Origin of the sequence: Fibrobacter sp. UWR2 (genome assembly GCF_002210285.1) — a bacterium.
GTDB lineage: Bacteria > Fibrobacterota > Fibrobacteria > Fibrobacterales > Fibrobacteraceae > Fibrobacter.
The window spans coordinates 692058-807400 of record NZ_MWQE01000001.1 but is presented as its reverse complement, the minus strand read 5'-3'; the positions used below and the strand labels follow the sequence as shown (position 1 = coordinate 807400).

Sequence of the window (115343 nt, the reverse complement as noted above, 5' to 3'; positions counted from 1 at the left end):
AGGGAAAGTACCAGCGAGAACGACGTCGTGAGAAGCACCGCGGAGACCGCCCCGAGAATCGAGGCGATTGCCGCCGTCGATGGAATCTCGGGATGCGCAAACCAGTAGGCAACCTGCGCCAGAATAGCGAACAGCACCGGGAACGGGAGAATCGCCAGAAGCTTGCCCCAGAAGAGGCTCGTCGGCGCAATCGGGGAAAGTTGCAAAAGTTCAAGCGAGTTGCGCTCGCGCTCGCCCGCAAAACTGTCAGCCGCAAGGGGCGCACCCATCGGCGCCATCAGGCAACCGAGCAGGAGCATCATGTAGCCTTCCATGCCCTGCATAATCTGCCCGCCGTAACGCGACACCGCAATCGCCTGGCTCGCCGCGAGAATCACCGGCGGGATGATGAACGGAATCCAGAAACGCGGTTCCCGGAAAATCAGGCGAATTTCATGTCTAAAAACGTGGATCATGGGTGTAGCAGGGAAAAGATAACTTAATATAGGCCCTAACATTCGTGTTACGATATTTTTTCCCTAAAAAAGCATATATTAAGAGAAAAGCAAATCCAGGAAGTAAAGCCATGAAAAAAATTCTCATTATCCTTATTATTGCGGCTGTCGCTTTTGTTGCAAAAAACGAACTGGGCAAGAAAAAATTCAGCGAAACCATGACGGACACTCGCGATGGCAAAGTTTACGGAATAGCAAGGATTGGGAACCAGGTATGGATGGCCGAGAACCTGAATTACGAAATAACAGAGAAACTCTGCCATGGGGGAACAGCGATCTGTAACTGTTGCCTGGATGACAAGAAAAGAAACTGTGACAAGTACGGACGCACATATGCCTGGAACGAAGCCATGAAGGCATGCCCAACCGGCTGGCATCTGCCGGCAAAATGGGAATGGGACAAGCTGGTTGAGACGGCTGGGGGCGAGCTGGAGGCAGGCAAGGCACTCAAGTCAACAAGTGGCTGGCGTTTTAGGGGGGATGGCGAGGATACCTACGGTTTCTCCGCTCTCCCATCAGACGGACGCGGCCAATGGGCGGTGTTCTGGACTTCTTCCGAAATCAACAGCGATGTTGCCCAAAGCGTGGCCATAGGCCATGACTTCAATGGAATGGGAGAAGGAGAAAGCGACAAGAACTTTCTCTTTTCCATCCGTTGCATCAAGGACTAGTTTCGGCACATACACAAAAAAGGCGACCCCGGCACTGTGGCCGGGGTGACACTCTGAAAATTATTGTCTCGTGAGAGTCTTGTACTTGATGGGCTTCGGATTGTCGGCATCTTCGCCCAAGCGCTTGCGGCGGTCGGCTTCGTACTCGCTCCAGTTGCCTTCGAACCACACCACCTTCGAATCGCCTTCGTAAGCGAGGATGTGCGTGGCGATGCGGTCCAGGAACCAGCGGTCATGCGAGATAATCACGGCACAGCCTGCGAACTTGAGGATTGCCTGTTCCAGGGCCTGCAACGTTTCGATGTCCAAGTCGTTCGTCGGTTCGTCAAGGAACAAGAGGTTGCCCGGCTTCTGCAGGTTCTTCGCCATGAGCACGCGGTTGCGTTCACCGCCCGAAAGCGTCGTGAGCTTTTTCTGCTGGGCGGCACCCGTGAAGTTGAAGAGTCCGCAGTAGGCGCGGCCGTTCATCTTGCGGTCACCCACCATAATCTCGTCGTTGCCGCCGGTGATTTCTTCCCACACGGTCTTGGAGTCGTCGAGGCTATCGCGGCCCTGTTCCATGCTGATGATTTCGACAGTTTCGCCAATCTTGAGCGTACCGCCATCGGGCTTTTCCTGGCCCATAATCATCTTGAACAACGTTGTCTTACCTGCACCGTTCGGGCCAATAATGCCTACGATGCCGGAGCGCGGCAAGCTGAAGTTCAAATCGTCGAACAGCACCTTTTCGCCAAAGGCCTTCTGCAAGTGTTCCGCCTGGATAACGATATCGCCCAAGCGCTTGCCGTTCGCAATGTGGATCTGCGCCACCTTGATCTGCTCGCGGGAATCTTCGGCGAGCAATTCCTCGTAAGCCTTGAGACGGGCCTTGCTCTTGGCCTGACGCGCCTTCGGGCTCTGCTTGACCCATTCCTGTTCGCGGGCCAAACGCTTCTGCCTGTCGGATTCGCCCTTCTCTTCGCCGCGGAGGCGTTCGAGTTTCTGGTCAAGCCACTGGGCGTAATTGCCTTCCCAAGGAATGCCGCGGCCGCGGTCAATTTCCAAAATCCAGTTCGTCACGTTGTCGAGGAAGTAACGGTCGTGCGTCACCAAAATCACGGAGCCTTTGTATTCGCGGAGGTGGCGTTCGAGCCAGGCTACCGTTTCGGCATCCAGGTGGTTCGTCGGCTCGTCGAGCAAGAGCAAATCCGGTTCTTCAAGGAGCAGGCGGCAGAGGGCCACACGGCGCTTTTCACCGCCGGAGAGGTTCGTCACCGGCCAGTCGCCCGGCGGGCAACGGAGAGCATCCATTGCAATTTCGATATTGCGGTCAAGGCTCCACAAGTCCTGCGCGTCGATGATGTCCTGGAGCTTTGCCTGTTCGTCGAGGAGCTTGTTCATCTCGTCGTCTTCCATGGGTTCGGCGAACTTCATGGAAATCTCGTTGAAGCGGTCGAGCACGGCCTGCTTCTTGGCCACAGCCTGCATCACGTTTTCCTTGACGGTGAGGTTCGGGTCAAGTTGCGGTTCCTGCGGCAGGTAGCCTGCGGTGCGGCCCGGTTCAATCCAGGCTTCGCCCTGGAATTCCTTGTCGATGCCCGCCATAATGCGCAGCAGCGTCGACTTACCGGCACCGTTCTGGCCGATGATGCCAATCTTTGCGCCGTAGTAGAAGCTCAAGGAAATGTCCTTCAGCACCTCCTTGTTAGGCGGGTACGACTTGGTCATCTTGTACATGTAGAAAACAAATTTTTCTGCTTTATTCTGTTCGGCCATAAGGGCTCCAGGGGGTTATAAATGTTTAGTTCCTTCGACGGAGTTTACCCTGAGCCAGTCGAAGGGCTCAGGATGACACATTCATATCATTAACGATTGTTCAGATAATCAAGAACCTTGTTGGTCAGGTCGTTCTCTTTCTTCCAGAAGAGCACGGAGCCTGTCGCGCGGTCCACGACCATGTCGTAGCCTTCCTGCAGGGCAATTTCATTAACTGCCTTGCGGATAAGCTGGATAATCGGAGCGCTCACCTTCTCGTTCTGCGTGATGAGCTCGCCCTTGCGGCCATACACGCGATCGATAAAGGACTTGAGTTCCATATCCTTCTTGTTGTATTCGGCCTCGAGTTCGCGCTTTTTCTCGTCGCTGAGCATCAGCATCTGCTTATCGAGTTTTTCCTTGATTGCAGAAAGTTCCTTCTGCAACAGGTTCGCCTGCTGCTCCCACTTGGCCACCTGGCGGTCGTATTCTTCCTGCGCCTTCTTGGTGCCCTTGTAGCCGTCAAAGATGAGCTTGGAATCCACATGCGCGATACGCAAGCCATCTTCGGCAAAGCTCGCACATGCGAACACCATCATCAAAGCGATTAGAAACTTACGAATCATAGAGCCTCCCGATTCCTTAGAATCCCTGACCAATGACAAAGTTGAATTCCATGTCGCCCACCTTGCTGCGCTGCAGACCAGTGTAGGTTTCGCCCACATCCAGAGGCCATGCAAAGTCGAATCCGATAATACCGAGCATCGGCACCACTACGCGGAAACCGAAACCGACATCCTTCTTGAGGCTCGAGGGATCCCATTCGCTGAGCGGGTTCCTGCTCGGCTTTGCAACCTTCGTCTTGGGGTCATAGCGTTCACCGAACACGTTACCCGCATCGAAGAAGAACGGCAACAGGTAGAATGTCTGCGGAACGATACCCAACTGGAGTTCCGCACCGATGTACTGGTAGCTGCGGCCCAGGCGGCGGTAGCCGATAGATCCCGAACTATAGCCGCGCATGTTGCCTTCGTAACCCATCACGCCGCCCATCGTGTAGAGCGTGCGGTATTGCAGTTGGTCACCGAAGATAACGCCATACTCGTTGGTAAGGGCAATCGCCAGGCGGTCGCGGAACAGCGGGAACCACCACTTGATGGTAAGCTCCGTCTTGACAAAGCTAAAGTCACTGAACAGGAGGTCGTCGGCAATCTGCACGTCAAGCACGTAGCGCGAGCCTTCGGTCGGGAACTGCGGCAGGTTCTTGTCGTCGCGCACGAGGCGGAGGTTAATAGCAGATTCGATACCGGTGTAGACCACGTAGCTGTCGTCGATATTCGGGCCCTGCTTGTTCATGAGCCAGCTGTAACCGATCTGTCCATAGAAGTAGTCGTCGGGCCACTTGAGTCGCTTACCCAGGTACACACTTCCGCCGTAACGGGTGATGTCCGGGTCGTTGTAGTCTTCCATATTCCACCAGGAGTAGCTGAGGCTTGCACCGAGAGTAATCGGCTTGTCCATGAGCCAGGGTTCCTGGAAGCTGAGAGATGCGCTCTTCTTGTCGGCACCGTATTCCACGCTCAAGCTCGCCGCCTGGCCATCACCCATACAGCAGTTCGGGATAGACACGCTGGCCGTACCCACGAGACCATCACTTTCGCTATACGACACACCCAGGCTGAACTGGCCGGTACCGGCTTCCTTCTCCTGCACAGTGAAGTCGAGGTCCACTTCCTGCTCGCCATAGACCTTGATATCGGGTATGACCATGTCGAAGTAGTTGAGCTGCATAATTTCGCGGAAGCTACGTTCCAAGGCAGACTGGCGGTAGGTATCGCCCGGATACAGGCGCACCTCGCGGCGGATAACCTTCTCGTTGGTCTTCGTGTTGCCGTGAATATAGACCTTATGGATACTTGCAGGCAAGCCTTCGCGCATACGGTACGTGAGGTTCACCACGGAGTCGTTCTCGAACGTGCGTTCCTCGTCGAACTGCGCAAACAGGTAGCCATCTTCGCGGTAGACATCAATCAGTGCCTTGCGGGAAGCCTCGTACAGGTACTGGTCGAACACGGAACCGCTATCCAAGCGGAACGCGTAACCCAGCACCTTGTCGTTCAGCACCTCGTTGCCGGAGAAGTGCACGTTACCCATGTAGTAACGGCGGCCCTCGTTCATACCGATATGGATGCAGATGGCGCTCGACGTCTTGATGTTGTCGTACTTGTTCAGGAGCGGGAACATGTCTTCGATCATGTAGCGCACAAGCAACTTTTCCTCGTATTCCGAGGGCTTCTTGATCTTCTTGAGCGAATCGATTTTCGGGTTGTTGAACTTGCGGCCATCCACAATCTTGAGCCATTCCTTGCGGGAATCCTCGTAGCGGATAATGTCGTTCAGGAGCTTGAGGGCGTCTTCTTCTTCCTTGACCTGCGGGAGAGGACGGGAGACATACCCATGACTGGAAGCCTCCCTCGTCTGGCGGAAGAAGTGCGAGACCTGCATCGTGGGCTTACCCGCCATCTTGTACATGGCTGTCGCCGGATCGCCCATCGCGCGGTTCAACTGGTCGTAAAGCGGCTGCAGCCTTTCCCCTACCGGCACCATGCGGCCCAGGTAGAACAGGCAACTGGAATCGGGTAGGTATTCTGCACGGTAGTCGGTCAGTTCCGCATCCAGGAAGCCGAAATGGCGGATAGCGTTGAGCACGGTGTCGCGGTCGGCATCGAAAACGTTCTGCTTGAACTCGCCACCACCGTACCACTGGTCCACCTTCGTGAGCATATGGTCGGTAATGTCTATCGCGGGCACGTTGTCGTTACCCTTGATATCAATCGCACGCACCTTGACCTTCTCGCCCTCGCGAATAATGAAGGTCACCTGGTTCTTGTTTTCGTCCACGGGCGTCTCACGGTAGCCGACCTCGGCCAGCAGGAATCCCTCAGAGCGGTAGTGGTCAATCAAGGCCTGGCGGTCGCGTTCCAACTGGCTCTTGCTGTACACCTGGCCCGGAAGCATGCGCAACTTGAGGCGCAGGTCGTCCTCGGAGACTTCGTCACATCCATCCAAGATGGCGGTATCGAGAGCAGGGAGTTCCTTAACCTTGAAAATGAGGTCCAACTCGGTGCTATTGTCCACGTAGTCGACCCAGGCAGACACATCATCGAACAGGCCCGACTTGTAGAGTGCCGAGACCGCATCCTGAACCTTGTCAGAAAGAGCGGACGGAGAATAGGTTTGGCCATCACGAATACCAATGCGGCTAAGGACCGAACGTTGGTCCATGTTCACGTTTCCTTCGACCTTGACCTTACGGACCGTGTTTTCGGCCATATAGTCCGTAGGCATCTGGGACATATCCAGCAACTGGGCGTGCATCAAACCGGCAAAGGCGAGAATCAGAATTACAATTCGAGAACGCAGAGTAAACCTTCCTATAAAAGCAAAAAAACTTAAAATACCGCACAAAAATACAAAAATTGGAATCTTCCGCCCAACCAAGATAGCCGAAAAAACGCGCATAGCAACGTAACTTTACAACGATTGTAAAAAAAGCAGGTTCGAAGGAGAAAAATGCGGTAACGACGAAAACTTTTAGAATTTTTTTCTTTTTTCTAGCGCGTAAAAAGACTAAATTCTTCTCGTTAAATTTTAACCACTCTTTATTGAGGATTATATGCGTTCAACCGCCTGGAATGACGAAGAAAACAGAGTCCTGCCCGAAATGGCGCTCGACTTTATGCCCGAAGAAAAATTGCGTGACCTGCAGCTGCAGCGTATGCGCGCCACCGTAAAGCTCGCCTACGAGAAAGTTCCGCTCTTCCGTGAACGCATGGACGAGAAGGGCCTCAAGCCCGAAGACATCAAGAGTCTCAAGGACGTCGCCAAGCTCCCCTTCACCATGAAGAAGGACCTGCGCGACACCTACCCGTACGGCCTGTTCGCCGTCGACCTGAGCGAAGTCGTGCGCCTGCACGCAAGTTCGGGCACCACCGGCAAGCCCATCGTGGTCGGCTACACCAAGGAAGACATGGACGTTTGGGCCCAGGTCGTCAAACGCGGCCTCCTCGCCTGCGGGTTCAGGAGCACCGACATTGTGCAGAACTTCTACGGCTACGGCCTGTTCACTGGCGGTCTCGGCATCCACGGCGGCTTTGAAGCCCTCGGCGCAACCGTCATCCCCATCAGCGGCGGCAATACCGAACGCCAGGTGATGCTCATGAAGGACTTCGGCGTTACCGCAGTGGGCGGAACCCCGAGTTACTTTGTACGTATTATCGACGTTGCCGAAAAGATGGGCGTCGACATCCGTGACCTTAAGGTAAAGCGCGGCATCTTCGGTGCAGAACCGTGGAGCGACGGCATGCGCGATTACATCGAAGAAAAGACCGGCATCAAGGCGTATGACATTTACGGCCTTTCCGAAATCGTGGGCCCGGGCGTGGGCTGCGAATGCGAGTGCCGCGACGGCATCCACATCTTCGAAGACCACTTCTACCCCGAAATCGTCGACCCCGAAACGCTTGAACCGCTGCCGGACGGCGAAGAGGGCGAACTCGTGCTTTCTACGCTCAGCAAGAAGGCCATGCCCATCATCCGCTACCGTACCCGCGACATCACCGCCATCGAGAAGACCAAGTGCAAGTGCGGCCGTACCATCCGCCGCATCCGCCGCATTGGCCGCCGTAGCGACGACATGATTATCATGCGCGGCGTGAATGTGTTCCCGAGCCAGATCGAGACGGCCCTCCTCCGTGCGGAGAAGGCTCTGCCGCACTACCAGATCGTGCTCGATACCAAGAACAACATGGACACGCTCGAGGTCAAGGTGGAAGTTTCCCGCGACATGGTGAGCGACTCCATGAGCGCCATGGAACAGCTGAACAAGAAGTTCAAGCACTCCATCGAACAGATTCTCGGCATTTCCGTCATCGTCACGCTGTGCGAACCCGATTCGCTGCCGCGTAGCGAAGGCAAGGCCAAGAGAGTTGTCGACAACCGCAAGAAAATGTAAGGAGGTACAACATGAAGATTCCGCAAGTATCCGTATTCGTTTCCAACCGCCCTGGCCGTCTCCAGGCGGTGTGCAAGTCCCTTGCCGACGCCGGCGTGAACCTCCTTTCGCTCACGCTCGCCGACTCGGGCGAATTCGGGCTTATCCGCCTTATCGTCAGTGACCCGGAAAAGGCCGTGGACGTGCTCGCCAAGGCGGGCCTCAGCGCCACCATCACCGACGTGGTCGCCTGCCCCGTGAACGCCGCCATCGGTGGCCTCGCCGAACTGCTCTCCACCGCAGTGGGCAGCCAGCAGATTGACTACATGTACGCCTACCCCTCCACCCTGAACGGCAGCAACATCATGATCTTGCGCTTCCAGGATACGGAAAAGGCTATCGAGGCCCTCGAAGCCACGCACTTCAAGGCTATCAGCAAGGAAGAACTGCTGGGATAACCACCGAATCGTCATCCCCGCGAAGGCGGGGATTCAGAAATTTCTAACGCCGAGCGAAAGCCCGGCGTTTTTTCTTCTTGTTCAGCGCGACAGTCTGGTTATTTCACCATATAAATCGTAAGCGTCTTGCTGTATTCGTAACCGACGATAAGCAGAGCCTGGTTCGCAAGCGGGCTCTTGTCCGCCGGAATAAAGAGAATGCCTTCCGGACCGCGGTCCAGCGGGTCCAAGTAGTAGTCGACCACCTTGGGGCCCTTGTATTCTTCTGGCTTTGGAGCCTTGAGATATCTGGGCGTTTCGGCTTCCGTCACATCGACGACCATAATCCCGCTAGTGCGTTCCAGGCCGACAAAGGCATAGCGCTTGTAACCGACCTCGCCCACCGTCACGTTTTCCGGTTCGCAACCCTTGTCACCGCTACGCTTGTCCATCTTGACCTTGCCCTTCTTGGCATTCCAGTTGAAATATTCCGGAGCAATTTTCGCCAGGATGCGCTCGAACATATCATAGGTATCCCAGACCAGCCTTCCTGTCTCACCATCGAAAATACTCATGGAACGCGTACCGAAGATATACATGTGCTTGCACGCAGGGCTCTTGGTGCGTTCACCGTCGCAGTTGCGCTCCAGCCCGCTCACCGTCAAGTCCTTCAGTTCGTTCAGGAGCGAATCCGTAAACACCGGGCGATATAGCCTCCCTTGTTCGGCAAGCATCATCGGGCTCGTCACGTCGGTCCAGGCCTTATAATCGTTGACCGGAGCGCCTTCGTTGGCCGTAAGCACGTAGTACTTGTCGCCAATCGCAAAAGATGCAATGCCATCGGGCTGGCGGAGCCCGCGAAGCGGGTACTTCTTCATTTCAATCAGGCCATTGCTGACCGCATCGATTGTCGCACCGCCAGAATAGTCAACGTAACCCAGCGGGAACACCTTCGTTATCTTCTTCGCCTTCACGTCCAGCTTTGCGATGGCGTTGTTCTCTTGCAGCGAGACCCAAGCCCATCGGGAATCCTCCGACACCGTAATGTACTCGGGTTCCAGCGACTTCACGAAGCCCTGCACACCGGGAGCGCGCACACCGGCCTTCTTGAGTGAATTCGTATCGAGCTTATCGAAACGAACCACCGTCAATTCCGCTCCTTTCCAGAGTTCCGCGTCATCCGCCTTGGCAACCGTCAGTACGGCAATTCCGCCTTCCGGATCTTCCGAAAAATCCGCACTCGGCGAACCTTCGCAGGCCACCAGCAGGTTCTTGCCATCAGGCGTAAACTTGATCATGTCGGGCTGGCTGCACACCCTGTAAAGCCCTACGACTTCCAGGCTGTCCGTATAGCGCATGACCTGCACCTGGCCATCTTTCCATTCCTCGTCTTCAAGCATCGAAACCGCCACCAAGTCACCATGGACCGTGACGCTGGACGCATTACCGGGTATTTCCTTTTCAGCAATCTTTTTCGGCATTCCCGGATTGGAAAGGTCCACCACCTCGACAACCTTCGCATCGCCAACAACAAACAATTTGTTCTTGCCAGGCATAAATTCCGAAATTTCTGCAGTCTTCATCGACAGTGTCGAAAGCGGTGTCAAGACCTTGCCCAGCTGGAACGGGCCAGCCGACTGGGCATTCAGCTTCGCAAAACAAAAGCCCGCAGACAAAAGCAGGCTATAAACAACTACGGGGAACTTCGTCATAACTAATCCCTATAAATTACCTCATGATTAACCACATCACCAACAGTCCTACCCCAAGACCGCCAAGGAATGACGTTCCAGTCATGGTCGCGGCTTTCCTCTTTTCATCGTCAACCTTTTCCTTGCCCTTTTCGTTCACGTCGAGAGCAACACCCAATGCCTGGGCACAAACCTCGTTGTTCTGCTTCATCGTCTGGTAGCTCTGTTCCCAATTCGCGCACTTGGCTTCTTCGACAACAATCGCCTTGCGGAGCGAATCCTTTTCGACTGTACAAAGGCTATCGCGGACCTGCATCACGCTATCGCGCATTGCAAGTTCTTCTTGCATCACATCCACAGGAACCTGTTCAACAGACGCCTCTACCTCAGTTTTTGCAGGCGTTTGAGGCGCCGTAACAGGTTCTGCCGCGAACAGGATCGCGGCAAGACAAAGCACAAGGGCAAGCAAATTCTTCATGCTTTCAATATAGCAAAAACGCTACTTCTGGAGTACAGCTTTCTTCTGCCAGATGCCGTCGGAATACTTCACGTAGTATACACCAGGGCCAACCCTCTGGGCATTCTTGACGACCGTACCATCAAGACGGCGGACCTGCACTACGTACCTGGAGACATCCTGGCTTTCAAGGGCAACGATTCGGTCGCTCTTTTCCGAAGAACTGCTCTTGTTGTTCTTGGAAGAAGAACTCTTACCTTCGCTGGAACTCGATGCCGGCTTAGAAGAGGAGCTGCTCTTCTTTTCGGAGGAGGAACTCACCTTATCACTCGAAGAGGATTCCGGGACCTTGCTCGAAGACGACTTCACAGAAGAGCTGCTCTTCGGTTGCGACGAAGAACTCTTTGCAGAGGAAGAACTTTCCGCAGAAGACGACTCCGGTTCGGAACTGCTGCTTTCTATCTTACTAGAAGAACTGCTCTTCACGCTCGAAGAGGATTCCGGAGTCACGCTAGACGAGGACTTTTCACTCGAAGAAGATGCAGGCACACCGCTCGACGAGGAACTCTCGGACGAAGAACTGACCACAACGCTCGAAGAAGATTCGGGCTGGAGCGGCTTGCGGGAATCGATAAGCACGACCTTGAGCACCTGAATACGGGCAGACTTCACCGTATCGGGAACATTCAGAGCACCAATAGCATTGTTTACAGTTTTCAAGGAATCATTGCCAACGGAAGTTCCATATTTTGTACGCATCCGGAGTGTAAGCGAATCATCAGTGGCATTCCTATACAAATGCGTAAAGGAGATGCTGGCAAACCACCACTCAAATGCAAACTCATAGGGTTTCGAAAACAGCAAGTGACTTGCCGGGAAGGAGAGTTTATCGGGAATCGCTCCCGGAATATAGGCCAAGATATTATTGGTATTCGAGGAATCATGCCCTTCCATCTTCAAGTTATGGATATCGTAGACGACTGTCGCAAAGTCATCATTCTCCAATTCTACCCATTCCTTACTATTGTTCCACGTAGCAAATCTATACGTCGTAAGCTGCGACTCAAGACAATTCGCCTGAATAGAAAGTGGAATGGAGTCTTTAAAATTATTAGAAGAAGCTTTCACTGTCCTGTACGACTCATGACGCGTGAAATTCGAGGAATCCTTCGTCCATGTCTGTGGATTGCCGTACCAGTTAGTTTCCTCGATGTAAGCCGGCACGAATTCAACCACGGAACTCAGCGAATCGCAAATGTTGCGGATAAAGACCGAGGACGTATCCTGGGCAAGGGCATTAGAAGCCATAGCGAAGGCCGAGAGCACAATCAGCTTCTTCCACATAGAGGATAATTTCATAGGACCTCCCTTTTTCTCTAAATATACATCGTTTTCGCCCGAAGCGTTAGCGGGCAAACTACCCGCGGGCCGCGAGAATGCGCTTCCAGCCGTCTTCGGGGATCTGGGCGCCCATTACCTGCACCACTTCGTTACTCACGACGCTTCCGAGGTTGCCGCTGCGTTCCATGTCCCAGCCGTTCATATAGCCGTACAGGAATCCCGACGCCCACAGGTCGCCGGCACCCGTCGTGTCGATGGCCTTCGCAGGGCCCGCCTGTACATGCACAACCTTGCCGTCCTTGGCGATGAGGGCGCCACGCTTGCCAATCTTCACCACGGCGACCTTAGCCTTCTTGGCGAGTACGTCGAGTGCGGCTTCTTCCTTCACGCCCGCGTAGGCGAATGCTTCATCTTCGTTTGCGATAATGATGTCTATCATACCTTCGGCAAAGAGTTCGTCGAACAACTTGCGGCAGGCTTCCACCACACCGAAACTGCTGAAGTCGAGCGCGGTTTCCACACCCAAACTGCGGGCAAGCGTGAACGACTTCTTGAAACAGTCCGCATTGAAAGCACGGTAGCCTTCGGCATAGAGCAAGCCCACGCCGTCATAGAGCGCAGGCACAAAGTCATCGCTAGCAAGGAAGTCGGATGCCCCGAGGTACGTCCACATGGAGCGCTGGGCATCAGGCGTCACTGCAGAGAACACGCAACCCGTCGCGGCATCGCTCACTCCGAGTTTGGATTCCACGCCATTCTTTTCAAGGTGCGCACGGAAAATGCGGCCTAGTTCATCATCACCGATTTTAGAAATGAAGGCAGCCTTGCCTCCCAAACGGGAAAGACCGACCATCGTATTGCAGGTAGAGCCACCCGGCACGCGCAGCGGGTTCTTGAGCGCCGCAAGGAACTTTTCCATCTGCGGCCAGTCCACCATGTTCATGCCGCCCTTCTGCACGCCCTGCGATTCAATCCATGCGTCATCCACATTCGCGAGAATATCTACGAGGGCAGCGCCCATACCTAAAACTTTCTTCATTACATTCCTCCCCTACGGCGGCGAAGCCTTTCGCCTGCACGCAGCAGAAACTGACGTTCCGAATCGGTAAGGGAATTTATCCCTTCGCGATTCACCTTCTTCAAGATTTCATCCATGCGTTTCTGTTCGTCCACATAGAACACTTCGCCTTCCAGCGGTTCATCTTCACGCTGCTTTTCTACCCCGGCATCGCCTTCGCTCCGTGCCCCGCCTTCATGCACGCGGAACTTCGGGCGACGTGCACGGCGCATGCTACTTTCTACCTTGTCAGCAATGCCCCCGAGGGTACGGCCAAAGCCACGTTCATAAATCCACATATAGATAAAGCCGCCCACGACTCCGCCCAAGTGGGCAAAATGCGCAATTCCATCGCTGGAATGGGCCATCAGCACGTCAATCGCCACCATGAACCACATCGCATACTTTATCCGCATCGGGAAAAAGAAGAACATCAGCAGCATGCGGTTCGGGAAGAACTTGTAATAGGCAACAAATATGCCCATCAATGCGCCTGAGGCTCCTATAATCGGGGCGCTAGTAAGCCCCATCAGGTACATCACCAGGCTGAACACCGCCGCAAAAATCCCGCAGAACATGTACATTGCCGTAAAATGGCGGCTTCCCATCATGTCGGCAACCTCGCTACCGAACATCCAGAGCATCAGCATATTGAATACAAAGTGCCAAAAGTCCACATGCACGAACATGTAGGTTACAAACCTCCACGCCTGTTCCGGCGCAAACGGCCAGAAGGCGCCCAAGTAGGCGATGTAGTCGCGTACGTTTCCGTCTCCAAGGCCCGGCAGGTTCAAGTGCAGGCCAAGCAAGGTGCCACCAACAAAGGCGACTCCAAAAATCACCGCATTGATAATCAGCAGCACGCGGAGCACTCTAGGCAAGAACTGAAAAGGTCTCATGAATTTTCCTTCAATAATATCGGCAAGATTTGTTCGGGGACATACTTCGCAAGTAACTCTCTACCTTCCCCAGTAGCGGTCACGCCCGCCTTCAAAAGTTCGCGCACTACAGTGCTAGATACCATCAGGTGTTCCAGTGCACTAGACAGGAAAACCGTCTCGCATTCCGGGCAAAGCATCTTGTTGTTCCAGGCGACCGTCTGCTCGTAGTCCACATCGGCAGCGTTACGGATTCCGCGCACTAGGTACTTCGCGCCGACACGCTTCGCAAAATCGACCGTAAGGCCGTCAAAGCGATCCGCCTTCACGTTCGAAAACTGAGCCACCGACTTGCGCACCATTTCCAGGCGAGCCTCATCGCTGAACATATAACGCTTGGAGGCGTTTACCGCCAACAGCACCCACACCTCGTCGAATAACGCAGATGCGCGGCGCACAATGTCCAGGTGGCCTACGGTTAACGGATCAAAGGACCCTGCAAATACAGCAATTCTCTGCATGCCGTAAATATAGAAATTTTACAGTTAACCCCTGTAAATCACCAGCGAAGATTCGCCATAGCGGCGAACCTGCACCAGGCCTGCTTCGGAGGCTTCTTTCACCCATGCAGGCAAATTCCGGCTAGGGGCTTCGAACACGGCAACGCCGCCCGGATTCAGCCATTCCCAGTACTTGCGCAAGTCCGGGTATTCCATGTCCTTGAATGGCGGGTCCGCATAAATCAAATCAAAACCGCATTCAGAACAAAGTAATCCCTTTTCAATATTCAAGGCGTTCTTTTCTAACAAAGTAAGTTGTTTTTCTAACGAAAGCGCCTTGTACGCCTGCAAAACGAGGCGAGCCTGGCCATGAGCCATCTCGACAGCGACTACGCTTGCCGCACCACGGCTTATGGCCTCGATTCCCATGATGCCCGTACCCGCAAACAGGTCGAGCATACGGAACCCTTCTACGCCCTGCAGAATATTGAAGAGGGCCTCGCGCGTACGGGAGCCCGTAGGCCTTGTCCTAGATGTATCAGGAGAAGGGACATTACGCCCCCGAAGCAAGCCACCAGTAATGCGGATTGGCATATTACGGAGCGACGAACATCACCAAGGTCATGGCGGTGCTCAAGGTCCTCTTCACAAGCTTGAGTTCTGCCTTCGTGACACCGATACGCACGGGAGAAGCATCCAGGGCAGCCATCATGGACTGCAGTTCCGGGAAATCCGCCGTGGTCGATACCTGGTAGGTAAAGCGCTTGTACACGCCGAATTCCTCGACGCTCGGCTTGTCGAATCCACCAATCGTTACCTTATTCGCAGCAGCGATACTCTTGAACGCCTTGATTTCTTCGGCAACATCCTTCACGTTCACGAAGGTCGTAACGGCGGCCTTATTCACGTTGTTCACGTTGAACAGGCCAAAGGCGGTAATGTCTGTCGCAGGAGCATTCTCGGGCAGAGGCGGCGTGCGGAAATCAGAACTCACGGACTTGACACGTTCCAGGAAACTACGCTGGGAAGTCGGCTTCACCGACACGCCTCGCACATAGAAGTAATTCGGGGACTGGAACACGCAGTCGGAGAACCCGACATCGTCCGGGGTCGCCGTCGTGAGGAAAGTAAAGAACTGGTTGATCGCCGCACGCTGGAACGAAATCTTTTCCATCGGGAGGAACGAGTTGTAGTCGTCGCGCTTGTTGTTGAACAGCACCTGCGGCTTGACCTCGCCCACCACCTGGTTTACAGACAATGCGTTACGACGCTTGAGCGCTTCTTCGGCAGCTGCGGCCTGCGCCTCGAGCGAACCACCGGCAGAGGTCTGCTGTCCGTTGCTCAGGGTAAGGGCACTGCGGCTCGGATCTTCGGCACCGATGAGAGCCAGGTACGGGCCGGGCAGAATACCCTGAAGGGGCTGCGGTACACCGAATACGCTTATGAAGCAGCTGAACACGCCGAATACGAACAGTACAGCCACAGCAACAAGCAGAGTCTTCTTCTTGGAGGTCTTGACCTGCGCAGAGACGTCGGTCACGCGCACCGGCGTAACGACATCGAGAACAGAAACGCGTTCTGCGGCCTCCATCAAATTCAATCGAATCATACACCCTCCATCACGCCAAGCGCGGTTCCTATGGCTCCGGCACAATTAAGTACGGCAGCGGAATCGGCCTCGTCGACCGGGAGCCTGAGATTGGAGAAAGAATCCATCAATACAACCTGGCAGCTGTCGGCGAGTTTTTCACGCAACTTCTGCACAAACAGCGGTTCCATAGCCATTTCACCGCAGATATGCACCTGCTTGACATCGGGTACGGAATTCTGTTCCTTTGCAAGTTTCATCTGTTCGCAGACACCGTCTGCAAGGATAGATGCAGCCTCTTCCATGGAGGCATTCACCAAGGAAAGCGTCGACACGCAACGGAGCGCATGCAGGCTATCCTTGCTGAGCCAGAGCATCGTCACGCCAAAATAGTCGGCCTTGATGACGCATTCCACATTCTTCTTGATACCTTCCGCCACATCCATGAGGTTCATCAGCGAAAGCACATCGACTTCCATGCCCTTCGGCACGAGGCTCTTGCTGCGGAAACCCTTGCGCAGGGCATCGACCCATTCACGCCGGACCGCGATAAGCAGAACGGTCTGCCCGATAGAGGCATCACCGCTTAAGACCTTATAGTCAACGATATAGGAATCCTTATCGCCATTGGTAATGAGCCCGAGGTACCACTGGACGTACTCGTCAATATTGGCGACAGCCTCTGCCGGTACGAACACCTGGCGGACAATGGACCTGAAGGCGGGGACCGTCACGGAGATAGCCTCGATCTCTTCAAGCTGGCACTCGTCCATCCAGCCCTGGAGGACCGTCTCGAACGTGTAGATGTCATCGATGGGGCTGGTTTCCGTCTGGAGAACAGCAGTCTTGAGAACGCGCTTTTCAGCACCGTCCAACAAGGCGAGTTTCAGGGAGACATCGCCCACCTCAATACCTAGGTACAATTTCGTATCACTCATATACTCAACGACTTATGAAGATTTTGATAGTATAAAACTAATCAAAAATTACGCTTTGCAGTATGCCCTCCAGTTTTTTCTTACCTATTCCAGGCACTTTTTGCAGGCTCGCACCCCCCGAAAAGGGGCCATGCTCCTCGCGGAAAGCGATAATTTTCTCGGCAAGCTTGGGTCCGACGCCCTTAAGGGCGCACAGTTCGTCCGCCGTCGCTGTGTTGATATGCAAGGGAAAGCGGACGATAGCCTTCTTTTTCCGGGGCTTTTTCTCCTTGCTTGTTTGTAAATTTTTAGTTACAATACCATCGGTTTCCAGGGATGTCGCGGAGCCCTTTGCCGAATATTCCACTTTGGACTGCACAAGGGGCGTCTCAGCCTTCCTCGGGCGGTCCCCGATATCCACAAAATCGACCGACGGAAGCCCCCACGGCAGGAACCTCACCGCAAGCCCGACCACAAAGAGGGCCAGCGCCACATGAAGAATTTTTCTTTCAGCAGAGTTCATATTTCCCCTCGCCTGTTTTTTAATGCAACGATTTGATGAGTGCCTCCACCGCAGCAGCATCGGAAGGGACATCCACCGACACCGACGGATAGCGGCTCATGACCATGCGTATCGGGCGCCGCCCCATGATGCGCATCTGTTCCAGCGAACGTTCCTTCTCCACCGCACTCTGCGGCAAAGCAGAAAATTCATCCCGCGCCACTCGGGAATACGCATAAATTCCCTGGTGCTGGAACCAGCGCGGAGCATCGCTTGGCTCCACGTGGCGGGTAAAGTCCACGGCAAAGCCGTTTTCGACTCGGACCTTCACCACGGTCGCAAGTTCGGCATCAGAAGGAGCAAGCGGGCATGCGACACTCACCCAGCAATCCGGGTGGGCAGCAAGTTTGCGAGCAACATCGACAAGTACATCGGGCTCCACCAAGGGCTCGTCGCCCTGTAGGTTCACCACCAGGTCAAGGTCCAGGGCACGAGCCGCCTCGGCCACACGGTCAGATCCCGTATTCGCAGGCCCAGTGAGCAGAAACTCGAATCCCGCCCTCGAAACGACCTCGGCAATCTGGTCGCTGTCGGTCGCACACACAATGCGGTCAAAACATTCCGCAAGCCGAGCCCTCTCGAGGGTCCGGACAATCATTTCTTTACCGCATAACTTAAAAAGGGGCTTCCCAGGAAACCGGGAAGACCCCATACGTGCGGGTACTATGCAGTGTACTGCAGTCATAAAAATAATATGGCCGTTTCTGGCTTTTGTTTTTGCGAGTTAGCCGCCAATGACCTTCGGGATGGCGAAGTGGTCGTTTTCCACTGCAGGCGCATTCGCGAAAGCCTGGTCCAGCGAGAATCCCTGAACCGGCACGTCTTCGCGAAGGATAGTCGCACCATTCTCGACACCGGTCATCGGTTCGACATTGGACAGGTCGAGCGCCTTGAGCGCTTCCATGTGGTCAAGCATCTTGTCGAGATGCCCCTTCACGGAATCGATGTCGCTTTCCGCAACTTCGAGCCTCGAGAGCTTCGCCAATTTCAATACTTCTTCACGTTCGAGCATAAAAACCTCGTTATTTGCGGGTTATAAAATAACAAATTTTTTTCGCAGGGACAACCACTATCCCACAATCTGCAGGGCGGCATACTTGAGGATAATCGTCCTCACCGTATTGTCATTGCCAAACCGCACGTCCACGCGGGCATTGTCCCCGGTACCATAGCACTTGACAATGGTCCCGATACCGTACTTGGAGTGACGAACCCGAGCACCCGGATGGTAAGGGTTCTCGCTATACTCGTCGTAGACGACTCGCGGGCCGCTCGGCACGGCAGGTTTCACAGGAGGGGCTACCTTGATCGGGTTCCTGTAAACAATCCGCTGGTCGTTCTTGCGGATAGATGCCGGGATGGACGGTTTGGAATATGTTCCGTGCGAGAATCCTCCCGAAGACGAGCCGAACGAGGAACCGCCCGAAAAGCTACGGCCAGCAGATGCATTCGCCTTACGGACAAAGTCCGGCGCCTTGTTATAGCGCGGGAACGAATTTCCCGACGGGAAACCGCCAAGGCCGCCACCACCGATACACGGGGTAAATTCCACCACGGAAGGGTCCAGTTCCTTCAAGAAGCGCGAAGGCGCAAACGGACGGATTGTCCCCTGGAAGAACCGGCGTTCCGTATGGTACAGATAAAGTTTCTTCTCGGCACGAGTACAGCCCACATAGAACAAGCGGCGTTCCTCTTCCAGCTGTTCACGCGATTCGGAAGGCGTAAGCATGGAAGATTCGCGGATCAGCGGGAAAATGCCCTCGTCGCAACCGGCGATATGCACCGTATTAAATTCCAGGCCCTTCGCCATGTGGATTGTCATGAGCGTCACCGCGCCCTTGGAATCGTCCACCTTCTTGTCGGCATCCGTCAGGAGCGATATATCTTGAATAAACGAATCGAGTGTCGCATCCGGATGTTCTTCGTCAAACTCGCGAATCGCGTTCACCATTTCGTCGATGTTCGCGATGCGCTCATCGGCAGTAAGTTCATCTTCCTTACGCAAGAATTCCTTGTACCCCGTATCGGCTATAATCCGCTCTGCAAGAATCGGGAGCGGGGTCTCGCCTGCCGCAATCAAGTCCTTCCAGCTCTGGACAAGGTCGGTAAAGCCCTTGAGTTTCGGAGCCGTTCGCCCCGTACCGTTAGCTTCAGCCACAAGCATCTGCCAGAAGGTACCCTCGCCGTTCCGGACACGCGCAAGCACCGTTTCTACCGTAGTCTTGCCAATGGCACGCGAAGGAGTGTTTATAACGCGTAGGTGGGCCGCATCGTCCTTCTCGTTGGCAAGCAGGCGCAAATAGGCAAGGATGTCCTTGATTTCCTTACGGTCCCAGAATCGAGTTCCGCCAAAAATAACCGAAGGAATTCTCAAATCGTTCAAAGCCTTTTCCAGCACGCGGGACTGCGCATTGGTGCGGTAGAAAATCGCCGTCTTCGAATAGTTGTCGGCGCCCGCTGCAAGGACAAATTCAGCAATCTGCTGCGCTTCGGTACGGTCATCTTCCATGTGGCGCACGCGTATCGGGTCACCGGCCTCTTCTTTCGAGAACACCTTCTTTTCCATTTCGAGCGGGCGCACGTTATGCGCAATCACGGAGCCTGCGCCCTTCACGATATTGCTTGTCGAACGGTAGTTGCGTTCCAGTTTCACAATAGTGACCGGAGCAAAATCCCTGTGGAAGTTACGGATAATCTTGATGTTAGCACCGCGCCAACCGTAGATACTCTGGTCGTCATCGCCCACCACGGTCACGTTCTTGTCTTCGTTAATCAGGAGTTTCAGCAGTTCGTACTGCACGTCGTTCGTATCCTGGTATTCGTCGACCACCACGTACGTGAACAACTGTTTCAGTTGGTTCGTAATGGACGGGACCTTCTGCAACAGGAGTACGGTATTGAACAAGAGATCGTCGAAATCCATGGCATTTGACTCACGAAGGCGCTTCTGGTATTCCGCATAGTAACGGGCACGGCGTTCATCGTCGGCAAATTCCGCACGCCCCATTGCCACTTCCGGCGTCTGCAAAACCGCAGACCCGTGCTCGTAAAGGACCGTATTCTTGTAGCGAGAAATCGCTCCGTGCACACGCTTGATTTCGGCCGCATCGCAGTCATCGCCGAGTTCTTCCTTGAGAATCTGTTTCAGCAAGCGCTTTTGATCATCATCATCGTATATCGAAAAGTTCGCATCGTACCAAGAACCGCCCATGGCCCGCGTAACAGATTCCAGAACAAGGCTCTTTTTGAGCAAGCGCAGGCATACCGAATGGAACGTACCCATCCACGGGAAATGCATGTTGCAATCAAGCAACTTCTGGATACGCGCGGTCATTTCACGGGCCGCCTTATTCGTGAATGTTACAGCAAGGATATTCTTTGGCTCTACCTGATATTGTGATACGAGGTGCGCAATCTTATAGGTGATGGCACGGGTCTTTCCCGAACCGGCACCAGCCAATATCAACATCGGGCCATCAATCTTCTTGGCGGCAGCCGCCTGCTCCGGATTGAGTTCCCTATCCAACACACTCGCATCAACCACACTTGCCATCAAAAGCTCCTAATCGCGCATAAATCCTAATCGACCTATCGCGGCAAATATAAAACAATCCCGCCAAGGCATCGCCCGACGGGAACAAAAATGCAGTAAATTTTAGAACAGCATCATCGGGGGCCAATGACCCGATTTAGGGCGTTCCTTAAAGGTCGCCTTCGGCAGGAACTCCTTAAGCCTAAGCGTCATGGCAGGCGTAACATCCTGGTCCATGCGCCCGAAAAGCACCTGAATATCCTCGCTGTTGTCGATTGCACCCTCAATCCGGTTCGCAGCAAGGAACTTGAGTCCGTTTGCAAGCAAGGTCGCATCCATCTTTTTCGCCGCGGCAAGCCATTCGTCTGGCCAGTCACTGAACTCGTCGTCGAACTGCTCCTTGAAGGCGTTCAGGCCGACATCAATCGAAGAATGCATCTCGCGCGCCTTGAACAGGAGGTTCTCGGAATTCCACGGTCCACTCTCATCACAAAAATCCGCAAACGGCGAAAGCAAAATCCACTTCTGGCCTTTCGGGCGTTTCGCCGCCCCCAACATCAACAAAAAGGCGCCCAAACCCCAACCGACAACAGTATTTGCCTTCGAGAGGCCATCAACAGCATAAACATCATCAAGGTGGGCGGCCATGGCTTCGTAAGGTACAAAGGTATGCTTGGCAGATGCATCCGCATCCGTCAGATCGTCTTCCCATAGGGACAGATCGGACGCCCAGTCCGGTAGCCAAATCCACTTTTCACTCATGGTCCTACTCCAAACACATTTCCAAAAAAGTATTCATGAGGTAATCCCGAAATAAATGTATATATGCAAAACAAAAAAAGACTACTTTTTTATAAAAAATTTTCTAGATATTATATTTTGGACTATCAAATTCCAAAAATGCACAAACAAAACAGAAAAAAATAATTTATAGGGGCTTCAACCATGAGATTTTACTCCAGCCTAGCGTTTGCATCTGCATTTTTGATTGCATGCGCCGGAACACAGCAAGACGAAGCCGTTCCCGAAACCGCAGTCCCGGCACCCGTTCCCGAACAGGAAACAGCCCCGGCTCAGCCCCCCATCGACAACAGTACGCTTCCGAACATCCTCGTAACACCCGCCCAGAACGGCAAGGGCATTTCGGAACTGCAGGTGGTACAGAACAATCCCATGGCGAAGGCCATGATGGAAGCCATAAACGAGTACCTCACCCGCAAAAAGTACAACGTAACATCGCTCGAAGGAGCGGCAGAGCTTGACAATGTCGTACAAATGCAGAACGATATCGCCGAGACGGACGAAGACCTTTCCTACCTCGCAAGCCTAGCCCTAGGCGCCGATGTGTATATAAAGTTCTCGGGCACGGTGAAGTCCGGCACCATCGCAGTTGACCTGAACGCCTATGAATCGTCTACAGCAAGGCTCCTCGGCAGCGAATCCACAATGGACGACGACTGTGGCGGAAACGACCAGGCCACCATATCAGATTGTCTCCACAGAGCAGCAAAGCGCGCCATGCCAAGACTCGAGAAAAAAATCCAGGCATACTGGGAAAAGGATCGCGAGCAGGGCACCCAGTACAAACTAATTATAAATATCAAGGGGGCTTTTGACGAAGATGAAATCGAAGACCTCCATGACGATATCGTTTCGCTACTCAAGAAGAATTTCCTGCGCGTAAACATGAACGTGATGACGTCAAAGACCATCGACGCCACAGTCTACGCCGATGCAGGGAAATTCCCTGATTCGCAGGAAATCTACAGCCTTATCCGCGACTCGCTCAAGGACAAGACCCAAGCGAAGAAGATAAGCATCACACGAAAACTGATCTTGATGGACCTCGAATAGGTGCTTTTACACGTAAGAACAACACTAGCTGCAACGCTCATTATCGCCTCTATCGCGTTCGGGATACCCCTGCGCCCCGAGAAAAGCCATATCTACGACGAAAACCGGCTAGTCCCGGCGCAGCAGGTTCCCTTTTTCAACACCCTTTCCGAAGAATTCGCCAAGGAAACCGGCATATCCGTAGATGCAATCCTGCTAGACGACATCGGCGACAGGGACGCCCGCCAGTACGCCTCGGATATTGCCGAAAAATGGATGGCGGATATCGGCCAAGGCGGAGAAATCCTGATCTTTGTCGCCCAGAAGCAGCGGCGGAAATTTGTCGTGACCAAGGGAACCGCAAGCGGAATCCTCCCCGACGCAACCATCAAGAAGTTTGAGCAAGAGACACTCCTACCCGACTTCCGCAGGGAACGCTACGGAGACGGCCTGCTCTCTTTCACCGCAAGGGTAGTTTTCGCCATCGCCGACGAAACGGGCAGCACCGTAAATATCGACGAGCAGGACTTACCGAAAGAAGAACCGATGTCCATCCGCGGGTGGATTTTCATCGTAGCCGTATTCGGCCTGCTCATCGCCGTCGGGAGCAGGGGCCGTCGGTTCGGGTTCTTTGACAACATGAAGAAGTTGCTTAGCGTAAGCGAAATCGAAAAGTCCCCGTGGCCCGGAATCTTCAGGGACACGTTCGGAGACAATCTCGTTTCGGCTTTCCTCTCCGGCAAGTGCCTCATGGAAGGCTTCGACGCGCTCGCCTCGCCCTGGACCGTAAACTTTATCCTGAAGGACAACTCCCCCGAAGAAATTGCCAAACTAGGCGCATACGAAAAGCGGGCGGCACGCGAAAACCTGCAGTTCGCCCACTTCTACAGCCCGGCAGAAATCGTGCAGACGCTCGACACCACACCGCTTGAATACCTGCATATCGCCAACAGGAACGTTCCCCTTTGCGGAATCAAGCCCCTCGCCGGATTCGAGCCGCACCCCGACAAGCTCGCCGCCCAGTGCAGGCACGAAATCGACAAGGCGCTCGAACAACTGCATTCGGATAGCAAGGTTCCGTTCGCAAAGGCCCTGAACGACATTCTTCCGCTCCTATATGGAGTCTACTACCTAGAAACAAAGAACTACCCCGAAAATCACGGGGTAGTCCTAAAACGCTATCCGGCACAAGATATTGCGGGCCTTACTAAGACCCTCTCGGGAATCCTAGCGACGCTGAATAACCCTGCTGTTAAACCCTCCGTGCGATGAGCCCCTATCGGACCTAGAATCACGATCGTCGCGGGAACTGGTGTTCTTGCTAGAACGGCCGGAATAAATCTGCGCACCATCTTCTTCAAACTGAGATCTGGAAACCGACTGCGATCTCGGAGCAGGTTGCGGTTCGCTGCGGCTCGAGGAATACGTCGCCTTGCGGGAGTTCGGTTCTTCCCATACGGTCGGGGCAGCAGAACGTCTTTCACGGCGGTCATCAAAGCCTCTATCCGGCAAGCGCGCATCCTTCCTTTCTACATCCTTCCTCGGGGGCGGAGGAGGATTCTTCGCACGGGGCGGAGGAGGAGGAGGAGGATTCCCGAGTCTCGGACTGTCATGGAAATTCCTGCGCGGAGGCGGCGCATAGTGACCCGGGCGATCGTGATGAGGACGCGGAGGCGGCGCATAGTGGTGACGACGCGGGATATGCCTGCGCGGCGGGTACCAGCGAGTATCACGCACATAGATATAGCGCCTGTTCCAGTCAAACCAGCAGGCACCCCATCCCCAGAAACCAAACCAGCCGCCAATCCAGATGCCCGGCGCATAGGTAATGTGCGCATAGCCATCATAATAGCGGTAGTAGACGTAATACGGATTGTAGACAGGCACGTAGACGTATTCCGTACGCACCGGAGTAATCGTTATATTGTCCCCATTCGTAACCTTCACCCGGTCATCGCTCCTCAGGTGACCGAATTTCGAAGCCGTACGGCGCAAGCGCTGGACAGAGGCCATCACGTCTTCTTTCTGCATAAAGACCGCATCGCCAAGCTGTTCCGTCCATGCGGGGTAGCGATCCATCATCGATAGCACCTGCGGGAACGGGATTAACGCCTGCACGCTCGGGTCGTATGGGAGCTTGGCGCGTTCAAGCGCCACAGAAAGATCCTTCCCCGTCATGTTCTTGTGCGCTTCGGCCCACACGGCAGCCGGATGAATATCGTCTCCGTGAGTCGATGCGGCAAGCACCTGCACCAGAAGCGGGTCGGGGTAAAGCGCGATATTCGCCACCAAGGTATCCAGTTCCGAAGCGGTAAAGTTACCTTGTGCGAAGGCCGCATTTGGCAGGCAGAACAGCACTGCAAAAACGGCAACCAACCAAATTCTGGAACGTTTTGTTTCATTCGTGTTCATTTCGAACCTCCTTCACTTTCACAAATTACAACCTTTTGATGCCTCAAATTTTCTTTTGGTTGCAAAATAACGCATTTTTCTTGCTTTTTTGAGTTGTAAGCGAAAACAACGCGTAAACGACAATTAACATATCGTTTTTTACCATAACATATAGATTTATCTAAGGTATTGGATACAGGAGGTAACATGTCGCGCTCGACGAAGAAATTGTTGTATGTGATTGGGTTGGTGTTCGCTTTTTCTGCGAATGCTTTAGCACAGACCTACGATTTACCCATTATTTTCGTTGACACCAAGGGCAAATGCCTTAGCAAGGATAACATCGAAAAGATTCCCGCCACCATGAGCGTGCTAGACGGAGCCACAAACAATGTGGCCGACAGCGCCAAGGGCACACACTACGAAATCGGCATCAAGGTCCGCGGACAGTCTTCCGCCTTGTTCCCCAAGCCCGGCTACGGCGTTGAAGTCCGTGACGACAAGGGCGAAGGCACCGATGTGAGCCTGCTCGGGCTCCCGCCAGCCGAAGACTGGGTTTTCCATGGCCCATACGTGGACAAGAGCATGATGCGTAACGCGCTCGCCCACTGGCTCTTCAGGCAGGCAGGCCGTTACAGCCCCCGCACCAAGCACTTTGACCTCTACATCAACGGCGTATACCGCGGCGTGTACGTGCTTATCGAAAAAATCAAGCGCGGTAAGTACCGCGTGGACGTAAGCAAGCTCAAGGAAACCGATATCGCCGGCGACAGCCTTACCGGTGGCTACATCTGGGCATACGACAAGACGGGCACCAACACGGGCGGAGCTGGCGACAAAAAGACTGGCGGCATCGAAGCCGAAGGATTCAGGACAGCTGACGGTTTGAACGTCATTCTGCACTACCCCAAGAAGGCGAACATCCAGCCCCAGCAGGAACAATATCTCAAGAAGTACCTCGATGACCTAGAAGGCCTGTTCACGAACGGTAAAAACGGCAATGGGTATGATAAATACGTGGATGTCGGTTCGGCGGTAGACTATGTTTTACACCAGGAGCTCACCGACAACGGGGACTCCTACTGGTGCAGTTTCTTCTTGCACAAGCCCAAGGACAAGGGCGGCAAGGACGGAAAGGAATTCAAGGAAGGCAAGGTAACCCTTGGACCTCCTTGGGACTTCAACCTGGCCATGGGCAATAGCAGCATGATGGGCGGCAATGGCAATAGCTGGCAAATCGAAGGCAAAAGCGGCGGCGGCATGTGGGGCGGCGGCTGGGGCGGCTGGGGCGGTGGCGGCGATGCTACCATGAACATGAAGGCCCCGATTTGGCTTTCTGGAATGTGGAAAGACGCCAATTACCAAAGCGAACTGAAAAAGCGCTGGGCAGAACTCCGCAGCGGTGTATGGCACACCAAAACGATAGATACCTACCTTGACTCCATGAAGACATACCTCGCAAAGGCAGCGGACAGGAACTTCAAGCGCTGGCCCAACCTGGGTAAATCCAGCGGCCAAGGCGATGCAGATCCGGAGCCGATGAAATTCTGCACCAACAGCAGCAGCGGCGGCATGGGCATGGGCGGCAACAATGCCAACACCTGGGACGGTGAATACGAATACCTGCGCAAGAAAATTAAAAGTAGGTTGTCCTGGATGGACCAAAAACTCGGCTTTACGGAACCGGCACAACCCATCGTGACCGAGCCCATAATCCATATTCCCGACTGGGAAAAGGAAGAAGCCGAGAAGAACAAGGGCAAGGACACGATACAGACACAGAATCCGGATCAGCCCCCGGTACAGTGGCCTCCTATAGCGGGCCTCGATGATTTCAGCAGGCTTTCCCCAACGAACTACTTTACCGTGAAGGGAGACCGACTTGAAATCCAGACCGACTTGGGCGGAACCTTCGCGCTAGTCGACCTGAACGGAGTCACGCTCTTCAAGACCAAAATCAAGAAGGGCGTCACGACCCTGAAGGTGCCCAGGAAAGCCCAGAACAAGCACTGGATAGCCACCCTGAACGGCAAGATGATGAACCGTTAAGAGCGTCCCCGACAAAATCGAAAAGGCAGCCTAAAGGCTGTCTTTTTTGTAAATAGAAGTTTTTGCGCAAAAAAAACGGAACACAAAGTACCTGCCCTAGAAAAAAAAATACAACTTCCCAAGAGCCTATCTGCCATCAGCCCTCCAAAACAGGCTTTTTTGGCCATTTTTCGCAAAAAACAAGATGTAAAGGCCAACAACACTTATAGTACAAATAGCATCATTTTTGTGTCTTTTTCACTTATTTTTACTACGGCTTTGGTTATAGGAGTAAATATGTTTTTCCAGCCCAAAAAGATTATTTTCTCGCTAGTATTCTATCTAGCGACATTTGCGTTCGCGCAGACATACGACCTGCCGCTCATCATCGTGAACACGCAAAACGGCAAGGCGCTCGAGAAGGGAGCCGACAAGATTCCCGGCACCATGCGCATTTTGGACAAGGGCACGAACAACGTTGCCGACAGTGCAAAAGGCGAGCTGATGAATATCGGCATCAAAATTCGCGGGCAGACCTCCGCCGACTTCCCGAAGAAGGGTTACGGCATCGAACTCAAAGCGCGCGCCTGCACGAACGTCGCCGACACGGCCTGCCACGATACGAGCCTCAAGGTACTCGGCATGCCGAAGAACGCCGACTGGGTGTTCCATGGTCCTTATGTAGACAAGACACTCATCCGAAACGCGCTCGCCTACTGGTTCTACCAGCGCACAGGCCGCTACAGTTCGCGCTTCAAGTTCTTTGAACTCTACCTGAACGGGCAGTACAAGGGCGTGTACCTGCTGCTCGAAAAAATCAAGCGAGCCAAGGCACGCGTGCATATTGCGAAGCTCAAGGAAGAAGATATCAGCGGCGACGACGTGACTGGCGGTTACGTGCTCAGCATCGACAAGGTGGAAAACAACTCCACGCAGGGCCTCGACAAGGAAGGCTTCAAGAGCAAAGACGGCTCCCCCGTCGTGATGCGTTCTCCGAAAAAGGAAAACACCACCAGGGAGCAGCAGCAGTATATCCAGAACTTCTTCAACTCCATCGAGCAGAAGTGCGACAACGGCGACATCAACAGCAGCGGATGCCTGGACATTCTCGATATCGATGCCGCGGTCGACTACATAATGCACGAAGACATCACCAACAATACCGACGCCTACATCTGCAGTTTCTACATGTTCAAGGACAAGGACAGCAAGGGCGGCAAGTTGCAGCTCGGTGCCCCGTGGGACTTCAACCTCGCCTTCGGAGCCTACCAGCGCGTGGGCGGCGAAAAGGCGGAAGGCTGGCGTATTCCCCAGAGCGCAAACGATGGCGGCTTCGCGTTCGGCATGAACGAATGGTTTGTCGCCAAGTGGATACAGAACATCTGGAAAGACAACAGTTTCCAGCAGAAGTACAAGGCCCGCTGGGCGGAACTGCGCAGTGGCGTTTGGCACACCAAGAACATCGACCACTTCATAGACTCCCTCAAGACAGTCCTCAAGAATGCTGCCGACCGCAATTTTCAGCGCTGGCCGAACCTGGGGCAGTCTAGCGGCACCTGCGACGCCGATCCGATGGAATCCGGAAACAATAACGGCGGGAACAACGGCTGGAACCAGGGCGGTTGGAACATGGGCTGCATGGGCATGAAGATGAACTACTACAACGAACCTACGTGGGACGCCGAAATCGAGCACCTTCGCAAGTACGTGAAGCAGAGATTCGCATGGATTGACCAGCAACTGAGTTTCAGCGAGCCGTCTACCCCCATCGCAACCGAAGCGCTCATCATCGACGATTGGGGCTACTACGACGAGGATGACGATGACAATCCTCCCCCAATCGGATTCCAGCCCCACCTGAGCGTTACCCGCCTCAATTCCTACACGGTCGCAGGCAACAAGATCACCGTGCAAAGTGTTGATGGAGGCTTGTTCAGGCTAGTCGCCCTCAACGGCAAGACGCTCTTCCAGAAACAGATACCCGCCGGCACACAATCATTCCAGATTCCGCGTGCGGCACTGAACCAGCACTGGATTGCAACGCTCAACGGGAAGATGCTAAGCCGCTAAAGTTTTTACCGCGACGCACGCCCCAGAAATTGTCGCGAACTTGGTGAAGTGTATTTTTACCGTTCACGACAATTTTTATTTCTAGGCGCGAGATGTAGACGCCAGTCCCGACCAAGCGGCCGCTATTAGAACGCATGTTCCATGCAAGGAAGATATTTCCCTTGTTCTTGAGGCAGCCCTCTTCGCCGTACACGCCCTTGTCGGAGCACCTTATCGTATTGGACGTTCCGCCCACGTACTCGCCGAACTGACTGTAATAGAACGTGCGGTAGTGCAGTTCCACGGCATCGTCAGATACAATCGTCCTTTCGCCGCTACGGTACTCTTCGAGATTGAATTCGGTTACCTCGCCCGCCTTTACGGCATCGATAAGTTCACGCGCAACGCCTGCTTCTGCAAGTTCCGCATCCAGCCTGCCGCTACGGATGGCTTCGAAGAGGTCGGCCTGCGTCACGGTCTGGACGTTCCCTATGGTGATTACCGTATCGCGGCTCGCCTCGATATTCGCCTCCGCCATTTTCGCGAAGAGTTCCAGGTCGCCCTCGCCTACAATGGACCTGTAGTTGTCCTCGGTAATGGAACCGTCCAAAATCCCGTTGATGGCCTGCTCGCTAAAACCGTACGAGGTATCCACCAGGTTCACGCGAATGTCGTTGAACAACTGCGTCAAGGCTTCCTGCTCGCTGATGCCGACAATTGTCGTGTCGTAATCAGTTTCGCTCCCGACGCGAGACTTCACGAAGGCATCGAACTTCTCGACGGCATCCTTCGTCTGCTCTACCATAATCTTCGCGATATCGAAATCGACAAGCGAGCCCTGCACGCCGAGCGAATCCGCTATCTGCTGGGCGCTCTGGCTTATGTCCGTAATAAGCTTCACCTGCGTAACCGTGTCGTTCCCGATAACGCCATAGGGGTCTTCTCCCAGCGAGACTACGCCCGGGTTCTCTACACCGAGTTCCTGATCGCCCGTAATGGCAACCCACGGATTGTTCCTGTGCGGTACATTCCCGGCAAGGTCCTGCGCACCGCCCTTGGGTGCAAACCTGATCAGGTCACCATCCGTCGGCAGCACAGCCCCGTTCCCGCCCGAGGTATAGATGAGCGTCATGTGCGCTCCCGTTCCGCCCTGCTGCAGAGGCCTTTCGGGCTTCTCGTTTATTCCCGAGCGCATGCAGGTGTATTCAAAGATTTCAGTAAACAGGTGCCGGGACTCTTCAGAAATCGCCTCGCTGAAGGTAATGTCTATAAGCCTGCTCCCGTCCTTGCTTAACTTTTTCGAAGCAGAAAGCACGATGGGTCCGACACCGTCGGTAACCTGCTCGTTCTCGATAAAGAAGTTGCTGACCTCGCCCTCATTTTCGTAGGTAAACCAGTTGTTCAGGCTTCCAGAATAGATTCCCGACGCATCTCCGGTAAACTGCCTACTACCAAAACCGCAAACCTTCCCGGTACATTCCGCGCCAAGGTCTTCGGCAGTAAGTACGATGTCGGTCTCGTTCACAATCTTGAAGTTCGATGTCGCCACGAACGTTTCTCCGAAAGTCAGCTGGATAGAATCCAGACGGCTCTTGCCATTGACTGCGCGCTCAAAGTGAACGTACAGGCTGTCGGCACGCCCGTCCCCGTTCCGGTCCATCGCAATAGCCTTCTCCACACGCGGTGCGGGAGGTTCGGCAAACTTCAGATCGGTCCATACCGAAACGCCCGCCGCGGCGCCCTTCGCCGTGAGCACGGCTCCAGATACGGGAGCATTCGCATGCACGTAGAACGTCGCACGCCCATCCTCGTCCAGGTTCACCGCGCTGATTTTCTTTCCGCCCGGCGCATCCAGGATATCTATCGCCGCATTCGAGAACGATAGGTTTATCTTGCGGTTGTAATTGTTGACGACGGCCCATTCCTCGAAGAACGTGATATTCACCTGGTAAGTCGCATACGCCCAGGAGCCAATCTGCGCTGTATCGCCAGAGACCTGCGTACCGAGGACAGTCCAGTCTTCCTTCGCGAACGCGACGCTCGGCACGGAATAGGACGGCACGGTAATTTCCACCTTCGTCACCTGGCTCGGGTCAGCCTTCAGGGTAACCTCCAGGAAGTAGTGCCCGGGAGCAAGCGCGTAGTTCGAAACAATCGCTGCAGAATCTATCGAGAACGTGGAATCGCTCGTAATCTTGATTCCCTCGTAATGGGTACCGACCCCGAGTATCTCGGGCCCCGCGAGGTTACCGCCGGTAAGCTTGAAGGTCGACGCGCCACCGGTCGTATCGCGCTCGGCAGAATTCGCGTCGAAATTGCAGGAAAGCTTGCTCTTCTTGTTGATTTGCCATACCTCGTAACTCATTCCGGAGCCGCGCCTGTCCGAAGTCAGGAACAGCGACGCCTCGACCTGCAAGTCAATAGAAGTGCGCATGCGGAAATTAGACGAACCGGTATGGCGCTCCACGTAAAAGATATGGAAGTCGTATGTCTTTCCCGGAACAAGCATGTCGCCGGTATTCTGCCCGATGGTATCGAGATCTACAGCACCCGCCACCTGGCCATGCTGCCCGCCGATATCCACCGCAAGGCGATTGTCGATAAACACCCAAACATCGTCGTCGCCGTAAAAGTCGAAGTACTGGCCAGGGACATACTCGAACGTCGCCTGTATCTTTGCGGCATACCCGAAGTTATGCTTGCCTATCTTCGTTCCCTTCAGCTGGTCGTAGTAAGGGTTCGGCACCTTCTCCGCATCGTCGAGAAACTCGAAATCGTCCAGCAGGAACATACCGTCCGAATTGGCTTCGTTGCCTTTCGATATCTGGTCCTTCGAAACTTCCGCAAGCCAGAAACCCTCGTCGTCCATAGATACATACAGGTCGCGGCAGGTCATGTTCGTGTATTCGTTGCCCGCACTGTCCTTGGCGACAACCTCGGGCAGGAACCAGCTGTCGAGATGCTCCGTAATCTTGCACTTTTCCGGGAAGGGGTCCGCACGCACGGGGACCCCGTTCGCACCGAGCCTGTATTCGACCATACCCGTAACAGCCTTGTCCTTGCCGGAGCACCCGCCCGAACCGAAGTCCGCGCTGACGCCGTTTGCGGGGTCACCGTTTTTTCTGCTTCCGTCGCCATCGCCATCGGTACCGTGCAGCCAGTCGTAGACGGTCACGGGAATCTTCTTGAGCGGGCAGTCGCCAAGCACGCCGGGGTAACCGGAAAACAGCGCGGGAACATCGGCCTTGTACCCCTGCACCCAAACCGTATCGGAGAGGGCGGCAACGGAATCCAGCAATATCTCGCTTGATTCCGTAGGTTCCTCGGCGACCATGCCCTCGGCACCCACGTAGTTGAGGCCGACAGTCTGCTTGAAGTAGACCCCGAAGCCCTCGCCGGGCGCATCCACTGTAGCCTTGAACCAGCCGCAGTAATTGTCGAGAGGCGTCATCGTGGCTACGGAATCGCCCCCCACGAACAGCACCGCGTTTGTGTTCGACCACGGCGTAAAGAAAACGACCGTCTTTTCGGCTTGAGCCGTTCCGAGCGCCAAGACGGCAGCCACAGCCAGCATTCTGGCCCTTTCAACCCAATTCACCATAACATCCATCCCTGAGATCATTTATAATGTTCTCAAATTTTAGTAACAAATATAACATCATTCCAACAAAATCTATTATTTTAAATAAAATTTTACCATTTTCTCAACAGCAAATGTTCTCACTTTTTATAAAATGTTCTCATTTTCCCCTTGAGCAGAACCAAACAAAAAAAAAGGCGGCGCAAGGCCACCTTATTCTCCACATTCTCTCGATAGCAGACCGGCAATCAGTCCTTTATGCAGCGAACGTAACAACCGAAGAGTTTCTCGTTCTTACTCATGCTCGCATAATCACTGCCAACATACAAATAATAGGCAAAACGCGGAGAAACATCGTAAGAAGCCCAAAGACATGTGGTGCCGCCTGTTGCCTGATTTTTGAATACAGGAGGCAGGACCATTCCGCCTGGCATCAGCGAAAATCCGTATTTATCGCGGAAAGCACTTTCGACGGTTCCAAAATCATTCCGCCACAAGTTAGACGCCTTCAAGTTGCTATTCCCAGAACGTCGTTCATTGACTGCGTAAAGCATTGTCTGGAATTCAGCCAAATCCGGCAAATGCCAGCCTTCCGGGCAAATTCCGCGAACATCCCTCTCCCTCGTGCAATAGGAATCATTGCCGCAGCCGACTGCGTCATCGGAATACTCGCCCAGGTAGTCCATGGCAGCAGCCCAGGTATATCCATATCCGTACTTGGCACAGGTGTCCTTGTCATCCTTGATGCATCCTGTCCCTTCCGGATAATCAATCCTCAGGTTTTCCGCCATCCATGTCTGATCACCTATCACGACAGTCTTGTATTCACGGTTGTCGCGGCTATCCTTGAGTGTCCCGTATTCGCAGTTGTCCTCTTCTTGCGTCTTGCAGGGTTCCTGCTGCGCGACATCCGCAGAATCAGGAATCACCTTATAGAAATCGTCATCCTTCACGCACCTTACGGCCATGTAGCAGCCACCGCTATTGTCCTTCCATTCCACCGGTTTTTCTGCTTCCAAGTTAAAGGAATACAGGCTACCGTACTGGGCATAGTCTGCCGACATGTATATGGCTTTCGTATTGGACCCTCCGCTACATCTCATTCCCGTGGGAGTCGCGGCAAAACCATAAATGTCCGTCTCTCCCTGCCTGTCGTACCAGGCATCGGTTGAGCGCAGCAACTTGCCCGCAGAATCCGGCCCGCCAACAGTCGTCACCAGCTTGCTGAAATCCATAAATCTCGGAAGATGCCAACCCGCGGGGCACGAGACTTTCGCATCGCGGTCCCAATAGTAGCGCCATACATCGATGTCGGCAATGTCCGGGGTATAATTATATGAATATTTCGTGGCAGTATCCGTATAGTTCAGGTTCTGCGCCATCCAGGTCTGTTCCCCGATGACCACGTACCGGTAAGCCTGCCCGTCGCGTTCGTCGATAAACACCTGCACGCTGCTCGAACTCTCGGGTTCCTGCGAACTACTGGATTCTTCTACCGAACTGCTCGACTCCTCGATAGAACTGCTAGAAGCTTCTTCGGAAGAACTTTCCACGGAGCTGCTAGATTCCGGTTCCGGGTAATCGAGCGACGACGAGCCGTCATCGGAACACGCAACCAACGCCAGCGCAACAAAAGCACCCGTCACACATTTCTTGAAATTCATTTGCCTGTTCATTGAGAAACCTCCTATTCAATCTTTTCCAAAGATATATTAAAAGGCGGCGCAAGGCCACCCTTTAGTTTGTTTAAAGTCGCTGTTCAGAACCGTGCGGATTCTATCGCATCCTTCGGATGCTCCAGAATGACATCGTTCATGACGCAGTATCGCAATGCTTTCGCATCAATCAATCGACCGTAATTCGCCTAGAAACGAGCAAGACAAGAAACGAGCCCTCGTAGCGTACTAAGCGTACGTGAGAGGGCGAGAGACGCAGTATGGCGAAGTTTATCGGCGAATTACTTCGCGACTTGCTTGGCGAAGCTATCCTTCAAGTCCACCGTTCTGTTAAACACAAGGTGGCCCGGCTTGGAATCTTCGCTGTCGAGGCAGAAGTAGCCCTGGCGCATGAACTGGAAACGGTCTTCGAGCTTGGCGTCGGCGAGGCTCGGTTCCACCTTGGCCTGTTTGATGACCATGGAATCCGGGTTCAGGTAGTCGTGCCAGTCTTCGCCTTCGGGAACCGCAGCCGGATCTTCGAGCGTAAACAGGTTGTTGATGAGGCGCACTTCAGCGTCCACGGCATGTGCCGCAGAAACCCAGTGGATGGTGCCCTTGACCTTGCGGCCGTCAGGAGTCTCGCCACCCTTGCTCTGCGGGTCGTATTCGCAGTGAATCACCGTCACCTTGCCGTTCGCGTCCTTTTCGACGCTCTTGCAGGTCACGAAGTAGGCGCCCTTCAGGCGGACTTCTCCATCCGGCTTCAGGCGGAAGTACTTCTTCGGCGGTTCTTCCATGAAGTCGTCGGCCTCGATGTAGAGTTCCTTGCCAAAGGGGACTTCGCGGGTACCGGCGGTTTCGTCGTTCGGGTTGTTTTCAACCTTGATCATCTCGACCTTGCCGTCTTCCCAGTTGTCAATCACGAGCTTCACCGGGTCGATCACGGCCATCACGCGGTTCGCCGTCTTGTTCAGCTCTTCGCGGATGCAGAAGTAGAGCAGGTTCACGTCGACCATGGAGTCGGCCTTCGACACGCCGATGCGGTCGCAGAACTCGCGGATGGAACTCGGGGTAAAGCCACGGCGACGGTAACCGCAGACTGTGGGCATACGCGGGTCGTTCCAGCCCATCACGGCCTTCGTCTCCACCAGTTCCAGGAGTTTGCGCTTGCTCATCATGGTGTAGGTCAGGTTCAGGCGGGCAAATTCAATCTGCTGCGGACGGTTGTCGAGACCGAGTTCAATCAGGAACCAGTCGTACAGCGGGCGGTGCGCTTCGAATTCCAGCGTACAGATGGAGTGAGTAATACCCTCAATCCAGTCGCTGAGCGGGTGCGCGAAATCGTACATCGGGTAGATGCACCACTTGTCGCCGGTGCGGTGGTGCGTGCAGTGCTTGATGCGGTAGATGACCGGGTCACGCATGTTCATGTTCGGGCTAGAGAGGTCGACCTTGGCGCGGAGGCACTTCTCGCCGTCGGCATACTTGCCGTCGCGCATCTCGCGGAAGAGTTTCATGTTCTCTTCCACACTGCGGTCGCGGTAGGGGCTCGGACGGCTCGGCTTGCCGGCATCGTTGCCGCGGTATTCCTGCATCTCGTCGCGGGTCAGGTCTTCCACGTAGGCCTTGCCCATCTCGATGAGCTTTTCGGCAAAAGCGTAAATCTGGTCGTAGTAGTCGCTTGCGAAGTATTCGCCGCCCTTCCATTCAAAACCGAGCCACTTCACGTCTTCGCGGATGGAATCCACATATTCCACGTCTTCTTTGGTCGGGTTCGTATCGTCGAAGCGGAGGTTCGTGATGCCACCAAAGTCCTTGTACTTGTTCGCGGTACCGAAGTTCAGGCAGATGGATTTCGCGTGTCCGATGTGGATGTAGCCATTCGGCTCGGGCGGGAAGCGGGTATGCACGTTGGTGCGCTTGCCCGTCTTGAGGTCGTTAACGATAATGTCCTGTACAAAATTCGAGGATTCGGGGATTTCCATTGTGGTATCCTTTTAAAATTTTACGCGGTAAAGATAGAAAAATCAAGCCTACTCGTTCCAGAGCCAGGTGCTCAGGTAGCGCTCGCCGGTGTCCGGGAGGAGCGCCACGATGCGCTTGCCCTTGAATTCGGGGCGCTTGGCCACGGTGAGGGCGCATTCGAGCGCGGCTCCCGAAGATATCCCGACAAAGATGCCTTCCTGCGCGGCGGCATCGCGGGCGGCCTTCCCCGCCTTCTCGGTGCTGGTCAGGTACACTTCGTCAACGACCTTCGGGTCGTAGATTTTCGGGACAAAGTTCGCACCGATTCCCTGTATCTTGTGCGGGCCCGCGACACCCTTCGATATCATCGGGGAGTCATCGGGTTCGATGGCGATAACGTAGATGTCCGGATTCTTTTCTTTGAGGAACTTCGCCGTCCCACTCACGGTCCCGCCGGTACCTGCCGTCGCGATAAACACGTCTACCTTGCCTTCGGTATCGTTCCAGATTTCAGGGCCGGTCGTGAGGTAGTGCGCTTCCGGGTTTGCCGGATTCTCGAACTGCTGCGGGATAAAACTCCCAGGGTTCTGCGCCGCAATCTCGTTTGCCTTCTCGATGCAGCCTGCCATGCCCTTCGCGCCTTCGGTCAATACGACCTCGGCCCCAAGCGCCTTCAAGAGCAGCCTGCGTTCCATGCTCATAGAATCAGGCATCGTGAGCACCACCTTGTAGCCCTTCACGGCGCCCACGTAGGCAAGCCCGACACCCGTATTGCCGCTGGTAGGCTCGATGATGAGGGCGCCCGGCTTGAGTTTGCCTTCCTTTTCGGCGCGTTCGATCATGTTGAACGCCACGCGGTCCTTCGCGCTGCCGAGCGGATTAAAACTTTCAATTTTTACGTAGACTTCGGCCTCGCCCTTGTTCAGTTTGTTGATGCGTACGATCGGCGTGTTGCCGATGGTTTCGAGAATGTTATTGTAAAGCATGTAATGAATATAGAAAAGGCATTCCGCAAACGGGAATGCCCTGAAAAAACTTTGTTATAGATGCAGACTATTTCGGCATCTGGGCGCCATAGCCTTCCATGAGACCGAAGAGGAGCAGAGATTCTTCCATCGGGTACTTGTTCATGAACATCGATACCTTGGAAGAGATGGAGCCCTGCTTGTTCAGGCCCATGGCGGCACGGAACAGGTTCGCTGGGGAGTTCTCGTTGTACGAGGTCTGCTCGGTGTAGGTCGCATTCAGGAATCCTTCCAGATAAGCCTGGTTAATCTTGCCCTTGAAAATGCTCGGGTCGCTGATGGAGATGTTGCCGTTCAGGCTCTCGATGCTCGGGGCATCTTCCAAGTCCTCAAACTGGTCATCGGCAACGTTCAGCCAAAGAATGCTCGGGCTCACCGTAACAGTCACGTCGCCCTTCTTGTTCAAGATAAACGCGTTCTTGTCGAGCCAAACCTTCTTTGTCTTCGGGTCACCCTTCGTGTTGTCAAAGCCCGCCATCATGTTGAGCGCAAGCAGGTTGTTGTGGATGCGGCTAAAGCAGTTCGTGTTGGAACGCACTCCATAGCCCATGTCCTCGAAAAGCTTGGTTCGGGTCCAGGTGAACATCACCGTATTGTACGCAAATTCATAGTCAACCGCACCCAGCTTGTTCTGCTTGGCAAGTACATTCGCGCCAATGATACGGTTGGCGATGAATACATTATTCAAGACCTTCACTTTACCCGCGAAATGGTTCACCTGCAAGGCAATGTTACCGGCGTTCACGAACACGCAGTTCTGGATGGTGAGGTCGCCTTCGGAATTTTCGCCATAGAGGCTGTACACGTTCAGCGAGGGGTTAGTGGTATTGCCCTTTGCGGGAGGTTCAAGCCACATGCCGGTAGCGACACCTTCGGGCTTGCCGTTCACCGCGTGGTAGCTGTTCGCTTCGCCCTGGTCGAAGATAAAACCGTCAATCACGACCTTCGCATCTGCGCCCTTGTAGTTGATATGCAAAATGCCCTGGCCCTTGGTGGAGTTCATCTCGTTGGTGGGCTGGAACATCGTCTTGTTCTTGATGACATCGCGTGTCTCGAAATCGTCGGAGTAGCCACCAATGAGCGAAACAGGCTTATCGAGCTTGATCCAGCCCTGCTTCATCTGTCCGTTGTAGTTACCTGCAGCCACATGAATGACATCACCCGCAGCAGCGAGTTCGATTGCCTTCCAGATGTTCTTAAGAGGTGCAGACGGGGATGTTCCTTCGTTCTTGTTCTTGCCGCTCGGGCTTACATACCAGTCTTTAGCAAATGCCTGGCCAGCAAAAAAGAGGGCCACGGCAAGTGCCGTTGAGCAAAGAGAGAGTTTTTTCATATCCATTCCTTTTAAAAAGACTCCAAACCACCTCTTTCGCGAAAGGTAACAAGAAATACAGCCCATGGCAACAAGAGATCAATCCCTACCCCCCCCCGTTAAATCTTATTTACAGGGCCGACTGAACTTTTCCTGCCTAAACAATATATATCTTTAGACATAAGATTTAATAGTTCAGCCCCAGGTGGGCGGACAAAAGAGGTTACATTGACTAAGATATCCGCCGGTATAGACGGCCAGACAGAAACGCTCTGTATTTTCGGGCATCCCGTGGCGCACAGCAAGTCGCCCGCGATGCACAATGCGCTTTTTGATGCGCTCCACATAAACGCACGCTACCTTCCCTATGCTCCCGAACCGGAAAATTTCGCAGACGCCATCCGCGGGTTCCGTTCCATGGGTTTCCGCGGAGCAAACGTGACCATCCCGTACAAGACGGAATTCACCGGCAAGGACGGCACCCCGAAACTCATCGACGAACTGAGCGAGATCAGCCGGTTCACGGGCAGCGTGAACACCCTCTACTGGAAAGACGGAATCGTCGGAGGCACACTCTGCGGCACGACTACCGACCCTTACGGCTGCATCCGCAACCTCGAGGAGAACGGCGTTGTCGCCAGCAACAAGAAGGTAGCCCTCCTCGGGAACGGCGGCGCGGCAAAGGCAATCGCCTACACGCTCGTCGAGCAGGGGAACTCGCTCACCATCGTATGCCGGAACATCGAAAAGGGACAAGCGCTCGCAGACAGCCTGAACGAACTGTTCGCGAAGGCAGGCAAAGGTTCTGCCGTAAAAGCGGTTACATTCGACGATTTTTCAAAGATATCACCCGAACAGGACATTATCATCAATGCCACATCGGTCGGCATGACTCCGAACGTAGACGAGAGCCCGCTCCCCAAGGAAAGCCTCCATGCCGGGCAAGCGGTATGCGACATCGTGTACACGCCCGTACAGACCAAGCTTTTGCAGATGGCCGCAGCCCAGGGCTGCAAGGCCGTTACCGGCGAAGGGATGCTCGTACACCAGGGCATCGAAAGTTTTCGCAAGTGGTTCCCTGCCGAAACGGCGGACAAACAGAATTCAGAACTCGCGTCAATCATGCGCAAAGGGATGCAAGGCTAAAATGAGACAGCATATCTTTTTCACCGGCTTTATGGCAAGCGGCAAGAGCCGCACCGGCAGGGCCATGGCAGAACGCCTGGGCCGCCCGTTTGTCGATACCGACGCAGTGATTGTCGAACGCGCAGGCAAGAGCATCAGTGAAATTTTCGAGACTGACGGCGAAGCGAAATTCCGCGAGATGGAATCCGAAGTCATTGCCGAAATCGCACACAACGAAAATCCGCAGGTCGTCTCGCTCGGAGGCGGCGCACTGAACCGCGAAGAAAACCTCAAGGTCATACGCGAATCCGGCACACTTATCCGCCTGTGGGCCAAACCCGAGATTCTCTCTGAACGCATCGGGCGCAAGAACACGCGCCCCCTGCTGGCAAACCTCTCCGACGAAGAACGCCTCGAGAAAATCAAGGCAATGCTCAAGGATCGCGAGAAGAACTACGCGCACGCCGACTTCAGCGTCGAAAGCACGAACGAAGCCTCCGAAGCGCATGTCATCGAACATATCCTCCGCATGCTGCGGTTCTGGAACAGCCACGCGCTGGACGTATGCCCGAGCAGCGGCGGACGCTACCCCATCTTTATCGGCGAGAACATCGTGCCCGAGTCCTCGGCGCTGCTCGAGGGTCTGCGCCTTTCGCCCACGCACGACTTCTTGGTCTGCACCGATACGACCATCGCGAAGGCGCAGGGGAACATGCTGAACATGCTCCGCGGCCAGGCGGGGCGCTGTCCGATTTTCAAGTTCCAGGCAGGCGAGCGCAACAAGACTCTCCATAACCTGAACCAGCTTTTCAGCTTCATGCTGCACCGCGGCTACACACGCAAGAGTTGCCTGCTGCAGTTCAGCGGCGGCGTTGTAGGCGACATGGCCGGTTTCGGAGCGGCCACCTACCAACGCGGCATCCCATTCATCCAGTTCCCGACGACGCTCCTTTCCATGGTCGATAGTTCGGTCGGTGGCAAGGTGGCGGTGAACCACCCCGAAGGCAAGAACATGATCGGCGCATTCTACCAGCCGAAGGCCGTCGTTTGCGACCTCTCCGTCCTTTCGTCATTGAACGACACGGAATACCTCGCAGGCCTTGCCGAAATCGTGAAGTACGGAGTCATTTACGACGAAGAATTTTTCAGTTATCTGGAACAGAATACAGACAAAATAAAGAAACGCGATTCCGAAGCGCTCAAGCACATGATTTTCCGCAGTTGCCAAATCAAGGCGGAAGTCGTAGGCATCGACGAAAAGGAATCCGGACTCCGCGCAATTCTCAACTACGGGCACACCTTCGGCCATGCCATCGAAAAAGTCACGAACTACAACGTGTTCAGCCACGGCATCGCCGTGTCCCTGGGCATGCGCGTCGCCGCACGTGTTGCCGTAGCGCTCGGTATGCTCGACGAAGCCGCCGAAAAGCGCCAGAACGCGCTTCTCGATGCGCTCGGCTTCCCGAAAACATTCGATATCGATACCGAAAAGGCCTGGAACGCCATGGGCGTCGATAAGAAGGCCGAAAAGGGTACGCGCGTCTACATTCTCCCCGAAAAAATCGGGAAGGTACAGAAGATTGTCAACGTGGACAAGGAAATCATCAACAAATCCTGGGATGCTATCCGAGGAAAAGAGGTCTAGATGAGTATACTGGTCACAGGTGGAACAGGTGGACTTGGTTTCCACATTCTATCAAACCTCATGGGTACAGAAAAGGACCTGTACAGTTTTAGCGACGAGCAACCGCAGCCCTGGCAAAAGGTTGAGGGAGTACAGTACCTCACCGGCGACATGCTGAACTTCAAGGAAGTCCTTGAAATGATGCAGAAGGTGCAACCCACGCACGTATTCCATCTTGCAAGCCAGTCCTCGGTGGGGCTCAGCTACAAGAAGCCATACGAAACGCTGAATATCAACCTGCTCGGCACACAGACCCTCCTCGAAGCTGTCCGCCAGGTGGCGCCAAGGGCTAAAGTGATGCTCCTGAGTTCGAGCGAAATCTACGGTCGCACGGAGCAGCACCTCACCTACCTACACAAGGAAACCGACCTTCCGAACCCGCTCACGCCCTACGCGACATCGAAGGCATGCATGGAAATTCTCGGGAACCAGTTCCGCAATGCCAACGACATGCACATCGTGGCCGTGAGACCGTTCCATTTTACGGGTCCACACCACAGCAGGCGTTTCGCCATCCCTTCTATCACCTACCAGCTGGTGAAAATCAAGTATTATCACACCGAACCCGTCATCTATTCTGGAAGCCTCGACATCAGCCGTGACGTGGTTGACGTGCGCGACGTGGCCCGGGCGATGATACAGATTCTCAAGACATCGGAATCGGGCCAGGTGTATAATATTTGCAGCGGGAAGGCCTATACATTCCGCGAACTCGTAGATATGCTCGTAGATATCGCCGGTGTCAGCGTAGATTTCAGGTTCGACCCTGCATACGAGCGCATCAACGACATTCCCCTGCTTGTTGGCGACCCAACCAAGATCAATGCTCTCGGCTGGAAGCCCATGATTAGCATCGAAGACAGCCTCACCGACCTATTCAACGAGATGGTGGTACGCCGCCGCACCGAACTCAAGAACGGCATGGGCAAGGACCTGCCACTGTAAACACGCTCAAAGATTCCGACATAACGACAGACGCCCCGATAAAAGGGCGTCTTTTTTCACCTAAATTTCTATTTTTATAGTAATGCGAAACAACGTAAACATGATTATTATGGCAATCGCCGTGAGTCTCGTCGCAAGTGCCTGGGCAAGCGATGTTACAGCCCCTGCAGGCTCTGCACGCAACCTCACCGCAAGCGATTTTATGCCACACAGTTCGAATGCCAAGGATTTCAACGAAAACTGGAGTTACCAGTTCGTATTCGACAACGGCACACGCGCTTTTATCAACTATTCCACGCTTAATGTTCCCGGTTCCGGCCGAAAAATCGGCTGCGACATGACACTCTGGAATTTCAAGGGCAAGACCCATACCGTAGGCCGCCAGTATCCACCAGAACGCCTCAAGGCCCTCAAGGAAAAGTCGACCATCGACATCAAGGGCGAATACATGATGGAAAACAAGCCCGGCAAGGGCCACCGTGTGCTGTTTACCGCCGACAAGGAAGGCAAATTCTTCCTTGACCTTACGTTCGAAAGCGCCGAGCAGGGCAAGGTCCTAGGTGACGGCGTGTGGAAAGTCGGCAGCGAAAAATTCGCGCAGTATATCCACATTCCCTACGGGCGCGTCTCTGGCCGCATCGGCTACAATGAAGACACCATCTCCGTGAAGGGCTACGCCTACATGGACCAGACATGGCAAACGGTACAGCCGACCGAAATCGCCCTCCGTTCGCTCAACTTTAGCACGAACGCCCGCTCGCCCCTCTATGCCGGCAGGATTTCCATTACGCCTAAAGGCGGATTGCTCGGGTACGTGCTTTACAACGGAGGCGAAGGCTCCAAGGTTGTACTCCCAGCAAGCATCAAGGAAGACGGCGAAAAATACAGCGGCAAGAAATTCCCGAAAAAGGAACTCTCCATTGAATGGAAGGACGGTTCCCCCGCACTCTCGTTCCCCGTAGGCAAAACCTACCAGAAGGCATCGCTTTTGGACAAGATTGACGGATGGTTCGCAAAGAAAGCCATGAAGATTGCCGCCGGCGGAGAGGTCATGTTCTACCGCGGGCGTAGCGATGCAAGTCACGGCAAAAAACTCGACTGGACCGTTACGGGAGTTAAGGACTGATGACCAAGTTTCGCCCTTGTATAGACTTGCACGACGGCAAAGTCAAGCAGATTGTCGGAAGTTCCCTAAACGATAGCGGTGTGGGCCTCAAGACCAACTTCGAGACGGATCGTTCCCCTGCGTGGTTCGCAGAACTCTACAAGAAAGACAACATCAAGGGCGGGCACGTAATAATGCTCGGCAAGGGAAATGTCGATGCGGCAAAGGCCGCACTTTCGGCATACCCAGGCGGGCTCCAAGTGGGTGGAGGAATCACCGCGGACAATGCGAAGGAATACATCGACGCCGGCGCAAGCCACGTGATTGTCACGAGTTGGATTTTCCCCGAAGGTAAATTCGACATCAGCCGCCTGGAACGCCTTGTAGAAGTTGTCGGCAAGGAACACCTGGTTCTGGACCTCAGCTGCAAGCGCACCTCCGCACCAGGCGAAGTACCCCACTGGAATATCGCGATAAACCGCTGGCAGACGCTTATCGACGTCGAGATTACAGAAGAGACGCTTACCAAACTTGCCCGCTACTGCGACGAGTTCCTGGTACACGCAGCCGATGTCGAAGGCAAGCAGCAAGGAATGGACGATGACCTAATACGGTTCCTTGCCGCCCACAGCCCTATTCCCGCCACCTACGCAGGCGGTGCAAAAACACTAGAAGACCTAAAACACGTCAAAGATATTTCGGGCGGAAAAGTTGACCTCACCATCGGATCGGCACTTGACCTTTTCGGTGGGAAAGGAGTGAAGTATGACGACTGCGTCAAGTTCAACAAGGGTTAGACTGACCGACATTCTTGACAAACGTACACCCATCTATGGCAGGCATGTCACCAGTACGTTCCGCAAGTACTGGGCCATGAAGCACAAGCCTCCCGGAAATATCCGTACCTGCTGGATTCCGCCTATCATTTTCGGCATCTGGCTTTTAAACATTCCAGGACTCATAAAGCTCCGCTTCGCCATGAACAAGGAGCGAAAGGAACGCGACCCCGACAAGGTACGGGTGCTATTCTACAGCGACCTGCTCGACGAGACAAACGGCATTGCGAATAACCTACGCCATATCATTCCCTACATGCGCTCACACGGCATGGAAGCCGGACTTGCCGGTATAGCCTTCAACACGCGCCCCTGCGGTGTCGTCGAGAACGGGTACTGCTTTCTCTTGCCGCGTTTTTTTAGCATGGAACTACTCGGGTATGCGAATAGCGAACTCGACATCATGCGCATCGGGCCGGTACTGCGCCTGCTAAAGCGATACCCTGTCGACATTATCGAACTCGAGACCCCAAGCCCAGGCGCCTGGCTCGTACGGCTCTGTGCTTTCGTTGCCGGAGTAAAGGTTCTCAGCCACTACCGCACCGACGTACCCACCTACACCAAGACACTCGTGAAGGCCAAGTGGATGCATGTGTACGTGCTGTGGCTCATGAGAATCTTTTACAAGATGGCAAGACCCGTCATCAGCCCCTGTCACGACTATGTCGAGATTTTGAACAAGCAGCTCCTAGTCCCGCGCAACCAGATTGTAATGCTTCCGCGTGGGATTCCGCTCGATCAGTTCGATCCATCGAATGCGAACAAGGGCACCTGGGAAAAATTCGGTAAAAAAAAGACCGTAAAGTTCATGTTCTGCGGGCGCATTTCCAAAGAAAAGAACATTCCTTTCCTGAACAACGTATGGATGAAGTTTGCCGCAAGGCATAACGACGTACAGCTTTTGTTCGTCGGATACGGTTGGTACCTCGATGAGCTCAAGGAAATCTACCGAGACCATCCCGAAGTTCTCTTCTCCGGTGAGCAGGGCGGCGAGACTCTCGCGGGCCTCTATGCCGATGCGGACTTTTTCGTTTTCCCGAGCACGACGGACACCTTCGGCAACGTGGTCGTCGAAGCCATGGCGAGCGGCACCCCTGCCGTTGTCAGCGATTTTGGCGGACCCAAGAGCATCGTCTCCGACGAGGCACACGGATTCATTTGCCCCATGGACGAAGACGCCTGGGTCAATACTCTTGAGAAGTGCTACGAGCTCAAGAAGAACCACCCCAAGGATTACAGCGCCATGAGCGAGCGCGTTTACGAGAAGAGCCGCACCTACACCCTGGAAAACGCATCAAAAGCGCAATTCGAATACTTCCGAAAACTCAAGAAAGAAGCCTACGGCATTTGACAAAGTACACGAAAACTTCGTAAATTTCGCCATCATGGATAACAAAAAGCGGACTTCTTCGAAACTCAAGGCTACGGACACCCTCGATACGCGCCCCCACATTTTCGGACGCACCGTCACGAGCACCTTTAGGAAGATGTTCAGTTTCAAGCACCAGCCTCCCGGAAACCTACGAACCGGCATGATTCCGCCAATCGTATTCGGGGCGCTTCTCGTGAACATTCCCACGCTTCTAAAACTGCGCAGTTACTTAAAGCAGGAACGCAGCAAACGTCCCGCCGACGATGTCCGCATCCTATTCTATTCCGACAACCTGGACGAGACAAACGGGATTGCCAACAACCTGAGGAACGTGATTCCCTACATGCGCTCCCACAACATGAAGGCTTTCCTTGCAGGAAGCGCCTTCAACACGCGCCCCTGCGGTGTCGTCGAGAGCAGCTATTGCATTCTGCTTCCGCGCCTTTTCAGCATGGAACAACTTGGATACGCGAACAGCGAACTCGCCATCCCACGTGTTGGCCCCGTACTCCGGTTGCTCAAGCGCTACCCAGTCGACCTAATCGAACTTGAGACACCAAGCCCCGGAGCCTGGCTCGTATGTTTCTGCGCGAAGGTCGCAGGCATCAAGGTCTTTAGCCACTACCGTACCGACGTGCCCACCTATACACGCACGCTCGTGAAGGCAAAGTGGATGTACTACTTCGTGCTTTGGCTCATGAAGATTTTCTACGGTATGACCAAGCCCGTCGTAAGTCCCTGCAAGGATTACGCAGAAATTCTCACCTCGCAACTAAAAGTCCCTGCAAGTCAAGTACAGATACTGCCGCGCGGCCTCCCGCTCGAGAAGTTCTCCCCTGACCTACGTGGCAAGGGCATGTGGGAAAAATTTAACGGATCTCCGTCCAGCGCCATACAGACAGGGTCTGCACGCAAGGTTCGTTTCTCGTTTATCGGCCGTATCTCGAAAGAAAAGAACCTGGAGTTCCTGAACGGCGTGTGGAAGAAGTTCGCCGCATTGCACGACGACGTGGAACTCATGTACGTAGGGTACGGCTGGTACCTCGAAGAAATCAAGAAATTCTACGAAGGCGATAACAGCGTGCACTTCGCAGGTGAGCAGGGCGGCGAAGCGCTCGCGAGCCTTTACGCCGATTCGGACTTCTTCCTGTTCCCAAGCGTCACCGACACCTTCGGGAATGTCGTAGTCGAAGCGATGGCGACAGGCACGCCCGCCCTGGTGAGCAATTACGGCGGTCCGCATGACATCGTGATGGACAATGCCGCAGGCCGCATTCTCCCCATTGACGAAACCGCCTGGCTCGAAGCACTCGAAGAATGCCGCCGCATATATCTCGAAGAACCGGAAACCTATCAGGAAATGCGAGAGACCGCCCACGAGCGCTCCCTCAAATACACGATGGAATCCTCCACCAAGGCTCAGTTCGATTTCTTCCGTAAGTTAAAGCGAAAATACTACAGGTTTTAACAATCGTTCTTTCCCAACATCAATATGGACGAAAAAATCCTGAAGCATCTACGCGACTGGTTCAAGGAGAACGCAGCGAACCTCCCATGGAGGCCAACGGACATCGACGCGAAGCGTGACCCGTATGCAGTGTGGATCAGCGAGACAATGCTCCAGCAGACACAGGTCTCGACCGTAAAGGATTATTTTGTCCGCTGGATGGAACGTTTTCCTGACATAGAGACGCTAGCAAAGGCAAGCGAAGAAGAAGTATTCCGATACTGGCAGGGGCTTGGCTACTACAGCCGTGCACGGAACATATTGAAGACGGGGAGAATTGTCGCCAAGGCCGGAGGGAAATTCCCGCAAACCCGCAAGGAACTCGAATCGTTACCGGGAATAGGCGCATATACCGCAGGAGCAATCCTCAGCCTCGCATTACACAAGAGAGAAGCGATTCTGGACGGGAACCTGGTACGCATCTTTTCGAGGTTCTACGCCCTCGACTTTTTACCCGTCGGTAAAGCTGCGGAAACTTACTGGGAATATGCCCGCATGGTTGCGGATAGCCCGAAAGCCTACATGCACAACGAGGCCCTGATGGAACTCGGGCGCACCATCTGCAAGTCAAAGGTTCCTGAATGCAAGGCCTGCCCGCTGGCCAGCGGATGCCGCGCATATCGCGAAGGGCGTGCAGAAGAATTCCCTCCCAAAAAGAAACGCATACAAAAGGAGTGGCACGGCACGGCGCTTGTTATCGAAAGCGCCGACGGCAAGATCCTTGCCGTCTCCGCTGGCCAGGCATTCCTCAGCGGACAACTCGCCCTACCCCATTTCGAGACGCAAAAAAATGCGACCGCCGGCATTCCCCTGCAGGCCGAACGCTATATCGACAGCGACAGAGTCGCCTCCGTAAAAGATTGTGGAGTTTTCCGGCATGGGATTACCGTCCATAAAATCGAATGCAGAGTCCTGCACATCAAACTCAAATACAAAGCGACAAAGAGCCGCTTTACATGGGTTTCCAAGTATGTCGCAAGAGATGTTTTCGCCAACAGTTTCAGCCTCAAGGCATTGAAACTGGCACTAGATTAGGTCGAAAAAAAAGAACAAACCAAAATTACAATGGCACAACAGCAGGCCAGATGCATCAGCATTCGAGGAATCAGATGATTCACGTAAAAACTCCTTTATTCACCAACGGTCCAAAAAACCTGTTCCTTTTCAGGAACAGGGGATAATATAGCAAACTTTTTTTTCTGTCAAGGCCAATTTGGGCGTTTAAAGGATAATTTTTACTTACAAACTAGAATTTTTTCCGCACCGTGCAGACAAAGCGAATCCTATCGTAATCCGCCCCGGGAACCTGAACGACTTCGTCTGCCAACACGTGAATTAATGACCCGGCAAGAGAAAGACCATACTTGGGGAACATCTGCTCAAAAGTGGCATCCCAGTACCAGTCACCCTTCACGATAAGTGGATCACTGCTGCGCAGGTTCCACTGGGCATCGCTCCTGTAGCGCAGAGAATGCGATACGCGGAAGGACTTGCGGATAAGCCAGTCTCCCGTAAATGCGACGAAGAACTCCGATGGCGTCACCTCGAATCGCCTATCGTCGCCGTCAATTCTCTCGAAACCGGCCAGGGCGCGGAACTTGAACATTTCACCAAGCCAGGCATCGAGCCAGAGTTCACCCGTTATGCCCTTTATCCACGAATTGATTCGAGAGACATCGCCATAGCGGAACTCGTACCCGCCATCTTCCACATAGCCGTCCACATCAAACGTCTCCGCTCCGCGTTCCGCCCAGAATGAAGCCCTGCCACCAAGCGACACAGATGCGATTGTATCGGCAAAGGCGAGATACCCTTCAAGCAGAGTCATCGCACCGCCTGGCGAGAGTTCAATCACACTCTCCACATCACCCATGTCGAAGAATTCCTTGTCATCGGCGAGCGGATTCAGGCGCGTACCCGAAATATTCTTAACGCCAAGCGTCACACCGAGATTCTTCACCTCCACCGGAAGCGACATTTCGATGCTATCCTGCACGAGCCAGTCCACGTCATTCATGCCGAACATGACGTCGGCCTTGAGCCAGCGCAGCGGAGCAACCCGCAACTGCATAAACGGCCAGAACACATGGTCGTCGTTGAGCCCGGTATAAACCGTACCCTCGTCATCGACAACACGGAAAGCTAGCCCCGCAGAAATCTGGAACACGCCCTTCTGGCAGGCCTCCCCGCACTTGTAAAGCACAGAGCCATTCACTTCCTTGCGTTCGCCGGATTCCTTTCTCTTCGCATTCTGGTATTCCGCATCTTCAAATGCTGCGGTAATTTCAAAATTCAAGAAGTCGGCACGCGCTTCTATTCGCGGCTTCATGAACACAGGAATCCAGCGGGAAGATTCCGTGTATTCCCAGAGGTATTCCTCGCCCACAAGTAGCGATGCGTTTATAAAGTCATTCGTATAGCCGAGGCCCGCATAACCCGAACTGAACATCGGATAATTTTCACCAAAAAGGGAAAACTCGTCCGAGACCATCTTCTTGCGGTAACTCGCAGTGCGGGATGAATAATGGTCATCTTGGAATCCACGGGCCGTTGCCCAGAAACCCTTGTAGGATGGAGTCCTGAAGCCACCTTCCAGAATCGGCGTGCGATTCGTAGGTCTATCATTCTCGGTTATCACATCCTGATATATCATGTCACCGAGTTCGTTACCAGTCTTTACCCATACCGATGGCTCGTAGGGGTTCCACGACGGTAAGACGGACATGCGGTTGAATAGCAGACGGTGTCTCAGTTTTTGTGGCGTCCAGAGTTCGCTTTCACTATGAATACCGCCCGCACCGAGAATGCGGTCAAACTGGTAAGTAGGCCCACCGACAAGGAAAGTTCCATCATCACGACTAACCGCCTCCATACCTTCCATTTCGGCATCGATTGCAGCATGAGTAATTCCGCAGAAAGGAACTATCGCCAAAAAAGCCATGCAGAAAAGAGAATTCCTCATTACCAGATCCTCCTTTCGATATAGAAGCCGATAGTCAACATGTTAGAACGCTCCGGCAAGGTCCAAAGTTGTTCCCACAAGGCATTCAGACCCGCAGTAAATTCCTTGAAATACAGGAACGGCATGTTGATGCGGGCAAACCACCCGAATTCAGTCTCATTGTCGACAAGCATTCCCCCACGACCGGTAAAGTAGTTTTCATCGCCATCGTAGTCGGCGCGAGTCCAGTTACAGGTAAAGCCAGCTCCAATCGCCAGCGGTCGCAACAATTTCCAGTGCCAATCCAGCCCCAACCTGCCCACGAACTGGTGAACGCCCGGGAACGGAATACCGTCGGCACGCACCTTCACGTAAGCGTAGTTGAAATGCACGAAACCATCAAAGTCGGGCCAGTAACTGTAACGGAAACCGACTCCACCATAGAAGGCGTTTTCCACGGCATCCTGAAGGTCACCAAACGGATACATCTCGCCGCCCTCGATGGAGATGTAGCCCTTGTGGAAAGCGTACACGAGCGTATCCACCGGCGCGGCTTCTTGCGCCCACGCTACCGCGGCAAGCAACAGCGCGGCAAAAAATGTTCTTGTCAGTTTCATGATTTTTTTCGCTCCAGTGCCTGTGCAAAAAATCCATCCAGGCGGGCATCCCTGCTACCGGGCAGCATCGGGTCCCCGACCTTCACAAATTCAGGATGAGCCTTGACAAACCTGTTAATGACCTGCGTCGTTTCTGCCGGGTCCGGGCTGCACGTGGCATAAACCAAGCGACCTTCGGGCTTGAGTTTTTCGGCTGCGCGTTCGAGAATTTCGTACTGCAGTTTCGAAAGTTCCGCAATCGATTCGGGCGTCAGGCGGTAAACCGATTCGGGCCTACGCGCAATCACGCCCATGTTGCTGCAGGGAACGTCGAGGAGTATTCTATCGAAGGTTTCTTCAACAACAGTGTCCGCCGCATTCAATACGTCAATGTGAGAAAGTTTCACATTCGTAAGCCCAAGGCGGCTTATCAAGTCCTGCATTTTCTCAAGGCGGAATTCCGACGAATCGCTCGCATGGATATCAAGCGTCGGGTCCATTTCCGCAAGCAGCGCAGTCTTCCCGCCGGGCGCTGCACAGGCATCCCACACTTTCATTCCCGGCTTTGCATCCAGGAGTTTCACGACATCGTATGCAGAAGGATTCTGGAACGAGAACATCCCCGCCGAGAATTCCGGCAAGGCAAGCAAGACCTTCACTCCCACGTCGCGAGGAATTTCGATAAAGCGGTCGTAGAGGATGCTCGCGCCCGTAACGCCATTCTTTTCGGCTAGCACGGGAGCGCTTGTCTTCTGCAGGTTCACGCGAATCCACTCCACAGGGCGTTCCAGGGTAGAACGCGCAATGCTTTCGGCTCGGTCACCACCATAAACGTCGAACCAGCGGCGCACCAGCCATTCGGGAATAGAATTCTCGATACTCACGCGGCGCACGCGCTGAGACGGGAGTTCAGGCATGCCGGCCCTACGTGCAGAACGCAACACCGCATTCGTAAGGCGCACTGTTCCTTCGCCCAGGTTAGCAGACTTCGCAAGTTCCACGCAGGAATCGATGGCGGCATAGTCCGGCACATCCATGAAGAACATCTGGAAGAGCCCCATTTCCAGGATGGTACAGGCTTCCACCGAGGGCATTTTCTTCACGAGCGACTTGATGAAATACTGCAGGTACAAGTGGCGGCGGCACACGCCAAGCGCCACTTCCATCGCAAACGGAGGAATACCGCTTTCCTTGATGAAAGTTCCTTCCTTCTGCCAAAGCAGAAGAACGCGGTATGCCTCTTCACGTTCCGTCAGCAAAATGCAAGTCCTTCGCGCTTCTGGAGTCCGCGCATAAAGTCGGCGACAGGCATCGGTTTTTTGCCTTCGGCCTGGATTTCTACAACTTCGAGCAAGCCTTCGCCGGTACCGACAAACAGACGATTTTCCTTAAATTCAATAGAGCCCGGAGCAAGGTTCGCAACACCCTGGGCAGCCTTGCAATCGCCTACGCCGACAACGTCCGTCTTGCGCAGGTAAACCGTACGGCCCGAAAGGGTCGCATATCCGCCCGGCCAAGGGTTGAAAGCGCGGATGCGGTTATGGATAACGATTGCCGGCATGTTGAAATCAATGCGGCCTTCTTCTTTCTTAAGTTTGGGGGCACCGGATGCCTGCGCATGGTCCTGCGTCAGGTCTTTTTCGCAACCGCCTTCAAGCTGCGCGATGGCCTCGTCAAGCGCTTCGCAGCCGGGAGCAACCATCTTCTCGAGAAGGCTTGCAGTCGTATCCTGATGGTCAATTTTCACGACCTTCTGCGAAAGGATAGGGCCGTGGTCCATCTTCTCGTCTAGGCGGAAAACCGTAACACCCGTCTCGGGAAGGCCATCGGCAATCGCACGTTGCACCGGAGCTGCACCACGGTATTTGGGCAACATGCTCCCGTGCACGTTCACTGCACCGAATTTCGTAACCGCGAGAATGTTCTTCGGCAAAATGGAATATGCGACAACAACAAAAAGGTCGGCGCCGAACGCGCGCAAATCCGCCTCGAATTCCGGAGCCTTCAAATCGAGCGGCTGCAGAACAGGGAGGCCGTATTCAAGCGCAAGCTGCTTTACCGGCGGCGGAGTCAGCACGCGCCCGCGCCCTGCGGGCCTATCGGGCTGAGTGACAACGCCCACCACGTCAATACCATCAGATTCCTTAAGATGCTTCAAGAAGCAAGCCGCAAATTCCGGCGTTCCCATAAAAACTACTTTCATGTAGTACAATATAGAAAGAAATGACGACCGGCACCTTCAAAGGCCACAAAGCATCTTTACGAAAGAAAGATTCCCCCTACGATGCGACTTCGAGTACGTGCTTACGCCATTTGCCGCTTTTCCAGCGCCACCAGAAAATAAGCGGCGCCGTGCTATAAACGGCAACAACCGCAATCCATGCATGGTGTGCAGGCAAATCGAATACGTAGGCAGAAACATAGAGCGCAAGGGCGACAAACCAGTTCATCAAGGCGCTTGCGACCATTACCCAGAACGTATCGCCCGCACCGCGCAACGCACCCGCATATATTACAAGGAGAACCTCCACAAAGATGTAGAGTGCAGCAAAGCGCAACATGAACATGCCCATCGGGCGGGCCTCCGCAAAAATTGCGAGCGCTTCTGCCGAAGCACCTGCAGCATCGGGCTGGAACACGTCCGTAAGCACTCCCGGCAAAAAGATAAACAGCACGCCGATAATTAACGAATAGCCCCATCCTAGGCGGAGCCCCGAATAAGTAGACCTGTTAGCGGCCGCGCCGTCCTTCGCGCCCACGTAACGCCCCACGAGGCTAGTAGACGCGACTTCGAGCCCCATCAATGGCACGTACGCCACCATGTCCCAGTTGAACATCACCGAAGAGGCCGTCGCCGCCGCAGGCCCGAGCGCATGGAACATCAGGATAAGCAACTGGAACGCCGACATGTTCAAGAACATCTCAACGCCCGAAGGAATGCCCTTCCGCAGCAGTTCACGGCAGAGCGGCCAACTGAAGGCAAATGCGTAGCGCGTGCGGAACCGCCTGTGGCACGAATTTCCGAAGAACTTTGCAAACAAGATAATGGTCGATACCGCATTCCCGATAAGCGTTCCGTAGGCCGCACCCGCTACACCAAGCGCCGGTATCGGGCCCATACCGAAAATCAGCACAAAATTACAGACGACGTTCACAATCATGCCGACGAACGCCGCCTGCATCACGACCTTCGTCTCGCCAATCCCGCTAAAGAAACACGGCGCCGCATTGCGCACCAGCGTAATTGCGCCACCGAACATCAAGATGTTAAAATAAGTCTTCTGGTATTCCAGCTGGTCTGCCGGCAAATGCTCCAGCCCGAAAGCGAAATGCCCCACCGGAATCGTCAGGTACAAAAGCGGCACACATACCAGCGAGAGGTAAACCGCCTGCATAAATACGCGCGAACAATCCCAGCGCTTTTTCGCCCCCAGGCGTTGCGCCACCATTGCCGTCGTGTAACTGATAGCCCCCGTAAAGAACATCGTAAGCGCAAGTTGCACGGCACCCGCACCCAGTGCCGCATTCATTTCGGCAGGTCCAAGTTTAGAAAGGAAGAGTCGGTCGATAAACGTCATGAACGTATCGAAAGACATCGATAAAAGCATCGGGAGTGCAACTACGAGCACATCCCGAATACCGCCTTTTTTTCTAGGCACAATAGAATTATTCGTCATCCGAATCACGTTCGATTTCGGCAGCTCCATTACCGCGCAGGGCCACAAGCCGCACGCCGTTCAGGGTCAAATAAGGGTCATATGTATCGATAACCTTGCTGTGGCCCATGACCATCTGGCCCCAGCCACCTGTCGCAAACACGGGAACCTTTTTGCGCCCCATTTCGGCCTTGATCTTTTCAACCAGCGATTCGAGTTCCGCCATGAACCCGTACAAAAGACCTGCACGGATGGCATCGTCGGTATTATTCGCAATCACATGGTCGGGCCATTCGATGCTCACCGGCATCAAGCGGGCCGCCTTCTCGGTCAACACATCCAAACTGGCGCTGATACCCGGAATGATGATACCGCCGGCAAAACCGCCATCCTTCATCACGTCGAAAGTCGTCGCCGTACCCATGTCCACCACTATAGCATCCTTGTAGCCGCGGTCACGCAAAGCGATTACGTTGCAAAGGCGGTCAGACCCCAAGGAGGCCGGGTTCGGGTAGGCAATCGGGCAGTCCAGACAGTTCTTGGAACTCACCACCTGCACCGGGCGCTTCAGCAAAGTCTGCAAGGCCTTGATCCACGGGCGTTCCAATGCGGGCACCACGGTCGAAAGCCCAACGTGTGTAATCGCCGCAGGCTTGATCTTGGAAAAGCGCACAAGGCCTCCAATGCGGTTCATCACTTCGTCGCTCGTAGTCTCCTTGCGAGTCGTGAGTCTCCAGTGGTCAACAACCTTGTCGCCCTTAAAAATACCTAAAACCGTGTGGGAGTTTCCCACATCTACTACGAAACTGAAAGGTTCGCTTTTCTTCTTGGCTTTCACAGCCCCATTCAAATTCTTCTTCATGCGCGAATCACTATTTTGCGGCAAAAGATAGAAATTTGAGAACGCGAATGATTGCTATATATGCTTCTATGGCTAATTTAGGCTATACATTCCTGCTCATCCTGACAGCCGCAATCTGGGGTTCGGGCTTTGTCGCCCAAATCGAAGGGAACGCATTCGGGCCATTTGCTTTCTCGTGCATCCGCTGCTTTATCGCCGCAGGATTCCTTGCCTTAGTCTTCAAGATTCTCGATGCTTTCGGCAAGAGCCCCCGCAGGCCTCACAACCGCAAAGAAGCGCTACTACACTGGAAGGCGGGATTCTTTTGCGGGCTTGCCCTCTGCACCGCAATGAACTTGCAACAACTCGGGATGTTCCTCGGGACTCCCGCCGGGAAATCCGGATTCCTTACCGCATGCTATATACTACTTGTGCCTGTCGTAAGTTTATTCCTAGGCAAGCGCACTTCCATCAAGACCTGGATTTGCATTGCCATCACGACGGCAGGGCTTTACCTGCTCTGCGTCAAGGACGGCTTTTCAATCGAACTTTCGGACAGCGTTTCGCTCCTATGTGCGCTGGCCTTTTCGTTCCACATCCTCGTCATCGACAAGTTCGTAAATCACGTAGACCCCATTCGCGTCTCGGCAATACAGTTCCTAACCATCGGCGTCTTGACTGCCCCGCTGATGATTGTATTCGACCTGAAATTCCCGGCAATGGATTTCGGCACCGTCATTGCGGCATTTGGCAATCCATATGCCATAGCAGGCCTTGCATTTGCAGCCCTTTGTTCCAGCGGTATCGCCTACACATTGCAGATTGTCGCTCAGGACAAAATCAACCCCACCATCGCCTCGCTCACGATGAGCCTGGAATCAGTATTCGCCGTTCTTGCGGGTTGGGCCATTCTGGGGGAACAGCTTTCAGCCCGCGAGATTTGCGGCTGTGCGATAATGATGGTCGCCATCGTGATAGCGCAAATTAAGATTTCGCCTGCATCTTCTTGATGAGCAAGGCTCCAAAGACAATCAGCGTGAGGCCAATCGCAAACGAAAGAAATGCGCTCCGCGTGAACCCTGCCACGATATAGCATATAAAACTCACCCCAGCGACAGAAAGCGCATAGGGCAACTGCGTATTCACGTGGCTCACATGGTTGCAATCCGCACCGGCACTCGCCATGATAGTCGTATCGGAAATTGGCGATATATGGTCACCACAGACGGCGCCCGCCATACATGCAGAAATAGAAATAATCATCAGGTTCGGATCGACGCTCGAGAAAGCCGCTACCACAATCGGAATCAAGATGCCGAACGTTCCCCACGAAGTACCCGTCGAGAAAGCAAGACCCACACCAACAAGGAAGATAATCGCCGGCATCAAGTTCATAAGTCCAGCGGCGCTCCCCGAAATGAGGCCTGCCACAAAATCTTTTGCGCCAAGCGTATCGGTAACGCCCTTCAGGCTCCAGGCAAGCACAAGAATCAATATCGCCGGGACCATCGCCTTGAAACCTTCGGGCAGGCATTCCAGGCACTTGCGCAACTTCAAAACGCGACGGCCCAAATACCAAATCACCGTCACGATAAGCGCACCAAAGCTACCGATTACAAGGCCAACAGAAGCATCACTTGCACCGAAGGCATCAATAAATCCCTTATGCGCTTCTCCGCTCGAGAAGAATCCGCCCGTATAAATCAATCCGGTCACCGAGAACACAATCAACGTGACAATCGGGAAAATCAAGTCCGCGACCGTTCCGCGAGAGTCTTCGCGCTTTAGAGACTCCGTCTGCGCTTCCAGTTTTTCAGCCGCAGCCTCGTACTTTTTCATCGGGCCAAAATCTACCTTCAAAAGAATTACCGCAAAGAGGGCCACGATAGTCAGCAAGGCATAAAAATTATAGGGAATCGATTTCACGAACAGCCCCAGGCCATCTTCGCCTTCGACAAAGCCGGTCACCGCCGCCGCCCACGAACTGATGGGAGCGATAATGCATATCGGAGCTGCCGTAGCATCGATCAAGTATGCCAGCTTTTCGTGGCTAAGTTTAAACTTGTCTGTAACAGGGCGCATCACGGAGCCTACCGTGAGGCAATTAAAATAGTCGTCCACGAAAATCATGATGCCCAGGATAACTGTCGCAAGTTGTGCGCCGACCTTGGACTTGATGTGCTGTTTAGCCCACTCACCGAAAGCGGCCGCCCCTCCGGACTTGTTCATCAAGGCAACCATCGTCCCAAGAATGACAAGGAAAAAGAGAATGCCCACATTCCACGGGTCCGACACCTGCTTGACCACGCCATCCTTGAATACGGCATCCAGAAAATGCGGGAAGTTCCCTTCACTAATGAAGAGCCCGCCCATCAATACGCCCACAAAAAGGGACGAGTATGCCTCCTTGGTAATGAGGGCAAGGACGATAGCCACTATCGAGGGCACCAGGGCCCAGAACGTTCCGTGAAAATAGGATACAATTTCGGCAGCCTGTTGTTCCATAAAACACTCCTTGGGTTTCCAAGGAATATAAAAAAACAAGCCTATTGTGGTTTGAGCCTACTAGATTCGCATCGAAATATCGAGTGCTTTCACGCTGTGTGTGAGCGCACCGACAGAGATGTAGTCCAGGCCGAGCGTCGCAATTTCCTTCGCGCGTTCGAGCGTCATGTTGCCGGAGCCTTCCACCAGGCACTTGTCACCGCTTTCCTTGATAATCTTCAAGGCCTCGGCCATCATCTCGTTACTCATGTTGTCGAGCATGATGACGTCCACGCCCTTGTTAAGGAGCGCGCGCAGCTGGTCGAAGTTTTCGACTTCCATTTCGACCATCAGGTTCTGCGTATTGTTCTTCTTCACGACTTCGAGCGCCTGGAGTACGCCACCCGCAGCAGCGATGTGGTTGTCCTTCACGAGCACCATGTCAAAAAGACCCATACGGTGGTTGGAACCGCCGCCCACGCGAACCGCGTACTTCTGCAGCGTGCGGAAACCGGGAACCGTCTTGCGGGTATCGAGAACCTTGGTCTTGCCACCCTTCAGGGCTTCCTGGAAGGTATGCGCGACCGTCGCCACACCCGAAAGCTGCTGGATAAAGTTCAATAGCGTACGTTCGCCTGTCAAAAGTTCGTGCGTCGTGCCGTCCATTTCGGCAATCAGGTCGCCCTTCTTCACAACGTCACCGTCTTTCTTGTGGAGCGTCACCTTCACGTTCGCCTTCAGTTCCTGGAACACAAGTTCAATCACCGGGAGGCCGGCAAGCACGCCGTCTTCCTTGGCAATCAGGCGGGCATGTTGTTTCTGGTCGGCAGGGATGGTCCATTCGCTAGTCACGTCGCCCGTGCGCACGTCTTCGGCAAGCGCCAAGCGGATCATCGTGAGGGCATCTTCTACAGGGAATTTAGGTGTTGAGTTATCACCGTACATTTCTACTGCGCTCCTTTACCGGTCAGGACAACATAAATAGTGCGCACAAGAATCTGGAAATCCAGGAGCAGGCTCATGTTTTCGTAATAGTACATGTCGTACTGCAACTTGATTTTCACATCTTCAGTGCTGGTGTCGTAATGGTGCCGCACCTGAGCCCAACCCGTAAGGCCGGGTTTCATCTTGAGGCGGCTAATGTAGAACGGAATCTCTTCGCGGAGCTTGCTGATAAACACAGCACGCTCGGGGCGCGGGCCCACCATGCTCATGTCACCGCGAAGCACGCACAAAAGTTGCGGCAGTTCATCGATGCGGGTCTTGCGCAGGAACTTGCCTATCTTCGTAATGCGGGGGTCGTCCTTGGTGGCCCACTGGGCACCGAACTTTTCGGCATCCGTGCGCATGGTACGGAACTTATACACCGTAAAGGGCTTGCCGTAAAGGCCAATGCGTTCCTGCGAATAGAAAATCGGACCACCATCCTGCAACTTGATGGCAATAGCCGCAAAAATCCAGAGCGGGAACGAAAGAAGCCCGATAAATCCAGCAACAAACAAATCCATTATGCGCTTCACCCGCACCTGCCAGGGAGGCATCGTGAAGGCAAAAAGTTCCTGCAGTTCAAATCCATAGACAAGGTTCGCCTTGAACCGTCCATTCACCACAGGGTAAAGTTCCGGAACAATATAAATGTGCAACTGCAGTTCGCAAATCCATACAAGCACGCGCATAATCTCTTGCGGCGAAGAACTTTCGTGCGCAATGACAATGCCTGTTACGCGGTACTTCTTCACAAGCGCCGGGAGGTCGGCATACTTGCCCAGCACCGGGAACCCGGCGAACTCATGTTCCATCACCTGGAAACGTTCGTCTACGAACCCCACAACGCGCTGGCCGAGAGCCGGAGTGTTCTTGAGGTCTTCGGCCACCTTGCGGCCGGCATCAGTTGCACCGAGAACCAGGATGTTGTTCGCCCCATAGCCAAGGCGCAAGAGCCCGCGCAGGCACAAGTAAATAAACATCCTGAAACCGGCCACCAGCACAAGAGCAAGCCCACCATAAATGAAAATCCACGGGAAGCGCGAGCCATACAGGTAGCCCTGGTTCAGCGGTTCGTTAGCCGAGAACTTTGCAATGAATTCTGTACCGAACAGGCAGATAATAACCAGGACGATGCCGATGACCACGGCGCGGAGCACCCGCAAAATCTGGTGCGTACGCGACATCAGGAGCCAAGAACGGTAAAGGCCAGCAAAGGAGAACAGCGCAAGCCAGCCAATATTCAGCCCGAGGCCCATGGCCCAGTACTGGTCAAACGTCTTGGTCGGGTCGAACTTGTCGACAATCCAGCCACTATGGAACTGCACCCAATACGCCAGGACAAAACAAATCGTCAAGGCGGCAAAGTCCGAAAGGACCAAGAGCACTCGTTCTAGCGTCGAAGCACGTATCATACAGAACTAAACTACAAAATCTCAAATCGAGGCAACCAGGATTTATGCCAAGAAACGGATAACCTGGCTCTTTTCGACGATTTCGGGCAGGGCATCGATGGCATCCACTGCCTTCGAGGCCTTGCAGTCCTGCGTCTTTTCGGTAATAACCACAATGGATACCTTGCCCGGGTCCTTCACGTTCTTCTGGATAATCGTCTCGATGGAGATGTTGTTCTCGGCGAGGACGCTCGTAATCTTCGCCAGCACGCCGCAGGCATCGCGCGAGGTAAAGCGCAGGTAGTAGCGGGCGCTAGTTTCGGAGATGGGCACCAGCGTCGCGGAATTGTCGACGTTGAACCAGCCCATCGGGAGTGCCTTGCGGCTACCCGTGTCGGTAGAGCGGGCCAGAGAAACGAGGTCGGCCACCACGGCAGAGGCTGTCGGGAGGCGGCCAGCACCGGCGCCGGTCTGGACCGTTTCGCCCAGGTTGTCGCACTTGAGGTAGACGGCGTTAATCACGCCATTCACGTTAGAAAGCAGATTCTCGTTAGAGACAAAGCACGGATGCACGCGGGCATCCACGCGGTCGCCGTCGCGGTGGTAAATGCCGAGGAGTTTCACGCAGCAGCCAAGTTCCTTGGCGAACGCGATATCCTGGGCGGTAATCTTGGAAATACCCGTCACGTGAATTTTCTCGAAGTCCACGCGCTTGCCGCTGCAGAGGCTTGCAAGCAGGGCCGTCTTGTGGGCGGAGTCGATGCCTTCGATATCGAAGGTCGGGTCGGCTTCGGCAAAGCCGAGCTTCTGGGCGTCCTTCAGCACGACGTCGAAGTCGAGGCCTTCGTCAGCCATGCGGCTAAGGATGTAGTTGCAGGTACCGTTGATGATGCAGCTCAGGTGTTCCACCGTAGAACCGAGCAGGCCTTCCTGGAGGCTACGGATAATGGGAATGCCACCGCCAACCGCGGCTTCGAACAACACATGCAGGCCCTTTTCGGCTGCAAGCGGGAAAATCTCGTGACCGTACTTGGCGAGGAGGGCCTTGTTCGCGGTCACCACGTGCTTGCCCGAATTGAGGGCGGCCAGGATCCACTTGCGCGGCATGTTGTAGCCACCAGCGAGTTCCACGAGCACGTCGATGTCGTTACCGGCAATCATCTCGTCGGCGTTGGTCGAAACCTTGTAGCCCTTCGCCTTGTAGGGGGCGACTTCTTCTTCGGACTTCGCGCAGATGCAGGCGAGTTCGAGTTCGACACCGAGTTTTTCCTTGTACTCGGCAATCTTCTGTTCAAGAATCTGAATGACACCGCCACCGACGGTTCCAGTACCAATAAGTCCAATACGCAGCATATTGCGTCTCCATTTTAAATTTTTCGGAGACAAATATAGGAATTACTATATTTAATGTCATGGAACAAGAATCCGTCAATCCGGCAATCGGCTCGATTCTCGACGAGCAGAAACTCAAGAACATTGTCTACCCGGCAAGGCTCTTCAGAACACGCCTTAACGAGGAATTCTTGCGGGCGAACCGGACACGTAAGCCTTTCCTGTACATCAAGATGTATGCCCACCAGTACGACTTCTTCGGCTGGGGCAGCCCGAGCAAGACCGTCGAGAACACCTGGCGCATCAGTATCCTCACGATGTTCTCGCACCTCCGGTTCATCGACGTCATGGGGTACCTGTCCGATGCTAGCGGTCTCGGCATCATCCTCCTGAATTCAGACCTTTCGACTCTCGAATCCATCCGCAAGGAAATCCTGCACAAACTCAACGACGCAGGTCTTATCCAGACTCTCCGCATCAATCCCAAGAGACCGATTTTCGAAGCCTACTTCTACACCGGATACCAGGAAAAGGACAACCTGGAACTCGCAGACAAGATCAAGGATTTCAATAGCACGAACGGCAGATTCTTCTCACTCGAGCGCCTGAATCTCGACCACATCTGGGAACACCCGCACAAGATCCGCTACCGCCATGTCATCAAGCGCCTTGTTGATGTTTCCTGCTCTAGCCTCGCACTAATCGTTCTTTCCCCGTTACTCCTGTTCTGCGCTCTCGCCGTAAAGATTAGCGACCACAAGGGACCGGTCATCTTCAAACAGACCCGAGTGGGCAAGAACGGCAGGTTGTTTACCATGTACAAGTTCCGCAGCATGTATGTAGATGCCGAAGAACGCAAGAAAGAACTGATGGCCCAGAACGAGACCGGCGGCAAGACCTTCAAGATGAAGAACGACCCGCGCATTTACCCGTTCGGCCGCGTGCTCCGCAAGTTCAGCCTCGATGAACTGCCTCAGTTAGTTAACATTATCAAGGGCGACATGTCCATCGTGGGTCCGCGCCCGCCGATTCCTTCCGAAGTGGAAGAATACGAACCTTGGCACCGCATGCGCCTTTCCGTAACGCCGGGCCTCACCTGCATCTGGCAAGTCAGCGGACGCAGTAACATTTCGTTCGAAGGGCAAATGCGCCTCGACAACGACTATATCCGTCGCGACGGCAAACTCGGCGAAGACCTGAAGCTTATCCTCAAGACGTTCAAGGTCGTATTCAAGGGCGAAGGCGCCTACTAATATTCGCCGACATGCGCAACTAAATTTCATGATTTCAATCACTGCGTTTTTCAAATGAAAAATGTAATTTTGTGGCATATTTAAAGGATGTGTGTTTATGCAAAAGAAATTCTTCGCCGCGGCACTCGCTGCCGCCTCTATAGCCTCAGCCGCCAACATTACCGTAGACCCTAGCGCTACCGCGCAGAAAATCGTGGGCTTCGGTGCAGGAGCCGCCTATTACCAAAGCTGGATTACCGCCATGAGTTCTTCGATGCAGAAGGACTTCTATGACACGGCATTCACGGGGCTAAACCTTTCGCTGCTGCGCCTCGGGAACTGGAAGCAGGACGAATCCAAGAGCATCGCCGACGATGCCGCCATCGTGAAAGCCGGCAAGGAACGCCTCGGCAACCGTCTCAAGATTGAGATGTCGAGCTGGTCTGCTCCAGGCACACTCAAGCCAAGCGGAGACGTGAACGGCAGCGTGAACGGCCAGAAGGTCAAAAGCCAGAACACGCTCAAGACTTCGAACAATGACCCGTACGGCAAGTTTGTCTACAGCGAGTTCGCCAGCTGGTGGAAGAAGAGCCTCCAGGCCTACGCCGCGGCAGGCATCACTCCCGACTACATCAGCCTCCAGAACGAGCCCGACATGGAAGCCGACTACGAAGAGACCCTCTTCGAGCCCAGCGAGACAAGCGAAATCGCAGGCTACAAGCAGGCACTCCAGGCTGTACGCGACTCCATCAGCACGCTCGCGAACCCGCCCAAGATTATCGGTCCCGAACCGCTCGGCATCGGCTACAGCAACTTCGAGAAATATGCGAAGGCGCTCGACAACAACAACCTCGACGGCTACGCCTACCACCTCTACCATGCGGGCGACGGCAACGACAACTCAGGCACGAACTACCTGAATCCGGAGAACTTCCGCAAGCCCATGAGCGCCATCGCCAAGAGTTATGGCAGTGACAGCAAGCCCATTATCATGACGGAATTCTGCACCATGGAAGACTCCGTGCGCGAACAGGACATGCTCGGCCTCGCCCACATCATGCAGGTCGGCTTCACGAGCGGCAAGCTCAACGCCTACATCGCCTGGGAACTCTTCTGGGGCGAACAGAACGGCCAACTCATCGGCGTTTGCCCGGGCAGCGGCTGGAGCGGTTGCACCGAAGCAAAACTCTACATCAACCCCGAATACCACGCCATGCGCCACTACTCCAAGTTCGTGAATCCGGGTTGGCGCGTCGTGAGCAGCACCGCCGACGGCAGCAACATCTATGCAGTGGCCTTCCGTAGCGCCGACTGCGACTCCATCTCCGTCATTGCCATCAACAAGGGCTCGTCACAGAACCTGAACTTCTCCGTGAACGGCTACAATCCAGTCTATGCCGTGCAATCTACCGAAAGCGGAGAAAAGAGCAAGACCGTTACCGCGGGCGCCATCATCGACGCTCCCGCCAAGTCCATCACGACGGTCGTGTTCACCACAGATAACACCGCCGCCCTCCAGTGCGAAGATTCTCCCATCGACGACCCGTACGTGGACCCCAACAAGAATTTCGGCGATTCTCTCGTGATTGTTGACTACAGCAAGGAATCTTCTGCCGCAGGCTGGACGAGCGACGAGACTCTCGGCGCCGTTACCTTCGAAGGCTCGTTCGTGAAGGTTCCGCTCGCCGGCTGCGCCCAGGACGATTGCGGCTACCAGCACGCCCTCTTTAAGCTCCCGGACGAAGTCGCCGTCAAGGACCCACTCTCCGTCTGTAAGGAACTCGTGTTCACCATGCAGAGCATTGACGCCGAAGACGCCTCCGTGAACATCGGCGGTGCGGGCGGCAGCACCTGGACAAGCTACCAGTACGGCAACACTGCGCCCGCGGGCTCCTGGGCCGAGGTCTCGGTACCGCTCGACAATGAAGTTGACTCGACCGGAGCCCCCTTCGGCTCCACGCAGCTCTCGTTCAACAGCGACAACGCCGGCATCTACATCGCTAAGATCGTGGCAACCGGTTGCGGCTCCGATGCCATCAGGGGAATGCGCACGAACTTTGCCAAGAGCGACCTGAACAAGGAAGCAAAGGTGTTCGACCTGAACGGCAACCTCCTCTGGACGGGTATCAAGGGCCAGGCCCTCAATGCTGACGGCACCCTCCGTCTCGACCTCAACAAGGGCATGTACATCGTGAAGACAAAGGCCTCGACCATGAAGGCCGCGAAGTAATAGCCATTAGTTATCCTCAATAGATTAAAGTTTGGCGCCCTTGGCGCCACCTTACGACAAACGCCCCCGCAATATGCGGGGGCGTCGCTGTTTAAAATCGAATTTAAACGCTATTCGCCTTCGGCGAGGGCTTCCTTGAATTCATCGACTATCGCGATGTATTCGTCAATCTTGTCTTCCTTGGAATCCAGGTACGAAAGGATCTGGTCCAGATGTTCCTTCTGGAACACGGCCTTAAGCTGGCGGCTGGCGTGACCCTTGTAACCCCATTCCTTGAGGATTTCGTCAGTCACGAGGAAGGAATCATCCATGGAGACAAAGTGCATCGGGCCGTAAACCGCCCAGTTGTGTTCCATCTGCATGCATTCCGGTTCCTGAAGTTCCGGATTCGACATGAAGCGCTGGATATGGCGGGTACGCACGTCCTTGATCTTGTCGATACGCATGTAACCCATAATTAGGTACTTGTTGCGCTTTTCCGAATCGCTCAGACCTTCATAGCGAGTCCCGAACAGGATATAGCGGCTCTTGGCACGCACAATGGCGTTAATATTCTTGACGTTGCAGCAGCTCATCAGGCCATAGGTGCTGGTTTCGTAGTTGGGTTCATAGAAGAAACCCTTGCCATTTTCGTTCAGCTGGTCACGGACCGGCATTTCGGTCTCGCGACTGGTTTCCACGTAAAGCAGGCTACCGGCGGCATTGCCACGGTAATCCTGCCAACCTTCGAGATTGATCTGTGTCTTTGGCATATTACAACTCACTATGATAAAAAAAACACAAGCGGACCTAAAAAGGTTCGTCAGTTACAAACGCAAAATACAATTTTATTACTTAAAGGACTACCGATTCGGCAGAGATTCCCTCAATTCCAAACAAAAACGCGCCTTTTTCGAAGAATTTCGCGGTATCAGACGTCAAATAGGTCGTTTTCCCGCCCTTCGAGAGGCGCTCATCCATCTCCGGGTGACGCCTAAGGTAGTCGAGTGTCTTGTTCGCCACGATATCGCCCTGGAAAACCAGCCGGACCTGCGGTGGCAGTGCGGTGCGTATTTCCGTCTCCAAGAGCGGGTAATGCGTGCAAGCCAAAAGCACCGTATCGATTAGCGGATCCTCGGCCAGGAGCGCGTCGACATCCTTCTTGACAAAGAAAGCCGCCCCTTCCGTACCGCACTCCCCATATTCGACCAGCGGGACCCACATGGGGCAGGCATGCTGGGTTACCTTCAGGTCCGGGAAGAAGTTACGGATTTCAATACCGTAGCTATTCGAAGACACCGTACCCGAGGTCGCAAAAATCCCGATATGTCCCGTTTTGCTATAGCGGCCAATCTCTTCCGTCGTGGGCCTGATAATGCCAAGCACCCTCTTGTCGGGGAACTCATACGGAAGCACATCCTGTTGGATGCTCCTGAGCGCCCTCGCCGATGCCGTATTGCAGGCAAGTATCACGAGCGGACACCCCCTGCCAAATAGTTCACGCACGGCCTGGAGCGTGTAGCGGTAGATGGTCTCGAAACTCCTCGATCCGTACGGCGCACGCGCATTGTCGCCCAGATACAGGAAATCGTAACTGGGCATTACCTTCTTGAGGTTCTGCAATATGGTGAGCCCACCGAAGCCGGAATCGAAGACGCCTATCATACCGCAGCTTCCATCCTGTCGCGGACAAGGTGCATCAAATCCTTACGCGGGTCGATCGTCCCCCGCTCGGCGATCATCGCCTTCACGTCTACAGGTTCAAGGATTTTCACCGAAACCTTGCAACGCGAAGAATCCTTGCGGTGTTCCCACGTAAAGCCCGACCCCTTGATATAGACCGGAAGTATGGTAGCCTCGGTTTCAGCCGCTAGGCGGAAACCACCGCTCTTGAACGGCACCATGTTCTCGTCCTTGCCGCGGGTCCCTTCCGGGAAAATAAACAGTCTCGGCGCACGGCCCTTCGCCATCGCCTCTCGGATAAGCTTGGCTCCGCCGCCCTTTTCGCGATTGATAAGCACACAGCCAATCTTTTTCATCCAGAATCCGAGGAACGGGATAAAGCGGAGTTCCGCCTTCGCTATAAAGCCGATAGTGCGTTCAATCGTAAGGAATATAATCGGGATGTCCGCATACGAATTATGGTTCCCCATCACGAACACGGGGCGCGTCCAATCCACACGGCCAAGAATCGCCTGATCTTCAACCGAAAGATCGATACGCAGTACCTTCATGCAAAAGCGGGCAAAGCACTGGATTTTCTTGTCCACCCAGAGATTGACTTCCTTGTGCTTAAAAGCCATCACAAAAGGCAACACCAAAATATGTGCAAACATGTAGGAAAGTACTTGCACAACAACATGTATTTTGAACAAAATAAGAGGCATTTTCAGACCTTCCGAAAGTTCTGCGTCGCGGGGCAGGAACCTCGACCGCCTGTAATTGCGGAGTCGCCCCTTCCAGTAACGCTGTTTACAATATAACAAAATCAGGTAAGCCTCGGCCCGCGTAACCCCGACATAATAGAGCCGCCGTTCTTCGTCAAGTTGTTTTTTCCGCTCCCGTCTGCTGCCGCCGCACTCTCCGGGAGTGAGCCCCTCGGCAAGCCCGGCATAGAACACGACCGCATATTGAAGCCCTTTTGAAGCATGGACCGTTTCAACATGGATACCGTCTTCGACCGCCTCCCCGTCAATCTCCTCACCCGCAATCGGAAGTTCGGCATCACGCAGGACTTCCTCATAATAGACGCGCTGGCGGTTATACCGCACGAGGATAGCGAAATTTTTCCAGGCAAGGTCGTAACTTTCGCGCAGTTCCTTTATCCTACAGATTATCTTGAGCATTTCCTCGATGGGAGTGTCCGACATCCACACCTCGGGCGCGCGATTTTCCCTAAAAATCGGATTGCCGCCAGAGCCCTTGGGGTTCCCGGCGCGCAGCACCTTCCGCAGCCGGAGGGGTTTGTTCTCGAAGATGTCATTCGCCAGGTGCAATATGTTCGGAGTCGAACGGTAATTCCACTCCAGCCGGATAAGCGTACTCTCCTTGAAGTCGTCACAAAAGCGGTTGATGTTCCCGATATCCGCCCCGCGAAAACCGTATATGGCCTGGTCGTCGTCCCCGACGACAAACAAGCTTTTCCTATCGCCAAGAAGTGCTTTGACCATGCGGTATTGCGACGGGTTTATATCCTGGTATTCATCCACCAGGATTTCCGTCCACTGCCTGTGGAAATACTCTCGCGCCTCCTCGTGGCCTTCAAGCAGGCGAATCGCCTGGAATATCAAATCCTCAAATACGACCTGCCCACTTTCGAGTACGGACTGCCGGAGTTTCGCAATGCGGTGCGTCACCGACGGAGCATACGAATCATCAAAGAGATTTTCACGGTTGAACTTCAGGCCACGAATATGGAGGCGCGAGAGTTCATCCATAAAATCGCGATTCGCCGATTCCTGCGGCACAGGAGGCTTCTTGAATCCGACCATTTCGTAAGCATACACGCCACCAATCTTTTGCTTGAGCATATAAAGCGCAAGCGAATGGAACGTACAGAGCCGCACTCCCGCGCCGGGAAACAACGTTTGCACGCGTTCCCGCATCTCGGTAGCGGCCGCCGCCGTAAATGTAAGCGCCAAGATGTTTTCGGGATTCACCCCCATGGCAATCCGGTACTGGATCCGTTTCGTAAGGACAGATGTCTTTCCCGAGCCCGCTCCCGCAAGGATAAGCAGTTGCGCTCCCTTCTGATGATCATGTAAAACGGCTGCACGCTGGTCTGCATTCAGACCGCGCAAGATGCCCTCGGCATCCATAGTCAACCTCGATGGAATGGGGCCGCTCTAGTTCCGCGCCCCGCTATCTAAAAAAATCAGGCACTCACCTGACAGCCTTAGTGGCCGACTTCCCTCCCAGGAGGAAGACGAACGCACCAAACAAACTCAAAATCAAACTTACAAAATAGGCAAGTAGCTGTATCACAACCGATTCCAGACTCGCCACCCCAGCACGCGCAAAAAGCGTCTGTGCAAGCAGTTCACGCGGGCCGAAACCGCCGATAGATATCGGGAGCGCGCTCACGATGGCTACCAGCGGGATGTAGTAGAAATACCAGGAAATAGAAAGCGCGACACCCACCGCCAATCCGCAGTAGAAATGCACGAATACGCGAAGCGACTGCGTCACGAAAGACAAAAGCGAAATCTGACACCAGAGCCTGAACGAGCGAAAATGTGTAAAGCGTTCGAACATATGCACAAGGCGCTCGCCTATCGACTGCGGCAAGAACCTCGACATTACGCTCGTGCAAAGGCGCCCGATACGACGGCTGCAAAGTCCCGCAAACATCGCGCAGAAACCGAGGAAAATCCAGATAGACGGCCAGATGAACGAGCGTTGTGCTTCATCGTGTACAAAGAACAGCACTCCCATCGCAAGCGCAAACAAAGTAACAAAGAACAAACCGTACAGGCGGTCGAAGAATGTGGCGGTGAGGCCCGCGCCCACAGTATCTTGCCCACCCTGCATGCGGATGTCATAGACCTTCTTCACGTCACCGCCCACGTTACCGGGCATAAAGTTGTTGAAGAACAGCCCCACGTAGTAGAGCTTAAGCAAATGCCCATAGCTCAAGTGGACGCTCTGACGTTCAAGCAGAAGTTTCCATTGTAGGCAAGCCGTGAAATTCGATGCCGCAAGGCACACAAGGGCCAGTACAAACGGGAGGATACTCTTCGTCGAGAAAAGCCTGTACAAGTCTCCAATATCCCAATCCGGAGCGCTCACAATATTCCTGTACACAAAATACGCCGGGACAAGAGTCACCAGGAGCTTTGCCAGAAACACCAGCGAAGATTTCAGTTTGGGATTCATCGGCATAGAAATACTAGGGCTTGCGTCCGATGACACCGATGGAAAGTTGAGTATAGTGCATCACGGGGACAGACACGAGCGCATCCAGGATGCCATCCTTCGCCTTCTGGTACAAGGTCCCGTTCAGCGGGTACTTCGGGAGTTCAACACCCAGCTTGAATCCGAGTTCACGCAGCATGCGGTAGAACAGGTTCGGCCGCATCCAGTCGCCGTAGGCGTATTCGCACTTGAATCCGGCATCAGTCATCAACTTCTTCAGTTGCCCCATGGTAAACTGTTTTTCCCATCCGGCAAACCACTTGTCCATAGCGATAAGGATATGCTTGATAACCGTATAGGGGTGAACCGTCTGTGGCACATCGCAGAGGCAGCAACCGCCGTGCTTCAGGATGCGGTAGTTTTCCTGGATGAGCGGGAGCGAATTCTTGAAATGTTCCGCCAGACCCTGATGGAAAACAAGATCAAAGGTGCAGTCGGGGAACGGCGCCTTGAACGCATCGCCACGCACCAGCTTCAAATTCTCGTAAAGGTTCTCGCGAGCTCGCAGACCGTCTACAATCTTGAGGCTGTTTTCAGCAAAGTCGAGCACATAGACTTCGGCACCCAGGCGCGCAAGTTCCGCACTGTCGCGACCCGTACCGGCCCCCACTTCGAGCACCTTCAGCCCCTCGAGTTTAAAATTCTTCTTGATGGCGTTCAGCACGGACGGCGAAGACGGATAGACCTTCCCCATGTCGTTTTTCCGCTGCCAGAAACGGTTCCATACAGATTGATCTGGTTCTTTAATTGACATAACGCGCAAAATATACGAAATTGGCAACCAAAAGAAGAACCCGTGCAGTCAGAAAATCTACTGCAGGCGACCGTTCGGCACCAAACTCTCCCCTGCAGCGCAAATTTCAGTTTACAAAATTTATGACATTTGTTACATTTTGTAACAATAAATTGGTTTCGCACAATGTTTTTGACAAAATCTAACAGGAAAATCCTCCCAGAACCCCATTAAATCCGCTTTTTACGCAACCCGTATAAAAATTTACACTTTTGGCACGTTACTTGCTAATAAAAAAAGCGATATTTAAGGGGCAAGGAAATAAAATGCATATAGATTCCACCGATACCACACTTAAACGTTACCTTGAAGACATCAGAAGAACCGCTCCCCTCTCCCGTGAAGAAGAGCAGATTCTGTTCCAGAAAGCTAAAGAAGGTGACAAAATAGCCCGTAAAAAACTGATTTCCGCGAACATGAGGTTCGTGCTGAAGGTAGCCATTCAGTACCGCGGCTGCCCGATTCCGCTGCCGGACCTGGTCAGCGAGGGCGCCATGGGTCTCGTGCGCGCAATCGAATCGTTCGAGCACACCCGCGGCCTCAAGTTCATCAGTTACGGCGTATGGTGGATCAAGGCTTACATTACCCGTGCCATCAACGAGCAGGGCAACCTTATCCGCCTGCCGGCAAACCAGCACCTGCGCGTGCGCAAGGCTCTGCACGAACAGTCCCGCGGTAAAGAGATTAACGAAGAAATTCGCGAGCTCATCCAGATCGGCCAGCGCGGCGTTTCCTTCGACAGTCCGCTCAAGGCTGACTCCAAGGCAACCTACGCCGAAGTGCTCCCCGACACTGGCGCCACGAACCCGGAAGCCGATTCCGAAATCCAGAGCGTCGAGGTTCTCGCACGCGACTTGATGGAACAGCTGCCCGAGCGCGAAGCGAAGGTCATCACCGGCATCTTCGGCATCAACCAGGAAGCCCCGCAGACGCTTCGCGAAGTCGGCGAGTCCATGAACATCTCGCACGAACGCGTCCGTCAGCTGCGTGACCAGGCTCTCCGCCGCATCCGCAAGTACAACAGCAAGGAATTCCTCCAAGAGAAAAAGGACGCTTTCTTGGCTGCGATTAACAAGTAATCGCAGCCTTATGACGCATGGGGCTCCGCCCCCTGGACCCCTTTTCCAGATGTTGGAATACGATTAACAAGTAATCGTCATCAAAAAAAATTCAGGAGCCCGCGCAAGCGGGCTTTTTTCATACCGGCGCAACCCTTACGCGAGGATTTCAAAAAAATGTTTCACGTGGGCATCTTTTTTCGTAAAACGGAAAAAAAGAAAGAGCCCCGTGAGGAGCTCTTTCCTAAGAAGGAGAAAATATTGAGACATATCCGGAACCTTAAACCCATCAGGAGGGGAGCAATGATGGAGTCGTTTGAGGATTTACCTTTCAATCATCCCAACGTTTAAAATATACCATAAAAAAACACATCCGGCAAGTGTTTTTTGTGTTTTTTGCGAAAAAATTATGTAAAAATTTATTCTTCGCGGAAAATGATTTTGCACTTGGGCAAGAAGCGGAAGCCGCCACGACGATGGCGTTCGATCTCGAAATACTTCTTCACGCCCTCGCTCATGGAGCCATCCTTCTCTTCGGTGCCGTTGATGTGAGCAATAACACGGTTCAATCGGCTTTCGAAGTTCGGGCGCAGCGGGTCCATGCAGATAGACGGATCACGCTTGAACTCGCGGTTTTCGTATTCCTCGCGGCCAGTAGCCGTATACTCGCGAAGCAGGTTGCGGAGGATGCGCGCCGGAACGTTGCGCATCAGGTGCTTGCTGTTCACAGAGATGGAATCATCGCTCTTGTAATACACCACTTCTACAGAGTCATTCATTGCTCCGAGAAGTTGTTCCTGAGCCTTCTGGATCGGCTGCCAGACATCAAACTCCTGCTTCACCACAGAGCTCATCAACTTGAGGAACGGTTCCTGAGTGACGACATTCGCCTTGAACCTCGCATCGAGGATGTTGCTCGGAGTTCCGTAATAGCAACCCTTACGCAGCAAGAGTGCGTTCGTCTTGGCGTCGCAGACATCTTCAAGAGCGAGCACGCAGCCCATCTCCCGTTCGGAAGTTCTCGGCCAATCAAAACCGAACTGATCGATACATTCACCAAAGGTGGTGGTCCGGCCAACCAGGCGGTCACCCACATACACGTTTCCATCTATCATTTCGGCCGGAACGCGATTTTCCAGAGCTTCAATAAAAGAGGTCTGCGTCGCGACATAGCCCATATGCTCATAGGCAGGCGTGTTCAAGAGGAGCGGGCCAATGCGGAAAAGACCAAGAACCCAGCGCATCGGGTTCGATACCAAGGCACCCGGCGTCTCGAACTGGAACGAGAAGTACATATTCCTTTCGTCATTCTCGGTTGTATCGCGCAAGATTCCAGCATTAATCAAGAACGGGTAGCGTTTGGGAATGATTTCCAGGCAAAGAGCACGAACGTCTTGCGTCTGGTAGAACTGCGATACAAATGGGAGGTAGGTACGAAGAACGCTACGAGCCGGAACAGCTTCGAAGTCGGCACAGCGCTTTACAATACGCTCCACAAAATCATCGGGGTTTTCACCACGGTCGTACAACCATTGCACCAGGTTATCGAAAACGAAGTGGTGTGAATTTTCGTCAATGAAAGTACCTTCGAAAAACAGATCGTTTACCAGTTTTGTATCGAATCGTGCATCACGACGAACAAGCGAAAGAATATCCTTGACCGAATAGGTCATCAGCAACTCTATATGAGCCAGTTGCATAAAGAAATTCGAAATCACTATTCTATCCTCTCTTTTTTGGAGACCCCTAACCACCGGAATCCAACTGCATTTTAACAAAAAATAGAGGTACAGCGTGGTAAATGTCTATATTTTGGGTATGAAAAGCGCCGAAATACACATTTTAACGGACGAAATAATCAATAAAATAGCTGCGGGCGAGGTTATCGAGCGCCCTGCATCCGCCGTTAAGGAACTTATCGAAAACTCTATAGACGCCGGCGCGACACGTATACAGGTCCAAATCGAGCAGGGCGGCAAGAAAAAGATTCTCGTTGCAGACAACGGAAAAGGCATGGGCAAGGAAGACCTGAATTTGTGCTACCTTCGCCATACAACGTCCAAACTGCAATCTGCAGATGACCTTTTCCACCTGCAGACAAATGGTTTCCGCGGAGAAGCAGTCGCCTCCATTGCCGCCATATCGAAAATGACCATTTCGACCGCCACCGAAGACGGAGATGGCGGCAGACTTATCCTCAAGGGCGGCAACATCGAGGACGAACAAACTTACACCTCCGGTCATGGTACGACATTCCTTATCGAGGACCTTTTCTTCAATACGCCTGTTCGCCGCACATTCCTCGGGAGCGAGACATCCGAGGGAACAAGAATCCTTGACGTCGTACTGAAGACCGCCATCGCACACCCCGAGATCCGCTTTGACTACAAGGTGGGCGACAAGGCCGTATTTATCGGAGTTCCGGGAGAACTGCGCTCTCGACTGGCAGAGGCCATCGGCTCCGGAGTCGCCAAGAACCTATTGCCTGTCGACTACACCGAGGCAGGAGTCCATGTTTCGGGCTACATCTCCCCCACAACCGAAACAAACGGCAAGCGCCACCACCAGTTCCTCTTTATGCGCAAGAGGCCCATCGAAAGCAAGGTGATTGCAAAGGCGATTTCTCAGGCTTACGAGCCCTATGGCGCACAGTGCAAGCCCGTCACGGTACTGTTCCTCGACATGCCGGACCAGGAATTCGACGTGAACGTCCACCCCGCAAAGCGCGAAGTGCGTTTTGCAAACCAGAACCTCGTGTTCCTCGTAGTGAATCACGCCATACGCGATACGTTCCAGAAAGATTTAGAAGCGAAATCCCCATTTATCGACCTGAGCGCGAGTATGGTCCAGGCAGACACCGGCGATGCGCCCGTACCGCAATACCAGGCCGCACCCGCCTATAGCGCCCCGATTTACAAGATACCGGAAGTTCCGCGCACTAACGAAGTAAGCGACAGGCAAAAGACCAACAGCTACAGTGTAGCGGACGACGTTCAGGACCTATTTTCCCAACCGGAAGCCGGAAAAATCATCTCTCTTGAACCTGGACAAGGCAACGTTCCCGAGCCAAAGCCCGAGAGCGCCCCGTGGACGCCCCCGACACTTTTCCAGATTGCAAACACCTATATCGCCGGAGAAGATGCGGAAGGCCTGCTTATCATCGACCAGCATGCGGCACACTCGCGTATTCTGTATGAGCGAGCGCTTGCAACACTCGAAAACGGCTCGGACCTCGACAGCCAGGAACTCCTATTTCCGGAACTGATCGAGTTCTCGAAGATGGAGAAACAGGTTTTCTCAAGCGTCGAGATGCAGCTGAAGAAACTCGGATTCTTCGTGGAGCACTTCGGTGGAGACACTTTCCAGATTCGCTCAATACCCAGCGCGCTCCCCCTTTCCCGTGCCATCAAGGCGGTCCACCAGTTTCTGGACAGTTGCGCAGAAACCGGCGATGCCGATCCGAAGCACATCACGGATACCATCGCGAAGGCATGGTCCAAGACAAACGCCTACCAAGCCGGCGACAAGCTCAAACCCGAAGAAATGGCCCAGTTGATGGGGCAACTGATGTCGACAGAGGAACCGCTAAAATCGCCCTATGGCGCGCCGACACTAATGCGCATCACGCTTGACGAACTCGCCAAGAAATTCAAGCATTAGCGATTCGGGGCTTTTCGCATTCACAAACGTTTCATCCAGGGCATCCGCAATCGCCCTGGATGTTTCTGTATTGCATTGAACAAGGGCATCTGCGACCCTGTCAATGCAGGCCTTTTGGCGCGAACCGCCACGCATAAAGAAGAATTCAGGAACAGCCGCGCGCTTAAGCAGAATATTCGGGAGCGCAAAGAAATCCGTTTTCACGAAGCGGCTCCCGACAAAATAAGTGAGAGGTTCGATTACGCCCGCAATCACAAGAGGCACGCCGGAACGCGCAAGTTCAAGGGAAGCAGACCCCGGAGCAGAAAGCGCATAGGAATATTCCGCAAACATGGCGGCACGGGCGGCGGCATCGACGGGAGGGATTTCAACAGAAATCCACTCGGGAATTTTCTGCCCGCAGGATTTGCAAAGCGCCCGAGCAAACGGTTCGACAAGGGCTTCACGCGAAGCCAGTACGGTTATACGGCCAGACGGATTTGCGGAATGCCACTGCGATGCGACTGCGGCAAAGAACGGGAGGTTGCGGAGAGCCTGCGACTTACGACTACCGGGAAGGAGGAGTAAGTTTGAATTCAAGTTGCTGCCGACAACCCGCGGGAAGGGGTGTTGGAGGCATTCCACCCTACAGCCGCGTTCCTCATAGAACTTACGTTCGAAATCAAACAGCACCGCCAAGCGCGCTTTACGTAGGCGCTTTACGCGGCTGCTTTTCCAGGCCCATGCCTGCGGGGGCGCCACATACAGGGCAGGCTTTTTCAGTCTTTCCGCCATCTGTATGAGTTTCATGTTGAACCCGGGATAGTCGATGCAAACTACAGCAACGCAGTCTTCGCTCTTCAACAGACCTTCAAGATGCGCCAAGATCCGCTTCAAGCGGAACACGCGCGGAAAAATATCAAGGAACCCCGATACAGGCAGCGTCTCATAATCTTCGACAACATCAAGCCCCGCCGCCTGCATCCGGAAACCGCCCACACCTCGGGCAATGAGCCCCAAATAGACCGCCTCACGCACGAGGGATTCTCCCAGCACGTCGCCGGAATCCTCGCCCGCACAAAAAAGGACAAAAGGGGTGTGCATACTAACGTCTCGATTTCGGAGACACCCACAATTTCATGATGCCCAGGTCCTGACGCAGCCACGCAAGTAGTTCCTGCGTGTAGAGGACCTTGTACTTGTGCAGCACAATGGCATGCTCGTAGCCGGATTCCGTTTCCACATGGCAGACAAGTTCACAGGGATGGTCCCCCATTTCGGTATCGGCAACAAAGCGCTGGAGACCTTCCTCCATCTTCGCAAGGAACTCATCCGAGAAAATGACAGAATCCATGCAAACGTGGATAAAGTTCACCATAGATTCACGCACCGTATCGAGTTGTACGACTTCCTCGACTGTTATCTGGAGTTCCTCGGTCATCTTGCGTTCCTTATCGCGCTTGTAACCGAGAAGTCCCTTCACAAGAATGCGGTCGTCTTCAGAAATGTGGTCGCGGAGGTTTTCCCAAGTATCCTTCTTGAAGAAGAGTTCCACATCGCTATGGAAATCGCGGATCATGCCCACGCCAATCGTGTCTCCACGCTTGGTTTCGATGGACTTCATCTGTATAACGACGCCGCCAACGACAACTAGGCTATCCACCTTCTTTTTCAAGTCGTCATAAGCAAGCGATACCGTAGTAAATCCCTTAAGTTCGGGGCGGAATTCATCGAGCGGATGGCCCGAAAGGAACATGCCAAGGACTTCGCGTTCCTTGTTGAGCATTTCCATACAGCTCCATTCTTCTGCATCTTCCAAGACTTCGGCGGTATTCTCCATCGAAGCGCTAGCGCCGCCCATGTCAAACAGGGACATCTGCCCCATCGACTTTTCTTCTTGGTGCTTGGCGGCCACCTCGATGGCCCTATCGACCGTCGCCATAAGGACTGCTCGATTACCGGGGAACGAATCAAGCGCACCGGCCATAATTAGGCATTCCAGGACTTTCTTGTTCAGAGGCGGATGCTTTTCCTTGAAAGCCCCCTGGTATTCCGCAACGCGCTTACAGAAATCAAAAATATCCTTGAAGGGGCCGCGCTTCTCGCGTTCGGCAACCACATCTTCGACGACGGCAAGGCCCACGTTGCGGATGCCAGCCAAGCCATAAAGGACATGTCCCTCCTTGTCCGCCGTAAATACGCCATACGACGTATTGATATTCGGGGAAAGAACCTGGATATTGATGCGCTTGCATTCCTGGATGATGGTAACGATATCTTCGGTCTTGCCCATCTTCGAGGTCATCGAGGCAGCCATGTACTCGGGGCCATAATTCGCCTTCAGGTAAGCCGTCTGGTAAGCCACGTAGGCATAGGCGGCAGCATGACTCTTGTTGAACGCGTATCCGCAGAACGGGAGCACGGCGTCCCAGACCTTCTGGATCATGGCCTTGTCGTAGCCCTTATCCAGGCACTTCTGGAAGAACTCCGGTTCAAGTTTTGCCATCTTTTCGGGCATTTTTTTCGCCATGATACGGCGGATATTGTCAGCGCCACCCAGCGTGTAGCCGCCCAGAATCTGGGCGAGTTTCATCACCTGTTCCTGGTAAACGATAACGCCGTACGTTTCGCCCAGGACCTGTTCCAAATCCGGATGGTAGCAGTCGATTTCTTCCTTGCCGTTCTTACGTGCAATAAAGTGCGGAATCTGGTCAATCGGCCCCGGACGGTACAGCGCGTTCATAGCGATCAAGTCAAAGATTCGCGTCGGTTTCAGTTCGCGCAGGTACTTCTGCATACCCGGAGATTCGAACTGGAACACCGTAGTCGTCATGCCCTTGCCAAGCAAGTCAAAAGTCTTCTTGTCATCGAGCGGGATATGGCCCATGTCCAAATCAATCCCGCGATTTTTCTTGACCATGTTGACCGTGTCCTGGATGATGGACAAGTTGATGAGGCCAAGGAAGTCCATCTTCAAAAGGCCAATATCTTCGGCATAATGCTTGTCGTACATCACCACCGGAGTGTCAGCAGGAGCCGCACGGTATAACGGAGCCAGGTTGTAAATCGGGGTCGGCGTAATCACCACGCCGCACGCATGCACGCCAGTCTGTCGGGGCAAATCCTCAAGCTTTTTCGCAATATCCCAAAGGTTCTGGTAACTGGCGCGGCTATTTATGAACGCCTGCAAGGGTTCTGGACTATAACCATCTTCAAGATTATTTCCCTTCTTGTCTTTACCCGTCCAAGCCTGCTTCAGGCTGAAATTCAAGGTACGCTGCGGAAACAGCTTGGTAATCTGCTTCGCCTCTGCCGGCGGGAACCCGAGCACTCGCGCCACATCGGTCACCACGGCCTTCGACTTGAGCATACCGTAGGTAATAATCTGCCCGACGCAATCGTAGCCGTACTTGTCGGTCACGTACTGGATAACGCGCCCGCGGTCGCGGTCAGCAAAGTCCGTATCGATATCGGGCATGCTCACACGTTCCGGGTTCAAGAATCGTTCGAAAAGCAAGTCGAACTTGAGCGGATCAATGTCGGTAATGCCGATGATGTAGGTGACAAGTGAACCTGCCGCAGAACCACGCCCCGGACCCACGGGAATACCGTGTTCGCGGGACCAGTTGATAAAGTCCCACACAATGAGCAGGTAGCCAGCCACGTTCATGTTGCGGATACAGTTGAGTTCCTTGTACATGCGCTTGGCCACGTCGGTCTCATGCGCAGGGAACTTAAAATCCTCGTCAGGGAAACGCCATTTTAAGCGTTCGTTACAAAGGTGGGTAATGTAGATATCGGCATCACCACCCGGTTTGCACCACCTGTGGACGCTCTTGTCCCAGGCCTTATTGTCTTCTTCGGTAAAGAATTCCGGCTGTGACAAGCGTTCTATTTCAGCCTTATCTTCGTCGGTAAGCGCATCAGGTTCAATTCCCTTTTCGGCACAATATGTCTCCGTGACCTTTTTCTTTTTATCCTTGATAACGCCCTTAAGTTCACGTTCGCGGATTACCGGATACTCGGCATCGTATTCCGCCTTCATGATTTCTTTGATGCGCGTATATTCTTCGGATTCCAGGAATTCCTTGGGAATCTTAAAACGCGGCCAGAAGTCGTCGCCAATACCTGTCTTTACAGTAAAGTTGCAGCGTTCCGCAATCTTCACCGTATTCTCGATAGCGCCCGGAATATGCCCGAAAAGGGCTCGCATTTCTTCTTCGGTGCGGAAATAGAACTTATCCGTCGGGAAGCGAGCATCCGTAAAATCGTTTAGCGTACACTTAAGCGAGATACAACGGAGCACCTTGTGGGCCATGGCGTCTTCGGGCTTGATGTAATGAACATCGGCCACAGCGACCACCTCGCGTCCCATTTCGCTTGCGAGTTTCACATTGAACTCATTCACGCGTCCCTGTTGTTGCACACCATTATCGCATACAGACAGGTATAGATGGTCCCTGTCAAAAATCTTATCCAGGGAATCCATGTACTCGCGAGCCAGGGAGTCTCGGCCCGAAGACACGTTCTGGCCATAGCGGCTAAAGAAGTCTCCCGCGATGGCTATCAGACCTTCCTTGTGCTGGTTCACAACATCCAGCGGAACCGAGGGAATCTCAGCCCAGCGGTCGCTCTCCTCATAGCGATAGCTGACTATGCGCAAGAGGTTGTAGTAGCCTTTCTCGTTCTCCACGAGAAGCGTCAAGCGCTCAAACGACGTCGGATCCTTCTGGCTTGCGCTTGGAGAATCAATATAGACATGGCAGCCGTAAATGGTCTTTACCGGCGGGAGCCCCTTCTCCTTGCGAGCCTTGTTCAATTCCTTGCCGCGAGTCTGGATTTCCAAGATGCCAAACATGGCTCCATGGTCCGTAAGGGCAACTGCAGGAGCATTGTCATCAGCAGCGGCGGCAAGGATGCCGTCAAGACGTGCAGACGATTTTAAAACGGAAAACTCGGAATGAACTTGCAGGTGAACAAAAGCCATATCCGCAATTTAAAAATTTTTTTGAATCTACGAAGTAAATACAAAAAGCCAGGCTTATTTAGCCGGGCCCATCCGATTCAAAGCGGTATACTATTCGTCAATTTCACCCTGTACCTTAAAGGCATAGTAGTTACGCTTTCCTTCGTAGGTGACGTACAATCGATAGGTACCCGGAGCCAAACCAGTGCAGGCAGTAGCGTTAAACTTCGGATCACTGTAATCTGTCAAGTCAATGCAGCCATAGTAAACGCTACCCACGGGGAGCAGTTCCTTGACGACCGAACCATCCCTTAAGTAAAGGCTATAGGTAAACTTGTCATACGCATTGGAGTCTATTACGAGTTCATAATCCGGAGGGCAAACCATTTCGGTCACTAGCTTAAGATGGACGACATTATTGTCTAGCGAATCGAGATCCGTTGACATGTCAATGCCTGTAGAGCACTGGCCTTCCGAGAGCGAGTCGAGTTCGTCTTCCGATTCTTCGTTTTCACCAGCAGGATCAGCCGCAGGCGGAAGGGAGTCAACGACCACAACCGGGGCTTGGACATCGTAACGCGTTACATTCGAAATACGGAACTGGTCGAACGCACCGGCAGTCGTCATTCCCTGATACTGGTCAACACCCTCCATGCAGCACTTGGACTTGTACCCTATCACAAAAAGGTTCTCGAAGGGGATTCCACGCATGGCCGGAGCGTAGCCCAAGTCATGCTCTTTCTTGGCAACCAGCTTGCCATTCAGCCACAGGCTCATGTAGCCATCGCCCCATTGACCGGCAATCAGGTTCCAGCCGGAATCCAGCGCAATCATATTCTTCACAAAGAAATGCTGGTTGTGATGGTTCTTCTGGAATATCAACTCGCCATCTTTATAGAAGAAATGAATTCGGGCACCATCGTTACCCAGAAGGGTACGAGCCGGCTTATCGTAGAATTCCTTACCCGGATGGAACCAGAATTCGACCGTTCCCACCTTCATCGAATCAATCAGGTTCACACCCAGCGGAGCCACCTGGCCATCGGCCAACGACACCGCCTTCCCGCAGACACCGTCCACCAGTTCCCCTTCCTGGTAAATGGTCTCCAGTTCATCAAAGAACAGCGTATTGTCATCCATCGCCAAGGCCGGCGCCGGGCAGCGCAAGTTATCGCGCGTGTAGGGGTCATAAACGTAAATTCCCTTTTCGGAGGCCGCCTTGAAATAGCCCGGAATGCCCATAGAGTCCAAACTGCTCCACAAGGCGAACTTGAGAATCGCATTCGAGTCGGACTTTGCGACATTATGGATCATGGAATCTTCGGTCGAACCAGCAGACGTCGAGTCTCCGGAGCAAGCCCAGAGGCCAAGACAGCCAACAACTGATAGACAGAGAAATTTTTTCAGCATTTCCTCTCCTTCCTATAAAAAGACAGGATATAATATAAATTAATTAGGTCCCAGAAGAAAAAAAATTGTATCTTTTTTTACATGAAACGTGCACTTATTACAGGGATTACCGGCCAGGACGGTTCCTATTTAGCAGAATTGCTTCTCGAAAAAGGGTATGAAGTTTTCGGACTCGTACGCCGCAAAAGCAAGCTGGACTTCAACAACGCAGAACACCTCAAAGGCAAGGTGGAATTCATTTTCGGCGACATGACCGATTCCGCATCGCTCCTGCGCGCCATGGAAATCGCGAAGCCCGACGAGATCTACAACCTTGCGGCCCAGTCCTTCGTGACGACCTCCTGGGAAACTCCGCTTTCCACTGCAGACATCAACGCCATCGGCGTGACCAAACTTCTAGAAGCAGTCCGCCTCTGCAAGCCCGACACGCGCGTTTACCAGGCATCTACCAGCGAAATGTTTGGCAAGGTGCAGGCTATTCCGCAAAACGAGTCGACCCCGTTCTACCCGCGCAGCCCCTACGGCGTTTCTAAGCTTTACGGCCACTGGATTACCAAGAACTACCGCGAAAGCTACGGCATGTTCGCCTGCTCCGGCATTCTGTTCAACCATGAATCGGAACGTCGCGGTGCAGAATTCGTTACAAGGAAGATTACCATCGCCGTCGCTAAAATCAAGGCCGGCCTCCAGGATGTACTGGAACTCGGCAACATGGATGCCAGCCGCGACTGGGGTCACAGTGCCGACTACGTGCGTGCCATGTGGCTCATGCTGCAGCAGCCCACGGCAGACGATTTCGTCATCGCCACCGGCAAGACGCACAAGGTCCGCGAATTTGTATTGCTCGCATTCAAGGCCGCCGGCATGGACATCGAATTCCATGGTGAAGGTGAAAAGGAATACGCCACCCTCAAGGGCACCGATAAGGTGGTCGTGAAGGTGAACCCGCAGTTCTTCCGCCCCGCCGAAGTCGACCTGCTCATCGGTGATGCCGGCAAGGCCAAGAAAGTCTTGGGCTGGGAACCGGAAATCAGCTACGAACAGCTGGTAGAGCGCATGGTCAAGAGCGACATGAAACTCCTCGCCGAAGGCAAGATTTAATGAATACCGTAGTCATCGGAGCAAAAGGTTTTGTCGGTGGCTACCTGGTAAAGGAGCTTGAGTCCGCAGGCCACAAGGTTACTGCCGTAGATATCCCGGAAGTAAACCTCCTGGACCGCGAATGCATCGATAGGCTCTTGCAAAATACCAAGCCCGACTATGTGGTGAACCTTGCGGCCATCAGTTCCGTCGGAGCATCCTGGAAAGACCCTGCCTCGACAATCCAGGTGAATGTGGTCGGCACGCTCAACGTGCTCGATGCCATCGCAAAGCATTCCCCGAAGGCAAAAACGCTCCTTATCGGTAGCGCCGAGGAATATGCCCAGCAAAGCACCCCGCTCAAGGAATCCTGCGACCGCGAGGCAAGCAACCCCTATGGGATTTCGAAAATAGCGCAAGAAAATTTCGCAGAACTCTACCGCAAAAAATACGGGATGAAAATCATCTGCACACGTTCGTTCAACCACACTGGCGTTGGCCAACGCACCAGTTTTGCACTCCCGAGTTTTGTACAGCAAGTGGCTACAATCGAAAAGAGCGGCCAACCGGGCGTAATCAAGGTCGGGAACCTCAGCGCATGGCGTGATTTTTCGGATGTACGCGACGTAGTGCACGTTTACCGCATGCTTCTCGAGAACAAGAACAAGTACGAAGTCTACAACGTCGGTTCGGGAATTGCACACAAGGTTGGCGACCTGCTCCAGACCATCATCGGGTTCGCTTCCGTGAACATCAGTGTGGAGCAGGATCCCGAAAAGATGCGCCCCGTCGATATTCCCTACCAGTGCTGCGACAATTCCCGAATCGTAGAACTCGGATACTGGAACGGGACAAAAATTGAAGAAACGCTGAAATGGATGTTCGACCATGAGTGTGGCGCCAAGAATTGCAATTGACGCCCGCATGGTAAGCAGGTCCGGGATTGGCACCTGCATTCAACATTGGCTGCGGGATGTGGGCTACAGCATCGCGCTCGGCGACCCGAAGGACCTCGAAGCCTACAAAGATTCTGTCCCTGCGCAAATTCCCTTCATCAGCGGCATCTATGGCTACAAGGAACAGCTAAGGTTCCCCTACGGCAAGTTGCGCAAACAGAAGCCCGACGTACTGCATGTGCCGCACTGCAACGTACCGCTCTTTTACCATGGCAAGATGATGGTGACGGTCCATGACCTCACCCACCTGGTATACCCGGAATTCTTGCCGATGAAACTTGCGCACCTGTACTTCAAGTTCATCTTCTGGTTTATCTGCAAGCGGGCAAACCGCATTCTCGTAGATTCCGAAAACACCAAGCAGGACTTGCTCCGGTTCTACAAGGCCGATGCAAAAAAGATGACCGTCGTCCCGCTAGGTTACGGGAAGGAATTCGTCCGCAAATCCCGCGAAGAAATTGAATACCTGTACGGCAAATACAATATTCCCCGCGACAAGAAGATCCTCCTGTACGTCGGGAACCTGCTCCCCCACAAGAACCTGAACATGCTCCTGCAAGGTTTCGCACAAATGAAGGGGAAAGAAGATTGCAGGCTCGTACTTGTCGGGAAGGCGTTCGATGGCCGCACGCAAGATACCCGCGAAAAAGACTTGGGTATCGAAAGTCTCACCATACACGCCGGCATGGTCAGCCAGGAAGACTTGGTAAACTTCTACAACCTCGCTGACCTTTTCGTATTGCCCTCGCTGTATGAAGGTTTCGGGCTCCCCGTACTCGAAGCATTCGCCTGCGGCACTCCCGTCGCCTGTTCCAACACGTCGTCATTGCCCGAAGTCGGGGGCAACGTGGCAAAGTACTTTGACCCGAAAAGCGCCGAAAGCATTGCCCGCACATTGGAAAATTCCATCAATGACAAGGGCAAATACGACAAAGAAATTCTCGACTGGGTGAGCAAATTCACCTGGGAATCAAGCGCACGGCAAATTCGCGAAATAGCAACAGAACTTGCAGCAGAAAAAGGTTAAGGTATGCAGCAGGGTTCGGCAAAAAAGATTCTTTCGGGCATGTTGAAGGCCGTCATCAGCATTGGTGGCCTTGCCTACATATTCTACAAGGTTCCGTTTGCCGATGTAAGCAACCACTGGACAGCACAGGCCCTCCCCTGGATAGCGCTCATCCTTTTCTGCACGCTTTTCAGCATGTTCATCCAGGCGAACCGCTGGCGCGGGCTCTTGCTCGAAGAAGGCAGGAAAATCAAGTTCCGCACGTTCTATGCCTATATAGCCCTCGGGTATTTTTTCAACAACCTGCTCCCCAGCGGGTTCGGCGGTGATGCCGTCAAGACCATCGCCTTCGGCAAGCGCTTCGGGAACATGGCAAACTCGGTCGCGGCAGTCGCCATCTCTCGCGTGATGGGTCTCATCGCGATGTTCATCTGCTTCTTTGTAACGCTCCCGTTCGTCATTGCCCGTTACGACATTCCCGCTGTCTACACGGGGGCTGTCTGTGCCGTCGCGCTCGCATCTGTACTAGTCATTGTCAGCGGGCTATTTTCAGACAAAATAAGAATCCCCGCCAAAATTTCTGCACGCATTCCATTCCTTACAAAGTTGCAGGATGCGTTTTCCATTTATCGCGGCTACAAGAAGGCGTTCTTCCTTTCGGGCCTTGATTCCATCTGGCTACAGATTTCTTCCATCGCCATCCATTACGCCTATTTCCAAGCGGTAGGCGTTCCGGTAGATATCGCGACAATTACGGTTTTCATGACCATCACCATCACGGTATCCATGTTGCCCATTTCTATAAACGGAATCGGCATCCGCGAAGGCGTAAATGTGAGCCTCTTCACAGGTCTTCTCGGCATTCCCGCCGACATTGTCCTTGCCGCAGCACTTCTGGGGTATATCCCCATGGTATTCCAGGCCGTGCAAGGTGCCGTGGTATTCGCAACCCTAGGAAAGCGAAAATAGGCTTTTTATCGTCTAAAAATTGTCCTTAAACACTTTTTTTTGACGAAAAATAAGTTTTTTGTTCTTTTCATCTTCTTTTTTCTTATTTTTCTTTACAAACCCAAAAGAAAGGAAGGACAAAATGAAATTTTTCAAACAAGCCTCCATTATCGCTTTCTGCACTCTGGCATACTTGACAGGGTGTTCCTCCACGGACGACGAATCATCGCCCACAAAGTCAAAAGACGATCCCATTTCTGTCGACGACCCGCAAAAAACCGAAGTCGACGTCGTTGCCGGCTGCGAAGAGATTACAAACGCAGATGACAAGGCAGCAATCGAAGAAATCAAGACAAAACTTACAGATGTATACTCCGCCTTCGGCAGGGGTGACTTGAGCACCGCTCAAGAAATGAGTGCCGACACCAAGTCGGATATCGAGAAAATCCTCAAGAAATACCCCGGAAACTGCGAAGCTCAGCTTGCCTATGTCGCATCCATAATCTCGGATATTGCAAACAACAAGAAAATCAACAATTTCCTCGACACTCTGGCTGCACGCAACGGCAAAAAAAAGGCAGCGCTCTTCTCGAAAGATATTGGTGATGCCGCCAAACTTTCATTTAACTACACCATCAACTCGTCCGACGATATTCGCGGCATTTTGGTGAGCGACGTGCAGTCTGCTATCGGAAACGCCATTCCGTCGCTGGATTCCGCCATCAGCTACATGACGAACATCGCAAATGACGAAGAATTCACTTGCACCTATCCAGTCAAGAACCGTGACGTTGAACTGGACCGCGGTGAATTCGCCCCTGTCCTTGCCGCCCTGTATGTAGCAAAGGCATCCCTTACCGCGCTCGTCAGCATAAACCTTGATGTCGACGACAACGGGAAATACGACTGGGTCGATTCCCTGATGGAACTCGAAGCCAAAGTCAACTACTACGACAACCATGGCTTTGAACACCTGTTCAAGCTTATCGGGAAAGACAGCAAATTCACAAGCATCCACGATTCCTGGAAAACGGAATACAAGAACATCCCGAACCTGTTGGACAGCGCGATTACCTACGGGCAGCTTGGCCTACAATACGGCCTTGAAGAAGCGAAAAACGGCCTCGAGACTCAGGAAAATGACCTGTATGTCGTGGGTGACGGTGAATTTGCCGACCTGAGCACCAAGGACGCCCAGAAGTTTATCGACACCCTGACATCCATCAAGAAACAGCTCCACGAAGGGTTCGAAATCCCGTACGCCGAAGGCAAGACCATCAAGGTCAACATCTCCAAGCTGTTCGAGAATACAGACGGCATCCAGAAATTCCTGCCCTACCATGTTGTCAACGACAAGTCCGAATGGGTGAACCCGGATGGCGGTTTCTACTGGTCCGAAGCCATAGAAGAACAAGCTTACGCCCAGAGATTCATGCAGTCGTATGTGGCCCAGGAATACTACAAGTTTAATCCCGACATAGAGAGCAACCAAGTCTCCGGATGGGATGACGACGAGACCTCGGGAACAATTTTCATGGATGTCTACGAACCTGAACGCATCAAGGCAGAAATCGGCTACGTTGCTGACGGTTGCAAGATCAAGTTCGTCGTCAACAGCTACGTGGAAGGCGACCCCTGGGCCATGATTAATAGCGACGAACCGACAACGAAAACCGAATGGAAGATTCCCGACGTGACACTCCCCGCAGGAATGTGCAAGGAAGACAAGGGTACCATCAAGTACGCCGTAGCCTACTACGAGAACGAAGTTCCCAACTACGGCTACTTCACCGACAAGGACGGCAAGAAGACCGCAACCATCCAGGAACTCGTCAACGGAAAGATGGTCGACACCGAAATCGAGCCTTACAAGTACGAAGATCTACGCAAGTTCATCATCTTCCCGGATATCACCTTCGGCGGAATTTTCCCCGACATGACTGTAGATGCCTTCTGGGATGACATCCTGCCCGCCATCTTCGGCGACGATGACGAAGAAGACTGGGATGAAGACTGGGACGACGAATACGACTATTAATAACAAAACGTGAATACTTTTTTCAAACCGCTTTACACCATAGGATTAACAAGTTTTCTTGTGACATCCTTGGTGTACGGTGAAACAAAAGGCCTCGCCCATTGTGGCGGCCTTTTTCTATTGGACACCAAAACGGCTGGACTCAACGCAACGCAGTGTTCCACCTCGGATACCATACAGGCTGGCATCCATAGTGTATTTGGCGATATCGGATACTATCGTGCCAAAGCCAAATGGAGCGACGACTGGACCCTCACCCTAAAAAGGGATGCCCTACTCGGTTCAGCCGGATTCACAAGCGATTTCAGGTACATTTCGCTATCAGCAACCGCAAGCAGCAATCCATCAATCACATCGGAACTGACGGTACACACAGCCGATTCCTCTTTTTACGCAGGAACCGTTCTAGGAAAAGGGAAGCCGGTCCTTGCAACCGTCCGCTGGGAATCCAAGAACAAAAATGACGAAATCCACGAAATCGAAGGAGACTGGCAAACCAGTTACATCCGCAAGCGATTCGTTGTAGGAGCATCTTACAAGAAGCACCATTTCCAGACACACCTTGAACAAATCCACACCACACCGGTCAATGCGACCAGCGAATATTTCATCAAGGACTCCTCCCAGATATTCATCTGGGATTCCCGCTACAGGCACGATTTCGGCAAGAGCGCGCTCAATATGCAGCACGTCGCTGTTTCCGTCCAGTCCAACATTATCGGGAATTCATACCGAGACGGAAGTACAAAGAGATTCATGTACCTGCCCATCAAGTCAAGGCTGTATTATGACAACATCCAATGGGAAAACGATTTATTCGAGGTCGACGCCAGGGGAATTCTCGCATACGGGAAAATGGAGAAGGACAACAGGAGATTTTTCGAAACGCTGGCGCCAAACCGACTCTTGCCTGCATCCGTCATACAGGTTCTCTCTTTCTCGTTTCTGCAGATGAACTACCTCATAGAGGCCGACCTCAATATAGCCGCAGCAACTCTCGGCGGGTACTTCAATCCGCATTTCAACATTACCGGAAATATGCAGATTACGCCTAAGGCAGGTTTGCACGGATATTACACCTATAACGATCTCGAAATCGAGAAGAAATCCGAAACGACATCATTCATAGGTTACAATTCCGAGACAGAATGGTGGTTCTGGTCTCTTGAAAGCACAGGACTTATTGCAAGTCTCGGAGTATCCCTCGACAAGACTTCGCAAGACAAGTCCCGTGGGCTGTCGCTGGAATGGAATGCAACGCAGATTATCCCGATAAAGACAGACCTCCGTGAAAAGACTGATACAAAGCCCGCTGGAAAATCAAGTACAAAAAATCCGGAAGGAGCAAGTCCTTCCGGAATATTCAAGAATGGGTTTGCGAGCGGTCTCGCAATCCGATACCGCTTTTAACCCCAAACTTCGGTCTTGAGTTCGCGGCCCCACATGTCCTTGAGCACATCTTCGACCTTCTTGCCTTCGAAGAGGAGCGCGTGGACGGAGTTCACGATAGGCATCTCGACACCGAGCTTGTCGGCGAGCGCCTTGGTGCTCTTGCAGGTGGGCACGCCTTCGGCCACCATCTTCATGCCAGCGAGAACCTGTTCGATGGTTTCGCCCTTACCGATGTGTTCACCCACATAGCGGTTACGGCTATGCTGCGAGAGGCAGGTGACGATGAGATCGCCCATGCCGGCAAGGCCAGCAAACGTTTCGGGCTTTGCACCGAGAGCCTTGCCCAGGCGGCACATTTCGGCCTGACCGCGCGTCAGGAGGGCTGCACGGGAGTTATCGCCAATCTTGTACTTGCCGCTCGCCTCGAGCCCATAGAGCACGCCAGAGGCAATGGCAATCACGTTCTTCACGGAACCGCAGAGTTCCACGCCGATGATGTCGGTAGAACTGTACACGCGCAGGTAAGAGCAACTCATGACCTTCTGTACAAACTTCGCGGATTCCTCATTAACGCTGGCAGCCACAATCGCCGTAAGGATGTGGCGGCTGACTTCTTCGGCGTGAGACGGACCGCTGAAGGCCACCATCTTATCGTCGGTAAGCCACGGCACGTTTTCAAGGAGCACTTCGCTCATCAACTGGTTCGTGCCTTCGAGAATGCCCTTGGTAGCGCAGACAACGATAGGTTCCTTGCCCTTCGCCGGAATCCACTTGCCCAAATTCTTGGCAACACCGCCCATGAACTGCGAGGGCACCACGATGAGCACCATGTCACAGCCGTCGAGGGCTGCATTCATGTCGGTCGTGTACTTGAAATCCGCCGGGAAAATTACGCCGGGGAGCTTGTCCTTGTACTGATGTTCCGTCGAAAGCAGATCGACTTCGGCCTGCGAGTTTGTCCAGAACGAAACTTCGCACTTATTTTCATAGACCACCTGACCGAGAGTCAGGCCCCAACCACCAGTTCCAAGTACAGTTACTTTCATGATAAAAATCCTTTTTTCAACAATCTACAATATTTATGCCTTCGGGGTCTTGCGCTTGCTGCCAAAACCGTTCTCGGTGCCGTTCAAAAGGCGCTTGATGTTCGATTTGTGCTTCACAATCACGAAAACCGCCACCAGAAGGCAGGTAATCATGAGCCCTAGGTTGATATCGTCGGGCGGGAATGGCAACTTAAAGTAGCCCATCACGCCAAAGGCGCCGAGAGCGATGCACGCACCGATGCTACCCACCGAAACATACTTTGTCGAGAACGTGAGTACCACCCACACTCCTAGGCAAGAAAGCGCCGTAATCGGGCAGAGCGCGAGGAACACGCCCAGTGCGGCAAGAACGCCCTTGCCCCCGCGGAAACCGGCAAAGCAGGTGAAACTGTGCCCGAGAATCACGAGGATACCCGCAACAAGCGGAACCCAGCTAGAATAATCCGCACCACCGGCAGCCACCTGCATTTCGCACAACCTCATGGCAATCCACGGGCCGAAGAAGCCCTTGAGCAAGTCCATGAATACCACAGGGAGCGCAGGCTTCCAACCTAGCACGCGGAATGTATTGGTAAGGCCCGCATTCTTGGAGCCGTAGTCTCTAATGTCGAACGACTTTCCCTTTGCGATTTTTGCTATCCAGATGGCGCTGGGGATCGACCCCAGCAAGTACGCTATTGGAAGACTCAGTAAACTGTTCAAGTTCTTCATCCTTTCTGAGGGTTAACTTCTGGTCGAAATTCAGGCGCAGGGGCGCACCCTGCAGCTGGAATTCCTCATAAAACTTTTTGAGCAAGTAACGCTTGTACGACTCGTCCACCAGTTCGGGCGTGCGGGTCTCGATGGCGATAACAGGCGGCTCCACCATAATCTGGCATGCGCGCGTAAGCGACACCACGCGGGCGTTATGGCTCGGGGGAGCCTTCTCTTGCAAGAAGTTCGCAAAACTTTCAGCGACGCGGTCACGGCCCAGCACGCGGCGGCAGTTGGCATACACCGTCTGGATGGCCTGCACCACGCGGTTGATGCGCTGGCCTTCCTTGGCGCTAATCGAAATGATGGGCACATACTCGAGCATCGGTTCGCGTTCGAGCATTTCCTTGACCATGTGGTCGAAACTCTTCTCGGTCTTGTTCGGGAGGATATCCCACTTGTTGAGAACCACCACAAGACCCTTACCTGCCTTGCGGATTTCGGTAATGATGCGGAAGTCCTGCACTTCGAGCCCGCGGGTGCAATCAACCATCAGCACCGACACGTCGGAACGGCGCACACTTTCAAGCGTACGCATGTTGCTGAAGATTTCGACTTCGTCTTCGACCTTTGCCTTCTTGCGGAGGCCTGCAGTATCGGTCACCACGAACTTCTGGCCATCAACGATAAAGTCGCAGTCAATGGAATCGCGGGTCGTGCCCGGGATGTCAGAGACCACAGCGCGGTCTTCGTTCAGCAGGCGGTTCAACAGCGTGCTCTTGCCCGCATTCGGGCGGCCAAGGATGGCGAAACGGATAGGACGTTCTTCTCGGCGTTCACCACGGACGGGTGTCGGGAGCACAGAGATGACTTCGTCCAGCAGGCTCAGGCAGGCATAACCCGTAAGAGCACTGATGGTGCGTGGCAGGCCAAAACCGAGTTTCAAGAACTCGTAGCTTTCCTGGCGGTCGCCCTGCTGCTCGCTCTTGTTCGCCACGAGAATCACCTTCTTGTCTTCTTTATGGACAAGGCGCGCGAACTGCTGGTCGAGCTTGGTAATGCCCACGCGGACATCCACCATAAAGAGCACCAGGTCGGATTCCTTCACGGCGTTGAAAATTTGCGCACGGACGCTGTCGGCCAGCACGTCGATGGTATCGTCGGGCAGGAATCCGCCCGTATCGACTACCGTAAACTCATGGCCCTTGTAGTTGGCCGTCTGGTAATGCCTATCGCGGGTAACGCCGTCGCGGTCAGAAACGACTGCGGCTCGCCGCCCAAGGATCCGGTTAAAAAGAGAGGACTTCCCAACATTCGGGCGTCCGATAATACATACGACAGGTAATTTCATCGTATCCAAATATAGAAAATTGGCCATTAGTCACTAGCCATTAGGAACTAGTGACCGCAGGTAACAACGGCTAAGTATGCGCGCGGCGGAAGTCTTCGATGAGGCAGCAGCTGATGCTCACATCGGTCTCGTACTCGGGAATGTCTTCGCGCCTGACCCACATGGCTTCGGAGAGTTCTTCTTTTTGCATATGGATAGTGTCGTCGCCATCGAGTTCAGCGGTGAAGCCCGCGATAAGCGAGTCGCTGAAGGGCCACGGCTGGCTCCCGAAATAGCGGATGTTTTTCACGCGGAGGCCAGCCTCTTCCAAAACTTCGCGGTGCACGGCCTGCTCAAGGCTCTCGCCCACTTCCACGAAACCCGAAATCAAGAAGAGCCTCGGGTTCGGATTGTCGATGTTGTGGGCCATCAGGAGTTTGTCGCCATTGCGGACGGCCACAATCACGACCGGAGAGATGCGCGGGTAAACGACATTCCCGCATTTAGGACAAACTACTGCGCGTTCCTTTTCGCTACGGGCCATCTCGCTTCCGCAGCGGCCACAGAACCTGTTGAGCGATTCCCAGTGAGCGATGTGCGCGGCGGTCGCGCCACCCATGCGCAAGAGCGGATCGCCCATGTAGCGGTACGTGCGTGCCGGGCAAAGGACATAATCGTCCGACGCGTTTTCCACCAGTTCTTTCGAGATGCTGAAATCTGCCAGGAAATACGCCGCATCGTCAATGCTGAAAAGGTAATGGCACGGGATATTTCCTTGATTGAAATTTTCTACCCTAGGAATTTCAAAGGAATCACCGTTCTTTTTGAGAAGGCTCTTATCCCCGAAAAAGACAACAAGAAAATCCGACGGTTTCGGGCTTTGAAGCCGAAACTCGTTATGCAATTTATGTGGCGCGATTTCGTGAATCACGGTTTATTCCAAATACGTGTACCCGTAAAGGCCGCCGCGGTAGATGTTCAGGAATTCCTTGCCTTCTTGCAGGCTAATCTTCCCTTCCTTCACGGAGCGCGACACCCAGTTTTCCATGGTGCGCACGAGCGCCTTGTCGCTGAAGTTCACGTAGTCGAGCACGTCTTCCACGGATTCGCCGTCAATCACCTTGTCGATTTCGTAGCCGCCCTTGTCGTTGCAGACGATGTGGACAGCGTTCGTATCGCCAAAGAGGTTGTGCAGGTCACCGAGGATTTCCTGATAGGCGCCCACGAGGTAAACTGCGATGTAGTACGGTTCGCCGTTCTTGAGTTCATGCAGCGGGAGCGTGCGGCTCACGTCGCCACCACGGACGAACATGTCGATTTTACCATCGGAGTCGCAAGTGACATCCTGGAGGGTGGTTTCTACCGTCGGTTCCTCGTTCAAGCGCTGGATAGGCATGAGCGGGAAAACCTGGTCCACGCCCCAGCTGTCGGGCAGGCTCTGGAACAAACTGAAGTTGCAGAAGTACTTCTGCGCAAGCAAGCGCGGGAGTTCGCTGAGTTCGTAAGGCGGATGGCGCAAATCCTTCGCAAGCTGGTCTACCTTGCGCACGATGCTCCAGAACAGGCGTTCGCACATGGCGCGCGTCGGCAGGTCGTAATCGCCCACCTTGAAACCGTTCAGAACGTCATCGTTCAGCTGGATGGCATCGTGCCAGCTTTCGAGCAGGTTCTTCGGGGTGAGCCCCTTGTAGATGCCGTACAAATCCTTCAATGCATCGGGAGCATCGTCATCAATCTCGTGCGTATTCTCGTCGAAGAACGCCTGGCCGGCGGTTTCCAGCACGTTGAACACCAAAATGGAATGGTGCGCCGCAAGAGCACGGCCCGATTCCGCAATGATGTTCGGGTGCGGCACGTTGCCGTTTTCGCAGGCTTCGTACATGGCATACACCACGTCGTTCGCGTATTCCTGGATGGAGTAGTTCACCGAGCTCGCGTTGGAACTGCGGGTACCGTCGTAATCGACGCCAAGGCCGCCGCCCACGTCCACGAATTCAAGGCTCATGCCCATCTTGCGAATCTGCACATAGAACTGCGAGACTTCGCGCAGGCCCGATTTGATGTGGCGGATGTTCGTAATCTGGCTACCCAGGTGGAAGTGGATGAGCTTCATGCAGTCTTCCATCTTCTCCTGCTTGATGTAGTCCAGCGCTTCGAGCAATTCGGAACTGTTGAGGCCGAACTTGCTGTGGTATCCGCCAGATTCTTCCCACTTGCCGCTGCCGGAGCTTGCAAGCTTGATGCGGATGCCGATGTTCGGGCGCACGCCGATACGGCGGGAAAGTTCCACCACCAGGTGGAGCTCGTTCATCTTCTCGACGACGATGAAAATCTTCTTGCCCATCTTCTGCGCGAGGAGGGCAAGTTCAATGAAGTCCTCGTCCTTGTAGCCGTTGCAGATAATCAGCGAATCCGGGTTATCCATGTTCGCGAGCACCGCATGCAGTTCCGGCTTGGAACCGGCCTCGAGACCGATGTTGTATTTTTTGCCGTGACTGACGATTTCTTCGAGCACGGCGCGTTGCTGGTTCACCTTGATCGGGAAGATGCTGTAGTAGCTCCCGTTGAAACCATATTCCGTGCGGGACTTGTTAAAGCACTCGTTAATCTTCTCGATGCGGCTATCCAAGATATCCGGGAAGCGCAGCAGCATCGGGGTGGAGACGTCGCGGAGCGAAAGTTCCTGCACGAGTTCGTACAGGTCGATATCCGGGCCGCCTTCCTTGAGCGGATGAACAGTCGCGTGACCCTTCTCGTTGATGTCGAAGTAGTTCACGCCCCAACCCTTGACGTTGTACAAGTCACGGGAATCGTCAATGCGCCATTTTTTCATTGCTCTGAGTCTCTCTAGTCAACGAGAACAGGGTTGAAGTTTTCCTTCCACGGGAGGCCGTACTTGGTGAGGGCTTCCATGAACGGATCCGGGTCAAATTCTTCCACGGTATGCACGCCCGGCTTGTTCCACTTGCCGGTGAGCACCATCATGGCGCCGCACATGGCCGGAACGCCTGTGGTGTAAGCGATGGCCTGGCTACCGAGTTCCTTGTAGCATTCCTGATGGTCGCAAACGTTGTAGAGGTAGTAGGTCTTCGGCTTGCCGTCCTTGGTGCCCTTGAAAATGCAACCGATGTTCGTCTTGCCCACCGTGCGGGGGCCGAGGCTTGCCGGGTCCGGAAGGAGGGCCTTCAAGAACTGGATAGGAACGATTTCCTGGCCCTGGAACTTGATGGGCTGCGTGCTGAGCATGCCCACGTCTTCGAGGCAGCGCATGTGGTCGAGGTAGCTCTGGCCGAACGTCATGAAGAAGCGGATGCGCTTGACGCCCGGAATGTTCTGGGCCAGCGATTCGATTTCTTCGTGGTGCAGCAGGTACATGTCCTTCTTGCCCACTTCGTCGAACACGTATTCGCGCTTGATGCTCATGGCCGGAATTTCGACCCAGTGGCCCTTGCCGTTTTCGTCGGTGTCCCAGTAGCTGCCCGGAGCGGAAACTTCGCGCAGGTTGATTTCGGGGTTGAAGTTCGTCGCAAACTTGTAGCCGTGATCGCCGCCGTTGCAGTCGAGGATATCGATTTCTTCGATGGTGTCGAACTGGTGCTTGAGGGCGTAGGCACAGTAGGCCTGGGAAACACCCGGGTCAAAGCCGGAACCCAGCAGCGCCGTGAGGCCGGCCTTTTCAAACTTTTCCTTGTAAGCCCACTGCCAGCTGTAGTCGAAGTAGGCGCTGAAGCCCTGTTCCTTGCAACGCTTGTCGTAAACCTTGCGCCATTCCGGATCGTCGATGTTTTCGGGCTCGTAGTTCGCCGTGTCCATGTAGTTCACGCCACATTCGAGGCAGGCGTCCATGATGGCGAGGTCCTGGTACGGGAGCGCGATGTTCATCACCAGGTCGGGCTTGTATTCCTTGATGAGTTTCACGACATTTTCGGCCTTATCGGCATCCACCGCGGCAGTCGTAATGACCGTCTTCGTGTTCGGGCGCAGTTCCTGTGCCAGCTTTTCGCAGTTTTCGCGGTGACGGCTAGCGATGCAGATTTCGCTGAACACTTCGCTTGCCGTGCAGCATTTCTTGATAGCAACCGTGGCGACAGCGCCACAACCGATAATCAAAGCTCTTGCCATTTTGTGTTTATCCTCATTATGGAATTGTTAGCCCCATAAATTTAGGAAAAACTGGATGGTAATTCCAGTTATCTATCTGCAATTTCGTCTTTTAGACAGCGGATAGAGTTAAAGCCCGACTTGAACACGGCCGTATCGGCCATATATTCGGAATATACCACATGGCGTTCGTCCAGAGTGTAGACGTGAGCACGCTTATCTATGAAAGAAGGAATGATATCATAATAAGGTTCTGCAGTCCACAAGAATGCCGAGCCCCCGTATGTGGCGTAAATGTCATTATCTGTTGTATCAACACGCCCTGCGCCCACTAGCGCAAAACCGTATTCGTCGTCGCCAGGATCTTTGTCCCAGCCAACGTTAGACTTCAACGCATGAGCATTCTTGTACGCACCACCAATGGATTCCAAAAGTTCAGCGAATTCAATGCGGTTCGGCAAATGCCAACCTTCAGGGCAAATCCCTCGAATATTTTTCTGACTAACATGCTTCGTCAAGAAGGAATAGTCGAAAGCCCCGGAATCCATAGCCGCAGCCCAAGTGTAAAGTCGCCCATAAAATTTATTCGAATCCGGATCATCCAAGTATGCCGATTTCACGCGTCCTTCAAGAACAGGCGTCTTTACGCTATCGGCGTAATTGAGATTTTCCGCCATCCACGTCTGCCTTCCGATAGTCACCGTCTTATACGTCTGCTCGTCACGGGCATCCGTAAATTCACCCTTCTTCACAGTCGACGGATCAACAAGTGCCTCATGTCGCTCGTAGTTCTTTATGCAACGGACAGAAAGTCCCGAAGCCTTGGTCGGCGCATATATAGCATCTGACACTTTCGAATTCCGCATATAGGCGCGTGCCAAAGAATCCGACAACTCCATGGTTGTCCAAAAATATGCATTCCAGGTTTCCAGATTCGATGTACCGGCCATACTATAGCGCATAAAGCCCGCTGGCAAAAAAGTAAGCCCATAAACATTCGTATTAAGGGAATCCTCCCATTTCGGGGCGCCTGCGCCGAAAAGATTTTTTTGATAGAAGACGGGGCCGTCTATCTCCTCATATTCAAGAACATGCCACCCTTCAGGGCAAATTCCCTGGAAGTTTTTAGGTACCGAGCAAACCGTCATAAAGCCACAGCCGGATTTAGCAGAATCCATCGCCACAGCATACGTGTACAGACGTCCATACAAATCGCAATTTTCGCGGGCACACCAGGTATGGAGCGTATCACCCACATCGTAGTTCAGGTTTTCCGCCATCCATACCTTTCCGTCAAACTCTATGGTCTTGTAGACCTTATTATCGCGAGAGTCCACAAGTTCGCCATAAGACAATCCTGGATTCATGTAATCCCAAGCGGTGATTACGGAACTAGAACTCTTAGCGCTGCTGGAGCTTTCTTCCACCGATGAATACGGTTCAATGCTACTTGAAATTTCATCTACGGAACTGGAATCTCCAGGCAAAAGGATACTGGGATCATCGTCGCCACACGCTCCTAATACTAGGGCGACGAAAGCGGATGTTGCAATCAACAAGCGTAAAGAATGGTTTTGAAAAGTTTCCCCTTTCATACTTATTTTCTCCTATTTCTGCTTCTCAATAAAACTGCAGTCTTCAAGCATGTTCTTTATCGCATCCAGCGAATTGAACATGATGACATCCAGAATGGAAAGCCCCGGCACAAATTCGTTATGGAACTGTTTGTACGGCCGGATATTGGGGCGAATAAACTTCAGCGTAACTCCGTGCTTCTCGAAATCATCGAAATGGTACAGGTCCTGCCCGCCCACGGCATTGATGTAGGTGTCGCCCCCCAGCCGCTGGCAGAAATCAAAAATACGGTATTCCCTCCTGTAGTTGTCGTTGCCCTCGATTTCCGAACTCTTGATGAACTTCGTGTTTATTTCGAGATACTGGCAGACTGCTTTTATGGAATGGAAAAGGAATTCTGCGACATTGCGCTCAGGATAGTTCAATATCTTCTCGATAAGGGCGAAACCGGCATTGAATTGCGGGGCCCTGCAATAAGCGTAATAGATCGTGTCCAGTTTTTGAGAAACATTAAAGTCCGTGAATTCCGTTTCGTTTATCTTCTTAAACGAACTCATGTGTTTCACTTCAAGCCCCCAGAAGAAGGGCTTGCCGCAAACGAGAATCCTGTTCCGCTGAATCCACCCGTGCTTGATAAAGTTGTAGTTATCCCCAATCAAGAACAGGTCGGCAGCATTGAGGAGTTGCCAGAAACCGATATACGGGAGAAAATAGGGCTGGTTTCCGGCGATAATCAAAGGATGTCTCCGCAAGAAATGATACGTTCATCGCTTGTCACGACGGGGAACGCCTTCCTATCATCAACGACGTTCGTTACCGGGCAACTAGACGTACGGAAAAGGCCGGAATCAAAATACTTGTCATCGATACAGAGCATCATGCCGCATACATAATCGTCGAAGGGAGTCCCTTCCCATACGGTGCGGAATGTTTTCTGGTGCAGGAACGGCTGGATAATCATGTCCTTGACGGAGCCGTCATCGAAAAGCGCCTTCCAATCGCTTTCGTCCGTCAGCGGGCCGGCATAGACCTTTTCGCTCTTGCCCAGGCGGAAATGCTTCAAGATGTAGCCGTCCTTGCCTGCATACGCTTTTTTCAAGACATCTTCCGACGACTTGTCCTTGCATATCCACGTCTCGATGGAATGCGCCCGCAAGAATTCCGCTTCTGCATCAGTGAGGAAGTTCCGCGTAAACTCGGGCATAAACCAGAGCTGCATGAACCGCTTGTCGTGAATCAGGAATACCGTGCGGAAATCGTTGTACATCCTGGAATCAATCATGGCCTTGATGGTATCCATGGAATAGCTCAGGATATCCTTCTGGTTCAATGCGCTGATGACGAATTTTCCATTCCAGTCGTTGATGCGGCTTTCGACTTCGTCAGCCTCCAAGATGAAGACTTTTTTTCCGAAGTGTTCATAGAATGGCTTGTAAAGCTTGATTTCGGAAGTCTTGTCCGAGCTCTTCAGCACGTAGATTTCATCTTTGTCGCCGACAATATCCAGCGCACTCTGCATCATCTGTTCAAAGAGCGATTCCCTTTTGCCTCCGGGATACTTCTCCATGAAATTGTTGGCTGCAGCCTCGGCAAAGTACGACATGAAAATCCCGTGACCGAAGAACCTGCTCGTAATCTCGCAAAGTTTCAGCTCGCCTTCGTCCGTAATAAGATAGTCGGGGCGGAATGTCCCCGCCAAGAACGGATACTTGCCCTGGTATTCAAGGATTTCCATTTCCTTTTCGGAAAGAGGCATGTACTTGTCCGTAAAATTGGCGTAGTTTGCCGCCATGTATTCAACGCACTTATAGAGGACGCGATGCATCTCGCGCAATTCTTCGTTGCGTGCAGGCGTAATGACCAAAGGTTTCTCGTGATACCACCTGTGGTAATAGTTTTCCTGGTCCCCGTACAGCCCTTTACAGACATTCCATAAATTCGTCTCGGTAGTCATAAAACCTTCGTCGCGAGGCTACTTCTGAAAAAGCTTGGATTGGTATCCAAGGCACTGGAACCCGTTCTGGTTGATGATGGGGATAAGCGTATTCGGAATCTGCAACTGCTTGCGGACCCAGTAGCAAATACTGGTCGACATGCCGAGCGTCTGCGTGTAGTCCATCATCCGCTTGATGGCGGCAATGCAGAGTTCCCTTTCGGGAGCCGTGCGCCCGCGCTGTTTGCGGTGGTCTGCATTGCTGGGCTTCAGGTAGACTTCGTAGAGTTCGCGTTCCAGGTTCTTGTCGAAATGTCCGAGCCACTGCCCGAGCATAGCCAGGTTCTCCATGCACGCGGTCAAGAATTCCGGCTTGTAGTTGATAATGCCCGCATTGTGCAGTTTGTCGAAAAATTCCTTGATATGCTCGTCGGTAAGGTACGGCATGACGATAGGCTGGATAAGCGCCGAATTCGCCTGGATTCCGCGTTCGCGGCAGAGCTTTACAGATTGCAAGCGCTCGTCGATGGGCGCCGCAAAAGGTTCCAGCAGGTTCCTGAATTCCGTCGGCATGATGGACACGCTAGTATTGAACTGCATTTTGCCCTTGAGCTGTTCGAAAAGGTCGAGGATGGTTTCGCCCTCATATTCGTACTGCAAGTGCTTCGGGCCAGATTTCGAGGCGATAAAGAGCCTCGCATTGGAATCGGGATGCTTCTTGAAATGTTCGATGAATTCCTTCAAGATCCTGTGCGCGATACCGGTCTGTACCGTCGGTTCCTGGAACGCTTCTGTCTTGGGCGAAAAGTAGTAATAGTGGTTCCAGTTCTTGCCGCGGCTCAGTTCTACGATTTTCGCCTCGATTTCCTGCTTGCGCTCCGGCGCCTCCTCGATGGCAGTCGCGAGGTCCTGCAGAAGCACATTCTTCTTGTGGATATCCTCTTCGGTCACCGGCCCCCAAGGGTCACCGTTCATGTCTTCAAGCAACTTGCGCACGTACAGGTGGTAATTCTCGTAGGCGACCAACTTCTGTTCATGCACACCGTCGGTCACCAGGCAGTACTGGCATCCCACATTGCAGCCCTTGATGGGATTAATTTCGAACGTGAGCGTCGGGCAACGGCCCGTGTAGTTGTGAATTTCTGTCTGGACCTTTTCGGGATCGATATTTTCGAGGTAGAGTCTCGATACGGGAATAACGGTCTTGTTCTTGACGCGTTCCATGAACACTTTGGAGCCGCGCGTAAGCCCCTCGAGAGTTCTTTCGGACGGAGCAACCTTGACTCCAAGTTTGTCTAAATAAGCCTTGTCCACGACAGCAGGAGTAAATCCATTGAGACTGTAGACATCCGTCTCATGCGAATAGAACGGTTCGAAATCAATAAAATCTTTCATTTTCGTTTTCTCAATCTTTTATGTTATTTTAAACAAATTATATAAAAATTCCCCTCACAAGGTGGAAAAAAAAGACCCCCGCCTGCGCGGGGGTGACATTTTACTAGTAGTTGGCACTAAAGCGCGACTTTAATAGTTAGTAGTTCTCGGCGGTCACTTCGAAGAAGGACTGCGGGTGAGCGCACACCGGGCATGCGGCCGGGGCCTTGGTGCCCACGACAATGTGGCCACAGTTGCGGCATTCCCACACCTTGACTTCGCTCTTTTCGAACACGGCGGCGGTTTCCACGTTCTTGAGGAGGGCGCGGTAGCGTTCTTCGTGGCGCTTTTCGATGGCGGCGACCATGCGGAACTTGTTGGCGAGAGCCTTGAAGCCTTCAGCCTCGGCAGTCTTCGCGAAGTCCTCGTACATGTCGGTCCATTCGTAGTTTTCGCCATCGGCGGCAGCCTTCAAGTTTGCAGCGGTATCGCCGATGCCTTCCAGTTCCTTGAACCACATCTTGGCGTGTTCCTTCTCGTTGTCAGCTGTCTTGAGGAACAGCTCTGCGATCTGCTCGAATCCGTCCTTCTTGGCGCGGCTTGCGAAGTAGGTGTACTTGTTGCGAGCCTGGGATTCACCTGCGAAGGCGGCCTGGAGGTTCTTTTCGGTCTGGGTTCCGGCGTACTTGTTTGCCATATTATATCCTTTGTGTATAGAGTTTCTTTGTCTTGCTAATGTAGATTATTTTGGCTCCAAAAAGCAACATTTCGCTCCAAATAATACGCACTGTATAATTTAGAAACGAAAATTTAAAAATTATATTCATTTTTTCCATTTTTATACAATTTTTCAGCATTTTTGTATAATTCAAATATTGACTTTGAGGTCAAACAAACCTATTTTACAAACATGAAATCGATACTCGAATACAAAGATTATCGCGCCTACATGCAGGACTATTACGATTACCGTAAAAGTCACGGTGCATTCTCGTGGCGCGAATTCTGCAAGCTCGCCGGATTCACGTCGCCGAACTTCCTGAAACTCGTCTGCATGGGCCAAAGCAGCCTGAGCAAGATCAAGATTGCTCCGGTCGCGAAGGCCATGGAACTCGTCGGATACGAGAGCGAATACTTCAAACATCTCGTCCTTTTCGGAAACGCCGAGACGGACAGCGCCAAGAAAGAAGCCCTTGTCGAAATGGACAGGATTGCCCGCGAGCACAAGGTGCGCGTAGTTGACCGTGATGCCTTCCAGTACTACGAATCATGGAAATACCCCGTAATCCGCGAACTCGCCCCGATGATGCCCGGAGCGCAGCCCCGCAAAATCGCCGACGAGTGCAAGGAATATGTTTCTGCCGAAGAAGTCCGCGACATCCTCGCCTTCCTGGTAAAGGCCGGGTTCCTCAAGAAGGACGGCGAAAAGGTCTACACCCAGACCGAGAAGGCCGTCATCGGCTCTCCGGAAGCCCTCCCCATCGCCATCCGCTCCATGCACAAGGAAATGGGCAACATGGCCGTGCGCGCAGTAGACCGCTACAGCGCAAGCGAGCGGTACTTCACCGGAATGACCATCGGCGTGAGCGAAGCCACCTATTCGCGCATCGTGAACGAAATCGACATCTGCAGCAAGAAAATTGCCGCCATCGCTAACGAGAGCGACAACCAGGATCAGGTCTACGGCCTGAACTTCCAACTTTTTCCGTTTACAAACAAGATAGAAGGAGCGAACCATGCTTAACCTCAAGAAAAATCTCTATATCGCAAGCGCCCTCGCCCTTTGCGCACTTTACGCATGTTCCTCGGACAACCCATCGTCCGCAGGTTCTACGACCATCCCGAACGCAACTGCAGATAACGACTCCATTGTCTTTGAAGGCGACAAGCCTATCATTCCCGAACTTATCGAGCTCCGTGGAGACCAAGATACCGCCTTCTACTCAAAACTAACCGCATTCGAGACGGAACCGACCTCTCTAAGCAGCGACATGGACAGCCTTGATGTCAAGCTCTACGACAAGGAAAATGGAGCGGCAGCGACTTGTACCGCAGGCGATCAGTCCTTCAATGCTAAATTCAAGATGGAATCAAGATACGGCTATATCTTTAAGACATTGACAATGCACAATGTCGGAGCCGCCTGCGACAGCATTCTCCAAAAGTTCCAGGATGCATGCAACACCAACCCGAAAATCACCGTAATAGGCGGTTACAGCGGTTTCTGCACTTCAACGGGAGATTTGTACGCCTTCTGCGCCGATTTAAGCCATCTTACATTGGAATGCTCTGAACCCGAAGCTGACGGGACAAAGAAATGCCATGTAAAACGGGATTCCACGACAGCTCTCGACACAAGCAGCTTTATCCAGGACTTCGTAAAGAAATCTGAAAGTGTCTGCACCGACATTGCCGCCGGCAAGCTTGACGTTTCGGACTTTGACCCCATCGAAGATTACTGGACTCCCGGGCACAACCCCATTGACCACCTCGACACAGGCAACAAAGGTGAAGCAATCGATACGGCATCGTTCACTCTGGAAAAGTATGCGGAGCAATTCGCGAATATTTCCGAAGAAATTACATTCGACAGCCTCGTACTCGCCTACCGCATCCTGCCGACAAGCGAAATTGTTTTCGATACGGGTTCATATACCATCAGGGAACCCTCACCCGCCGAAGTCGCCAAGTACTTTCCGATGACAACGGCCATTACCGGAGAAAATTTCAACCCCGAGCACTGCGATATCTACACAGTCGCCACGCCAGGGTTCCAATCCTTAGCCATGATTCTGACACATATCGAATATGAATACGTCAAATACGCGCTTATCGTTGCCGGCGGAGACTGCAAAAAAGACGATGACTTCGCGCAAGTATTCCTTATAAAAGACTGTACAGGGGAATTCGATGAGTATGCGATGACATCTGCAGGTGCCGACTTCTTCGAAAACACTCCATGGACATGCGACGAGAACGGAGTGCCCCCCGGCAAAGAAAACGGCCCCTACGGCGAATGGTACCGCGCAGACCTACGCCAATAAGGAGCATCTTTAAAAGTGAAAACCGCAGCGAAATTCGCTGCGGCTTTTTTCAAAAATAATCATTGCTCAATTTTCGCTAGAAACGAGCAGGATTACTTATTAGCCATTGCTAGAGCGACATCCAGCTTAGCCAGAGCTTCGTTGCACTCCGCTTCGCTCACATTCAGCGGCGGGAGCATACGCAGCACGTTACCCTTGGCGCTCAAGACCATGAGTTTTTCGTTGCGGGCGGCGGCAACGACGTTGCCCACCGGCATGGATTCATCGAGAGCAATGCCCAGGATGAGACCATCGCCACGCACTTCCTTGGCAAAGCTGTACTTCGCCACGAGAGCCTTGAGGCCGGCCTTGAGCTGTTCGGAACGAGCCTTCACGTTATCGAGGAAACCAGTTGCACAGACCTGCTTGACTACCGAAAGTCCTGCGGCGCAGGCAAGCGGGTTACCGCCGAATGTTGTACCATGATCGCCTGCCTTGAGCTGATCGGCAATTGCCTGGCGCATAAGAACCACGCCGAGCGGGAGACCGCCGCCGATGCCCTTCGCCATGCTCACGAGGTCCGGCTTCAGGCCATACTTTTCAAAGCCGAGGAATGTCCCGAGCCTTCCGGTACCGGCCTGCACTTCGTCAACAATCACGAGGCAGCCAAATTCTTTCTGCAGGCTGTTGATGGTTTCGACCATCTCCTTCGAAAGCGTCATCACGCCACCTTCGGCAGCGAGACTTTCGAACATGATGGCGCAGGTATCTGCGTTCACTTCGGCCTTCAGTGCGGCAACATCGTTCCAAGCGACATGCACAAAGTCACCCGGCATATTGCCGAAGCCTTCCCTGAGTGCGGGCTGGCCCGTAGCCGAAAGCGCAGCGTACGTCCTTCCGTGGAAACTGTTCACGAACGTGATAATCTTCTGCCGGTTAGTTTCGCCCTTCCGGTTGAAGTACTTACGCGCCATCTTGATGCAGCCTTCGTTCGCTTCGGTGCCCGAATTGCAGAAGAACACCTTGTCGAACCCGGTCACTTCGCGCAGGGCTTTTGCAAGTTCAATCTGCGGGTAGTTCGGGAAAAGGTTGCTGATATGGTTAAAATGATTGAGCTGGTCGATTACCGCCTGTTTGATGCCCGCATTCTGGTAACCGAGAGCGTTCACGGCGATACCCGCCACAAAATCAAGGAACTTATTGCCCTTGGTATCGAACAGGTAAGAGCCCTCGCCCTTCACGAATTCCACATCGGCCTTACCGTAAAGCGGCGCAATGTTTTCCTTGTCCTGCTCGAGGAAATTATCCAAGAATTGTGCCATAGTTCAATTCTCCATTAATCTGTTTTACAAAGTGTTCGGCATCCTTCCAGCCAACGATGTGGATGCTCTTGAGTCCGCGGCCAATGCTCTTGAAGCTTTCGCGCACCTTCGGAATCATGCCTCCGTTGATGACGCCCGTTTCAATCAGCTTTTCGGCGGCTTCTTCGCTCAGTTCCGGGATGACCGTCTTGGTATCGTCCATCACGCCAGGAACGTCGCTCACCAGCACGAACTGGTCGGCTTCGAGGGCCACGGCAAGTTCGCTCGCCGCAGTATCCGCGTTCACGTTCCAGCTCACGAGTGCGCCGTCGGCATCGGGACCGATAGAAATCGGGCTTACCACAGGCACAAAACCGGACGACCACAGGGTGTTCACTATCGCAGGGTTCACCTTCTTGACCTCGCCCACAAGACCGAGGTCAACCTTGCCCTGCTTCTTGACGACTTCGAAAAGTCCGCCATCGACACCCGACAGTCCAACCGCATTGCAATTGTTAGCAAGGAGCATTCGCACGAGTTTCTTGTTCACGTGTCCCGAGAGCGTCATCTCCACCATCTTCATAATAGAGGGTGTAGTAACTCGGAGACCGTCGATAAAGGTTGGTTGTTCTCGCAGCAAGGAAATATTCTCGTTAATATCCTTGCCACCGCCGTGTACAACGGCCACTTGGCAGCCCATAGCCGGAAGCTTGCTGACTGCCGCCACAAAATCGGCCAACTTGGCTTCGTCGATTGCCAAGCTGCCACCAATTTTTACAACCACTTTTTTCATCGTTTGCGATGTCCTCTTTGATTTCGGCAAAAAACCGGAGCACCATTGCTCCGTCGTTTGCTGAAATTTGGTGGTAAATTTAGAAAAACAACCCTCGCCTGCAATGTTTTTATTATATTATACCCATAATTCAACCATCATATAAGAGGTAATTCTATGGCAATCACGAAAGTTTGGCTCGACGAATCCAGCGACGAATGCGTCTCCTGCGGCGCCTGCGAAGCAACTTGCGACGCAGTGTTCAGCGTTCCCGAAAAGATGCAGGTGAAGGAAGGCGTCGATTTCTCCGCTTACGAAAGCGAAATCAAGGACGCTGCTGACAGCTGCCCGGCCGGCGTGATCAAGTACGAGTAATACCGAAGGCGAGTGTCGCAGAAAAATGCTTGCATTTTTTTATGACCGAGCCGAGACATAGACGCCGTAGTGAAACGTAGGCGTCAATAATTGTCGTACCCTGTTCAAGGCTTTTTAAAACCCCGTCCTCGCGACGGGGTTCTTTTTTTTGAAAATTCAGAAACTAGCGTTTCAGTTTCTTGAGACCCTCGAGACGGTTCAGCGCCTCATAAAGGGTTTCGTCCTTCTTGGCAAAGTGGAGACGCACCAAGTGGTCCACCGGTTCCCTGAAGAAACTGGAGCCCGGCACCGCGGCAACGCCCACCTTCTGCGCCATATCGATGCAGAACTGTTCATCGGGCAACTTGTCTCCGGCTTGAGAACTGCGCGAGCCGTATCCGAATTCAGAGATGTCGATCAGGACAAAGTAAGCACCCTGCGGTTCGGAGAAACGCAGTCCCAGGTTTCGCAAGCCTTCCGTGAACACCTGCCTCATGTGCGTGTAATGCGCCTGCAGGCCCGTATAGTACGAATCGTCAAAGCGGAGCGCCGTCACGGCAGCCTCCATCAGCGGAGCAGCGGCGCCGACCGTCAAAAAGTCGTGGACTTTCTTGACGCGGTCCATCACGGGGGCCGCGGCAAGCACGTATCCGAGACGCCAGCCGGTAATTGAATAAGTCTTGCTCAGGCTACTGCACTCGATGGTGCGTTCGAACATTCCCGGGAGCGTCGAGATATACGTGTGACGGTGAGGCGCGTAGATGATGTGCTCGTACACTTCGTCCGTAATCACATACAGGTCATACTTCACTGCAAGGGAGGCGATTACCGAAAGTTCCTCACGGGTAAAGACCTTCCCGCTTGGGTTCGCCGGATTGCACAGCACGAGAGCCTTCACGCCCGGCTGTTTCATGGCGCTTTCCAGGACGTCCGCATCAAAGCTCAAGTCCACCGGAGAAAGCGGCACATAAACCGGAGTCGCACCGCAGAGGATTGTGTCGGCAGAATAGTTCTCATAAAAAGGCGAGAACAGCACGACCTTGTCGCCAGGGTTGCAGACCGACATCATCGAGGCCATCATCGCCTCGGTGCTGCCGCAGGTGATGACGATTTCTTTTTGCGGGTCGTAGCGAAGCCCGCTAAAGTGGAACTGCTTGTCGCTCAGCGCCTCGCGAAAATTCTGCGCACCGAACGTAATCGCATACTGGTGCGGGCCCACGGGGGCAATTTCTGCCAGCCGCCTTGTCAGCGCCTCCGGAGGGTCGAAATCCGGGAAACCCTGCGAAAGGTTGATTGCCCCGCAGGCATTCGCGATGCGGGTCATCCGGCGGATAACGGAATCGGTAAAGGTCTCTGTACGTTCACTTAACGGCTTCATGGCAAGCAAATTTAAAATTTTTTCTACCGATTTTCTATATTTGCGCTCACTATGTTTTCACAGCTGACCGACTCTCTAGAATCTACCCTCAAGAACCTGCGCGGGCAGGGCAAGCTCACCGAAGAAAACGTCGCCGAATCGCTGCGCGAAGTGCGTCGTGCGTTCCTCGAAGCCGACGTAAACTTCAACGTGACCCGCGACTTCGTGAAGGCCGTCAAGGAAAAGGCCCTGGGCGCCGAAGTCCTGAACTCGGTAACCCCCGGTCAGCAGATTGTCAAGATTATCCACGACGAGCTCGTTGCCGTGATGGGCGGCGAGACCAAGGAAATCAACCTCTCCGGCCCCGCTCCGGTCGGCATCATGATGGCTGGCCTCCAGGGTTCCGGTAAGACGACTTTCGCCGGCAAGATTGCCCTTTGGATGCGCAGCAAGAAGAAGAGAAAGCCGCTCCTCGTGGCGGCCGACGTGTACCGCCCCGCCGCTATCAAGCAGTTGCAGGTGCTCGGCAAGTCCATCGGCATCCCGGTGTACGACGAAGGCCAGGGCGACCCGGTGGAAATCATCAAGCACGGCTACCAGTACGCGAAGGACAACGGCTTTGACCTCGTGATTTACGATACCGCAGGCCGCCTGCAGATCGACGAAGAGTTGATGCAGGAACTCGAGAAGGCGAAGGAAGCCGTCCACCCCGACGAAATCCTGTTCGTCGCCGACGCGATGATCGGTCAGGAAGCGGTGAACGTCGCCGAGACCTTCTGGCAGCGACTCAACTTCACGGGCGTTTGCCTCTCGAAGATGGACGGTGACACCCGCGGCGGTGCAGCGCTCTCCATCAAGAAGATGACGGGCGTGCCCATTTGCTTTATCGGCGTGGGCGAAAAGCTCCCCGACATCGACCTGTTCCACCCCGACCGCATGGCAAGCCGTATCCTCGGCATGGGCGACGTGGTCAGCCTCGTGGAAAAGGCCCAGCAGGTCATCGACGAGAAGGACGCGAAGGACCTCAAGAAGAAAATCCTCAACAACACCTTCGACCTGAACGATTTCTTGACGCAGCTCCGCACCATCAAGAAGCTCGGCCGCATCAAGGATATCCTCGGGCTCATCCCGGGCCTGAACAAGCTCCCGCTCGACCAGATTGACGAGAAGCAGCTCGTGTACGTGGAAGCCATTCTGAGTTCCATGACCCCGAAGGAAAGGAAGAAGCCGCAGATTCTCGACGGCAGCCGCAAGAACCGTATCGCAAAGGGTTCGGGCACCGAACTTGGTCGCGTGAACGCCGTGCTCAAGCAGTACGAAGACATGAAGCTCATGTTCAAGAAGGTGGGCGACATGGCGAAGAAGCAGAACAACGGCGGCCAGATTGGCAGCAACTACACGCCGCCGAAGGTCAAGAAGAAGAGGAAATAGTTTTTTCGCAGGCACCAATCGGCGCAATGTGACAAGGCGGGACGACTACGGTTTTCCCGCCTGTATCATATGCAACCCATTTTGTTTCATTCATAAAAAATAATTTTATCACAATCACAGTTTTTAAGCATTTTACACAAAAATCAAAGTTTTTGTATCATTCCATATTGACTTTTGAAAAATTTTAGGCTATATTAGAAGTGTAAGGAAACGAATCATGAAACCGATTACCGAATACCAGGACTACCGCCGCTACATGCAGGACTTCTATGAGGAAAAGAAGAAGTCCGGCTTCACCTGGCGTGAATTCTCGAAGGGCGCCGGATTCGCATCGCCATCATACCTCAAGCTGGTATGCGAAGGCAAGAGTTCGCTCAGCCGCGTGGGGCTCCCGCGCGTCGCCAACGCGATGGGACTTTTGGGCTACGAGTTCACCTACTTCGAGAAGATGGTCGAATTCGGGAACGCAACAAACGACGAGAAGAAGAAGGCCGCATTTGCAGAGCTCACCCGCATCGCAAAGGAACAGAAGGCGCGCGTCATCGATTCCGACACGTTCGCCTACTATGAATCCGCCATCAACTCCATCGTGCGCGAGCTAGCACCCCTGATGCCGGGCGCCCTCCCGAACGAGATGGCGAAGCGTATCAAGCACCTCTACACGGCGCAACAGGTCCGCGATTCGCTCGCCATGCTCACCCGCGCAAAGTATCTCGAAGAAACAGACGAAAACGTCTACCGCCAGACGGACAAGGCCATCACCGGCTCGACCGAAGCCATTCCGCTTGCGCTCCGCAGCATGAACCGCGAAATGACCGACCTCGCCAAGGAAGCCATCGACAGCGTCAATGTACACGAAAGGAACATCTCGGGCGTTACCATGGGCGTCGACACAGCGACACTCGCACGGATATCCGAAGAGATAGACAAATGCCGCCGCAACGTCATCGCACTTGCGAATGGCTGCAAGAACATCGAACAGGTCTACCGCCTCAACCTTCAACTCTTCCCGCTTACGGACAAGGTATAGGAGAGCCGTCATGAAAACCCTCAATACATTCTCCTCGGTCGCCGCTACGCTACTGGCAACAGCCATCGCCCTGGCCGCGGCAGTCTCGCTCACCGCCTGCGGGAACGACAACACCGCCGGTACCGACGAGCAGCAGAACTCTATCACAGCCAAACTCGATAGCGCACTCACCGAATGGCTCGCGGGCGATACGCTCATCGCACCCGATATATCGAGTGAGCCCTGCACTGACTGCCCTCACGACTTCCTCAGCCACGACGATCCGGCGGCCACCCAGGTCCCGAAAATTCAGACGGAAAATGGATACCTGTACCATGTCCGTTACGAAAGTTTCGAATCCATCGTCTGCGAAAACGACTCGAACTGGTTCGTTTATTCCATAAGCGTAAACGACTCTGTTACACAAAAGGGTCTGACGCTCCCGGATTCGTCAACGGCCGAAGCCTTTGAAGCGGATTGCGAGGAAGAAGGCGGAGCATTCGTGGCAGACTCGATAGCAGTTGTCGAAGGCCAGCACAATTTCCGTTGCAGGCTTACAAATCTCGCCGATGGATCATCAAGCGCCGACAGAACAAAATACGTCGACGCGAACTGGGAAAAGTACGTGAAACTTATTGTCGGCTTCTGCCGGAACTAAAAGACTTAAACCTATCAGGAGGGAACAATGAAAACCACAATCAAAACAATCATCTGTGGGCTTGCCGCGTTCGCGCTGTACGCCTGCTCAAGCGACAACACCACCTCGCCGGAGACCTCCGGCACCGCAAACAACCAAGCCAGCAACGACAAGGGAGTCCAGCAAATATCCCTCGGGCCAAGCGAAGAGGACGCCTATATCGAGACCATTCTCGAGGGAGAACCGATCAGCAACATGATTATGGTCGACCCCCCGTTGTGCGTCAACGACACCGATGGAGTTGAGTGGTGCCCGCCCTACAGGGTGAAATTGCAATCGGGAACACTGTTGCACGCCTGGGGCGGAATCTCCGAGACCATCTACTGCGAAAGAGCAAGCGATACCATTTCGCTAGATGTGTTTCTGCACAACAACACCATCACAAAGAGATGGATTAACCCGCTATTCACTGCATTTGACGAAGCCAAGCAAGAGTTCAGGGATTCCTGCGCCAGCGAAGGCGGCAGAATCACGGAAGATACCGAAAGCACTATCGCCTGCGAACTCACGCTGGAGCCGCTCAATACCGACAAGGAATACACTCCTCCCCCCGAAGGTGAAATTAGCCTGGAGTTCTCGTTCCACTACTACGACCCGAACTGGGAAACATTCGCATCAAAGACCATCTGGGCCTGCAGGATTCCAGCTGTTATCGAAGAATAAGGCGCAGAAACCGCGCTATTCTATTTCAACCTTGATTTCGACACCCGGAATCAAGGGTTTTGCGCTATTTACGACAGGCGAAAGTATGCGGCGCACCGCCGCTAAGTCGTTCGTCTTCAGGTAGAGCTTTACCCAGCGCACATTCTGCACCACCGGTATAAAGGCATCCACCGGCCCCATCACCATGAGCGTCTTTTCGGCGCGGCAAAGCGATTCTACACGGGTGACGGCATCATGCAAGGCGCCCTCGTCCTTACTCCCGAAGGAGAGTTCCACCAGCTTGCAGAATGGCGGATAGCAGGCTTCGCGGCGGTCGCGCAGTTCCTTCTCGGCAAAGCCCACAAAGTCGTGCCGAAGCGCAAACTGCATCACCGGTTCATCGGGATTGAGCGTCTGCAGCAGCACCTTGCCATCACTCTGGGCGCGACCGGCGCGGCCCGCGGTCTGGCTCAGCAACTGGAACAGCCTTTCCGTACTGCGGAAATCAGGCATTCCGAGGCCGCTATCGGCCCCCACGACACCAACAAGTTTCACACCCGGGAAATCGTGGCCCTTAGCGACCATCTGCGTACCGAGCAGAATATTATATTCGCGGCTGCGGAACGAGTCCAGGATCTTTTCGACAGCCCCCACATTCTGCGTGGTATCGCGGTCCATACGGATTATCCTAGCATCCGGCACCCACTCACTAATTTCTTCTTCGAGTTTCTCGATGGCTCCGCCAACAAACTCGTATGTGGCCGCCCCGCAAGCAGCACAGGGCATATCGACTGGATACAAGAGTCCGCAGTAATGGCACAGGAGGGACTTGTACTGTTTATGATAAACTAACGGTACATGACAATGTTTGCAATAAAGCGTCTCGCCGCACTCGCTACACACACGTATCTTGGAATAGCCGCGACGGTTCATGAGCACAATCGCCTGGTCACCATCTGCAACGCACTTCACAAGCGCATCGCGCAAATCGGGAGACATCAGTATCCCCTTCTGCTGGCGGATTTTCCCCATATCGACAATCTGCACATTCGGAAGGCTTGCCGATGTCGCTCGCTTCTGCAACTTCAGGTACTTCAACTTATGCGTACTGGCGTTGTGGTACGTCTCCAGACTCGGGGTCGCGCTCCCGAGAACTACTTGCGCCCCATACTTGTACGCCAGGTGGAACGCCAGTTCGCGGGTATGGTAACGTGGCGCCGGATCCTGCTGCTTGAACGAAGAATCATGTTCTTCGTCGAGAATCACGAGGTCAAAATCGAACGGAGAAAGGATTGCACTGCGGGTCCCGAGAACCACGCGCGCCTCGTCCTTCAATATGGAAACATATGACGCCCTGCGTTTGGGGGCCGAAAGTGCAGAATGCAGCACCTGGACACCCACATGCAAAAAATCTTCAAACCGCCCCGCAGTCTGCGGAGTGAGGCCGATTTCCGGAACAAGGATGAGCACGCGCTTCCCGCGTTTCAGGGCCTCGTAGGCCAATTCCTGGTACACGCGCGTCTTGCCAGACCCAGTAACGCCATGCAAAAGCGACGCGCGGAAGCCTTCCTTCGAGAGGTCTTCTACCAGCGAATCGAGCGCCACCTGCTGCTCGTCTGTCAGCGGAGGCACATCCGGTTTTGGCGGAAGTTCTGTACCCGAAGGCGCTACGACAGCAGAACCCGATACATACGCATCATCTGCCAGCGCATCCAGGTATTTGTCGAACTGCGCCGGCAAAAACACGTCGAGCGCCTTCATGGGCGTACTTACATAATAGCGGGCCACCCATTCAAGCGCTTCCATGAACCGTTCACTAAAAGCATAGCCCGACGCATGCGGGTAGGCGCAACGCACGTCAAACGACGGACGGTCGACAACTTTCGAAACAATGGCAAGTAAAGGGGTCTTACGGGTGGCAAACTGCACCCAGACCACGCTCCCCCGGCGAATTTCCACCCCTTCGGGCAATTCTGCGGGAATACCGTAGGTATAGACGGAAGGGGCCTGCGGGATATAGACCTCGCAAAAGCGTTCCAGCGAAGATGCGCTGAATTTAGCCCTAATTTGCTCGGGAGGAGCCGTCTTTTTGATGCGTTTTGCCATTTCTAGGTTAAAGATAGGTAATCACCGCCCTATTTCAGCCCTCTTAATTGCCAAAAAATCGCCAATTTCCTAAACGGTCTCTTATCTTTTTATTTAGATTATGATATACGAACCTTAACTGGTCCGTCTACCTATTGGAGATGATATATGAGCTTATTGGACGCATTTAAACCGAAATGGCAGAATTCCAACCCCGAAAGGCGCCTTGAGGCAGTCGAGGAGATGGACGCTCGCGAACAGAGCACCCTGGAACGCATTGCCCTTTCCGATGAAGATAGTAGCGTAAGAAGCGCAGCCGTGAAAAAACTGACCTTGATACCGTCCCTTTCGGCAATTTCCAAAAGGGACAGCGAGGCCGGCATCCGCAGACTGGCCGAATCGCGTTATTTCGAAGAAGTCACCAAGATGCTCAAGGTTTTCCGTGAACCCGCGAATGATGAAGTTTTGGCATTTGTGAACGAACTGAAGGACACGCGCTACGCCGAAGAACTCGCAAAGTCGATGCCGAGTTCCGAACTGCGCATGGAACTCATCAAGAACACCGGCAAGACGAACGTGCTCGTGCAGGCCGCCACCAAGGACGCGAAAGAAGAAATCGCCAAGGTTGCCGTCGAACGCATTGAATCCGAACCGTCGCTGGTAGAAGTCTCCAAGAAGTCCAAGCACAATTCCGTCCAAAAGATTGCCAACGAAAAGCTCCGTGTAAAGAGAGAAGCCGAAGACAACGGCAAGAAGGCAGCAGCCCTCCTCGCCGGCAAGAGGCACGCCCTTATCCAGCAGGCGCACCATCTCGCCGCCGAAAAGAACCCGTTCTCGGTCAAGTCCAAGTTCGAATCCCTGATGGAAGAAGCCAAGGCCCTCGGTATGGGTTCGGAACAGGCCGCTCTCGATGAAATTTACGCCAGTTACGAGAAGTTCCTGCAGGAAGCCGACACCGAACGCATCGCCGCCGAAAAGGCCGCGGCCGAAAAGGAACAGCAGCAGCTGCACCTAGGTGAACTCCTGGCTGAACTCGAGGCAATCCTCGATGCCGGCGAAGTCACTGAAAAGGCAGAGCGCGTAAGCGAGATCACCGCCGAATGGAACGAAAAGAAGTCCATCATGGATGCAGACAGCGTGAAGCGGTTCAACCTCGCCCTCGTCCGCACCCAGGAAGTGAAAAAGCCCGAACCGGAAGTCAAGACCGAAGAAATCGCAAACGAAGAAGCGAAGGCTCGCCCGCAGCTCCTCGAGATGTTCCAGGCTCTCGCCGATTCCGACATTACCGAAGCGACGTCCAAGCACCTGCATGCCCTGGTCCGCGAATGGGAAAAGTTCCCCGCACTCGAAGGCGACGACCCGCTGCTCCAAAGCTACAACACCTTGCGCAACAAGCTCAAGGAAAAGATCACTGCATTCGAAGAAGCCTCCCAGAAGACATTCGAAGCCAATTCCGCGAAACTCCGCGCCCTTATCGAACGTGT

General features: G+C 53.5%; 92 protein-coding genes (2 of these 92 cut by a window edge). 34 read left to right on the top strand and 58 right to left on the bottom strand.

Translation table 11 applies throughout. The features are described 5' to 3' along the window. Window positions 1-455 carry the 5' portion of an ABC transporter permease gene (locus tag B7994_RS03225; protein ID WP_088637020.1) on the bottom strand. The gene continues 190 nt to the left of window position 1, outside the view, so 455 of the gene's 645 nt are visible here — the first part of the coding sequence; its start codon is at window positions 453-455; its stop codon lies beyond the left edge, outside the window. 110 nt (window positions 456-565) lie between these two features. On the opposite strand from B7994_RS03225, the gene B7994_RS03220 reads away from it, so the two are divergent. Continuing rightward, window positions 566-1165 carry a fibrobacter succinogenes major paralogous domain-containing protein gene (locus tag B7994_RS03220; protein WP_088637019.1) on the top strand — a complete coding sequence of 200 codons (600 nt, stop codon included), beginning with the start codon at window positions 566-568 and terminating at the stop codon, window positions 1163-1165. Between the two features lie 60 nt (window positions 1166-1225). Here B7994_RS03220 and ettA read toward each other — a convergent pair whose 3' ends face one another. The 3 genes from ettA to B7994_RS03205 all read right to left on the bottom strand — a co-directional run bounded on the left by ettA (window position 1226) and on the right by B7994_RS03205 (window position 6247). Beyond that, a complete protein-coding gene (gene ettA, locus B7994_RS03215) occupies window positions 1226-2920 on the bottom strand; it encodes an energy-dependent translational throttle protein EttA (RefSeq protein WP_088637018.1) in 1695 nt (564 codons plus the stop codon). Between the two features lie 89 nt (window positions 2921-3009). Beyond that, complete coding sequence (locus B7994_RS03210) at window positions 3010-3525, bottom strand: OmpH family outer membrane protein (protein ID WP_088637017.1); 516 nt, start codon at window positions 3523-3525, stop codon at window positions 3010-3012. Window positions 3526-3541: 16 nt separating this feature from the next. Further along, window positions 3542-6247 (bottom strand): outer membrane protein assembly factor, encoded by a 2706-nt coding sequence (locus tag B7994_RS03205; protein ID WP_233142975.1) that lies wholly within the window; start codon window positions 6245-6247, stop codon window positions 3542-3544. Between the two features lie 328 nt (window positions 6248-6575). Between B7994_RS03205 and B7994_RS03200 the strand changes: the two genes are divergently transcribed. Continuing rightward, the gene (locus tag B7994_RS03200; protein WP_088637015.1) at window positions 6576-7913 is read left to right on the top strand and encodes a phenylacetate--CoA ligase family protein; all 1338 of its coding nucleotides are present in this window, start codon (window positions 6576-6578) and stop codon (window positions 7911-7913) included. 11 nt (window positions 7914-7924) lie between these two features. Then, the gene (locus B7994_RS03195) at window positions 7925-8350 is read left to right on the top strand and encodes an ACT domain-containing protein (protein WP_088637014.1); all 426 of its coding nucleotides are present in this window, start codon (window positions 7925-7927) and stop codon (window positions 8348-8350) included. A gap of 98 nt (window positions 8351-8448) precedes the next feature. On the opposite strand, the gene B7994_RS03190 is transcribed toward B7994_RS03195, so the two are convergent. The 14 genes from B7994_RS03190 to B7994_RS03125 form a co-directional block, all read right to left on the bottom strand. Beyond that, a complete protein-coding gene (locus tag B7994_RS03190) occupies window positions 8449-10041 on the bottom strand; it encodes a choice-of-anchor I family protein (RefSeq protein ID WP_088637013.1) in 1593 nt (530 codons plus the stop codon). 16 nt (window positions 10042-10057) lie between these two features. Continuing rightward, window positions 10058-10498, bottom strand: a complete 441-nt coding sequence (locus tag B7994_RS03185) for a hypothetical protein (RefSeq protein WP_088637012.1) — start codon at window positions 10496-10498, stop codon at window positions 10058-10060. 21 nt (window positions 10499-10519) lie between these two features. Continuing rightward, window positions 10520-11836 carry a hypothetical protein gene (locus tag B7994_RS03180; RefSeq protein WP_144063723.1) on the bottom strand — a complete coding sequence of 439 codons (1317 nt, stop codon included), beginning with the start codon at window positions 11834-11836 and terminating at the stop codon, window positions 10520-10522. Window positions 11837-11894: 58 nt separating this feature from the next. Further along, the gene (locus tag B7994_RS03175; protein WP_088637010.1) at window positions 11895-12857 is read right to left on the bottom strand and encodes an adenosine kinase; all 963 of its coding nucleotides are present in this window, start codon (window positions 12855-12857) and stop codon (window positions 11895-11897) included. Continuing rightward, window positions 12857-13774, bottom strand: coding sequence for a rhomboid family intramembrane serine protease (locus B7994_RS03170; protein ID WP_088637009.1), 918 nt, complete (start codon window positions 13772-13774; stop codon window positions 12857-12859). Before B7994_RS03170 ends, B7994_RS03175 begins: the two co-directional genes overlap by 1 nt. After that, window positions 13771-14274, bottom strand: coding sequence for a pantetheine-phosphate adenylyltransferase (coaD, locus tag B7994_RS03165; protein ID WP_088637008.1), 504 nt, complete (start codon window positions 14272-14274; stop codon window positions 13771-13773). Before coaD ends, B7994_RS03170 begins: the two co-directional genes overlap by 4 nt. Window positions 14275-14298: 24 nt before the next feature. Beyond that, complete coding sequence (gene rsmD / locus B7994_RS03160) at window positions 14299-14847, bottom strand: 16S rRNA (guanine(966)-N(2))-methyltransferase RsmD (protein WP_088637007.1); 549 nt, start codon at window positions 14845-14847, stop codon at window positions 14299-14301. A gap of 1 nt (window position 14848) precedes the next feature. After that, on the bottom strand, window positions 14849-15862 hold the full coding sequence (locus tag B7994_RS03155) for a hypothetical protein (RefSeq protein ID WP_144063722.1): 1014 nt from the start codon (window positions 15860-15862) through the stop codon (window positions 14849-14851). Beyond that, window positions 15859-16779, bottom strand: coding sequence for a hypothetical protein (locus tag B7994_RS03150; protein ID WP_088637005.1), 921 nt, complete (start codon window positions 16777-16779; stop codon window positions 15859-15861). Before B7994_RS03150 ends, B7994_RS03155 begins: the two co-directional genes overlap by 4 nt. Window positions 16780-16816: 37 nt before the next feature. Next, a complete protein-coding gene (locus B7994_RS03145; RefSeq protein ID WP_198957813.1) occupies window positions 16817-17281 on the bottom strand; it encodes a helix-hairpin-helix domain-containing protein in 465 nt (154 codons plus the stop codon). 19 nt (window positions 17282-17300) lie between these two features. After that, window positions 17301-18005, bottom strand: coding sequence for a 3-deoxy-manno-octulosonate cytidylyltransferase (locus tag B7994_RS03140; protein ID WP_088637003.1), 705 nt, complete (start codon window positions 18003-18005; stop codon window positions 17301-17303). 39 nt (window positions 18006-18044) lie between these two features. Then, window positions 18045-18332 (bottom strand): Asp-tRNA(Asn)/Glu-tRNA(Gln) amidotransferase subunit GatC, encoded by a 288-nt coding sequence (gene gatC, locus B7994_RS03135; protein ID WP_088637002.1) that lies wholly within the window; start codon window positions 18330-18332, stop codon window positions 18045-18047. A 57-nt stretch (window positions 18333-18389) separates the two neighbouring features. Continuing rightward, the gene (locus B7994_RS03130; protein ID WP_088637001.1) at window positions 18390-20873 is read right to left on the bottom strand and encodes an ATP-dependent helicase; all 2484 of its coding nucleotides are present in this window, start codon (window positions 20871-20873) and stop codon (window positions 18390-18392) included. Window positions 20874-20975: 102 nt separating this feature from the next. Next, window positions 20976-21614, bottom strand: a complete 639-nt coding sequence (locus B7994_RS03125) for an alpha/beta fold hydrolase (RefSeq protein WP_088637000.1) — start codon at window positions 21612-21614, stop codon at window positions 20976-20978. 183 nt (window positions 21615-21797) lie between these two features. Between B7994_RS03125 and B7994_RS03120 the strand changes: the two genes are divergently transcribed. Both B7994_RS03120 and B7994_RS03115 read left to right on the top strand, forming a co-directional pair. Next, a complete protein-coding gene (locus B7994_RS03120; protein ID WP_088636999.1) occupies window positions 21798-22706 on the top strand; it encodes a DUF6175 family protein in 909 nt (302 codons plus the stop codon). Then, window positions 22707-23957 carry a YgcG family protein gene (locus tag B7994_RS03115; RefSeq protein WP_088636998.1) on the top strand — a complete coding sequence of 417 codons (1251 nt, stop codon included), beginning with the start codon at window positions 22707-22709 and terminating at the stop codon, window positions 23955-23957. Here B7994_RS03115 and B7994_RS03110 read toward each other — a convergent pair. Next, on the bottom strand, window positions 23913-25097 hold the full coding sequence (locus tag B7994_RS03110) for a DUF3300 domain-containing protein (RefSeq protein WP_088636997.1): 1185 nt from the start codon (window positions 25095-25097) through the stop codon (window positions 23913-23915). The two genes, B7994_RS03115 and B7994_RS03110, sit on opposite strands and share 45 nt — an antisense overlap. 186 nt (window positions 25098-25283) lie before the next feature. Between B7994_RS03110 and B7994_RS03105 the strand changes: the two genes are divergently transcribed. Together B7994_RS03105 and B7994_RS03100 are read left to right on the top strand one after the other, a co-directional pair. Then, a complete protein-coding gene (locus tag B7994_RS03105; protein WP_088636996.1) occupies window positions 25284-27125 on the top strand; it encodes a CotH kinase family protein in 1842 nt (613 codons plus the stop codon). Window positions 27126-27401: 276 nt separating this feature from the next. Further along, window positions 27402-29174, top strand: a complete 1773-nt coding sequence (locus B7994_RS03100; protein ID WP_088636995.1) for a CotH kinase family protein — start codon at window positions 27402-27404, stop codon at window positions 29172-29174. On the opposite strand, the gene B7994_RS03095 is transcribed toward B7994_RS03100, so the two are convergent. From B7994_RS03095 to B7994_RS03075, 5 genes are all read right to left on the bottom strand, one after another. After that, on the bottom strand, window positions 29149-32754 hold the full coding sequence (locus B7994_RS03095; RefSeq protein ID WP_233142973.1) for a fibro-slime domain-containing protein: 3606 nt from the start codon (window positions 32752-32754) through the stop codon (window positions 29149-29151). The genes B7994_RS03100 and B7994_RS03095 overlap by 26 nt on opposite strands. A 227-nt stretch (window positions 32755-32981) precedes the next feature. After that, a complete protein-coding gene (locus B7994_RS03090) occupies window positions 32982-34409 on the bottom strand; it encodes an FISUMP domain-containing protein (RefSeq protein ID WP_088636993.1) in 1428 nt (475 codons plus the stop codon). A gap of 281 nt (window positions 34410-34690) precedes the next feature. Beyond that, a complete protein-coding gene (locus tag B7994_RS03085) occupies window positions 34691-36376 on the bottom strand; it encodes a glutamine--tRNA ligase/YqeY domain fusion protein (protein ID WP_088636992.1) in 1686 nt (561 codons plus the stop codon). A 48-nt stretch (window positions 36377-36424) separates the two neighbouring features. Continuing rightward, window positions 36425-37342: a cysteine synthase A gene (cysK, locus tag B7994_RS03080; RefSeq protein ID WP_088636991.1), complete on the bottom strand. Its 918-nt coding sequence runs from the start codon at window positions 37340-37342 to the stop codon at window positions 36425-36427. 67 nt (window positions 37343-37409) lie between these two features. Beyond that, entirely contained in the window at window positions 37410-38714 is a 1305-nt protein-coding gene (locus B7994_RS03075; protein ID WP_158213056.1) for a DUF1565 domain-containing protein, read from the bottom strand. Between the two features lie 207 nt (window positions 38715-38921). Between B7994_RS03075 and aroE the strand changes: the two genes are divergently transcribed. The 8 genes from aroE (at window position 38922) to B7994_RS03035 (ending at window position 48302) form a co-directional block, all read left to right on the top strand. Then, window positions 38922-39839 (top strand): shikimate dehydrogenase, encoded by a 918-nt coding sequence (aroE, locus tag B7994_RS03070; protein ID WP_233142971.1) that lies wholly within the window; start codon window positions 38922-38924, stop codon window positions 39837-39839. Window positions 39840-39870: 31 nt separating this feature from the next. Continuing rightward, window positions 39871-41463 (top strand): 3-dehydroquinate synthase, encoded by a 1593-nt coding sequence (aroB, locus tag B7994_RS03065; protein WP_233142969.1) that lies wholly within the window; start codon window positions 39871-39873, stop codon window positions 41461-41463. Continuing rightward, the gene (locus B7994_RS03060) at window positions 41464-42447 is read left to right on the top strand and encodes a GDP-mannose 4,6-dehydratase (protein WP_088636988.1); all 984 of its coding nucleotides are present in this window, start codon (window positions 41464-41466) and stop codon (window positions 42445-42447) included. Window positions 42448-42529: 82 nt separating this feature from the next. Beyond that, window positions 42530-43573 (top strand): hypothetical protein, encoded by a 1044-nt coding sequence (locus tag B7994_RS03055; protein ID WP_088636987.1) that lies wholly within the window; start codon window positions 42530-42532, stop codon window positions 43571-43573. After that, the gene (hisA, locus tag B7994_RS03050) at window positions 43573-44349 is read left to right on the top strand and encodes a phosphoribosylformimino-5-aminoimidazole carboxamide ribotide isomerase (RefSeq protein ID WP_088636986.1); all 777 of its coding nucleotides are present in this window, start codon (window positions 43573-43575) and stop codon (window positions 44347-44349) included. The genes B7994_RS03055 and hisA overlap by 1 nt, the downstream gene beginning before the upstream one ends. Further along, window positions 44318-45739, top strand: a complete 1422-nt coding sequence (locus B7994_RS03045) for a glycosyltransferase (RefSeq protein ID WP_088636985.1) — start codon at window positions 44318-44320, stop codon at window positions 45737-45739. Before hisA ends, B7994_RS03045 begins: the two co-directional genes overlap by 32 nt. A 34-nt stretch (window positions 45740-45773) precedes the next feature. Next, window positions 45774-47228, top strand: coding sequence for a glycosyltransferase (locus tag B7994_RS03040; protein ID WP_088636984.1), 1455 nt, complete (start codon window positions 45774-45776; stop codon window positions 47226-47228). A 24-nt stretch (window positions 47229-47252) separates the two neighbouring features. Beyond that, window positions 47253-48302, top strand: coding sequence for an A/G-specific adenine glycosylase (locus B7994_RS03035; protein ID WP_088636983.1), 1050 nt, complete (start codon window positions 47253-47255; stop codon window positions 48300-48302). 211 nt (window positions 48303-48513) lie between these two features. Here the strand turns inward: B7994_RS03035 and B7994_RS03030 are convergent, their stop codons facing one another. From B7994_RS03030 to B7994_RS03005, 6 genes are all read right to left on the bottom strand, one after another. Further along, window positions 48514-50229 carry a hypothetical protein gene (locus tag B7994_RS03030; protein WP_233142967.1) on the bottom strand — a complete coding sequence of 572 codons (1716 nt, stop codon included), beginning with the start codon at window positions 50227-50229 and terminating at the stop codon, window positions 48514-48516. Next, entirely contained in the window at window positions 50229-50825 is a 597-nt protein-coding gene (locus B7994_RS03025) for a hypothetical protein (protein ID WP_088636982.1), read from the bottom strand. Before B7994_RS03025 ends, B7994_RS03030 begins: the two co-directional genes overlap by 1 nt. Beyond that, window positions 50822-52063 carry a transcription antitermination factor NusB gene (locus B7994_RS03020; RefSeq protein WP_088636981.1) on the bottom strand — a complete coding sequence of 414 codons (1242 nt, stop codon included), beginning with the start codon at window positions 52061-52063 and terminating at the stop codon, window positions 50822-50824. The genes B7994_RS03025 and B7994_RS03020 overlap by 4 nt, the downstream gene beginning before the upstream one ends. Then, complete coding sequence (gene fmt, locus B7994_RS03015) at window positions 52057-53007, bottom strand: methionyl-tRNA formyltransferase (protein WP_088636980.1); 951 nt, start codon at window positions 53005-53007, stop codon at window positions 52057-52059. Before fmt ends, B7994_RS03020 begins: the two co-directional genes overlap by 7 nt. Before the next feature lie 76 nt (window positions 53008-53083). Next, window positions 53084-54463 (bottom strand): MATE family efflux transporter, encoded by a 1380-nt coding sequence (locus B7994_RS03010; protein WP_233142965.1) that lies wholly within the window; start codon window positions 54461-54463, stop codon window positions 53084-53086. A gap of 7 nt (window positions 54464-54470) precedes the next feature. Beyond that, complete coding sequence (locus B7994_RS03005) at window positions 54471-55322, bottom strand: type III pantothenate kinase (RefSeq protein WP_088636978.1); 852 nt, start codon at window positions 55320-55322, stop codon at window positions 54471-54473. A gap of 68 nt (window positions 55323-55390) precedes the next feature. Between B7994_RS03005 and B7994_RS03000 the strand changes: the two genes are divergently transcribed. Further along, window positions 55391-56311 carry a DMT family transporter gene (locus tag B7994_RS03000; RefSeq protein WP_088637221.1) on the top strand — a complete coding sequence of 307 codons (921 nt, stop codon included), beginning with the start codon at window positions 55391-55393 and terminating at the stop codon, window positions 56309-56311. On the opposite strand, the gene B7994_RS02995 is transcribed toward B7994_RS03000, so the two are convergent. From B7994_RS02995 to B7994_RS02980, 4 genes are read right to left on the bottom strand one after another with little or no spacing between them, the layout of a single operon-like run. After that, entirely contained in the window at window positions 56286-57806 is a 1521-nt protein-coding gene (locus tag B7994_RS02995) for a Na+/H+ antiporter NhaC family protein (RefSeq protein WP_088636977.1), read from the bottom strand. The genes B7994_RS03000 and B7994_RS02995 overlap by 26 nt on opposite strands. 60 nt (window positions 57807-57866) lie before the next feature. Further along, window positions 57867-58730 (bottom strand): carboxylating nicotinate-nucleotide diphosphorylase, encoded by an 864-nt coding sequence (nadC, locus tag B7994_RS02990; RefSeq protein WP_088636976.1) that lies wholly within the window; start codon window positions 58728-58730, stop codon window positions 57867-57869. 2 nt (window positions 58731-58732) lie between these two features. Beyond that, the gene (locus B7994_RS02985) at window positions 58733-60184 is read right to left on the bottom strand and encodes a sugar transferase (protein WP_088636975.1); all 1452 of its coding nucleotides are present in this window, start codon (window positions 60182-60184) and stop codon (window positions 58733-58735) included. Between the two features lie 42 nt (window positions 60185-60226). Continuing rightward, window positions 60227-61516: a homoserine dehydrogenase gene (locus B7994_RS02980; RefSeq protein WP_088636974.1), complete on the bottom strand. Its 1290-nt coding sequence runs from the start codon at window positions 61514-61516 to the stop codon at window positions 60227-60229. A 59-nt stretch (window positions 61517-61575) separates the two neighbouring features. Here B7994_RS02980 and B7994_RS02975 point away from each other — a divergent pair, with 59 nt between their 5' ends. Beyond that, window positions 61576-62748, top strand: coding sequence for a sugar transferase (locus B7994_RS02975; RefSeq protein ID WP_088636973.1), 1173 nt, complete (start codon window positions 61576-61578; stop codon window positions 62746-62748). A gap of 97 nt (window positions 62749-62845) precedes the next feature. After that, entirely contained in the window at window positions 62846-64957 is a 2112-nt protein-coding gene (locus tag B7994_RS02970; protein WP_088636972.1) for a glycosyl hydrolase, read from the top strand. 110 nt (window positions 64958-65067) lie between these two features. On the opposite strand, the gene B7994_RS02965 is transcribed toward B7994_RS02970, so the two are convergent. From B7994_RS02965 to B7994_RS02945, 5 genes are all read right to left on the bottom strand, one after another. After that, window positions 65068-65709, bottom strand: a complete 642-nt coding sequence (locus B7994_RS02965) for a hypothetical protein (RefSeq protein ID WP_088636971.1) — start codon at window positions 65707-65709, stop codon at window positions 65068-65070. An 82-nt stretch (window positions 65710-65791) separates the two neighbouring features. Further along, a complete protein-coding gene (murI, locus tag B7994_RS02960; RefSeq protein ID WP_088636970.1) occupies window positions 65792-66601 on the bottom strand; it encodes a glutamate racemase in 810 nt (269 codons plus the stop codon). Further along, the gene (locus B7994_RS02955; RefSeq protein ID WP_233142963.1) at window positions 66598-68754 is read right to left on the bottom strand and encodes a UvrD-helicase domain-containing protein; all 2157 of its coding nucleotides are present in this window, start codon (window positions 68752-68754) and stop codon (window positions 66598-66600) included. Before B7994_RS02955 ends, murI begins: the two co-directional genes overlap by 4 nt. Before the next feature lie 64 nt (window positions 68755-68818). Further along, the gene (locus tag B7994_RS02950; RefSeq protein ID WP_233142962.1) at window positions 68819-69811 is read right to left on the bottom strand and encodes a lysylphosphatidylglycerol synthase transmembrane domain-containing protein; all 993 of its coding nucleotides are present in this window, start codon (window positions 69809-69811) and stop codon (window positions 68819-68821) included. A 13-nt stretch (window positions 69812-69824) separates the two neighbouring features. Next, window positions 69825-70604, bottom strand: coding sequence for a class I SAM-dependent methyltransferase (locus B7994_RS02945; RefSeq protein WP_088636968.1), 780 nt, complete (start codon window positions 70602-70604; stop codon window positions 69825-69827). Window positions 70605-70909: 305 nt separating this feature from the next. Here B7994_RS02945 and B7994_RS02940 point away from each other — a divergent pair, with 305 nt between their 5' ends. Then, entirely contained in the window at window positions 70910-71722 is an 813-nt protein-coding gene (locus B7994_RS02940; protein ID WP_088636967.1) for an RNA polymerase sigma factor RpoD/SigA, read from the top strand. Window positions 71723-72120: 398 nt separating this feature from the next. Here B7994_RS02940 and B7994_RS02935 read toward each other — a convergent pair whose 3' ends face one another. Beyond that, window positions 72121-73419: a hypothetical protein gene (locus B7994_RS02935; protein WP_088636966.1), complete on the bottom strand. Its 1299-nt coding sequence runs from the start codon at window positions 73417-73419 to the stop codon at window positions 72121-72123. Between the two features lie 100 nt (window positions 73420-73519). Between B7994_RS02935 and mutL the strand changes: the two genes are divergently transcribed. Next, window positions 73520-75361: a DNA mismatch repair endonuclease MutL gene (gene mutL, locus B7994_RS02930; RefSeq protein WP_088637220.1), complete on the top strand. Its 1842-nt coding sequence runs from the start codon at window positions 73520-73522 to the stop codon at window positions 75359-75361. On the opposite strand, the gene B7994_RS02925 is transcribed toward mutL, so the two are convergent. From B7994_RS02925 to B7994_RS02915, 3 genes are all read right to left on the bottom strand, one after another. Then, window positions 75314-76444 (bottom strand): hypothetical protein, encoded by a 1131-nt coding sequence (locus B7994_RS02925; RefSeq protein ID WP_088636965.1) that lies wholly within the window; start codon window positions 76442-76444, stop codon window positions 75314-75316. The two genes, mutL and B7994_RS02925, sit on opposite strands and share 48 nt — an antisense overlap. A 1-nt stretch (window position 76445) precedes the next feature. Continuing rightward, window positions 76446-80327, bottom strand: a complete 3882-nt coding sequence (gene dnaE / locus B7994_RS02920) for a DNA polymerase III subunit alpha (protein WP_088636964.1) — start codon at window positions 80325-80327, stop codon at window positions 76446-76448. A 90-nt stretch (window positions 80328-80417) separates the two neighbouring features. Continuing rightward, window positions 80418-81716 (bottom strand): LamG domain-containing protein, encoded by a 1299-nt coding sequence (locus B7994_RS02915; protein WP_144063721.1) that lies wholly within the window; start codon window positions 81714-81716, stop codon window positions 80418-80420. Between the two features lie 81 nt (window positions 81717-81797). On the opposite strand from B7994_RS02915, the gene gmd reads away from it, so the two are divergent. From gmd to B7994_RS02885, 6 genes are all read left to right on the top strand, one after another. After that, window positions 81798-82817, top strand: a complete 1020-nt coding sequence (gene gmd / locus B7994_RS02910) for a GDP-mannose 4,6-dehydratase (protein WP_088636962.1) — start codon at window positions 81798-81800, stop codon at window positions 82815-82817. Continuing rightward, on the top strand, window positions 82817-83713 hold the full coding sequence (locus B7994_RS02905) for a GDP-mannose 4,6-dehydratase (protein ID WP_088636961.1): 897 nt from the start codon (window positions 82817-82819) through the stop codon (window positions 83711-83713). The genes gmd and B7994_RS02905 overlap by 1 nt, the downstream gene beginning before the upstream one ends. After that, window positions 83691-84779 carry a glycosyltransferase family 1 protein gene (locus tag B7994_RS02900; RefSeq protein WP_158213055.1) on the top strand — a complete coding sequence of 363 codons (1089 nt, stop codon included), beginning with the start codon at window positions 83691-83693 and terminating at the stop codon, window positions 84777-84779. The genes B7994_RS02905 and B7994_RS02900 overlap by 23 nt, the downstream gene beginning before the upstream one ends. A 3-nt stretch (window positions 84780-84782) precedes the next feature. Next, on the top strand, window positions 84783-85727 hold the full coding sequence (locus B7994_RS02895) for a lysylphosphatidylglycerol synthase transmembrane domain-containing protein (protein ID WP_088636959.1): 945 nt from the start codon (window positions 84783-84785) through the stop codon (window positions 85725-85727). Between the two features lie 121 nt (window positions 85728-85848). After that, complete coding sequence (locus tag B7994_RS02890; RefSeq protein ID WP_088636958.1) at window positions 85849-87744, top strand: hypothetical protein; 1896 nt, start codon at window positions 85849-85851, stop codon at window positions 87742-87744. Between the two features lie 120 nt (window positions 87745-87864). Beyond that, on the top strand, window positions 87865-89154 hold the full coding sequence (locus tag B7994_RS02885) for a hypothetical protein (protein ID WP_088636957.1): 1290 nt from the start codon (window positions 87865-87867) through the stop codon (window positions 89152-89154). Here the strand turns inward: B7994_RS02885 and B7994_RS02880 are convergent. The 11 genes from B7994_RS02880 to rbr form a co-directional block, all read right to left on the bottom strand. Then, window positions 89151-90182, bottom strand: a complete 1032-nt coding sequence (locus tag B7994_RS02880; RefSeq protein ID WP_088636956.1) for an NAD(P)H-dependent glycerol-3-phosphate dehydrogenase — start codon at window positions 90180-90182, stop codon at window positions 89151-89153. The genes B7994_RS02885 and B7994_RS02880 overlap by 4 nt on opposite strands. Before the next feature lie 33 nt (window positions 90183-90215). Continuing rightward, the gene (plsY, locus tag B7994_RS02875) at window positions 90216-90851 is read right to left on the bottom strand and encodes a glycerol-3-phosphate 1-O-acyltransferase PlsY (protein ID WP_158213054.1); all 636 of its coding nucleotides are present in this window, start codon (window positions 90849-90851) and stop codon (window positions 90216-90218) included. Continuing rightward, window positions 90784-92226 (bottom strand): ribosome biogenesis GTPase Der, encoded by a 1443-nt coding sequence (der, locus tag B7994_RS02870; RefSeq protein WP_088636954.1) that lies wholly within the window; start codon window positions 92224-92226, stop codon window positions 90784-90786. The genes plsY and der overlap by 68 nt, the downstream gene beginning before the upstream one ends. 70 nt (window positions 92227-92296) lie before the next feature. Next, window positions 92297-93136 (bottom strand): NAD(+) diphosphatase, encoded by an 840-nt coding sequence (nudC, locus tag B7994_RS02865; RefSeq protein ID WP_088636953.1) that lies wholly within the window; start codon window positions 93134-93136, stop codon window positions 92297-92299. A gap of 3 nt (window positions 93137-93139) precedes the next feature. Continuing rightward, window positions 93140-95038, bottom strand: a complete 1899-nt coding sequence (speA, locus tag B7994_RS02860) for a biosynthetic arginine decarboxylase (protein ID WP_088636952.1) — start codon at window positions 95036-95038, stop codon at window positions 93140-93142. A gap of 14 nt (window positions 95039-95052) precedes the next feature. Beyond that, entirely contained in the window at window positions 95053-96327 is a 1275-nt protein-coding gene (locus tag B7994_RS02855) for a saccharopine dehydrogenase family protein (protein ID WP_088636951.1), read from the bottom strand. A gap of 68 nt (window positions 96328-96395) precedes the next feature. Continuing rightward, a complete protein-coding gene (locus B7994_RS02850) occupies window positions 96396-97865 on the bottom strand; it encodes an FISUMP domain-containing protein (protein WP_158213053.1) in 1470 nt (489 codons plus the stop codon). Window positions 97866-97913: 48 nt separating this feature from the next. Then, window positions 97914-98618, bottom strand: coding sequence for a WbqC family protein (locus tag B7994_RS02845; protein ID WP_158213052.1), 705 nt, complete (start codon window positions 98616-98618; stop codon window positions 97914-97916). Further along, the gene (locus B7994_RS02840) at window positions 98615-99835 is read right to left on the bottom strand and encodes a hypothetical protein (protein ID WP_144063720.1); all 1221 of its coding nucleotides are present in this window, start codon (window positions 99833-99835) and stop codon (window positions 98615-98617) included. The genes B7994_RS02845 and B7994_RS02840 overlap by 4 nt, the downstream gene beginning before the upstream one ends. Before the next feature lie 18 nt (window positions 99836-99853). Then, on the bottom strand, window positions 99854-101209 hold the full coding sequence (locus B7994_RS02835; protein ID WP_088636947.1) for a radical SAM protein: 1356 nt from the start codon (window positions 101207-101209) through the stop codon (window positions 99854-99856). A gap of 136 nt (window positions 101210-101345) precedes the next feature. Next, a complete protein-coding gene (gene rbr / locus B7994_RS02830; RefSeq protein ID WP_088636946.1) occupies window positions 101346-101885 on the bottom strand; it encodes a rubrerythrin in 540 nt (179 codons plus the stop codon). A 213-nt stretch (window positions 101886-102098) separates the two neighbouring features. Between rbr and B7994_RS02825 the strand changes: the two genes are divergently transcribed. Both B7994_RS02825 and B7994_RS02820 read left to right on the top strand, forming a co-directional pair. Beyond that, a complete protein-coding gene (locus tag B7994_RS02825; protein WP_088636945.1) occupies window positions 102099-102932 on the top strand; it encodes a TIGR02147 family protein in 834 nt (277 codons plus the stop codon). Next, window positions 102925-104232 carry a hypothetical protein gene (locus tag B7994_RS02820; protein WP_088636944.1) on the top strand — a complete coding sequence of 436 codons (1308 nt, stop codon included), beginning with the start codon at window positions 102925-102927 and terminating at the stop codon, window positions 104230-104232. The genes B7994_RS02825 and B7994_RS02820 overlap by 8 nt, the downstream gene beginning before the upstream one ends. A gap of 92 nt (window positions 104233-104324) precedes the next feature. Here B7994_RS02820 and B7994_RS02815 read toward each other — a convergent pair whose 3' ends face one another. Both B7994_RS02815 and argB read right to left on the bottom strand, forming a co-directional pair. Continuing rightward, entirely contained in the window at window positions 104325-105533 is a 1209-nt protein-coding gene (locus tag B7994_RS02815) for an aspartate aminotransferase family protein (protein WP_088636943.1), read from the bottom strand. Beyond that, window positions 105514-106305 carry an acetylglutamate kinase gene (argB, locus tag B7994_RS02810; protein ID WP_088636942.1) on the bottom strand — a complete coding sequence of 264 codons (792 nt, stop codon included), beginning with the start codon at window positions 106303-106305 and terminating at the stop codon, window positions 105514-105516. Before argB ends, B7994_RS02815 begins: the two co-directional genes overlap by 20 nt. 156 nt (window positions 106306-106461) lie before the next feature. On the opposite strand from argB, the gene B7994_RS02805 reads away from it, so the two are divergent. Beyond that, entirely contained in the window at window positions 106462-106659 is a 198-nt protein-coding gene (locus tag B7994_RS02805; RefSeq protein ID WP_088636941.1) for a ferredoxin, read from the top strand. Window positions 106660-106822: 163 nt separating this feature from the next. Here the strand turns inward: B7994_RS02805 and B7994_RS02800 are convergent, their stop codons facing one another. Further along, the gene (locus B7994_RS02800) at window positions 106823-108016 is read right to left on the bottom strand and encodes a pyridoxal phosphate-dependent aminotransferase (protein WP_088637219.1); all 1194 of its coding nucleotides are present in this window, start codon (window positions 108014-108016) and stop codon (window positions 106823-106825) included. A 51-nt stretch (window positions 108017-108067) separates the two neighbouring features. Between B7994_RS02800 and ffh the strand changes: the two genes are divergently transcribed. From ffh to B7994_RS02780, 4 genes are all read left to right on the top strand, one after another. Beyond that, on the top strand, window positions 108068-109426 hold the full coding sequence (gene ffh / locus B7994_RS02795; protein WP_088636940.1) for a signal recognition particle protein: 1359 nt from the start codon (window positions 108068-108070) through the stop codon (window positions 109424-109426). Between the two features lie 217 nt (window positions 109427-109643). Continuing rightward, on the top strand, window positions 109644-110456 hold the full coding sequence (locus B7994_RS02790) for a TIGR02147 family protein (RefSeq protein ID WP_088636939.1): 813 nt from the start codon (window positions 109644-109646) through the stop codon (window positions 110454-110456). Window positions 110457-110466: 10 nt separating this feature from the next. Next, the gene (locus B7994_RS02785) at window positions 110467-111093 is read left to right on the top strand and encodes a hypothetical protein (RefSeq protein ID WP_088636938.1); all 627 of its coding nucleotides are present in this window, start codon (window positions 110467-110469) and stop codon (window positions 111091-111093) included. A gap of 27 nt (window positions 111094-111120) precedes the next feature. Then, on the top strand, window positions 111121-111795 hold the full coding sequence (locus tag B7994_RS02780) for a hypothetical protein (RefSeq protein WP_088636937.1): 675 nt from the start codon (window positions 111121-111123) through the stop codon (window positions 111793-111795). A 15-nt stretch (window positions 111796-111810) separates the two neighbouring features. On the opposite strand, the gene priA is transcribed toward B7994_RS02780, so the two are convergent. Continuing rightward, window positions 111811-113880 (bottom strand): primosomal protein N', encoded by a 2070-nt coding sequence (gene priA, locus B7994_RS02775; RefSeq protein WP_088636936.1) that lies wholly within the window; start codon window positions 113878-113880, stop codon window positions 111811-111813. Between the two features lie 147 nt (window positions 113881-114027). Here priA and B7994_RS02770 point away from each other — a divergent pair, with 147 nt between their 5' ends. Continuing rightward, window positions 114028-115343, top strand: partial view of a DUF349 domain-containing protein gene (locus B7994_RS02770; RefSeq protein ID WP_088636935.1) — the beginning only. It continues 1585 nt past the right edge of the window; the window shows 1316 of its 2901 coding nt (coding positions 1-1316); the start codon lies at window positions 114028-114030; its stop codon lies beyond the right edge, outside the window.

Coding starts and splice junctions, on each gene's coding strand:
- B7994_RS03180 (WP_144063723.1), bottom strand. CDS start 11,836: ATGAAATTATCCTCTATGTGGAAGAAGCTGATTGTGCTCTCGGCCTTC.
- cysK (WP_088636991.1), bottom strand. CDS start 37,342: ATGCTTTACAATAACATTCTCGAAACCATCGGCAACACGCCGATCGTA.
- B7994_RS02980 (WP_088636974.1), bottom strand. CDS start 61,516: ATGCTGCGTATTGGACTTATTGGTACTGGAACCGTCGGTGGCGGTGTC.
- B7994_RS03130 (WP_088637001.1), bottom strand. CDS start 20,873: ATGGCAAGTGTGGTTGATGCGAGTGTGTTGGATAGGGAACTCAATCCG.
- B7994_RS02820 (WP_088636944.1), top strand. CDS start 102,925: ATGCTTAACCTCAAGAAAAATCTCTATATCGCAAGCGCCCTCGCCCTT.
- B7994_RS02985 (WP_088636975.1), bottom strand. CDS start 60,184: ATGATACGTGCTTCGACGCTAGAACGAGTGCTCTTGGTCCTTTCGGAC.
- dnaE (WP_088636964.1), bottom strand. CDS start 80,327: ATGGCTTTTGTTCACCTGCAAGTTCATTCCGAGTTTTCCGTTTTAAAA.
- B7994_RS03025 (WP_088636982.1), bottom strand. CDS start 50,825: ATGAAACTGACAAGAACATTTTTTGCCGCGCTGTTGCTTGCCGCGGTA.
- mutL (WP_088637220.1), top strand. CDS start 73,520: ATGAAAAGCGCCGAAATACACATTTTAACGGACGAAATAATCAATAAA.
- B7994_RS03095 (WP_233142973.1), bottom strand. CDS start 32,754: ATGGTGAATTGGGTTGAAAGGGCCAGAATGCTGGCTGTGGCTGCCGTC.
- B7994_RS02780 (WP_088636937.1), top strand. CDS start 111,121: ATGAAAACCACAATCAAAACAATCATCTGTGGGCTTGCCGCGTTCGCG.
- hisA (WP_088636986.1), top strand. CDS start 43,573: ATGACCAAGTTTCGCCCTTGTATAGACTTGCACGACGGCAAAGTCAAG.
- B7994_RS02800 (WP_088637219.1), bottom strand. CDS start 108,016: ATGAAGCCGTTAAGTGAACGTACAGAGACCTTTACCGATTCCGTTATC.
- rbr (WP_088636946.1), bottom strand. CDS start 101,885: ATGGCAAACAAGTACGCCGGAACCCAGACCGAAAAGAACCTCCAGGCC.
- B7994_RS03150 (WP_088637005.1), bottom strand. CDS start 16,779: ATGAGTGATACGAAATTGTACCTAGGTATTGAGGTGGGCGATGTCTCC.
- B7994_RS03100 (WP_088636995.1), top strand. CDS start 27,402: ATGTTTTTCCAGCCCAAAAAGATTATTTTCTCGCTAGTATTCTATCTA.
- speA (WP_088636952.1), bottom strand. CDS start 95,038: ATGAAAAAATGGCGCATTGACGATTCCCGTGACTTGTACAACGTCAAG.
- B7994_RS02880 (WP_088636956.1), bottom strand. CDS start 90,182: ATGAAAGTAACTGTACTTGGAACTGGTGGTTGGGGCCTGACTCTCGGT.
- gatC (WP_088637002.1), bottom strand. CDS start 18,332: ATGCTCGAACGTGAAGAAGTATTGAAATTGGCGAAGCTCTCGAGGCTC.
- ffh (WP_088636940.1), top strand. CDS start 108,068: ATGTTTTCACAGCTGACCGACTCTCTAGAATCTACCCTCAAGAACCTG.
- priA (WP_088636936.1), bottom strand. CDS start 113,880: ATGGCAAAACGCATCAAAAAGACGGCTCCTCCCGAGCAAATTAGGGCT.
- B7994_RS03175 (WP_088637010.1), bottom strand. CDS start 12,857: ATGAAGAAAGTTTTAGGTATGGGCGCTGCCCTCGTAGATATTCTCGCG.
- B7994_RS02955 (WP_233142963.1), bottom strand. CDS start 68,754: ATGGATGCCGAGGGCATCTTGCGCGGTCTGAATGCAGACCAGCGTGCA.
- B7994_RS02970 (WP_088636972.1), top strand. CDS start 62,846: ATGCAAAAGAAATTCTTCGCCGCGGCACTCGCTGCCGCCTCTATAGCC.
- B7994_RS02940 (WP_088636967.1), top strand. CDS start 70,910: ATGCATATAGATTCCACCGATACCACACTTAAACGTTACCTTGAAGAC.
- B7994_RS02925 (WP_088636965.1), bottom strand. CDS start 76,444: ATGCACACCCCTTTTGTCCTTTTTTGTGCGGGCGAGGATTCCGGCGAC.
- B7994_RS02840 (WP_144063720.1), bottom strand. CDS start 99,835: ATGACTACCGAGACGAATTTATGGAATGTCTGTAAAGGGCTGTACGGG.
- B7994_RS03110 (WP_088636997.1), bottom strand. CDS start 25,097: ATGAACACGAATGAAACAAAACGTTCCAGAATTTGGTTGGTTGCCGTT.
- B7994_RS02895 (WP_088636959.1), top strand. CDS start 84,783: ATGCAGCAGGGTTCGGCAAAAAAGATTCTTTCGGGCATGTTGAAGGCC.
- B7994_RS03195 (WP_088637014.1), top strand. CDS start 7,925: ATGAAGATTCCGCAAGTATCCGTATTCGTTTCCAACCGCCCTGGCCGT.
- coaD (WP_088637008.1), bottom strand. CDS start 14,274: ATGCAGAGAATTGCTGTATTTGCAGGGTCCTTTGATCCGTTAACCGTA.
- B7994_RS02945 (WP_088636968.1), bottom strand. CDS start 70,604: ATGTCAATTAAAGAACCAGATCAATCTGTATGGAACCGTTTCTGGCAG.
- B7994_RS03155 (WP_144063722.1), bottom strand. CDS start 15,862: ATGATTCGATTGAATTTGATGGAGGCCGCAGAACGCGTTTCTGTTCTC.
- B7994_RS03120 (WP_088636999.1), top strand. CDS start 21,798: ATGAGATTTTACTCCAGCCTAGCGTTTGCATCTGCATTTTTGATTGCA.
- B7994_RS03200 (WP_088637015.1), top strand. CDS start 6,576: ATGCGTTCAACCGCCTGGAATGACGAAGAAAACAGAGTCCTGCCCGAA.
- gmd (WP_088636962.1), top strand. CDS start 81,798: ATGAAACGTGCACTTATTACAGGGATTACCGGCCAGGACGGTTCCTAT.
- B7994_RS03075 (WP_158213056.1), bottom strand. CDS start 38,714: ATGAAAAAACTCTCTCTTTGCTCAACGGCACTTGCCGTGGCCCTCTTT.
- B7994_RS02790 (WP_088636939.1), top strand. CDS start 109,644: ATGAAACCGATTACCGAATACCAGGACTACCGCCGCTACATGCAGGAC.
- B7994_RS02825 (WP_088636945.1), top strand. CDS start 102,099: ATGAAATCGATACTCGAATACAAAGATTATCGCGCCTACATGCAGGAC.
- B7994_RS02965 (WP_088636971.1), bottom strand. CDS start 65,709: ATGCCAAAGACACAGATCAATCTCGAAGGTTGGCAGGATTACCGTGGC.
- argB (WP_088636942.1), bottom strand. CDS start 106,305: ATGAAAAAAGTGGTTGTAAAAATTGGTGGCAGCTTGGCAATCGACGAA.
- B7994_RS03085 (WP_088636992.1), bottom strand. CDS start 36,376: ATGGAAATCCCCGAATCCTCGAATTTTGTACAGGACATTATCGTTAAC.
- B7994_RS03040 (WP_088636984.1), top strand. CDS start 45,774: ATGGATAACAAAAAGCGGACTTCTTCGAAACTCAAGGCTACGGACACC.
- B7994_RS03000 (WP_088637221.1), top strand. CDS start 55,391: ATGGCTAATTTAGGCTATACATTCCTGCTCATCCTGACAGCCGCAATC.
- B7994_RS02785 (WP_088636938.1), top strand. CDS start 110,467: ATGAAAACCCTCAATACATTCTCCTCGGTCGCCGCTACGCTACTGGCA.
- B7994_RS03205 (WP_233142975.1), bottom strand. CDS start 6,247: ATGCCTACGGACTATATGGCCGAAAACACGGTCCGTAAGGTCAAGGTC.
- B7994_RS03125 (WP_088637000.1), bottom strand. CDS start 21,614: ATGAGTGAAAAGTGGATTTGGCTACCGGACTGGGCGTCCGATCTGTCC.
- murI (WP_088636970.1), bottom strand. CDS start 66,601: ATGATAGGCGTCTTCGATTCCGGCTTCGGTGGGCTCACCATATTGCAG.
- B7994_RS02815 (WP_088636943.1), bottom strand. CDS start 105,533: ATGGCACAATTCTTGGATAATTTCCTCGAGCAGGACAAGGAAAACATT.
- B7994_RS03030 (WP_233142967.1), bottom strand. CDS start 50,229: ATGAGGAATTCTCTTTTCTGCATGGCTTTTTTGGCGATAGTTCCTTTC.
- B7994_RS02950 (WP_233142962.1), bottom strand. CDS start 69,811: ATGAATCCCAAACTGAAATCTTCGCTGGTGTTTCTGGCAAAGCTCCTG.
- B7994_RS02995 (WP_088636977.1), bottom strand. CDS start 57,806: ATGGAACAACAGGCTGCCGAAATTGTATCCTATTTTCACGGAACGTTC.
- fmt (WP_088636980.1), bottom strand. CDS start 53,007: ATGAAAGTAGTTTTTATGGGAACGCCGGAATTTGCGGCTTGCTTCTTG.
- B7994_RS03090 (WP_088636993.1), bottom strand. CDS start 34,409: ATGAACAGGCAAATGAATTTCAAGAAATGTGTGACGGGTGCTTTTGTT.
- aroB (WP_233142969.1), top strand. CDS start 39,871: ATGGCAAGCGGCAAGAGCCGCACCGGCAGGGCCATGGCAGAACGCCTG.
- B7994_RS03140 (WP_088637003.1), bottom strand. CDS start 18,005: ATGACTGCAGTACACTGCATAGTACCCGCACGTATGGGGTCTTCCCGG.
- B7994_RS03170 (WP_088637009.1), bottom strand. CDS start 13,774: ATGAGACCTTTTCAGTTCTTGCCTAGAGTGCTCCGCGTGCTGCTGATT.
- B7994_RS03185 (WP_088637012.1), bottom strand. CDS start 10,498: ATGAAGAATTTGCTTGCCCTTGTGCTTTGTCTTGCCGCGATCCTGTTC.
- B7994_RS02805 (WP_088636941.1), top strand. CDS start 106,462: ATGGCAATCACGAAAGTTTGGCTCGACGAATCCAGCGACGAATGCGTC.
- B7994_RS02890 (WP_088636958.1), top strand. CDS start 85,849: ATGAAATTTTTCAAACAAGCCTCCATTATCGCTTTCTGCACTCTGGCA.
- B7994_RS02975 (WP_088636973.1), top strand. CDS start 61,576: ATGGAACAAGAATCCGTCAATCCGGCAATCGGCTCGATTCTCGACGAG.
- B7994_RS03210 (WP_088637017.1), bottom strand. CDS start 3,525: ATGATTCGTAAGTTTCTAATCGCTTTGATGATGGTGTTCGCATGTGCG.
- B7994_RS03190 (WP_088637013.1), bottom strand. CDS start 10,041: ATGACGAAGTTCCCCGTAGTTGTTTATAGCCTGCTTTTGTCTGCGGGC.
- B7994_RS02905 (WP_088636961.1), top strand. CDS start 82,817: ATGAATACCGTAGTCATCGGAGCAAAAGGTTTTGTCGGTGGCTACCTG.
- rsmD (WP_088637007.1), bottom strand. CDS start 14,847: ATGCCAATCCGCATTACTGGTGGCTTGCTTCGGGGGCGTAATGTCCCT.
- der (WP_088636954.1), bottom strand. CDS start 92,226: ATGAAATTACCTGTCGTATGTATTATCGGACGCCCGAATGTTGGGAAG.
- nadC (WP_088636976.1), bottom strand. CDS start 58,730: ATGTACGGTGATAACTCAACACCTAAATTCCCTGTAGAAGATGCCCTC.
- B7994_RS03045 (WP_088636985.1), top strand. CDS start 44,318: ATGACGACTGCGTCAAGTTCAACAAGGGTTAGACTGACCGACATTCTT.
- B7994_RS03060 (WP_088636988.1), top strand. CDS start 41,464: ATGAGTATACTGGTCACAGGTGGAACAGGTGGACTTGGTTTCCACATT.
- B7994_RS03220 (WP_088637019.1), top strand. CDS start 566: ATGAAAAAAATTCTCATTATCCTTATTATTGCGGCTGTCGCTTTTGTT.
- B7994_RS03055 (WP_088636987.1), top strand. CDS start 42,530: ATGCGAAACAACGTAAACATGATTATTATGGCAATCGCCGTGAGTCTC.
- B7994_RS02915 (WP_144063721.1), bottom strand. CDS start 81,716: ATGCTGAAAAAATTTCTCTGTCTATCAGTTGTTGGCTGTCTTGGCCTC.
- B7994_RS03035 (WP_088636983.1), top strand. CDS start 47,253: ATGGACGAAAAAATCCTGAAGCATCTACGCGACTGGTTCAAGGAGAAC.
- B7994_RS03145 (WP_198957813.1), bottom strand. CDS start 17,281: ATGAACTCTGCTGAAAGAAAAATTCTTCATGTGGCGCTGGCCCTCTTT.
- B7994_RS02835 (WP_088636947.1), bottom strand. CDS start 101,209: ATGAAAGATTTTATTGATTTCGAACCGTTCTATTCGCATGAGACGGAT.
- B7994_RS03105 (WP_088636996.1), top strand. CDS start 25,284: ATGTCGCGCTCGACGAAGAAATTGTTGTATGTGATTGGGTTGGTGTTC.
- ettA (WP_088637018.1), bottom strand. CDS start 2,920: ATGGCCGAACAGAATAAAGCAGAAAAATTTGTTTTCTACATGTACAAG.
- B7994_RS03005 (WP_088636978.1), bottom strand. CDS start 55,322: ATGAAGAAGAATTTGAATGGGGCTGTGAAAGCCAAGAAGAAAAGCGAA.
- B7994_RS02855 (WP_088636951.1), bottom strand. CDS start 96,327: ATGGCAAGAGCTTTGATTATCGGTTGTGGCGCTGTCGCCACGGTTGCT.